General features: G+C 63.2%; 93 protein-coding genes, 6 tRNA genes, 2 rRNA genes and 1 pseudogene. 52 read left to right on the forward strand and 50 right to left on the reverse strand.

Going from position 1 to position 113,958, the window contains the following annotated elements:
- From CDPAHKCJ_RS06055 to rlmM, 3 genes are all read left to right on the forward strand, one after another.
- A 23S ribosomal RNA gene (locus tag CDPAHKCJ_RS06055) occupies nt 1-547 on the forward strand; the annotation flags it as partial.
- A 137-nt stretch (nt 548-684) separates the two neighbouring features.
- A 5S ribosomal RNA gene (gene rrf / locus CDPAHKCJ_RS06060) occupies nt 685-800 on the forward strand.
- A gap of 216 nt (nt 801-1,016) precedes the next feature.
- Entirely contained in the window at nt 1,017-2,090 is a 1,074-nt protein-coding gene (gene rlmM, locus CDPAHKCJ_RS06065) for a 23S rRNA (cytidine(2498)-2'-O)-methyltransferase RlmM (RefSeq protein ID WP_131431318.1), read from the forward strand.
- Between the two features lie 121 nt (nt 2,091-2,211).
- Here the strand turns inward: rlmM and CDPAHKCJ_RS06070 are convergent, their stop codons facing one another.
- Nucleotides 2,212-2,496, reverse strand: a complete 285-nt coding sequence (locus CDPAHKCJ_RS06070; RefSeq protein WP_166019095.1) for an antibiotic biosynthesis monooxygenase — start codon at nt 2,494-2,496, stop codon at nt 2,212-2,214.
- Nucleotides 2,497-2,558: 62 nt separating this feature from the next.
- On the opposite strand from CDPAHKCJ_RS06070, the gene tusA reads away from it, so the two are divergent.
- Entirely contained in the window at nt 2,559-2,804 is a 246-nt protein-coding gene (gene tusA, locus CDPAHKCJ_RS06075; protein WP_054555155.1) for a sulfurtransferase TusA, read from the forward strand.
- Nucleotides 2,805-2,839: 35 nt separating this feature from the next.
- On the opposite strand, the gene CDPAHKCJ_RS06080 is transcribed toward tusA, so the two are convergent.
- Nucleotides 2,840-3,574, reverse strand: a complete 735-nt coding sequence (locus CDPAHKCJ_RS06080; RefSeq protein ID WP_166019096.1) for a hypothetical protein — start codon at nt 3,572-3,574, stop codon at nt 2,840-2,842.
- Nucleotides 3,575-3,891: 317 nt separating this feature from the next.
- Nucleotides 3,892-5,367, reverse strand: coding sequence for an MATE family efflux transporter (locus tag CDPAHKCJ_RS06085; RefSeq protein WP_166019549.1), 1,476 nt, complete (start codon nt 5,365-5,367; stop codon nt 3,892-3,894).
- A 342-nt stretch (nt 5,368-5,709) separates the two neighbouring features.
- On the opposite strand from CDPAHKCJ_RS06085, the gene CDPAHKCJ_RS06090 reads away from it, so the two are divergent.
- The 5 genes and pseudogenes from CDPAHKCJ_RS06090 to CDPAHKCJ_RS06110 all read left to right on the forward strand — a co-directional run.
- Nucleotides 5,710-6,282 (forward strand): elongation factor P hydroxylase, encoded by a 573-nt coding sequence (locus CDPAHKCJ_RS06090; protein WP_166019097.1) that lies wholly within the window; start codon nt 5,710-5,712, stop codon nt 6,280-6,282.
- A gap of 235 nt (nt 6,283-6,517) precedes the next feature.
- Nucleotides 6,518-7,564 (forward strand): Fe(3+) ABC transporter substrate-binding protein, encoded by a 1,047-nt coding sequence (locus CDPAHKCJ_RS06095; protein WP_233593419.1) that lies wholly within the window; start codon nt 6,518-6,520, stop codon nt 7,562-7,564.
- A gap of 140 nt (nt 7,565-7,704) precedes the next feature.
- Nucleotides 7,705-9,513, forward strand: a complete 1,809-nt coding sequence (locus tag CDPAHKCJ_RS06100) for an iron ABC transporter permease (RefSeq protein ID WP_240916686.1) — start codon at nt 7,705-7,707, stop codon at nt 9,511-9,513.
- Nucleotides 9,514-9,626: 113 nt separating this feature from the next.
- Nucleotides 9,627-10,163: an HPP family protein gene (locus CDPAHKCJ_RS06105; RefSeq protein WP_166019098.1), complete on the forward strand. Its 537-nt coding sequence runs from the start codon at nt 9,627-9,629 to the stop codon at nt 10,161-10,163.
- Between the two features lie 217 nt (nt 10,164-10,380).
- Nucleotides 10,381-11,529 (forward strand): annotated as a pseudogene (locus CDPAHKCJ_RS06110) (DEAD/DEAH box helicase); the annotation flags it as partial.
- A 640-nt stretch (nt 11,530-12,169) separates the two neighbouring features.
- Here CDPAHKCJ_RS06110 and CDPAHKCJ_RS06115 read toward each other — a convergent pair.
- On the reverse strand, nt 12,170-12,736 hold the full coding sequence (locus tag CDPAHKCJ_RS06115; protein ID WP_240916687.1) for a hypothetical protein: 567 nt from the start codon (nt 12,734-12,736) through the stop codon (nt 12,170-12,172).
- 48 nt (nt 12,737-12,784) lie between these two features.
- Nucleotides 12,785-13,735 carry a TatD family hydrolase gene (locus CDPAHKCJ_RS06120; protein ID WP_166019100.1) on the reverse strand — a complete coding sequence of 317 codons (951 nt, stop codon included), beginning with the start codon at nt 13,733-13,735 and terminating at the stop codon, nt 12,785-12,787.
- A 241-nt stretch (nt 13,736-13,976) separates the two neighbouring features.
- On the opposite strand from CDPAHKCJ_RS06120, the gene CDPAHKCJ_RS06125 reads away from it, so the two are divergent.
- The gene (locus tag CDPAHKCJ_RS06125; protein ID WP_166019101.1) at nt 13,977-15,914 is read left to right on the forward strand and encodes an ATP-binding cassette domain-containing protein; all 1,938 of its coding nucleotides are present in this window, start codon (nt 13,977-13,979) and stop codon (nt 15,912-15,914) included.
- Between the two features lie 166 nt (nt 15,915-16,080).
- Here the strand turns inward: CDPAHKCJ_RS06125 and CDPAHKCJ_RS06130 are convergent, their stop codons facing one another.
- Nucleotides 16,081-16,533 carry a universal stress protein gene (locus CDPAHKCJ_RS06130; protein ID WP_043335309.1) on the reverse strand — a complete coding sequence of 151 codons (453 nt, stop codon included), beginning with the start codon at nt 16,531-16,533 and terminating at the stop codon, nt 16,081-16,083.
- Between the two features lie 209 nt (nt 16,534-16,742).
- On the opposite strand from CDPAHKCJ_RS06130, the gene CDPAHKCJ_RS06135 reads away from it, so the two are divergent.
- Nucleotides 16,743-17,291, forward strand: a complete 549-nt coding sequence (locus CDPAHKCJ_RS06135; protein ID WP_166019102.1) for a preprotein translocase subunit YajC — start codon at nt 16,743-16,745, stop codon at nt 17,289-17,291.
- 124 nt (nt 17,292-17,415) lie between these two features.
- Here the strand turns inward: CDPAHKCJ_RS06135 and slyA are convergent, their stop codons facing one another.
- Nucleotides 17,416-17,862 (reverse strand): transcriptional regulator SlyA, encoded by a 447-nt coding sequence (slyA, locus tag CDPAHKCJ_RS06140; protein ID WP_043335305.1) that lies wholly within the window; start codon nt 17,860-17,862, stop codon nt 17,416-17,418.
- A 217-nt stretch (nt 17,863-18,079) separates the two neighbouring features.
- Nucleotides 18,080-19,192, reverse strand: coding sequence for a DUF5924 family protein (locus tag CDPAHKCJ_RS06145; RefSeq protein ID WP_166019103.1), 1,113 nt, complete (start codon nt 19,190-19,192; stop codon nt 18,080-18,082).
- A 426-nt stretch (nt 19,193-19,618) separates the two neighbouring features.
- On the opposite strand from CDPAHKCJ_RS06145, the gene fadB reads away from it, so the two are divergent.
- The 3 genes from fadB (at nt 19,619) to CDPAHKCJ_RS06160 (ending at nt 24,177) form a co-directional block, all read left to right on the forward strand.
- Nucleotides 19,619-21,769, forward strand: coding sequence for a fatty acid oxidation complex subunit alpha FadB (gene fadB, locus CDPAHKCJ_RS06150; RefSeq protein WP_166019104.1), 2,151 nt, complete (start codon nt 19,619-19,621; stop codon nt 21,767-21,769).
- Between the two features lie 93 nt (nt 21,770-21,862).
- A complete protein-coding gene (gene fadA / locus CDPAHKCJ_RS06155; protein WP_166019105.1) occupies nt 21,863-23,041 on the forward strand; it encodes an acetyl-CoA C-acyltransferase FadA in 1,179 nt (392 codons plus the stop codon).
- A gap of 203 nt (nt 23,042-23,244) precedes the next feature.
- Nucleotides 23,245-24,177, forward strand: coding sequence for an amidohydrolase family protein (locus CDPAHKCJ_RS06160; RefSeq protein ID WP_166019106.1), 933 nt, complete (start codon nt 23,245-23,247; stop codon nt 24,175-24,177).
- Nucleotides 24,178-24,349: 172 nt separating this feature from the next.
- Here the strand turns inward: CDPAHKCJ_RS06160 and CDPAHKCJ_RS06165 are convergent, their stop codons facing one another.
- From CDPAHKCJ_RS06165 to CDPAHKCJ_RS13460, 5 genes are all read right to left on the reverse strand, one after another.
- Nucleotides 24,350-24,700, reverse strand: a complete 351-nt coding sequence (locus CDPAHKCJ_RS06165; protein WP_166019107.1) for a DUF6482 family protein — start codon at nt 24,698-24,700, stop codon at nt 24,350-24,352.
- Between the two features lie 21 nt (nt 24,701-24,721).
- Nucleotides 24,722-25,780 carry a DNA polymerase III subunit delta gene (gene holA, locus CDPAHKCJ_RS06170; protein ID WP_043335288.1) on the reverse strand — a complete coding sequence of 353 codons (1,059 nt, stop codon included), beginning with the start codon at nt 25,778-25,780 and terminating at the stop codon, nt 24,722-24,724.
- 319 nt (nt 25,781-26,099) lie between these two features.
- Nucleotides 26,100-26,645 carry an LPS assembly lipoprotein LptE gene (gene lptE / locus CDPAHKCJ_RS06175; protein WP_166019108.1) on the reverse strand — a complete coding sequence of 182 codons (546 nt, stop codon included), beginning with the start codon at nt 26,643-26,645 and terminating at the stop codon, nt 26,100-26,102.
- A 189-nt stretch (nt 26,646-26,834) separates the two neighbouring features.
- Nucleotides 26,835-29,435, reverse strand: coding sequence for a leucine--tRNA ligase (gene leuS, locus CDPAHKCJ_RS06180; protein ID WP_166019109.1), 2,601 nt, complete (start codon nt 29,433-29,435; stop codon nt 26,835-26,837).
- A gap of 176 nt (nt 29,436-29,611) precedes the next feature.
- Complete coding sequence (locus tag CDPAHKCJ_RS13460) at nt 29,612-29,743, reverse strand: hypothetical protein (RefSeq protein WP_277343441.1); 132 nt, start codon at nt 29,741-29,743, stop codon at nt 29,612-29,614.
- A gap of 11 nt (nt 29,744-29,754) precedes the next feature.
- Here CDPAHKCJ_RS13460 and CDPAHKCJ_RS06185 point away from each other — a divergent pair, with 11 nt between their 5' ends.
- Both CDPAHKCJ_RS06185 and CDPAHKCJ_RS06190 read left to right on the forward strand, forming a co-directional pair.
- Nucleotides 29,755-30,435: a hypothetical protein gene (locus CDPAHKCJ_RS06185; RefSeq protein WP_346773899.1), complete on the forward strand. Its 681-nt coding sequence runs from the start codon at nt 29,755-29,757 to the stop codon at nt 30,433-30,435.
- A complete protein-coding gene (locus CDPAHKCJ_RS06190; protein ID WP_166019110.1) occupies nt 30,435-31,649 on the forward strand; it encodes a tetratricopeptide repeat protein in 1,215 nt (404 codons plus the stop codon). The genes CDPAHKCJ_RS06185 and CDPAHKCJ_RS06190 overlap by 1 nt, the downstream gene beginning before the upstream one ends.
- A 124-nt stretch (nt 31,650-31,773) precedes the next feature.
- Here CDPAHKCJ_RS06190 and CDPAHKCJ_RS06195 read toward each other — a convergent pair whose 3' ends face one another.
- The 6 genes from CDPAHKCJ_RS06195 to miaB form a co-directional block, all read right to left on the reverse strand.
- On the reverse strand, nt 31,774-32,526 hold the full coding sequence (locus CDPAHKCJ_RS06195; protein WP_166019111.1) for a YdcF family protein: 753 nt from the start codon (nt 32,524-32,526) through the stop codon (nt 31,774-31,776).
- Nucleotides 32,527-32,629: 103 nt separating this feature from the next.
- The gene (gene lnt, locus CDPAHKCJ_RS06200; protein ID WP_166019112.1) at nt 32,630-34,147 is read right to left on the reverse strand and encodes an apolipoprotein N-acyltransferase; all 1,518 of its coding nucleotides are present in this window, start codon (nt 34,145-34,147) and stop codon (nt 32,630-32,632) included.
- Between the two features lie 86 nt (nt 34,148-34,233).
- A complete protein-coding gene (locus CDPAHKCJ_RS06205; protein ID WP_052384764.1) occupies nt 34,234-35,142 on the reverse strand; it encodes a transporter associated domain-containing protein in 909 nt (302 codons plus the stop codon).
- Between the two features lie 128 nt (nt 35,143-35,270).
- Entirely contained in the window at nt 35,271-35,927 is a 657-nt protein-coding gene (gene ybeY, locus CDPAHKCJ_RS06210; RefSeq protein WP_346773914.1) for an rRNA maturation RNase YbeY, read from the reverse strand.
- Between the two features lie 113 nt (nt 35,928-36,040).
- Nucleotides 36,041-37,150, reverse strand: a complete 1,110-nt coding sequence (locus CDPAHKCJ_RS06215; RefSeq protein WP_052384763.1) for a PhoH family protein — start codon at nt 37,148-37,150, stop codon at nt 36,041-36,043.
- Nucleotides 37,151-37,411: 261 nt separating this feature from the next.
- A complete protein-coding gene (miaB, locus tag CDPAHKCJ_RS06220) occupies nt 37,412-38,761 on the reverse strand; it encodes a tRNA (N6-isopentenyl adenosine(37)-C2)-methylthiotransferase MiaB (RefSeq protein WP_043335279.1) in 1,350 nt (449 codons plus the stop codon).
- A gap of 833 nt (nt 38,762-39,594) precedes the next feature.
- Here miaB and CDPAHKCJ_RS06225 point away from each other — a divergent pair.
- The gene (locus CDPAHKCJ_RS06225; protein ID WP_166019114.1) at nt 39,595-40,293 is read left to right on the forward strand and encodes a TIGR04211 family SH3 domain-containing protein; all 699 of its coding nucleotides are present in this window, start codon (nt 39,595-39,597) and stop codon (nt 40,291-40,293) included.
- A gap of 40 nt (nt 40,294-40,333) precedes the next feature.
- Nucleotides 40,334-41,005 carry a thiopurine S-methyltransferase gene (gene tmpT, locus CDPAHKCJ_RS06230; protein WP_240916688.1) on the forward strand — a complete coding sequence of 224 codons (672 nt, stop codon included), beginning with the start codon at nt 40,334-40,336 and terminating at the stop codon, nt 41,003-41,005.
- A 149-nt stretch (nt 41,006-41,154) separates the two neighbouring features.
- Here tmpT and CDPAHKCJ_RS06235 read toward each other — a convergent pair whose 3' ends face one another.
- The 3 genes from CDPAHKCJ_RS06235 to ggt all read right to left on the reverse strand — a co-directional run bounded on the left by CDPAHKCJ_RS06235 (nt 41,155) and on the right by ggt (nt 45,222).
- Nucleotides 41,155-41,760: a YajG family lipoprotein gene (locus CDPAHKCJ_RS06235; protein WP_052384762.1), complete on the reverse strand. Its 606-nt coding sequence runs from the start codon at nt 41,758-41,760 to the stop codon at nt 41,155-41,157.
- 237 nt (nt 41,761-41,997) lie between these two features.
- Entirely contained in the window at nt 41,998-43,281 is a 1,284-nt protein-coding gene (locus CDPAHKCJ_RS06240; protein WP_346773900.1) for an MFS transporter, read from the reverse strand.
- Nucleotides 43,282-43,461: 180 nt separating this feature from the next.
- Complete coding sequence (ggt, locus tag CDPAHKCJ_RS06245) at nt 43,462-45,222, reverse strand: gamma-glutamyltransferase (RefSeq protein WP_166019115.1); 1,761 nt, start codon at nt 45,220-45,222, stop codon at nt 43,462-43,464.
- 270 nt (nt 45,223-45,492) lie between these two features.
- On the opposite strand from ggt, the gene rpe reads away from it, so the two are divergent.
- Together rpe and CDPAHKCJ_RS06255 are read left to right on the forward strand one after the other, a co-directional pair.
- A complete protein-coding gene (gene rpe / locus CDPAHKCJ_RS06250) occupies nt 45,493-46,200 on the forward strand; it encodes a ribulose-phosphate 3-epimerase (RefSeq protein ID WP_166019116.1) in 708 nt (235 codons plus the stop codon).
- A 4-nt stretch (nt 46,201-46,204) separates the two neighbouring features.
- Nucleotides 46,205-46,495: a GIY-YIG nuclease family protein gene (locus tag CDPAHKCJ_RS06255; RefSeq protein WP_346773901.1), complete on the forward strand. Its 291-nt coding sequence runs from the start codon at nt 46,205-46,207 to the stop codon at nt 46,493-46,495.
- 106 nt (nt 46,496-46,601) lie between these two features.
- On the opposite strand, the gene CDPAHKCJ_RS06260 is transcribed toward CDPAHKCJ_RS06255, so the two are convergent.
- Nucleotides 46,602-47,903, reverse strand: coding sequence for an NAD(P)/FAD-dependent oxidoreductase (locus CDPAHKCJ_RS06260; RefSeq protein WP_166019118.1), 1,302 nt, complete (start codon nt 47,901-47,903; stop codon nt 46,602-46,604).
- 465 nt (nt 47,904-48,368) lie between these two features.
- On the opposite strand from CDPAHKCJ_RS06260, the gene CDPAHKCJ_RS06265 reads away from it, so the two are divergent.
- The 5 genes from CDPAHKCJ_RS06265 to trpC all read left to right on the forward strand — a co-directional run bounded on the left by CDPAHKCJ_RS06265 (nt 48,369) and on the right by trpC (nt 53,533).
- Complete coding sequence (locus CDPAHKCJ_RS06265; protein WP_205700826.1) at nt 48,369-49,031, forward strand: phosphoglycolate phosphatase; 663 nt, start codon at nt 48,369-48,371, stop codon at nt 49,029-49,031.
- Nucleotides 49,032-49,139: 108 nt separating this feature from the next.
- Nucleotides 49,140-50,627: an anthranilate synthase component I gene (gene trpE / locus CDPAHKCJ_RS06270; protein ID WP_166019555.1), complete on the forward strand. Its 1,488-nt coding sequence runs from the start codon at nt 49,140-49,142 to the stop codon at nt 50,625-50,627.
- A 322-nt stretch (nt 50,628-50,949) separates the two neighbouring features.
- On the forward strand, nt 50,950-51,585 hold the full coding sequence (locus tag CDPAHKCJ_RS06275; RefSeq protein ID WP_166019119.1) for an aminodeoxychorismate/anthranilate synthase component II: 636 nt from the start codon (nt 50,950-50,952) through the stop codon (nt 51,583-51,585).
- Nucleotides 51,586-51,662: 77 nt separating this feature from the next.
- Nucleotides 51,663-52,709: an anthranilate phosphoribosyltransferase gene (gene trpD / locus CDPAHKCJ_RS06280; RefSeq protein WP_166019120.1), complete on the forward strand. Its 1,047-nt coding sequence runs from the start codon at nt 51,663-51,665 to the stop codon at nt 52,707-52,709.
- A gap of 14 nt (nt 52,710-52,723) precedes the next feature.
- Nucleotides 52,724-53,533: an indole-3-glycerol phosphate synthase TrpC gene (gene trpC, locus CDPAHKCJ_RS06285; RefSeq protein WP_166019556.1), complete on the forward strand. Its 810-nt coding sequence runs from the start codon at nt 52,724-52,726 to the stop codon at nt 53,531-53,533.
- Between the two features lie 121 nt (nt 53,534-53,654).
- On the opposite strand, the gene CDPAHKCJ_RS06290 is transcribed toward trpC, so the two are convergent.
- From CDPAHKCJ_RS06290 to ugpB, 7 genes are all read right to left on the reverse strand, one after another.
- A complete protein-coding gene (locus tag CDPAHKCJ_RS06290; RefSeq protein ID WP_166019121.1) occupies nt 53,655-54,473 on the reverse strand; it encodes an HAD-IIB family hydrolase in 819 nt (272 codons plus the stop codon).
- A gap of 105 nt (nt 54,474-54,578) precedes the next feature.
- The gene (locus CDPAHKCJ_RS06295; protein ID WP_166019122.1) at nt 54,579-55,400 is read right to left on the reverse strand and encodes a DeoR/GlpR family DNA-binding transcription regulator; all 822 of its coding nucleotides are present in this window, start codon (nt 55,398-55,400) and stop codon (nt 54,579-54,581) included.
- Entirely contained in the window at nt 55,397-56,206 is an 810-nt protein-coding gene (locus tag CDPAHKCJ_RS06300; RefSeq protein ID WP_166019123.1) for a glycerophosphoryl diester phosphodiesterase, read from the reverse strand. The genes CDPAHKCJ_RS06295 and CDPAHKCJ_RS06300 overlap by 4 nt, the downstream gene beginning before the upstream one ends.
- Before the next feature lie 179 nt (nt 56,207-56,385).
- The gene (locus tag CDPAHKCJ_RS06305; protein ID WP_166019124.1) at nt 56,386-57,501 is read right to left on the reverse strand and encodes a sn-glycerol-3-phosphate import ATP-binding protein UgpC; all 1,116 of its coding nucleotides are present in this window, start codon (nt 57,499-57,501) and stop codon (nt 56,386-56,388) included.
- 105 nt (nt 57,502-57,606) lie between these two features.
- Entirely contained in the window at nt 57,607-58,452 is an 846-nt protein-coding gene (gene ugpE, locus CDPAHKCJ_RS06310; RefSeq protein WP_166019125.1) for a sn-glycerol-3-phosphate ABC transporter permease UgpE, read from the reverse strand.
- Complete coding sequence (gene ugpA, locus CDPAHKCJ_RS06315) at nt 58,452-59,327, reverse strand: sn-glycerol-3-phosphate ABC transporter permease UgpA (protein WP_166019126.1); 876 nt, start codon at nt 59,325-59,327, stop codon at nt 58,452-58,454. Before ugpA ends, ugpE begins: the two co-directional genes overlap by 1 nt.
- Nucleotides 59,328-59,525: 198 nt before the next feature.
- Complete coding sequence (ugpB, locus tag CDPAHKCJ_RS06320; protein WP_166019127.1) at nt 59,526-60,896, reverse strand: sn-glycerol-3-phosphate ABC transporter substrate-binding protein UgpB; 1,371 nt, start codon at nt 60,894-60,896, stop codon at nt 59,526-59,528.
- A 364-nt stretch (nt 60,897-61,260) separates the two neighbouring features.
- Between ugpB and CDPAHKCJ_RS06325 the strand changes: the two genes are divergently transcribed.
- Nucleotides 61,261-61,848, forward strand: coding sequence for a hypothetical protein (locus tag CDPAHKCJ_RS06325; protein ID WP_166019128.1), 588 nt, complete (start codon nt 61,261-61,263; stop codon nt 61,846-61,848).
- Nucleotides 61,849-61,981: 133 nt separating this feature from the next.
- Here CDPAHKCJ_RS06325 and CDPAHKCJ_RS06330 read toward each other — a convergent pair whose 3' ends face one another.
- From CDPAHKCJ_RS06330 to betI, 4 genes are all read right to left on the reverse strand, one after another.
- Nucleotides 61,982-64,450, reverse strand: coding sequence for an acyl-CoA dehydrogenase (locus CDPAHKCJ_RS06330; RefSeq protein WP_166019129.1), 2,469 nt, complete (start codon nt 64,448-64,450; stop codon nt 61,982-61,984).
- Between the two features lie 379 nt (nt 64,451-64,829).
- Nucleotides 64,830-66,545: a choline dehydrogenase gene (gene betA / locus CDPAHKCJ_RS06335; RefSeq protein ID WP_166019130.1), complete on the reverse strand. Its 1,716-nt coding sequence runs from the start codon at nt 66,543-66,545 to the stop codon at nt 64,830-64,832.
- 414 nt (nt 66,546-66,959) lie between these two features.
- Entirely contained in the window at nt 66,960-68,441 is a 1,482-nt protein-coding gene (gene betB / locus CDPAHKCJ_RS06340) for a betaine-aldehyde dehydrogenase (RefSeq protein WP_166019131.1), read from the reverse strand.
- Nucleotides 68,434-69,090 carry a transcriptional regulator BetI gene (betI, locus tag CDPAHKCJ_RS06345; RefSeq protein ID WP_205700809.1) on the reverse strand — a complete coding sequence of 219 codons (657 nt, stop codon included), beginning with the start codon at nt 69,088-69,090 and terminating at the stop codon, nt 68,434-68,436. The genes betB and betI overlap by 8 nt, the downstream gene beginning before the upstream one ends.
- 469 nt (nt 69,091-69,559) lie before the next feature.
- Here betI and CDPAHKCJ_RS06350 point away from each other — a divergent pair, with 469 nt between their 5' ends.
- The 5 genes from CDPAHKCJ_RS06350 (at nt 69,560) to CDPAHKCJ_RS06370 (ending at nt 71,197) form a co-directional block, all read left to right on the forward strand.
- Nucleotides 69,560-70,456, forward strand: coding sequence for a choline ABC transporter substrate-binding protein (locus CDPAHKCJ_RS06350; protein WP_240916713.1), 897 nt, complete (start codon nt 69,560-69,562; stop codon nt 70,454-70,456).
- An 86-nt stretch (nt 70,457-70,542) separates the two neighbouring features.
- Nucleotides 70,543-70,619, forward strand: a tRNA-Met gene (locus CDPAHKCJ_RS06355).
- Nucleotides 70,620-70,793: 174 nt separating this feature from the next.
- Nucleotides 70,794-70,869 (forward strand) — tRNA-Asn (locus tag CDPAHKCJ_RS06360).
- A gap of 78 nt (nt 70,870-70,947) precedes the next feature.
- Nucleotides 70,948-71,023: transfer RNA gene (locus CDPAHKCJ_RS06365), tRNA-Asn, on the forward strand.
- Nucleotides 71,024-71,121: 98 nt separating this feature from the next.
- Nucleotides 71,122-71,197 (forward strand) — tRNA-Asn (locus CDPAHKCJ_RS06370).
- A 429-nt stretch (nt 71,198-71,626) separates the two neighbouring features.
- Here the strand turns inward: CDPAHKCJ_RS06370 and CDPAHKCJ_RS06375 are convergent.
- On the reverse strand, nt 71,627-73,735 hold the full coding sequence (locus tag CDPAHKCJ_RS06375; RefSeq protein ID WP_166019133.1) for a carboxy terminal-processing peptidase: 2,109 nt from the start codon (nt 73,733-73,735) through the stop codon (nt 71,627-71,629).
- Between the two features lie 293 nt (nt 73,736-74,028).
- Between CDPAHKCJ_RS06375 and CDPAHKCJ_RS06380 the strand changes: the two genes are divergently transcribed.
- Entirely contained in the window at nt 74,029-75,357 is a 1,329-nt protein-coding gene (locus CDPAHKCJ_RS06380) for a M18 family aminopeptidase (protein ID WP_166019134.1), read from the forward strand.
- 234 nt (nt 75,358-75,591) lie between these two features.
- Here CDPAHKCJ_RS06380 and CDPAHKCJ_RS06385 read toward each other — a convergent pair.
- Nucleotides 75,592-75,668, reverse strand: a tRNA-Met gene (locus CDPAHKCJ_RS06385).
- 147 nt (nt 75,669-75,815) lie between these two features.
- Complete coding sequence (locus tag CDPAHKCJ_RS06390; RefSeq protein WP_166019135.1) at nt 75,816-77,144, reverse strand: D-amino acid dehydrogenase; 1,329 nt, start codon at nt 77,142-77,144, stop codon at nt 75,816-75,818.
- Nucleotides 77,145-77,350: 206 nt separating this feature from the next.
- On the opposite strand from CDPAHKCJ_RS06390, the gene CDPAHKCJ_RS06395 reads away from it, so the two are divergent.
- The gene (locus tag CDPAHKCJ_RS06395) at nt 77,351-78,292 is read left to right on the forward strand and encodes a LysR family transcriptional regulator (protein WP_166019136.1); all 942 of its coding nucleotides are present in this window, start codon (nt 77,351-77,353) and stop codon (nt 78,290-78,292) included.
- Between the two features lie 131 nt (nt 78,293-78,423).
- On the opposite strand, the gene ychF is transcribed toward CDPAHKCJ_RS06395, so the two are convergent.
- From ychF to CDPAHKCJ_RS06435, 8 genes are all read right to left on the reverse strand, one after another.
- The gene (ychF, locus tag CDPAHKCJ_RS06400; protein WP_166019137.1) at nt 78,424-79,515 is read right to left on the reverse strand and encodes a redox-regulated ATPase YchF; all 1,092 of its coding nucleotides are present in this window, start codon (nt 79,513-79,515) and stop codon (nt 78,424-78,426) included.
- 288 nt (nt 79,516-79,803) lie between these two features.
- On the reverse strand, nt 79,804-80,388 hold the full coding sequence (gene pth, locus CDPAHKCJ_RS06405) for an aminoacyl-tRNA hydrolase (protein ID WP_166019138.1): 585 nt from the start codon (nt 80,386-80,388) through the stop codon (nt 79,804-79,806).
- A 29-nt stretch (nt 80,389-80,417) separates the two neighbouring features.
- Nucleotides 80,418-81,053 (reverse strand): 50S ribosomal protein L25/general stress protein Ctc, encoded by a 636-nt coding sequence (locus CDPAHKCJ_RS06410; RefSeq protein WP_166019139.1) that lies wholly within the window; start codon nt 81,051-81,053, stop codon nt 80,418-80,420.
- 179 nt (nt 81,054-81,232) lie between these two features.
- Nucleotides 81,233-82,174 carry a ribose-phosphate pyrophosphokinase gene (locus CDPAHKCJ_RS06415; RefSeq protein WP_172978614.1) on the reverse strand — a complete coding sequence of 314 codons (942 nt, stop codon included), beginning with the start codon at nt 82,172-82,174 and terminating at the stop codon, nt 81,233-81,235.
- Nucleotides 82,175-82,246: 72 nt separating this feature from the next.
- A tRNA-Gln gene (locus tag CDPAHKCJ_RS06420) sits at nt 82,247-82,321 on the reverse strand.
- Between the two features lie 29 nt (nt 82,322-82,350).
- A complete protein-coding gene (gene ispE, locus CDPAHKCJ_RS06425; RefSeq protein ID WP_166019140.1) occupies nt 82,351-83,223 on the reverse strand; it encodes a 4-(cytidine 5'-diphospho)-2-C-methyl-D-erythritol kinase in 873 nt (290 codons plus the stop codon).
- Between the two features lie 56 nt (nt 83,224-83,279).
- Entirely contained in the window at nt 83,280-83,924 is a 645-nt protein-coding gene (lolB, locus tag CDPAHKCJ_RS06430; RefSeq protein WP_166019141.1) for a lipoprotein insertase outer membrane protein LolB, read from the reverse strand.
- 122 nt (nt 83,925-84,046) lie between these two features.
- The gene (locus CDPAHKCJ_RS06435; protein WP_166019142.1) at nt 84,047-85,774 is read right to left on the reverse strand and encodes a DUF6584 family protein; all 1,728 of its coding nucleotides are present in this window, start codon (nt 85,772-85,774) and stop codon (nt 84,047-84,049) included.
- A gap of 638 nt (nt 85,775-86,412) precedes the next feature.
- On the opposite strand from CDPAHKCJ_RS06435, the gene hemA reads away from it, so the two are divergent.
- From hemA to CDPAHKCJ_RS06500, 13 genes are all read left to right on the forward strand, one after another.
- Nucleotides 86,413-87,684 carry a glutamyl-tRNA reductase gene (gene hemA, locus CDPAHKCJ_RS06440; protein ID WP_166019143.1) on the forward strand — a complete coding sequence of 424 codons (1,272 nt, stop codon included), beginning with the start codon at nt 86,413-86,415 and terminating at the stop codon, nt 87,682-87,684.
- A complete protein-coding gene (prfA, locus tag CDPAHKCJ_RS06445; RefSeq protein WP_166019144.1) occupies nt 87,681-88,766 on the forward strand; it encodes a peptide chain release factor 1 in 1,086 nt (361 codons plus the stop codon). The genes hemA and prfA overlap by 4 nt, the downstream gene beginning before the upstream one ends.
- A gap of 1 nt (nt 88,767) precedes the next feature.
- Nucleotides 88,768-89,616, forward strand: a complete 849-nt coding sequence (prmC, locus tag CDPAHKCJ_RS06450; RefSeq protein ID WP_166019145.1) for a peptide chain release factor N(5)-glutamine methyltransferase — start codon at nt 88,768-88,770, stop codon at nt 89,614-89,616.
- Nucleotides 89,617-89,916: 300 nt separating this feature from the next.
- Nucleotides 89,917-90,417 (forward strand): Lrp/AsnC ligand binding domain-containing protein, encoded by a 501-nt coding sequence (locus CDPAHKCJ_RS06455; protein ID WP_043335877.1) that lies wholly within the window; start codon nt 89,917-89,919, stop codon nt 90,415-90,417.
- A gap of 72 nt (nt 90,418-90,489) precedes the next feature.
- Entirely contained in the window at nt 90,490-91,242 is a 753-nt protein-coding gene (gene moeB / locus CDPAHKCJ_RS06460) for a molybdopterin-synthase adenylyltransferase MoeB (RefSeq protein WP_166019146.1), read from the forward strand.
- 315 nt (nt 91,243-91,557) lie between these two features.
- Entirely contained in the window at nt 91,558-92,895 is a 1,338-nt protein-coding gene (locus tag CDPAHKCJ_RS06465) for an FAD-binding oxidoreductase (protein WP_166019147.1), read from the forward strand.
- Nucleotides 92,896-92,970: 75 nt separating this feature from the next.
- Nucleotides 92,971-94,239 carry an ABC transporter ATP-binding protein gene (locus CDPAHKCJ_RS06470; RefSeq protein ID WP_346773902.1) on the forward strand — a complete coding sequence of 423 codons (1,269 nt, stop codon included), beginning with the start codon at nt 92,971-92,973 and terminating at the stop codon, nt 94,237-94,239.
- A 2-nt stretch (nt 94,240-94,241) separates the two neighbouring features.
- Nucleotides 94,242-95,165, forward strand: coding sequence for an ABC transporter permease (locus CDPAHKCJ_RS06475; RefSeq protein WP_166019148.1), 924 nt, complete (start codon nt 94,242-94,244; stop codon nt 95,163-95,165).
- A complete protein-coding gene (locus CDPAHKCJ_RS06480) occupies nt 95,162-95,962 on the forward strand; it encodes an ABC transporter permease (protein WP_166019149.1) in 801 nt (266 codons plus the stop codon). Before CDPAHKCJ_RS06475 ends, CDPAHKCJ_RS06480 begins: the two co-directional genes overlap by 4 nt.
- Nucleotides 95,963-96,067: 105 nt before the next feature.
- Nucleotides 96,068-97,132, forward strand: a complete 1,065-nt coding sequence (locus CDPAHKCJ_RS06485; protein ID WP_166019150.1) for a spermidine/putrescine ABC transporter substrate-binding protein — start codon at nt 96,068-96,070, stop codon at nt 97,130-97,132.
- A 132-nt stretch (nt 97,133-97,264) separates the two neighbouring features.
- Nucleotides 97,265-98,329 (forward strand): spermidine/putrescine ABC transporter substrate-binding protein, encoded by a 1,065-nt coding sequence (locus CDPAHKCJ_RS06490; protein ID WP_166019151.1) that lies wholly within the window; start codon nt 97,265-97,267, stop codon nt 98,327-98,329.
- Between the two features lie 73 nt (nt 98,330-98,402).
- Complete coding sequence (locus tag CDPAHKCJ_RS06495; RefSeq protein WP_166019152.1) at nt 98,403-99,785, forward strand: glutamine synthetase family protein; 1,383 nt, start codon at nt 98,403-98,405, stop codon at nt 99,783-99,785.
- Between the two features lie 190 nt (nt 99,786-99,975).
- Nucleotides 99,976-101,268, forward strand: a complete 1,293-nt coding sequence (locus CDPAHKCJ_RS06500) for an FAD-binding oxidoreductase (RefSeq protein WP_166019153.1) — start codon at nt 99,976-99,978, stop codon at nt 101,266-101,268.
- A 272-nt stretch (nt 101,269-101,540) separates the two neighbouring features.
- Here CDPAHKCJ_RS06500 and CDPAHKCJ_RS06505 read toward each other — a convergent pair whose 3' ends face one another.
- Nucleotides 101,541-102,917 carry a glutamine synthetase family protein gene (locus tag CDPAHKCJ_RS06505; protein ID WP_166019154.1) on the reverse strand — a complete coding sequence of 459 codons (1,377 nt, stop codon included), beginning with the start codon at nt 102,915-102,917 and terminating at the stop codon, nt 101,541-101,543.
- 259 nt (nt 102,918-103,176) lie between these two features.
- Between CDPAHKCJ_RS06505 and CDPAHKCJ_RS06510 the strand changes: the two genes are divergently transcribed.
- The 3 genes from CDPAHKCJ_RS06510 to CDPAHKCJ_RS06520 are packed head-to-tail and all read left to right on the forward strand — an operon-like array spanning nt 103,177 to nt 106,930.
- Nucleotides 103,177-103,965, forward strand: coding sequence for a gamma-glutamyl-gamma-aminobutyrate hydrolase family protein (locus CDPAHKCJ_RS06510; protein ID WP_166019155.1), 789 nt, complete (start codon nt 103,177-103,179; stop codon nt 103,963-103,965).
- A 2-nt stretch (nt 103,966-103,967) separates the two neighbouring features.
- Entirely contained in the window at nt 103,968-105,431 is a 1,464-nt protein-coding gene (locus CDPAHKCJ_RS06515) for an aspartate aminotransferase family protein (RefSeq protein WP_166019156.1), read from the forward strand.
- A 2-nt stretch (nt 105,432-105,433) separates the two neighbouring features.
- Complete coding sequence (locus CDPAHKCJ_RS06520) at nt 105,434-106,930, forward strand: aldehyde dehydrogenase (RefSeq protein ID WP_166019157.1); 1,497 nt, start codon at nt 105,434-105,436, stop codon at nt 106,928-106,930.
- A gap of 81 nt (nt 106,931-107,011) precedes the next feature.
- Here the strand turns inward: CDPAHKCJ_RS06520 and CDPAHKCJ_RS06525 are convergent, their stop codons facing one another.
- From CDPAHKCJ_RS06525 to gatC, 4 genes are all read right to left on the reverse strand, one after another.
- The gene (locus tag CDPAHKCJ_RS06525; protein ID WP_166019158.1) at nt 107,012-107,563 is read right to left on the reverse strand and encodes a cupin domain-containing protein; all 552 of its coding nucleotides are present in this window, start codon (nt 107,561-107,563) and stop codon (nt 107,012-107,014) included.
- A gap of 127 nt (nt 107,564-107,690) precedes the next feature.
- Entirely contained in the window at nt 107,691-109,145 is a 1,455-nt protein-coding gene (gene gatB, locus CDPAHKCJ_RS06530) for an Asp-tRNA(Asn)/Glu-tRNA(Gln) amidotransferase subunit GatB (RefSeq protein ID WP_166019159.1), read from the reverse strand.
- The gene (gene gatA / locus CDPAHKCJ_RS06535; protein WP_166019160.1) at nt 109,145-110,623 is read right to left on the reverse strand and encodes an Asp-tRNA(Asn)/Glu-tRNA(Gln) amidotransferase subunit GatA; all 1,479 of its coding nucleotides are present in this window, start codon (nt 110,621-110,623) and stop codon (nt 109,145-109,147) included. Before gatA ends, gatB begins: the two co-directional genes overlap by 1 nt.
- A gap of 130 nt (nt 110,624-110,753) precedes the next feature.
- On the reverse strand, nt 110,754-111,041 hold the full coding sequence (gene gatC, locus CDPAHKCJ_RS06540) for an Asp-tRNA(Asn)/Glu-tRNA(Gln) amidotransferase subunit GatC (protein WP_166019161.1): 288 nt from the start codon (nt 111,039-111,041) through the stop codon (nt 110,754-110,756).
- A gap of 329 nt (nt 111,042-111,370) precedes the next feature.
- On the opposite strand from gatC, the gene CDPAHKCJ_RS06545 reads away from it, so the two are divergent.
- From CDPAHKCJ_RS06545 to mreD, 3 genes are all read left to right on the forward strand, one after another.
- On the forward strand, nt 111,371-112,408 hold the full coding sequence (locus CDPAHKCJ_RS06545; protein WP_043332576.1) for a rod shape-determining protein: 1,038 nt from the start codon (nt 111,371-111,373) through the stop codon (nt 112,406-112,408).
- A gap of 64 nt (nt 112,409-112,472) precedes the next feature.
- Nucleotides 112,473-113,450, forward strand: coding sequence for a rod shape-determining protein MreC (gene mreC, locus CDPAHKCJ_RS06550; RefSeq protein ID WP_267906763.1), 978 nt, complete (start codon nt 112,473-112,475; stop codon nt 113,448-113,450).
- Complete coding sequence (gene mreD / locus CDPAHKCJ_RS06555; protein ID WP_043332574.1) at nt 113,450-113,932, forward strand: rod shape-determining protein MreD; 483 nt, start codon at nt 113,450-113,452, stop codon at nt 113,930-113,932. Before mreC ends, mreD begins: the two co-directional genes overlap by 1 nt.
- Nucleotides 113,933-113,958: the final 26 nt, after the last annotated feature.

Raw genomic sequence — 113,958 nt, forward strand, 5'->3', positions numbered from 1 at the left:
ACACGTCGAGCAGGTACGAAAGTAGGTTCTAGTGATCCGGTGGTTCTGTATGGAAGGGCCATCGCTCAACGGATAAAAGGTACTCCGGGGATAACAGGCTGATACCGCCCAAGAGTTCACATCGACGGCGGTGTTTGGCACCTCGATGTCGGCTCATCACATCCTGGGGCTGAAGTCGGTCCCAAGGGTATGGCTGTTCGCCATTTAAAGTGGTACGCGAGCTGGGTTTAGAACGTCGTGAGACAGTTCGGTCCCTATCTGCCGTGGGCGTCGGAAGTTTGAGAAGAGCTGCTCCTAGTACGAGAGGACCGGAGTGGACGAACCTCTGGTGTTCGGGTTGTCATGCCAATGGCATTGCCCGGTAGCTACGTTCGGACGGGATAACCGCTGAAAGCATCTAAGCGGGAAGCCCCCTTCAAGATGAGACTTCCCTGAGGCCTTGCGCCTCCTGAAGGGCCCTTGAAGACTACAAGGTTGATAGGCTGGGTGTGGAAGCACAGCAATGTGTTGAGCTAACCAGTACTAATTGCCCGTGAGGCTTGACCATATAACACCCAAGGGGTTTGCCCAAGCAAACCGCCGGGATTGCGACAGGATCGAGACATATCGGTCAGCATGATTCATATTGCGAGTCGCGAGGCCACAAGCCTCGAGACTCAGGCACCGCAAGGTGCCACCGCTTCGCCTGACGACCATAGCGAGCGTGAACCACCCGATCCCATGCCGAACTCGGAAGTGAAACCGCTTAGCGCCGATGGTAGTGTGGAGTTTCTCCATGTGAGAGTAGGTCATCGTCAGGCACTTATACTGAACCGCCCCTGTAGCCTTGCTGCAGGGGCGGTTCTCTTTGTGGTGAGAAAAGTTGCGCACAGCAAAGCAAGAGGCGTACGCGCTTCGTGAGGCGCCTGCTGCGCCCATGACGACAGCCTGAGCGTTGTCACAGCCCCCATCACGTACATGCACGCTTGTAGAAGGCAGCGGCGAGAGGCTAGACTCCCCAGCCTTCTGTATTGGAGATGATGATGCAACCTCAAGAACTGTTGCTGTATTGCCGCCCTGGCTTCGAGGCCGACCTGGCCGCAGAAGTCAGCGAGAAAGCGGCGTATATCGGCACGCCGGGTTATCCGATTGCGGCACGCGACAGTGGCTTCGTGCGTTATGTGGTGACGGGTGATGAGCCTGCCAACGCCCTGCATCGTGACATGCCGCTACAGGCGTTGGTCTTCGCTCGTCAGACCTTGGTGGCGCTGGAGCCGCTGGTCGGCATGTCGCGGGAGAATCGCGTCTCGCCGATTCTGCAGCAGGTGGTCGATGCCGGCTGGAGCTTCGAGGAGATCCGCCACGAGATGCCGGATACCAATGATGGCAAGGCGCTGTCGGGGCTGGGCAAGGCCGTTGGTCGCCCGCTGGAATCTGCGCTCAAGAAGCGGGGTGCCCTGCGCCGCAAGGCCGGTGGTCGGGCGTTGCATGTCTTCTGGACGGATGGCGATGAAGTCCAGCTGGGCATGAGCTTCCCGGGCAACCGCAGCGAGTATGCCAATGGCATTCGTCACCTGCGTTCGCCGAGCCGTGCACCCAGCCGCTCCACACTCAAGCTGGAGGAAGCGTGGCACGAATTCGTACCGCGCGATCAGTGGGAGCGTCGCATTGCCACCGGCATGCAGGCAGCGGACCTCGGTGCCGCTCCGGGTGGCTGGACCTTCCAGCTGGTCGAGAAGGGCATGTTCGTGTTCGCGATCGACAATGGTCCGATGAACAAGGACTTGATGGCGACAGGACAGGTCGAGCATCTCAAGGAAGACGGTTTCACCTGGGAGCCACCGCTGCGCCTGGATTGGCTGGTCTGCGATATCGTCGACAAGCCGATCCGTGTGACCGAGATGGTCGAGCGCTGGCTGAAGAAGCGCTGGTGCAACGAGGCCGTCTTCAATCTCAAGCTGCCGATGAAGCAGCGCTGGAAGGAAGTCTCTCGTTGCCTCGACTATCTGGCTGCCAGTCTCGAACGCTCCAACGTCGGTGCCGAGATTCGCTGTCGCCATCTGTATCACGACCGTGAAGAGGTCACTGTGCACGTGCGCATCACGCACTGATTGGCTGTTGGCTCAATCGACACGCACAGGCGACTTGCCCATAAAAGACCCCCACGGCCTGTTCAGGCCGTGGGGGTCTTTTATGGGGCGTCTGATGCCTTCGCTCGCCGGTGAGGCGCGCTCAGGTATGCTCCAGCAGGATTATCCGCTCCGGTTGGGATAGCATGGGCGCCAGGCGCGCCATCATGCGATCTCGGGCCGGGCTGACTGACCATTCCTTCCACGCTCGCGTATCGCGCCATGAAGTGATCAGGATGCGGTGGCCTGCGCGGCCGGTTTCCATCAGATTCTCGCCCGAGATGAAGCCCGGGACATGCGTGGCCTCGCGTACGACTTCACGCGAGGCCTGTTCGTAATCCTGTTCCAGTCCCGGCATGATATGCCGTTCGATCAGAACCTTGATCATGCCTGTCTCCCCTTTTTTGTACGTGCCGCCAGCCAGGGCGGCAGGATTGTCAGGAGTCTTCGATGACCGATATCACATTGCCCGAGGCCGATGCCGAACTGGAAACCAGTGGCCTGTATTGCCCGGAACCCATCATGATGCTGCACAACAAGGTGCGTGAGCTTGCCTCGGGTGACCTGTTGCGGGTAGTGGCGACCGACCCTGCCACCACCCGTGATGTGCCCAAGTTCTGCGCCTTTCTCGGTCACACCCTGGAACTGAGCCACGAGACGCCGGAACAGTTCCTGTATTACATCCGCATCAGTTGAGTCCCATCCGCCGAGTCGCTGGCCATGGCTTGCTCTCAGGCTTCGCGGTCATGGACTTCGACGCAGACCTGGTCGCTCTCGCCGGTCATCATCAGCGCGAGAGCTTCCAGCGTCGCCGGGTCCTGCTCGCGAATCTGATTGGCGATGGCGCGCTGGAAGAAATAGACCACGTCATGCCGGCTGCGCCCCGGGTATAGGCAGTCGTCGCCTGCCAGCACCGGTGTCTGGGTGACGCGAGCCTCATCGACCAGCAAGGCCTCGATGTTGCCATCGCTGTAGAGGCGCCAGCCGAAGACCTGCTTGAGCTGCCACTGTGTCTCGCCGTTGGTCATGCACAGCGCATGGGTACCCAGCGTGTCCGGCAGTTGCTGCAACAGCGTCGTCTTGTCCGAGACTTCATAGTCGTAATAGGCCGCGGCATGTTCGAGCTCGAACACCTTGTGGTCAGGTGCCAGCATGAAGACTTCGTCGGTTTCCGGGTCGCGATAGCCGACGAAATGCCCCTGCTGGGGGTCTTCCAGCTCGTGGCAGGGCATCAGCCCCTCCATCCACGGCACCATGCCGACGACTTCACCATCCTCGCGCAGCCCCCAGGCCAGTACCGGAATGCTGTAATAGCTGTCCAGATCGCTGTCGAGCTGATAGAGCATTTCCAACCCGTCGTGTTCCGGCGCCAGCCGGAGAATACGACGTCGTGCACGCATCCTGTCACGCATGACACTCAGGTCGATGACCTTGGCGGAGCGGGGGGAAGATACTGGTACGCCCATGACGAACCCTCCTCAGCAGCTTGTCGATCGTCCTCGGCGTGTGCTGGTGCGTTCTCTCGCTTCTGCCATGTGTGTCGTCAGCGTGAGAGCACTGCCTTGAATAACCATTAGCACAGCCAGAGCCCTGACGGTAACCCCTCCTTGGACGAAATGACCGTCCATCGGCTTTTTCGTGTTTAAACGCAAAAGCCCCGCGTCACCCTGTCGGGCGTCGCGGGGCTTGCTCATCCAGGCGTTTCAGGCAGCTGTCAGTCCAGCATTCCGGCCGAGACTCATGCTGAGGTGCAGGCTGAGATGCAGGCGCTATCCGCCAGGCATCACTGGCTCGCCAATGCCTCATCACGCACGCCACGGCGCGCGATGATCCAGAGGCGCCAGCCGAGCAGCAGCGCCGCCACGGTCAGGCCGGCCACCATGCCGATCCAGTAACCATAGACACCCATCTGCTCGATGGGCCAGGGCGAGATCGGGAAGGCCTCACTGCCGACGCCCAGCAGGTGTCCGCCTCCCAGCCCGACCACCCAGTAGGCGAACATGGTGATCAGCATGATGATGCGCGTGTCCTTGAAGCCGCGCAGTGCGCCTGCCATCGCGACCTGCAGGGAGTCCGAGACCTGATAGAGCATCGCCAGGGTGATCAGCGACATGGCCAGGGCCTGGACCTTGAGGTTGCTGGTGTAGAGCGCTACAGCCGGCTCGGCCAGTACCCAGATCACGATGTCATTCACCAGCGCCACCACCAGCGAGAAGGCCACACCATTCCAGGCCACGAAACGTGCTTCGCGCATGTCACCACGGCCGATGGTGTGACCGACGCGCACGGTCAGGGCCATCGCCATCGACAGCGGCAGCATGAACAGCAGCGAGGTGAAGTTGAGCGCGACCTGGTGGGCCGCAACCTTGATCTCGCCGAAGCTGGCCACGAACAGGGCAATGACCGTGAACAGCGTGACCTCGAAGAAGATCGCGATCCCGATCGGCAGGCCGACCTTGAGCAGTTCGCCCATCTGCTTGAAATGGGGGGCGCTGGGCTGGCACCACAGCGCCACGGCGCGATACGCGCTGCTGTAACGTGTATAGGCGAACATGCTCAGGCACATGATCCACATCGCAAGGCCAGTGGCGATACCACAGCCGGCGGCGCCCATGGCCGGAATGTCGCCCAATAGCCCCGGCAGGGTGATCCCCAGCAAGTCATCCACGCCCGCAGAACCGTAGATCAGCACGTAATTGAGCGGGATGTTCGATATCAGGCCGATCAGGCTGATGATCAGTGCCGGGCGAGTGTGGTTCATGCCGTCCGAGTAGGCGCGCAGGACCTGATAGAAGGCTGCGCCCGGCATGCCCCAGGCGATGGCCATCAGGTAGAGGGTCGCCTGCTCGGCCACAGCCTCAGGCACCTCCATCAGCGTGAAGATCGGCGCGGCCAGATACCAGAGCCCAAGTCCGGACAGGCTGCCGAGCACCAGCGAGATCCATAACGATTGATGCACGTTGCCACGCACCTCATCGCTGCGTTTGCCCCCCATCAATTGCGCGACCACAGGCGTCAGACCCATCAGGGTGCCCGCCATCAGCAGCAGTAGGGGCACCCACAGGCTGGAGCCTACTGACACGGCTGCCAGGTCCGTGGCCGAGGAGCGCCCCGTCATCAACACGTCCACGGCACTCATGCCTGCCTGAGCCAACTGCGCGCCACAGATCGGCAGCGCCAGGGTCAGCAGGCGTGAGGTTTCCGCTCTGACGCGGGGAATCAGTGGCGGAGGCGGAGAACCGGGGGGCGTCTGAGGCATGGAGGGAGTGGGTGAATCGGCGGGGGGCACGGCAGGCTCCTGCTAGTAATCGAGAATCATTCTTGCTTGGCGCGCCATCCTAGCAGATAAGCAGGTTTCATGAACGCAAGCTGATGAATTATCACGGCTGTGAGTGACACTGTCAGCTGAAATGACGCGCTATACGCTTGCCACGTACAATGAGCCATCCGGCAGAGCAGGTTTTCCTGCCGCCATCGAATACCCCCACATTGCCAGCGCTTGCCGAGAATTGCCGTGTCGTCCCATGAGTCCCTTCCTGCCGTCCATTCCTCTGATCCCGCCTGCGGGAGCCCCCGTCGTGCGCATGATCTCGCCACCTTGATGGCATTGTTCGACGGCCTGTTCGGCAACACCTTCAACACCGTGCTGCGCTGTGATCCTGAAGAGCCGCTGTATCTTCCGGCCGGCATGCAAGGGGAAGGCAGGCATGTCCATGAATCAGAGCTTGGCTATCACCGTATCTATCTGGCACGTGGCTTCTTTTCCAGCGCGCTGCATGAGATCAGCCATTGGTGTATCGCGGGAGCCAGACGGCGGCTCGAGGAAGATTACGGCTACTGGTATGCACCGGATGGCCGCGACGCCCAGCAGCAGCGCGCCTTCGAGAGTGTCGAGGTCGCGCCGCAAGCTCTGGAGCTGCTTTTCCACCGGGCGGTGGGCAAGCCGTTTCATGTCAGCGTCGACAATCTTGAGTTGGAGGTGGATCGAGACGCCTTCGCGCAACGTGTGATGCAGCGCGCCGCCGATGTCGAGCAGCGCGGCCTGCCCGCACGTGCCGCTGCCTTCCGCCATGCACTCGCCGGTGTCTGGCAGCAAGGGATGTCGCTTGAGCAGGCCATCGCCCATGCCCGGTCCCTGTTGCCTGCGGTGGGAGAAGACGGCCGACTGGCGTGATGCCTTTCTGCCCATGCCAGGTGGTAGTGTCGTGGTTCGCCGGGCTTGCCTCTCGGAACTCGCCTCCCGAAGCGGGATTGCATTATCTGCAAATCAGCGTTGCACTCACGTTGCAGGTGTCAGGGCTTTGTGATTAGAATGATTCGCATTGACACAATGGTTCCGCTTTTACTGGCCTGCAGGTCTGCTCATGGCAGCTCTCGTCAGGACAGAACATCTTGAACAGGGGTATTCGATGACTGCTGTATCCATGATTTCTGCATCCTCCGCTCGCAAGCTGTTGTTGAGTGCGCTGGTCGGCGTGACGGCTGTCACGGCCATGCCGGCGCAAGCCCAGGAAGAGGTGAACGTCTATTCCTATCGTCAGGCCTATCTGATCGAGCCGTTCCTCAAGGAGTTCACCGAGGAGACCGGCGTCAAGGTCAACGTGGTATTCGCCAAGCAGGGTCTGGCCGAGCGCCTCAAGCGTGAAGGTCGCAACACGCCTGCTGACGTCCTGCTGACGGTGGATATCGGTCGCCTGCAGGAGCTGGTCGACGAAGGGCTGGTCAAGAGCGTCAATGACGACGTCATCGAAGCCAACCTGCCTGAGCAGTATCACGGCCCTGACAACCAGTGGTTCGGTATCACCACCCGTGCCCGCGTGCTCTACACCAGTGTCGAGCGTCTCGAGGCCGGCCAGGTCGCAAGCTATGACGACCTGGCGGATCCGAGCCTCAAGGGCCGTGTCTGTTCACGTGCCGGAGATCACCCCTACAACGTGGCATTGATAGCCTCGCGTATCGCCCACAACGGCGAGGAAGCGACCCGCGAATGGCTGGAAGGCTTCAAGGACAACCTGGCGCGCAAGCCGCAGGGCGGAGACCGCGATCAGATCAAGGCGATTCGTGACAACGTCTGTGACGTGGCCATCGGCAACAGCTACTACTACGGCAAGATGCTCGACAACGACGAGCAGCGTCCGTGGGCCGAGAAGGCACGTATCGAATTCCCGGACCAGAACGGTGTCGGCACGCACATGAACATCTCCGGCATGGCGATGACCAAGTACGCGCCGCACGAAGAGAATGCGCTCAAGCTGATGCGCTTCTTGACCGAGAAGACCGCTCAGCACATGTATGCCGAGGTCAATTTCGAGTATCCGGCCAACCCTGCTGCCGAAAGCTCGGAGCTGCTGACGTCCTGGGGCGAGTTCAAGCAGGATGACCTCTCACTGACCGAGGTCGCCAAATACCGCAAGCGTGCTGCTCAGATGGTCAATGAAGTCGGTTTCAACCAGTAACGGCACTCGCCGCTGGCGTAAGCCATCGGATGGGATGTCATGAACGAGAGGGGCTGTCGCGATGCGGCAGCCCCTCTTCGTATGAGTGAACAATGTAAAATAGACGCAATTGCAGTTGGCAGGTCAGTGAGGAAGAGCAGATGACGCAAGGCAAGCGGCTGTTGGCAAAACGAGGTGCGAGCCTTGAAGAGGAAGCCTGCGTGGCAACCAGCGCGACGGAGCTCGCTCTGGAGCGCGCAGCTGGCAGCACGTCAGCTGCCGAAGACGCGGCCATAAGACGCCGTCAGCGGCGCCTGGGCACGCACATGGGGTGGTTCGCGACGGCCTGGGGGGTCGCCGCACTGGTGGTAATGCCAGTGCTGGCCGTCATCTGGCTGGCGTTGTTCGGCGATGATGGCAGTGATCAGGCCGGCGACGGCATCTGGCCGCACCTCGTCTCCACCGTGCTGCCTGACTACGTCATGACGAGCCTGGCGCTGGTGGCCGGCGTGGCGGTGCTCAGCGGCAGCATGGGCGTGGTCTCGGCATGGCTGACCACCATGTATCAGTTCCCGCTGCGGCGCACCTTCGAGTGGTCGTTGCTGCTGCCGTTCGCGATTCCTGCCAACGTCATCGCCTACATCTACACCGATGTCTTCGAGTATGCCGGGCCTTTCCAGGGCGCACTGCGTGCGCTGTTCGGCTGGGACTCGCCGCAGGATTACTACTTCCCCGAGATACGCAGTCTGGGCGGCGCCATCCTGATGCTGTCGCTGGTGCTGTTTCCCTATGTCTTCATGCTGGCGCGCTCGGCGTTTCTCGATCAATCACCGTCACTGCGTGATGCCAGCCGCACTCTGGGCTGCAATGGCTGGCAGAGCTTCTGGCGCGTGGCGTTGCCGAGTGCACGTCCGGCGATCGCCGTCGGTCTGGCGCTGGCGATGATGGAGGCGCTCAATGACTTCGGTACCGTCGATTACTTCGCGGTGCGCTCGCTGACGGCCGGTATCTTCAATGTGTGGCTCAACATGGGCAGCCTGCGCGGGGCGGCGCAGATAGCGCTGTGTCTGATGATCTTCGTGGTCACGCTGATCTGGCTGGAACGACATGCCCGGCGCCGGCAGCGCCAGTTCGGCAAGGGCGATCGCTATCGTCGCTATCGTCGTCCGACCCTGCATGGCTGGCGCGCCGGACTGGCGACGCTGGCCTGCCTGCTGCCGCTGCTGTTCGGCTTCCTGTTGCCGGTGGGGCTGCTGACGCGGCATGCCATTCGCTACTTCGAGGAGTCGTGGACACCGGACTTCGCCGGTTATGCGCTCAACAGCCTGATGCTGTCGGTGAGTGCTGCCGTGCTGACACTGATCATCGGGGTGCTGCTGGCCTACGCCAAGCGGCTGGATCGCACCGCCAGCGTACAGCAGGCGCTCAAGCTCTCGAGCCTGGGTTATGCCATGCCGGGAGCCGTGCTGGGGCTGGGCGTGCTGGTGCCGCTGTCGGGTTTCGACAATGCGCTGGACAGCTTCCTGCGCGCCAACTTCGGATTTTCAAGCGGGCTTCTGCTGACAGGGACGATGGGCGCGATCATCATCGCCTATGTGGTGCGCTTCCTCGCCATCGCCGCGGGCTCCATCGAATCAAGTCTCGACAAGGTCACGCCCTCGATGGACATGGCGGCGCGCTCGCTGGGGGAGAACACATTCTCCACACTGCGCCGGGTGCACCTGCCCTTGATCCGTCCCGGCTTGCTGACCGCGGCGCTGGTGGTCTTCGTGGATGCCATGAAGGAGTTGCCGGCCACCTTGCTGCTGCGACCCTTCAACTTCGACACGCTCGCCACCCACGTCTATCAGTACGCCTCGGATGAAATGCTCGAGCAGGCGGCGCTGCCGGCTCTGGTGATCGTGGTGGTCGGCATCCTGCCGGTGATCGTGATCTCGCGCACCATCGTGGCCTCGCGCAGCGAGTCATGACGGCGACAGCATCGGTATCAGCTTATTGCCATATGGCAGTTGTTCCTCGTGTGGAGATCGCCTAGGGTGCAGCGCTCGACACTGACAGGACAATGCCGGAGATGGTTCGCACGATGCTCAAGCCTTACGTAGCCAAGATGCGTGGTGGCCCCCTGAAGCGGGGCAGGCCACATGTTGCCGATGCCCTGTGGTCATGGCTCGGGGCCTTTCTGGGCATGGCGCTGATCGGCTGGCTGTCCTCGCACTACCTGGCGGTCAGCTCGCTGTTGCTGGTGGGGTCCTTCGGCGCGACCTCGGTGCTGCTCTACGGCGCGCCGCACAGTCCGCTGGCCCAGCCGCGCAATGTGCTGGGCGGCAACATGCTGTCGGCGCTGGTCGGTGTCGCCTGCTATCACTGGTTGGGCGATGGCTGGCTGGCGGCGGCCATGGCGGTCTCGGTGGCACTGCTGGTCATGCAGTTGACGCACACTCTGCACCCGCCGGGCGGCGCCACGGCCTTGATCGCGGTGATCGGCGGTCAGCCGCTGCACGAGCTGGGCTACTGGTACGCTCTGTTGCCGGTGGGGCTTGGCTGTGCGGCGATGCTGGTGCTGGCGGTATTGATCAACAATCTGGCACGTCATCGCCGCTATCCGCTGCACTGGCATTGAGCTCATCAAATGCGCGCTTCTGCAGGCGACGGCGGAAGATGGTAGACTGGGCCATCGCCTGACGCGAGCGACTGGCAGCAGCCGGATGAGGTCCCTCTGACCGACTCTTTCTTTTTCTGCGCCTGATACGCCTCGCTCCCTCTCCCGGCACGTGCCCGGCCAGGCGCCATTCCTTAATGATCGACCAGCACGTGGCCGGTCAGCCGAAGAGATATTGATGACTGAGACTACTGCCAATTCCGTCCCGGCGTTTGCCTCCCTGGGGCTGTCCGCTCCTGTCCTGAAAGCGATCGCCGAGATGGGCTATTCCACGCCATCTCCCGTCCAGGCAGGTGCAATTCCTGCCGTGCTGGAAGGCCGTGATGTGATGGCTGCCGCGCGCACCGGTACCGGCAAGACCGCCGGTTTTGCCCTGCCGCTGGTCGAGCGCCTCTCACAGAGCGCTCCCGCAGGTGCCCGCAAGATCAAGGCCCTGATCGTCACGCCTACGCGTGAGCTGGCCGCGCAGATCGATGAGAACGTTACCGCCTATTCCCGTCACCTGAAGCTGCGCAATGCCGTGGTATTCGGTGGCGTGAAGATCAACCCGCAGATCAGCCGCCTGTCCTCTGGCGTCGAGATCCTGACCGCCACACCGGGGCGCCTGCTGGACCTGCACTCCCAGAAGGCCATCGACTTCTCCGAGCTCGAGACGCTGGTGCTGGATGAAGCGGACCGCATGCTGGACATGGGCTTCATCCACGACATCCGCCGTCTGCTCAAGCTGCTGCCGACCAAGCGTCAGACGCTGCTGTTCTCCGCGACCTTCTCTGACGAGATTCGTGGCATGGCCAACAAGCTGCTGAATGACCCGGTGGCGGTGGAAGCCAGCCCGCGCAACACCACGGCCGAGAAGGTCGAGCAGCATATCCACACCGTGGAGAAGAGCCACAAGCCTTCGCTGCTCAAGCACCTGATCATCAAGGAAAACTGGCACCAGGTGCTGGTCTTCACCCGTACCAAGCACGGTGCCAACCGTCTGGCGACCAAGCTCGAGAAGTCCGGCATCAGTGCCGCGGCGATTCACGGCAACAAGAGCCAGAATGCGCGTACCAAGGCGTTGGCCGGCTTCAAGAACGGCGAAGTGCGAGTGCTGGTCGCGACGGACATCGCGGCACGTGGCCTGGATATCGAGCAGCTGCCGCAGGTCGTGAACTACGAACTGCCCAACGTGCCGGAAGACTACGTGCACCGTATCGGGCGCACCGGCCGTGCCGGCGCCAGCGGGCGTGCCATTTCGCTGGTCTCCAGCGATGAGCGCAAGGAGCTCGGTGGCATCGAGCGTCTGCTCAAGGGCAAGCTCAAGCGTGTCGAAGTGGAAGGTTTCGTGCCGGAAGTCGATGTCGAGCCGGAACGTGAACCGCGTCAGCCGCGTGGCGGCCAGCGTTCTGGCGGCCAGCGCTCTGGCAGCAAGCCTGCTGGCGAAGGTCGTGGCAATGGCGGCCAGCGTTCGGGCGGTCAGCGCTCTGACGGCCAGCGCTCGGGTGGCCAGCGCACTGGCAGCAAGCCTGCCGGTGAAGGCCGTGGCAATGGCGGACCGCGATCGGGCGGCCCGCGATCGGGCGGTCAGCGCTCTGACGGCCAGCGCTCGGGTGGCCAGCGTACTGGCGGCAAGCCTGCCGCTGAAGGCCGTGGCAATGGCGGCCAGCGCACTGGCGGTCAGCCGCAGCAGACCGCGCGTGTCGATGATGACAACCGCGGCAATCGTGCACCGGTGCAGCGTGAAGTCGATGGCAATCGCGTCGCGCCGCAGCCGGAGGTGAACGGCAACCGTGCGCCGAATGCGCCGACCAATGATGAGCGTCCGCGTCGCCGCTCACGTGGTGGTCGCAACCGCTCCAGCGGTGGCAACGGTGGTGGCCGCTCCAACGGCTGAGCCGCGCCGTAGAGGCCAAGGCTTGAACACAAACGCCCCGACAACCTTGCGGTTGTCGGGGCGTTTGTGTGTCAGGAGCGGAAACGTCTGATCAGACGTCTTCTTCCCAGTCGATCTCGTAATCCGGGCCAGTGCCCTGGATGTCTTGCTCGCCACGCACGCCATCACCGCGCAGTCGCGTGTGGATGGCCAGCATCACCAGCACCTCATTGTCCGGGCGGAACGGCTGCAGCCCCTGTTCGAACAGCATGTTGTTGCGCTCGCGCGCCCAGTCACCCGGGGCAAGCTCAGGGTAGAGGCCTTCCGCCGGCGCGAACTCGACGAAGGGGTCCATGTTGTAGGCGTCGAATAGACGGGCCAGTGCCTGCTCGTCATCCATGACGCCGGTGGTATAGAGCGTGGTCTGGTAGTAGTCCTGCTCCAGCTCCTTGAGCACATCCAGGGGGCTGACGCCGAAGCTGCGCAGGTCATCCAGGCTGTAGTCGCCCAGCTCCAGCATCTCGCCGTCCAGCCATTCGTCATCCGGCTGGATCAGCACATGCTTCATCTGGCCATCGGGCAGCGCCCAGGCGATGGCCAGCGGCAGACTGGAGTCCTCGCCGGTCTCGACGGCGATGAAGGCGGGGAAGTCCCCTGTTTCGGGTTCATATTCGTGCATGGTGATGTCCAGAGCAGGGAAGCGTGCAGGGAAAGTCGTTGATGCCGATTACAGGCGGAAGAAGCGTGTGGCAGTGGCGGTGGTGGCCTGTGCGAGTTCTTCCATGTCGATACCACGCAGCGCCGCGACCTCCGCCATGATCCACACCAGCAGAGAGGGTTCATGACGCCGCCCCTTGAGCTTGGCGGGCAGATTGCGCGGTACCAGATAGGGGCAATCGGTTTCCAGCATCAGGCGTTCGAGGGGAATCTCGCGGCACAGGCTGCGCAGGTGTTCGCCTCGGCGCTCATCACACAACCAGCCGGTCAGGCCGATATGCAGGTCGAGATCCAGATAGCCGTAGAGCGTCTCGCGCTCACCGGTGAAACAGTGCACGACGGCGTGACTGATATCGTCGCGCCAGTGCTTGAGCATCTCGAGCATCTGGCGACCGGCGTCACGTTCATGCAGAAACAGCGGCAGGCCTGTCTCGGCGGCCAGCGTCAGCTGCGCTTCGAACGCTCGGGCCTGTTCGGCGGGTGTCGAGAAGTTGCGATTGAAGTCGAGGCCACATTCCCCCACCGCGACCACCTCTGGCTGCGTCAGTAATTCCCGGATGCCGCGTTCGACGCCGTCGTTCCACTGGCTGGCATCATGGGGATGCACGCCGGCGGTGGCAGAAAGGCCACGATAGCGTGCCGCCAGTGCCTGGGCCTCACGCGAGCCATCCAGGCTGGTGCCGGTCAGGATCTGCTGGCTGACGCCCGCCGCGCGTGCTCGCAGCAAGGTACCCTCGATGTCGCGCGCGTAGCTCTCATGCGTCAGGTTGACGCCGATGTCGACCAGCGCAGAGGGGCTTGCGAAACGCAGCTCCGGTGCCAGCAGCGTCAGCGCGGCCGCGATATCGGCCTCGCCGAGTTCAAGGTCGTCACACAAGACGGCAAGCGTCTCGTCGGACAGTCGCTCGCTATCATAGTAGGGCAGGGAGGCAGGATCGGCATGCGGAGGAAGCGCGGACATCGGACACCCTTGGGATCGCGGGGAGGGAGAAGACACGTGACGTGATTTCAAGCGGTCGGCCATTCTACCCAAGGCGCCGGCGTCTTTCAGCCCTTGCGGCGTCTTCCATCGCCTGCACGCTGCGCCTCGGGTAGAATGGCGACATTCTCCGGCGCGCGTCGCTGGCGGCGGCCTGTCCGCCTGACTCCCACTTCCTCCGTGGCCTTCCCGGCCGTGGACCCGTCACGAGTTGCTGCACCACATGGCATTGTTACGACTGGAAAATCTTCAGCTGGCCTATGGCCATCACGTCTTGCTCAACGGGGCGGACCTTGTCGTTGAACGCGGTGAGCGTCTGGCGCTCGTCGGCCGCAACGGCACCGGCAAGTCGACCCTGCTCAAGCTGATCACCGGCGAATTCCAGGCCGATGCCGGTGAGCTGTGGAAGGCGCCGGGCCTCAAGATCGGCGTGCTCTCGCAGGACCTGCCGGCCGCCGAAGGACGTACCATCTTCGATATCGTCGCTGAAGGCCTGCCAAAGGCGGGCGCGCTGCTGGCGGAATATCATCATCTGATCAGCGATCCCGAGCCGGACCTCAAACGTCTCGAGCACGTGCAGGTCGCGCTGGAAAGCGTCGATGGCTGGCAGTTCCAGCAGCGTATCGATACCGTGCTGACCCGCCTGGGCCTGCCGGAAGACACCATGATGGAAGACCTGTCCGGCGGCTGGCGTCGTCGTGTCGCACTGGCGCGTGCGCTGGTGTCCGACCCGGACCTGCTGCTGCTCGATGAGCCGACCAACCATCTGGATCTCGATACCATCGCCTGGCTGGAAGAGCAGGTCGCGGCCTTCTCCGGTGCCGTGCTGTTCATCACCCACGACAGGGCCTTCCTGAAGCGCCTCGCGACCCAGATTCTGGAGCTGGACCGTGGCCGCCTCGGGCGTTACCCGGGCGACTACGCCGCCTACCAGGCCCAGAAGCAGCATGAGATGGATGTCGAGGCCAAGGAGAACTCCGAGTTCGACAAGAAACTGGCCCAGGAAGAGACCTGGATCCGCCAGGGGGTCAAGGCGCGTCGTACCCGTAACGAAGGCCGTGTACGTGCGCTGGAGAAGATGCGTGCCGAGCGTGGTCAGCGGCGTGAAGTGCAGGGCCGTGCGCGTATCGCCGTCGACTCCGCCGAGCGCAGCGGCAAGCGGGTCGTGGAGCTGGAGAACGTCAGCTATCGCTACGACGAGGCGCAGGAGCAGTGGGTCATCCGTGACTTGAGCGTCGAGATCCAGCGCGGCGACAAGGTCGGCCTGCTGGGACGCAACGGCGCGGGCAAGACCACGCTGCTGCACATTCTGCTCGGTCAGCTGGAAGCCAGCGAAGGCAAGCGCATCGAAGGCACCAAGCTGCAGATCGCCTACTTCGATCAGCTGCGCAAGGGCCTCGACATGGAAGCCACCGTCTACGACAACGTGGCGCGCGGCAGCGACCGTGTCACGGTCGGCGGGCGTGACATGCACGTGATGAGCTACCTGCAGAACTTTCTGTTCACGCCGGACCGCGCGCGTCAGCCGGTACGCTCCCTGTCAGGGGGCGAATCCAACCGCCTGCTGCTGGCGCGTCTGTTCACCATGCCGGCCAACGTGCTGGTGCTCGATGAGCCGACCAACGACCTGGATGTCGAGACGCTGGAGCTGCTCGAGGAGCTGTTGCTCGATTTCGATGGCACCGTGCTGCTGGTTTCCCACGACCGTGCCTTCATGGACAACGTGGTCACCAACATCCTTGCCTTCGAGGGCGACGGGGTCGTCAAGCCGTATGTCGGGGGCTACAGCGACTGGATACGTCAGGGCGGGCATCTGCCGCCGGCGCCGTGGGAAGTCGAGCGTGAGCGCGAGGAAAAGCACCGTCGTGACGCCCAGGCAGAAGACGAGCGCCGCAAGCGTGAGGCCGCCCAGGCGCAGCAGGCCAACAAGAAGGTCAAGCTGCCTTACAAGTTCCAGCGCGAGCTGGACCTGATTCCGGCGACCATCGAGAAGCTGGAAGCGGAGATCGCGACGCTGGAAGCCGAGATCGCGACGCCGGAGTTCTACACCGGGGATGCCAAGGCGGTAAAGAACACGCTGGAGAAGCTCAGCCACAAGCAGCAGGTGCTGGAAGAGACGATGGAGCGCTGGATGGAGCTTGAGGCCATGCAGGAAGGCTGAAGCCGCAAGTGACGGTCATGCACACGTATGGTCATGAGTGACGATGCCTGATGGCCGTGCCGTGCAGAAAGACCGTCAGGCAAACGCACAAGAGGGCTGCCCATGGGCAGCCCTCTTGTCGTTCCTCACCTGTCATCGACGTGAGGTGTCGTCTAGCCGGCCGCCATCATTCCTCGCTGTCATCCGCGCCGACGCGCACCGCCAGCACGTCGCACTGGGCGCCGTGCAGGACACCCGTGGAGGTGGAGCCCAGCAGCAGCGCAAAGCCATGGCGACCATGCGAGCCGACCACGATCAGATCCACGTCGTGTTCGGCCGCGAAGCGATGAATCTCGCTGTCCGGCATGCCGACCACCACGTACTGGTCTTCTGCGGCGATATCATGAGGGGAGGCGATCTCGCCAAGCCGTTCACGGGCGTGGGAATCCAGCTGGTCCTGGATGCTGGTCAGGTCCATCGGGATGTCACCGCCATAGGCAAAGCCCAGCGGTTCCAGCGTATGGATGATGGAAATCTTGGCGCCGTTGCGCTTGGCGATCGGCAGTGCCCGCTCCAGCACCAGATGGGAATCCTTGGTCAGGTCGACAGCGACCAGTACATGCTTGTATTCGTTGCTCATCCTGAGGTCCTCCCGCAGAGGTTGGCCATTCGAGTGGCGTCGTGCACCTGCTTCCATGCTAGGCTTGCCGCCCCCTTGAACACAATGACTTACATCAACGTAATGGCAGTGCGTGATACGCAACACTGCAGGGCCGCATAGCCTATCTTGCGCTTTCACGCCACGTCCTGCTTGATGAAACCCTTGAATAGACAACCGTTGGATAGACGATGACGACTGCGCTGATCATCATTTTTGTCGTGCTGGCGATGCTGTCGCCGCTGACCTGGCTTCGCCCCAGCAAACGCGAGACGCGCACTTCACTGGTCCGCAAGGCGGTGATCGCCGATGGCATGCGGGTGGATCTCAAGGCGCCGGCACTTTCTGACGCGCCCAAGGGCATCGTCGGTTACCGCCGCCCCTGGCCGACCGAGCGCGATGTGGCGCCCTTCATTCTGGTGCAGGATGAATGGGCCAGTGATGCGCTGCGTGAAGCGGTGCCGGGCTATCGCTGGCGCGAAGAGAGTCGCCTGGCGGATGACCCTGATGTCGCCGCGGCGCTGCGGCGCTTCACGCGCACGCTGCCGGAGGATGCCCTGATGCTGGAGTCATCGCTCTCCGGCCTGACGCTGTGGTGGGGCGAGAGTCTGGATGTGGAAAGTTGTCACGACTGGCGGCGCGAATTCGAGGCCTTGCATGCGCTGTTGATCGACAAGGCGCCTATCTCGCACAAGCGTCGTCCGCTGGTGGGCACCGAGCCGAAGATGCCGGACGCCTGACACGCGCCGCTCTCCCGCCTGCAGAAAAAAGCCCCCATCGAGTCACTCGATGGGGGCTTTTTCATATCTCGCTTGCGCTCATGTCCTGCTGGCGCGGCTGGCCATTTCCGGTCGGCATGTCGGGTCAGGCGCTCTCCGGCACCTTCTCGGAGATTTCCAGGCCATTGCGTTCCATGACACGCAGGCATTCACAGAATTGATCGACCTGCGCTTCGCTCAGGCCCTCGAGCATCTCGATGCGAGTCTGCTCGGCGATGGCATCGATCTTCTCGATCAGTGGCAGCGCCTTGCGGGTCAGGAAGATGCGCTTGGTGCGGCGGTCTTCCTCACAGGCACGGCGCTCCACCAGGCCCTGTTCGGTCAGTTGGTCCAGAGTGCGAACCAGCGACGGGGCTTCGATACCGATGGAGCGAGCCAGATCACATTGGGGCTGACCATCGCCCATGCGCCACAGGTGTACCAGCGTCATCCAGCGAGTCTGGGTCAGCCCTAGTGGGGACAGTCGCTGGTCCAGAATGGCGCGCCACAGGCGCGGCAGGCGGGAAAGCTTGAGTCCGATATCTTCATGCATGGATAGGTCGTCCGCTGAGTGCAAATGTGAAGGGGCTTTTGTCATTGGCACGCGTTCAGCATCACTCAAACCTGAATGAGACCGATTCCTTATGCGCGCCGCCTTTCACATCAGCATGCTAGGCAGTCTGGATAATTACAAGCCTGCGAACGAATTTTACATCCAACGTCGAGTAACTTGGCGTTCCCGCTTGCGGAGTGACTCATGATGGCGACTGTCACAAACCCGGAATCAGGTTGGTGATACGCCAGCCGGGGATACCGGGAGGCTGGCTGATGGTGCTGTCCGCCAGGGTCGCCAGCTGCGGATCATCGCTGACCACGAAGCGCAGACTGCCGATGCGCTGTCCGTTCATCGTCTCGACATCGATGCGCCACTCGCCCTCGCTACCCTGCGGGAAGGCCGTCTTGTGCGTCCAGGCGCGGTAGCCTTCACTGCGTCCGCCGTTGATGTTCAGGGCGATGCGATCGACGACTTCACCGTCATGACGCCAGACATGGTAGACCTTCTCTGACAGGCCGCGCGGCGCGCGGATGGCCGTGAAGGCATAGAGGCCGCGGGCGGAGAGTTGCGCAGGCGTCAGCTGCATCTCGCCACGCGGTGCGCGCGCCGCGGTATCGAAGTCCGGCGACAGACTGCTGGCATTGATCCACAGCGTGGCGGGCGGAATCCAGGCGCGTGCCCCCCATGCGCCTACCCCGAGCATCACGCTGATGCCGATCATCGCCAGACCGCCGACCACCCCACGCGCGATGCGCAGGTTGGCGACGCTGGGTAGTGCGAACAGGCTCATGGCGGCACAGGCGGCCAGCAGGCTCTCACTCGTGGTCAGCTCCAGCAGCAGGGGCAGGGTGACCAGTACCACCACGAACACGCACAGGGCGTGGAAGCCGAAATACAGCCAGCGATGACGCTCGGCCAGCCGGTAGTAGAAAGGATCGAGAATCGACAGCAGGGTCGCGCCGCACAGCAGCAGCGTGAAGCCTGCCTGGCCGCTGGCCCAGTCAGTGGTCGCCAGGAAGAATGGCAGCGTGAAACACAGTGTCTCCTGCTGGATCAGCTGGGCCACGAAGGTCGCCAGCTTGCGGGGTAGGGCGTTCTGGCCGCGATGGCGGCGCAGACGGCTCCACAGGCCTTCGGCGATCAGGATCAACCAGGCCAGCATCATGCCCAGCGCAAGCATGCCGCCCAGCCATTGCTGACGATTGACGAGGAAGAAACTGCAGATGCCGGCGGCGAAGCCGATGGGCGGCCATAACCAGTGCCAGCGCTTGGTGCGTTCGACAAGGCCGGTCAGGCGCAGATACAGGGCGGTGAGAGTGCTGCTCATGAAAGCATGATATCGATGAGGCCTTTGAAAGCCTGCTGGCGCGCGAGGGAGTGTCGCGGCCAGCCTGCGGGTTGGGAAAGCGTTCAGGGTAACGCGGCTGACTTGCGCGGTGTAGCGTCGATCTTTGCCTACATCGGCTGTCGATGGCCTGCGCCAGTCAGCCCAGGCCAGTATACAGACGCCCCGTGACCCCCGACCTTTCGCTAATGTCCGCAGGCTTGATCTTTGTCCGTCACTGGCCCAAGCTGGCTGTATTCAAACGCTTGTATGAAGCGCTGTGATGAGAGATGACTCTTGCGCGGTGCCTCTGGAAGCGGCGAGTCCGGCGAGGCCGGTTACCAACGCCCTCATGGCCAACGCCCAAATGGCAGTGACCATCGAGCGTCGGGCAGCCCCTTCACCCCTTTCTCTTGTGGAGATCCGTGGATGATCTATTCAGGCAAAACGCTAACCGTCGAGGCCAACCAGGACGCCATTGCCCTGTTGACCCTCGATCTTGAAGGCGAATCGGTCAACAAGCTGGCCAGCTACGTGCTCAAGGAGCTGGGAGAGGCGGTCGAGGCCATCCAGGCGACGGCCGATCTCAAGGGGCTGGTCATCCGCTCCGCCAAGGAGGCGTTCGTGGTCGGTGCCGACATCACCGAGTTCCATCAGATGTTCGAGAAGGATGAAGCCTTCCTCATCGACATGAACATGACCGCCCATGGCATCTTCAATGCCATCGAGGACCTGCCGTTCCCCACCGTCACTGCCATCAATGGGCTGGCGTTGGGCGGCGGCTGCGAGATCACCCTGACCACCGATTTCCGGGTCATGGCCGACAGCGCCAAGATCGGCCTGCCGGAAACCAAGCTCGGCATCATCCCGGGCTGGGCGGGCTGTGTGCGTCTGCCGCGTCTGATCGGGGCAGACAACGCCATCGAGTGGATCTGTGGCGGTACCGAGAATCGTGCCGACAAGGCGCTGGCCGTGGGCGCCGTCGATGCCGTCCTGCCGGTGGCCGAGTTGGACGCTGCGGCACTCGACATTCTGGCGCGTGCCAACGCCGGCGAGCTGGACTATCAGGCGCGTCGCCTCGAGAAGACCTCGCCGCTCAAGCTCAATGCCATCGAGCAGATGATGGCATTCGAGACCGCCAAGGGCTTCGTGGCCGGCAAGGCCGGCCCGCATTATCCGGCACCGGTGGAGGCCATCAAGGTCATCCAGAAGGGCGCGGGGGAATCGCGTGAGCGTGCCCAGGCCATCGAGGCCAAGACCTTCGCCAGGATGGCGCTGACCGACGTGGCCTTCAATCTGGTCGGCCTGTTCATGAACGATCAGGTGGTCAAGAAGAAAGCCAAGGGCTATGAGAAGCAGGCCAGCGAGATCAAGCAGGCCGCCGTGCTGGGGGCCGGTATCATGGGTGGCGGCATCGCCTATCAGAGCGCCAGCAAGGGCACGCCGATCCTGATGAAGGACATCAACGGCGAGGCCATCGAGCTGGGCCTGAAGGAAGCGCGCAAGCTGTTCGGCAAGGGCGTCGAGCGCGGCAAGCTGACCACCGAGAAGATGGCGCAGGGCCTGTCCAACATTCGCCCGACGCTGTCCTACGGTGACTTCGGCAATGTGGACCTGGTCGTCGAGGCGGTGGTCGAGAATCCCAAGGTCAAGGCCTCGGTGCTGGCCGAACTCGAGGACAACGTCGCCGAGGACGCCATCCTGACCTCCAACACCTCGACCATCTCCATCACGCGGCTGGCCGAATCGCTCAAGCGCCCCGAGAACTTCTGCGGCATGCACTTCTTCAACCCGGTGCACCGCATGCCGCTGGTCGAGGTCATCCGTGGCGAGAAGTCCAGTGATGCGGCCATCGCCGCGACCGTCGCCTATGCCCGCCAGATGGGCAAGACGCCGATCGTCGTCAACGACTGCCCGGGCTTTTTGGTCAACCGCGTGCTGTTCCCCTATTTCGGTGGCTTCAGCCTGCTGGTCGAGAAGGGTGCCGACTATCAGCGCGTTGACAAGGTGATGGAGAAGTTCGGCTGGCCGATGGGCCCGGCCTACCTGCTGGATGTGGTCGGCATGGATACCGCGGTGCACGCCAATGCCGTGATGGCGGAAGGTTTCCCGGACCGCATGGCGCGTGAAGGCAAGACGGCCATCCAGGTGATGTACGACAACAAGCGTCTCGGCCAGAAGAATGATCTGGGCTTCTACCGCTACGAGGAAGACCGCAAGGGCAAGCCGAAGAAGCTGGCGGACGATGAGGCTCAGGCGCTGGTGGCCCAGGTCGTCAGCGAGACGCGCGAGTTCTCCGATGAAGACATCATCGCGCGCATGATGGTGCCGCTGTGCATGGAAACCATCCGCTGCCTGGAAGACGACATCGTCGGTACGGCGGCCGAGGCCGACATGGCCTTGATCTACGGCATCGGTTTCCCGCCGTTCCGTGGTGGCGCGCTTCGCTACGTCGATGCCATGGGCGTGGCCGAGTTCGTCGCGCTGGCCGACAGCCTGGCCGATGAGCTGGGGCCGCTGTATCGCCCGACCGAGGCGCTGCGCGAGCGCGCCAAGCGTGGCGACGCCTTCTACTCCTGAGCCTTTGATGGCTGAGCGCCCGAGTGGCCGCCAGCACTATCCGACCAGAATTTTCGGCCCTCGCGACAGCGAGGGCCATGAGGGAGCCAGACAATGAATCTGAATCCGAGAGATGTGGTAATCGTCGATGGCGTGCGTACCGCCATGGCCAAGGCCAAGAATGGCGCCTTCCGACACGTGCGCGCCGAGAATCTGTCCGCTGCGGTGATGCAGGCACTGTTTGATCGCAACCCCGGTCTGGTGCCGGCAGAGGTCGATGACGTCATCTGGGGCTGCGTCAACCAGACCCTGGAACAGGCCATGAACATCGCGCGCAACGCCGCCATCATGACTGGCATACCGCGCACCGTGCCGGCGCAGACGGTCAACCGCCTGTGCGGTTCCTCGATGAGTGCCCTGCATATCGCCACTGCCAACATCAAGGCCGGCATGGGTGACTTCTACATCATCGGTGGGGTCGAGCACATGGAGCACGTGCCGATGGCACACGGCGTCGACGTCAACCCGGCGGCCAGCAAGCATGCGGCCAAGGCGGCAATGATGATGGGCCTGACTGCCGAGCTGCTCGGCAAGATGCATGGCGTGAGTCGTGACAAGCAGGATGAATTCGGTGTGCGCTCCCACCAGCGAGCCCAGGCCGCCGCCGATGAAGGTCGCTTCGACAATGAGATCATCGGTGTCGAGGGGCATGATGCCGAGGGTCGGCGTGTCCTGGTGACCCGCGATGAGGTCATCCGTGGCGATGCCAGCATGGAGTCCATGGGCAATCTCAAGCCGGTCTTCGACCCCAAGGGCGGTACCGTGACCGCTGGCACCTCTTCCGCGCTGTCCGTGGGCGCCTCGGGCATGGCAGTGATGAGCGCCGAACGCGCCGAAGCGCTGGGACTCAAGCCCATCGCTCGTGTGCTGTCCACTGGCGTGGCAGGCTGTGATGCTTCCATCATGGGCTACGGGCCGGTACCGGCCTCCAAGCAGGCGCTCAAGGCGGCAGGCCTGACCATCGACGATATCCAGACCGTCGAACTCAACGAGGCCTTCGCGGCGCAGTCGATTCCGGTACTCAAGGACCTCGGCCTCCTGGAGCGCGTCGATACGGCGGTCAATCTCAACGGCGGCGCCATCGCGCTGGGGCACCCGCTGGGTTGCTCCGGTTCGCGTATCTGCACCACGTTGCTCAACGTCATGAAGCAGCAGAACACGCGCCTCGGTCTGGCGACCATGTGCATCGGCATGGGCCAGGGCGTCGCGACCGTGTTCGAGCGACTCGACTGAACGTCAGCGACTTCGGTCAGCGTTTTCGATAAGCGATCAGACCTCGCTGATACCTCAAGCGGCATGTCTTCGGACATGCCGCTTTTTCGTTGGCAGGCTTTTGTCTGGAAACGAGAAGGGCAGCGCAGTATCGTGGCAGTGGGCGATCAAGCGTGACGTCGCCCCGGGCTTGATGATTGAGGTTACGCGAGGGAGTCGCATCGATGGACTGGAATCATGTCGAGCAGGATCTGCCGTGCGCCACGCCGCCCAGACCCTTGCCACACCCCCTGACCTTCCGGTTGCCGGCGGGCAGTATTGATTGTCACCTGCACCTGTTTGGTGACCCGGTGCGCTACCCATTGGCGGCGGACAGAACCTATGATCCGGCCCCCGTGGGGCTCAATGAAGCACTCGAGATGCATCATGCGCTGGGCGCCAGCCACGGCGTGCTGATACAGCCCAGTGTCTATGGCTATGACAATCGCCTGCTATGCGACAGCCTGCAGAGCTGTCGTGAGCGCGGGCTGGATTACCGTGGCGTGGCGGTTGTCACGCCTGACATCAGTGACGCCGAGCTTGAGCGACTCTCCGAGCTGGGTGTCTGTGGCGTTCGCCTCAACCTGATCTTCGCTGGCGGGTTGCGCTGGCGTGATGTGGTGCTGCTGGCGGACCGCCTGGCACGCTTCAAGTGGCATCTGGAATGTCTGATCGATGTCTCGACCTTCCGTGACATGGAAGCGCGCCTCGGCAGCTTGCCGGTGCCGGTGGTGATCGACCATATGGGCCATCTGGCGGCCACGCGTGGCCCTGAATGTCCCGGCTTTGCCGCGCTGTGTCGATTGCTCAAGCAGGGGCGCACCTGGGTCAAGCTGTCGGCGCCTTACCGGTTGACCACGCGTGGTCGCTTGCCTTACTCCGATGTCACGGCGCTGGTGCGAGCGCTGGTGGCGGCCAATCCGGAGCGCGTCGTGTGGGGCAGTGACTGGCCACATCCCTATATCGGCGTCGAGATGCCGGAAGAAGACACCCTGGCCGAACTGATGCAGCGCTGGTTGCCGGAGCGCGAGATGCGCGAGAGGATCTTCCGCGACAATCCGCGCAAGCTTTATGGCTACAAGGCCTTCGTGAAGTCCAAGGCGGATGCGGCGCACTGAGCGAAGAGGTGCCCGCTTGCGGGGCGCAATTGAGGGACGCGGCGTCACTCGTATCAGCCGCATAAGGTACATGAGCCGAATGACAAGACGCCCCCATCAGCCTGCTGGTGGGGGCGTCTTGATGATCGGTGAGGGAAGCCGAGGAGAGAGACAGGGAGGAGGCGCGCAGCGTCTAGCGGGTCTGGAAGGCCACGCGCGTGCCATGGGCCAGCAGGCTGGCATTGTCGGTCGGCGTCGTGGGCAGGCCGATCATCTCATCCTGCACTTCCGCCCAGGTCTGCACGCCGTGGGTCAGCCCCAGCGGCAACAGCAGGCGGCTGATCCACTGGGTGCCGGTGAAACGCAGGGACTGGCCGCTGTCATCGACCAGGCGACTGATGCCAGCGGCGTGATGCAGGCGGACCACATGAAGCCCCTGGTCCAGCGTCTGCACTTCCACTGTCAGGGTATTGCCTGCGGCGAGCCACCGCCGCAGGGTCTCGACGTCGACGGCTTCGTCAAGCGTGCTGGAGGAAGTCTGCATGCGTTCTCCCGGGTGTCTGAATCACACCACCTTGTAGGCGTGGGGCAGTTCGGCCAGTGGGCCGCGTCCGCCGGCGAGCGTCAGGGCGAGATCGACCATTCCGTCCCAGATGGGCAGCGTCATCCCGCCCTTGATCGCCATGTCGAGTCGCTGCGAGAACAGCAGCAGCTTGTGCAGGCGCTTGTGGGGCAGGCGATTGAGTGCCTGTTGATAGAAGGGGCGACGCTTGTCGAAGATCATCGGCTTCTGCGCCTTGCAGGCATGCTCGAAACTCTGGCCTTGATCGAGGTGCTGGCGCAGCGAGAGCAGGGTGCGCAGCTCGCGGGTCAGCGCCCACAGGATCACCGGCGGTTCGACGCCTTCTCCCCTGAGCCCGAGCACGATGCGGCCACTGCGCTCGACTTCCCCCTTCAGACACGCATCGGCCAGCGTGAAGACATCATAGCGGGCATTGTCCTCGACGCCCTGGACGATGGCATTGCCATCCAGGCGTGCGCCCGGCGGGTGCAGCAGCGCCAGCTTCTGCAGTTCCTGATCCGCGGCCAACAGGTTGCCCTCGATGCGCTCGGCCAGCAGGCGGGCGGCGTCCTGATTCAGCTCGAGGCCGTGACGACGGGCGCGATCGCGAATCCAAAAGCCGAGGCGGGAGTGGTCCACCGGCCACACCGCGATGAAGACGCCGACCTTTTCCAATGCCTTGAACCACGCCGTCTGCTGCACCTTGCGATCGAGTCGCGCCGCGGTGATCAGCAGGATGTCGCCATCCTTCTCGATACGCTCGGCGTAAGCCTTGAGGACCTTGCTGCCCTCCTGACCGGCACTCTGGGTGCCCATGCGCAGCTCGATCAGCTTGCGCGAGGCAAACAGTGACATGCTGGCGGCAGACTCGGTCAGGCGGCCCCACTGAAAGCCGTTCTCGACATGCAGTACCTCGCGCTCCTCGACACCGGCAGCGCGTGCTGCACGGCGGATGGCGTCGCAGCTTTCCTGGTGAATCAGCGGCTCATCACCGGCCACGATATATACGGGAGACAGGCGCTTGTTGAGCTGCTCGTCGAGCTTGTCGGGATAGACCTTCATGAATGTCCTTCGATACTGCGCGGATCTGGTGGGCAAGGGCGCCCGGGGCTCGGGCGATCATTCACCCGCGTGTCGATAGCCCCGGCGTGATGGTGGCCCTGAACAGGCACGGCCCCATGATGATCGGTTGCCCGATATCGTGGAGCCGTGCCTGGCGAACGTTGCGATTTCCAATCTCTACCAACTGCTGCCAGTTGTCTTCCACTTCTCCCGGCTTGCCTGTCGTCAATCGCCTTGTCGTCAATCGTCTGGCCTTGCAACACTCATGGACCACGACTCATGACTCACGAACGGGACGCTCAGTGCGGGAGCGTGGCACTCAGGGCTTGAGCGCGCGCAGGCGCTCCAGCAACTGACGGCTCAGGTCACGATTGACTTCCCTGGCCGCACGCTCACGCAGGTCATCGGTGTTGAGCAGGTCGTCATCGTTGGTGTAGTAGAGGCTGCTGGCCTGCAGCTCCTGCTGATTGGCCAGATAGGCCCCATCGGACTTGCGCTGCAGCGAGTAGGTCAGGCGGTAAGTCAGTTCACGCTTGATGCTGCCGGCATCGCCGTAGGTGATCTGCTGCACGTTCTCACGGACCTTGCCCAGGTTGAGGGTCAGCGGGGCGCTGTCGCTCAACTGGATGTCGGCACGCTCGAGAGCGTCGCGCAGGGCGTCATGGGTCTTGGTGATCGGTGCCTGGACGTCCAGCTCGGTGATGGCCATCGGCGCATCATCCACGCCGCGCAGCTGGAAGCCGCAGCCGCTCAGTGTCAGCGCCAGACCGACGCCAAGGGCGGCCAGCACACGACGGCGGCCGAGGCCGCGGGATGCACGCTCTGATGTGTCTGCTGAAACACTGTAAGACTTCGCTTGCGTCACCGTGACCTCCTGTCATGAACGAGTGTCATGATTATCTTGCGAGAGCGCTGCGTGGTGCCTGGGGTATCAGCATCACGCAGCGCACGGAATATGGCCGTCAGAGACCGGCATCCTCTACTTGCCTGTCGGTCTCTGACGGGACCGGCGACTCGGGTCGCCGGTATCTTGCACTGCCTGGTCGGGTCGCTATCAGTTGGCGACGATATTGACCAGCTTGCCCGGCACCACGATCACCTTGCGCACCGTCTTGCCATCGGTGTGCTTGGTGACATTGGCATCTGCCAGCGCCGCGGCCTCGATGGCATCGCGATCGGCATCGGCGGCGAAGGACAGACGCGCCCGCAGCTTGCCGTTGACCTGCACGACCAGCTCGATGCTGTCCTTCTTCATCGCGTCGGCATCAGCGACCGGCCAGCTGGCGTCGATCACGGCTTCGTCGTGGCCCAGTGTCGCCCACAGCGAGTGGCTGGCATGCGGGATGATCGGCGACAGCAGCAGCACGCAGGCCTCGACGGCTTCACGGCTGACGGCCAGGCCCTGCTCGGAGGTGTCCTCGAAGCGGCTGATGGCGTTGACCAGCTCCATCACGGCCGCGATGGCGGTGTTGAAGGTGGTGCGGCGGCCGATGTCATCGCTGCACTTGGCGATGGTCTCGTGTGTCTTGCGACGCAGTGCCTTCTGATCATCGTTCAGGGCCGTCACGTCCAACGCGGCCGGGGTGCCGGCAGCGACATGTTCGTGGACCAGACGCCAGACGCGCTTGACGAAGCGGTGCGCGCCCTCGACACCGGAATCAGACCATTCCAGTGACTGCTCGGGCGGCGCGGCGAACATCATGAACAGGCGCACGGTGTCGGCACCGAAGCGGTCGATCATCGATTGCGGGTCGACGCCGTTGTTCTTGGACTTGGACATCTTCTCGGTGCCACCGATTTCCACCGGCAGACCATCGGACTTCAGCACGGCCTTGATGGCGCGGCCCTTGTCATCGGTCTCGACGTCCACGTCCAGCGGGTTGAACCAGTCACGGCCGCCTTTCTCGTTGATGCGGTAGTAGGTATCCGCGACCACCATGCCCTGGGTCAGCAGCTGCTTGAACGGCTCATCGCTGTCGACCAGGCCGAAGTCCCGCATCAGCTTGTGGAAGAAGCGCGAATAGAGCAGGTGCAGGATGGCGTGCTCGATGCCGCCGATGTAGTAATCGACCGGCAGCCAGTAGTTGGCGCGCTCGTCCAGCATGGCATCGGCGTTGTCCGCACAGCAGAAGCGTGCGTAGTACCAGGAGGACTCCATGAAGGTGTCGAAGGTGTCGGTCTCGCGCTGCCAGCCATCGCCCAGGTCACTGAAGGACGGCATCTTCTTGATCGGCGAACCGCCGGAAGCGTCGAATTCGACTTCCAGTGGCAGCTCGACCGGCAGCTCGTCGTCGGTCAGCGGGATGGATTCACCGTTCGGGCCATTCTTGACCGGAATCGGCGCACCCCAGTAGCGCTGACGCGAGACGCCCCAGTCACGCAGGCGGAAGTTGGTCTTGACCTCACCACGGCCCTGCTCGACCAGGCGCGCGGCGATGGCATCGAAGGCGCTCTCGAAGTCGAGGCCATTGAAGTCGCCGGAATTGATCAGCACGCCGTGTTCGGTGAAGGCGGCGTCGCTGACGTCGGGCGCATTGCCGTCGGCATCGGCGATCACGGCTTCGATCGGCAGGTCGTACTTGGTGGCGAATTCGTGGTCACGCTCGTCGTGGGCCGGCACGGCCATCACGGCACCGGTGCCGTATTCCATCAGCACGAAGTTGGCGACGAAGACCGGCACTTCACGGCCGGTCAGCGGGTGGATGGCCTTGAAGCCGGTATCCATGCCGCGCTTTTCCATGGTCGCCATGTCGGCTTCGCTGGTACCGCCACGCGCGCATTCGGCGTTGAACTCGGCAAGCTCCGCGTTGTGCTCCGCCGCGGCCTTGGCCAGCGGGTGAGCAGCGGCGACACCGACGTAGGTCACGCCCATCAGGGTGTCCGGACGGGTGGTGAAGACGGTCAGGGATTCCTGCACCTGGCTTGCCTTGGCATCGAGACCGAAGCTCAGCTCGACACCGCGCGACTTGCCGATCCAGTTGCGCTGCATGGTCTTGACCTGCTCCGGCCACTCGACCTTGTCGAGATCGGCCAGCAGCTCTTCGGCATAATCGGTGATGCGCAGGAACCACTGCGGGATTTCCTTGCGCTCGATCAGCGCGCCGGAACGCCAGCCACGGCCGTCGATGACCTGCTCATTGGCGAGCACGGTCTGGTCCGCCGGGTCCCAGTTGACGATGGAGCTCTTCTTGTAGACGACACCCTTCTCGACCAGCTTGGCGAAGAACCACTGCTCCCAGCGATAGTATTCCAGGTCGCAGGTGGCGAACTCACGGCTCCAGTCGTAGGCGAAGCCCAGCGCCTTGAGCTGATCGCGCATGTAGGCGATGTTCTCGTGGGTCCACTTGCCCGGTGCGACGTTGTTCTTCATCGCGGCATTTTCCGCCGGCAGGCCGAAGGCATCCCAGCCCATCGGCTGCATCACGTTCTTGCCCTGCATGCGCTGGAAGCGCGAGATCACGTCACCGATGGTGTAGTTGCGCACGTGACCCATGTGCAGCTTGCCGCTGGGGTAGGGGAACATCGACAGGCAGTAGAACTTCTCGCGGTTGGCGTCTTCCACCGCCTTGAAACACTGATTTTTCTCCCAGTACTGCTGGGCAGCCTGTTCGATCTGATCGGGAGCGTACTGTTGAGAAGTGTCCTGTGAATCCATCGGGTCCGTCACTACCTTGGCATTGGCCGCTACCCGTCACCAGGGACAGGCAGGGCGTGAAGAGGTGGGCGGTCACATCGGGATGGGCCGCCACTGTCTGCGATGGGGTCAAGTCTACCCCAGACGCCAAGACTCAGGTAGGGGAGGCGAGCGCCGTGACGCCAGGCGCATGCGCTTCATGTTGCCAGTGCCAGGCGCTTGATGCGCGTCAGGGAGTGGTAGAGTGTGGCTTGTGTCGCAACGCCAACGCCACCATGCTGAAGGTAGAGCGCCATGCCCTCCCGCAGTACGGGAGAAGGTGAAGACACAAGGAGAGTCCATGAGCCAACCACGTGAACCCCGCGATCCCCATGAGCCGATCAGCGCCACGGATCGTGATACGGCTGCCACGTCCTCGCACGACAGTGGCTTTGAAGATACGCCGATGCCCTCGCGCTCAGCCTCCAGCCAGCCGCAGGGCGAAGGTGAAGGACGTCTCGGCGATGCCTATGGGCGAATCCTGACGCGGCTGGAAGACAGCAGCGGTGAGCTGTCGTGGGATGGCCTCAAGGCCGAGCTGGATGAAGCGGTCAAGTTCGAGGCCGAGGTCGAGGAATTCACGCTCGACGAGCTTGCGCTGCTGCGTGCCTGGGTCGAGCGTGACATGCGCGAATTCCGCCGCCATCTGGCGACCGGCGGAGAAGGGATCGCCAGCTGGCTGGGGATCGATCTCTCGGTGCTGTCGCGCAGTGTCAGTTCCGCGCTGATGTCGATCGCGGACCGCACCGTGGTGGACCGCGCCCACTTCGAGGAAGACCTCGAGGCCGCGCGCGCCGACTACACCAGCGGCGAGGTCATCGCGCCGGGGCTATTGCATTGCGTGCACTGTGAGTCGACCACCACGCTCACGCGGCCCAGCGTGCTGGAACCCTGCCATGCCTGTGGACATCGTTTCTTCTCGCGTGGCGCGCCGGCCGTCACTCGTCAGCCTCCCGCGGCCGATGAGAGTGATCAGGGCTGATGGCGACACCGTCAGACTGGTTCGCCCCGGCGCATGCCACCTGGAGCGCCGGGCAGCGCCACAAGGCGTTGCAACAGCTGATCGAGCACTTCAACCAGCGCCCGCGTCCACGTGATGCGGGCCTCTTCAAGCAGATCTCCTATTACCTGTTTCTGCTCGCGGATTATCGCTCGGCCAGCCAGATTCTGGCTCAGGGGCATGTGGAGTGTCCGGCCGATGAAGAGATCGCGCTCAATCAGGTGGTGTGTCTGTCGCGCGCCAATGATGCCGCCGGCTCGCTGGCGGCCGGCGAGGCGTTGGCCGCACGGGGCTGTCTCAATCCGGTGCTGTTCGACTCGCTGGCCAGCAGTGCGGCCAGGCTCAAGCGTCATGACGAGGCACGCGAGCATGGCAGCCGCGCCCTGACCCTCAAGGATGAGCAGCATGGGGGCCTGCCGTTGGCGAAGGGCTGGCGACTGCCGGCTGAATCCCCTTCGGCAGTTGCCGCCGGCAAGGCGCGCGTGCTGTCCTTCGGCCTCTGGGGCAAGGGGCCGCGTTATTTGAACGGCATGCTGCATAACCTGCTGTTGGCGCCGGTGCTGTATCCGGGGTGGCGCGTTCGGCTCTATCACGATGACAGCGTGCCCGATGACTTCCTGGCCCTGGCGCGGCAACTGGATGCCGAGCTGATCGAGCGCCCCTCCAGTGACACCCTGAGGCAACGGCTGTGCTGGCGCTTCGCGGTCGCCGATGACCCGACGGTGGGTTACTTCGTGGTTCGCGACTGCGACAGCGTCATCAGCCTGCGCGAAGTGCGCGCGGTGCAGATGTGGCTGACGTCCGGGCGCTTCTTCCACGTCATGCGCGACTGGTGGAGTCATACCGATCTGGTGCTGGCGGGACTATGGGGCGGGGTGGCCGGCGTACTGCCTCCGGTGGGCGGCTTGCTGGCGGACTGGAGTCCTCGACAGGTGGAAACCCCGAACATTGATCAGTGGTTCATGAAGGAATGCGTGTGGCGCTACCTGCGGGAAAGTCTGATCAGCCATGACCGATGTTACTCGCTGCAGATCAAGGGTCGCGACAGCCTGAAGTTCCCGGACGACGTGCTGGGAGAAGCGCCAAGCGGCACGGCGCATGTCGGCAGTGACGAGTGGACGCGCGATCGTGCCTTCCAGCTCCGCCAGCTGGGGCCATGGATCAAGGAGGCCAGCTGGATGCGTGACAGCGAATGAGCACAATCCCCAGATAGGTTCCCGATGAGCGGGTTACGTAGACACACGAAGGGCTGCCCATGGGCAGCCCTTCGTGTGTCTTGCCAGCAGTCCTTCACTTGTCTTGCCTACAGCGCTGTCGGGCCTAGCGACCCACCAGCCAGCCGATCCATTCATGCAGTGCCCAGCGTGACTGGGTCAGCGCGGAGCTGTTGGGGATCCAGGCATCGATGCCCAGCCCGGACACCGTGGTGTAGCCCACCGGCGCCGGGATGATGGTGCGGAAGCCCTGATTCTGGAAATTGCGCATCGCGCGCGGCATGTGCCAGGCGCTGGTCACCAGCACGATCTTGTTGATGTCGTCCTGCTCGAGCATCTCGCGCGTGAAGAGCGCATTCTGCTGGGTGTTCTCGCTGCGATTCTCCAGCCAGCGGGCTGGGTAGTCGAATTCATCGATCAGCGAGCGTTGCATCAGCTCGGCGAGGGTGCCGTCATCGGAGGACGATACCTTGCCACCGGTGAGCAGAATCGGCAGCTCCGCGTTGCGGGCCACGCGGACGCCTTCGTCCAGACGGCTGAGCGTCTCGCCATTGATGCGATCGCGGCCCTGCAGCTCCGGGGCGTTGTAATAACGTCCTCCGGACAGCACCACCACGGCCTGCGCCTGGATCCACTCTGCCGGCTCACTGGGCTGAATGCGCTCCAGCCCTGACATAAGACGCGTGGAGACGACCGGCGAGGACAGCAGCCACATGCCCAGGATGGCCACGACCATCATGGCGCGCGCCAGCCCCGGCCAGCGCTTGAGAACGAGCATGGCCAGAAACAGCAGCAGGAGAGGCCCGCCGGGCGGCAATACCAGGTCCTTGATGATGCCGAGTAACTCGGTGATGCCCATTGTGGTCTCGCTTGTGCAGAGGCAGTGCCGGGCATCGGCCCGGCAACGGGTTAGGTTGAGCGTTCAAGCGTCTGAGGCCCTGGGGACTCGTACGTTCTGGCCCTCAGGCGTCCTGCGGGCGTTGACGGCGCGCCTTGAGACATTCGTTGATGCCCAGCACAAGGCCCGGCGCCAGCAGCAGCGCGATCAGTATCCACACCGGCAGCAGGCCGTAGTGCATCCAGGGCGTCATGCCCAGTTGCAGACGGATATCGCCAGTGACGGTGGCCTCCTCGAACTGGGGTGCCTGGGCGATGATCTCACCCTGCGGCGAGATGATCGCCGTGACGCCATTGCTGGTGGCTCGCAGCAGATAGCGGCCGTTTTCCAGCGCGCGCAGCTGGGCCATCTGCAGGTGCTGCAGCGGGCCGATGGAGTGACCGAACCAGGTGTCGTTGGAGACGGTCAGCAGCACGGTAGAGCTCAAGGCGCGCTGGCGGACCAGCTCCGGATAGACGATCTCGTAGCAGATCGCCACGCCGATGCGCAGACCGCTGACCATCAGCGGCGGCTGCTGGCTGTCGCCTGACTGCATGCTCGACATCGGCAGGTCCAGGAAACCGATGATGCCACGCAACCAGCTTTCCAGTGGCACATACTCGCCGAAGGGCACCAGGTGTTCCTTGCGGTACTGGGCTGACGGGTCATCGATGGGAATCACGCTGTTGTAGAAGCGATTGTCGGCGTCACGCTCGACGATCCCGGTAATCAGACCGGTCTTGGGCGGCAGAGTTGCCTGGATGCGCTCGAGGAAGGGCTCGGCCTGGTCGCGCAGCATCGGCAGTGCCGTCTCCGGCCAGACGATCAGGTCGGCATCGTCCTGCACGGCGCGCGTCATCGCGGCGTAGGTATTGGCCGCACGACGCTGACCTTCGGCGCTCCACTTGATCAACTGCGGCAGGTTGCCTTGCAGCAGGGCGACGCGCGCCGGTTGACCGCCGGACTGTGTCCAGCTGGTCGGCAGCAGCAGACCCGCGCTCCACAGCACGATCAGTGGCGCGACCGCCCACCAGCGGCGACGCAGCGCCAGATTCCACATCAGTGCCCCGGACAGCGCGATGATCAGCGAGATACCATAGACACCCAGCACCGGCACCCAGCTGGCCAGCGGTGAGCCCACGGCACTGTTGCCCAGCAGCAGCCACGGGAAGCCGGTGAAGGCCCAGGTGCGGAACAGCTCGCTGAGCACGAACACCGCGGCAAATGACAGCACATCGAGCTTGCGTGAGCACAAGCGCTGCCAAAGGCCCATCCACAGCATCGGGAACAGCGCCATGCAGGCCACGAACAGCATCGTCAGCAGCACCGCCAGCGGCATGCCGGTATAGCCATAATCATGGATCGAGACGTAGACCCAGCTGGCTCCGCTGCCGAACAGGCCGACCCCGAACCACCAGGCACGCAGGAAGCCACCGCCTTCCATGCGCAGCGCCCCGTAGAGCAGGCCTGCGCCGATCGGGCCCAGCCACCACTGCTCGAAGGGGGCAAAGCTCAGGGTGACCAGTACCCCGGCAATGATCGCCAGTACATTGGCCAGCAACGAGGCGCCCGGGAAGCTCCTCGCGCGGGGGGAATCTGACATGCCGCTCTCCTTGTAAAATGCCAGACACATCGGCGGATGTGTCTGGCATTGTCCTCTATCGGGTCAGCCTGTGATCAGGCCATGGATCATTCGCCGCTGATATGCGCACGATGCTCGGCCGAGGGCGGCGCGTCACCGGTGGCATCTTCCAGACGGCATACCTGTACCTGACGAATGCGACGATTGTCCGCATTGAGCACCGTGAAGCGCCAACCGGCGAAATCGGTGGATTCCTGACGGCGCGGCATGTGACCGAAGCGCTGGATCATCAGACCGCCGATGGTGTCGAACTCCTCATCGGAGAAGTCGGTATCGAAGTGCTCATTGAAGTCATCGATGGTGGTCAGCGCGCTGACGGCGAATTGGCCATCGCCCAGCTCGCGGATGTCCTCATCCTCATCGGTGTCGTGCTCATCCTCGATATCCCCGACGATCTGCTCGAGGATATCCTCGATGGTGACAAGGCCTGCCGTGCCGCCGTACTCGTCGATGACCACCGCCATGTGATTGCGGGTCTCGCGGAATTCCTTGAGCAGGCTGTTGAGGCGCTTGGATTCGGGGATGAACATCGCCGGACGGATCGCTTCGCGCAGGTCGAAGCGCTTTCGCTCGCTGTCATTTTGCAGGATCAGCGGCAGCAGGTCCTTGGCCAGCAGGATGCCGAGCACCTCGTCGAGGTTCTCGTCGATGACGGGATAGCGGGAGTGAGCCGATTCGAGAATCAGCGGCAGGTACTCCTCCGGGCGCTGATCGACCTGAATGGCCTGCACCTGGGAGCGGGGGATCATCACCTCGCGCACCTGCTGGTCGCTGATTTCCAGCGCGCCTTCGATGATGGCGATGGCGTCCTGATCGAGGTTGAGGCGTGGGCCTACCTCAGCCAGAAACTGGAGCAGCTCGCTACGGGAGCTGGGTTCGTCGGTGTCGCTTGAGAAGGCGCCGAACAGCTTATCGAGCCAGGTTTTCGATTGGCTTCCCGATCGGTCTTCGCTCATGCGTTAGTTTCTCTTTTCCTCGGTGGCGATACCCCATCGTCGTGGTGGTATCGGGGCAGCCGAGCGACCCGGGGACAAGCCCCGAGCCACCCGACGGCGGGTGCTGCCGATGCGCAAGGGCACCGGCATCAGTGATTCTCTTCCCGGTAGGGATCGGCGATGCCGAGCCCTGCCAGCACATGACGCTCGAGCGCTTCCATGCGTTCGGCTTCATCGTCCTCGATATGGTCATAGCCGAGCAAGTGCAAGGTGCCATGAACCAGCATGTGGGCGAAATGATGTTCCAGCGACTTGCCCTGTTCCCGCGCTTCACGGGCGACGACATGCACGCTGATGATCAGGTCGCCCAGAAAGCGCTGCTCATCATTCGGTGTCTGCTCATCGGCTGCGTCGTTGTCGCCCAAGGCGTCGGCGGTGATGCCGGAGACGCCAGTGTCTTCAGCTTCGCCCACGACGTCTGACTCCAGCATGACATCGTCACTGCCTTGGCCATCAAGTCCCTCTTCTTCACCGGCGTCCAGGCCGCTACCCGGCATGCCCGCAAGCGGCAGGCTGTCGTCGTCTTCCTCGGCGAAGCGCGCGGCCAGTTCCGGTGGCAGGGCGAAGTCGTCAAGATCCAGCGGCTCATGCGGGAAGGACAGCACGTTGGTCGGGGAGTCCTTGCCGCGATAATCGCGATTCAGCCCCTGACTCTCGGCTTCTTCCACCAGACGCACGGTCAGCTCGTACGGCGCCGCGGCGTCGCTGACAGCGCGCTCCAGCGCGCCATCTTCCGCGGCGGCCAGCAGCGCAGCCGCCACCCAGGCTTCCAGCTGGTGGCTGGCCGGCAGCGGCTGGCCATCGAATTCACTCTCGCCGATGGCCAGTTGCAGGTCCACGACGACCGCAGGGGCTTCGCTCACTGGCTACCTCCCGTCGGGGTGCTGGCAGGCGGCACGTTGCTCTGGGCATTCAGCGCCGCCATGCGGGCTTCGCGCTCGGCCTGACGCTGCTCGCGACGCTCGCCTTCCTGCTGCTCTTCCGCGGCTTCGAAGGTGTCGTAGGCCTCGACGATGCGCTGCACCAGCGGGTGACGCACGACGTCCTTGGCCAGGAAACGCGTGATGCTGATCCCCGGGGTGTCCTTGAGGACCTCCATCACGTGCGCGAGACCTGATTGGGTGCCACGCGGCAGATCGACCTGCGAGACGTCACCGGTGATGACAGCGGTGGAGCCGAAACCGATGCGCGTCAGGAACATCTTCATCTGCTCACGCGTGGTGTTCTGGGACTCATCGAGAATGATGTAGGCGTTGTTGAGCGTCCGGCCGCGCATGTAGGCCAGCGGTGCGATCTCGATGATCTGGCGCTCGATCATCTTGTTGACGTGCTCGAAGCCGAGCATCTCGTACAGGGCGTCGTAGAGCGGGCGCAGGTAGGGGTCGATCTTCTGGGCCAGGTCCCCCGGCAGGAAGCCGAGCTTCTCGCCGGCCTCGACCGCCGGACGCACCAGCAGAATGCGTCGCACTTCGTTGTTGTTGAGCGCTTCCACGGCGGCCGCGACGGCAAGATAGGTCTTGCCGGTACCGGCCGGGCCGATGCCGAAGTTGATGTCGTGATTGCGCATCTCGGTGACATAGCCCTGCTGGTTGAAGCCGCGCGGGCGCACCAGCACCTTGGGCGTGCGGATCACCACATCACCGTAGGTAGCGCCCTGGTCCTCGGCGGCTTCGACCAGCGCTTCGACGCCGGATTCCTGCAGGAACAGATGGACGGTCTCGGCATCGACTTCACCGGCGCCGGTCTCACGATACAGATGTTCCAGCACGTTGGCGGTCGCCTTCACCGCGGCCGCCGGGCCTGCGATCTGGAAGTCGTTGCCGCGATTGCGCAGGGTGACACCGAGCCGGGATTCGATCAGCTTGAGGTGCTCGTCGCGCTGACCGGTCAGGCTGGCCAGACGCTGCGGGTCTGCCGGCTCAAGCGTCATGTTGAGAATGCGATTGGCTTGCTGTGACTGGTGGCTCAAGGCGTCGAATATCCTGATAGTGATGAGTGACGATGATGGTTGGCGATGAGGGGCAGTCGCGATGGCGTGATGCATGAGGCGCTCTGCCCGCCACGGCGCATGACGACGCCATTTCAGTGTCAATGGTGACGCGTTGCCGAAGTCTCAAGAGAGCTTAATGCGCGATGGCCGTACAGGGCAATTGTCCTGTACGGCCAGCGTGGCTATCTGCTTGATAGTGGGGGCTGATGGCGACTCGTCAATACCGGCAGCGAGGAGCGATCAATAGCGGTAGGGCGAGCTGAGCTCACCGCGCAGCGAGTTGGGGTAGGCCTCGGTGATCTCGACATCCACCAGGTAGCCGATCAGCTCCGTCGGATTGGCGGCGCGGAAATTGACCACACGATTGTTCTCGGTGCGCCCTGACAGCAAGCCCGGGTCACGCGGCGAGAAGCCGGAGACCAGGATGCGCTGGGTGGTGCCGACCATCTTGCGACCGATCTGCATCGCCTGCTGGTTGATGCGTTCCTGCAGGATGAGCAGACGCTCCTTCTTCACCTCTTCCGGGGTGTCATCTTCCAGATTCGCCGCCGGGGTGCCCGGACGCGCGGAGTAGATGAAGCTGAAGGAGTGATCGAAGCCGATCTGGCCGATCAGGTCCATGGTGTCCATGAAGTCCTGATCGGTCTCGCCCGGGAAGCCGACGATGAAGTCGGAGGAGAAGCTGATGTCCGGGCGCAGCGCGCGGATGCGCTCGAGCTTGTCGATGTAGAGGTCACGCTCGTGGCCGCGCTTCATCGCTGCCAGAATGCGGTTGGAGCCCGACTGCACCGGCAGGTGCAGGTGGCTGACCAGCTCCGGGATCTCACCGAAGGCCTCGATCAGCGAGTCCTTGAACTCCAGCGGATGCGAAGTGGTGAAGCGGATGCGGTCGATGCCCTCGACCTGCGCCACGCAGCTGATCAGCTCGGCAAGGTCGATCTCCTCACCCAGCTGGTTGAGACCGGCGTAGGCGTTGACGTTCTGGCCCAGCAGGTTGATCTCGCGCACGCCCTGGTCGGCCAGGTGGATGACTTCATCCATCACCTTCTCGAAGGGACGCGAGACTTCCTCGCCGCGGGTGTAGGGCACCACACAGAAGGTGCAGTACTTGGAGCAGCCTTCCATCACCGAGACGAAGGCGCTGGCACCGTCGCTCTTGGGCGCGGGCAGGTTGTCGAACTTCTCGATCTCGGGGAAGGTCACGTCGACCACGGAAATCTGCTTGAGGCTGTCGCGGCGGGTGTCGAGCATCTTCGGCACGCGGTGCAGGGTCTGCGGGCCGAACACCATGTCCACATGCGGGGCACGCTTGCGCAGGTTGTCGCCTTCCTGACTGGCCACGCAGCCGCCGACGCCGATCACCAGCTCCGGGTTCTTTTCCTTGAGCTTCTTCCAGCGTCCCAGCTGGTGGAACACCTTCTCCTGCGCCTTTTCGCGGATGGAGCAGGTATTGAGCAGGATGACGTCTGCTTCGGATTCGTCGCTGGTGACTTCCATCTGATGCGATTCGCCGAGCAGATCCGCCATGCGCGCGGAGTCGTACTCGTTCATCTGGCAGCCGTGAGTCTTGATGAAGAGTTTCTTCGCCATTGCCTTGTGTGAACGCTCTGAGCTGCGCGCCCGGGCTTCGTGCGCCTCGCGCCCGGGCACATGATGGCGGCGGGCAGCGTCAGCGGTCAGGAGAAGCGGGCACGACTTGTAATGAATGAGCCCCGGCGCCGATGGCTGGCCGGGAATCGAGGGCGCGACGATACTGTGCCAAGCGGCACGCTGATCGGGTCGAGGCCAAAATCGGGACGGCACAGTATAGGAGTCTGCCGGCCATGCGGCCAGCCCTGTCGCATTGCTGTCAGCAATGAGGAGGATGCCTGCCAACCACCGGTTCAGCCTGATGGTGGCTGTGGTATCCTCACGAGAAAGCCCGCGCATGCCCTGACGCTACAACAGGGGCTTGGCATGTTTCATAGTTATCAGGCAGGTGTTGCGCAACGCACATCAGGCTGTCAATGGCTTGATTTGTTGAGGTTTTCATGCCGATAGCCCGGCTGCCTGAGCTGGTTAAAATTTGATCGATTTGTTGGCGGGGCAGGCATTTCGCCGTGCGCAGACCTGCCCCTTTGAGGTTGTCCCAAGACTTATCCACAGAAAGTGTGGATGTCTGAAGACACTGAAATGACAGTCTCGGATTTTTCTCGCGGCAATTTCGTTACCGTACGTCCAAGCGCGACAGCGATGCCAGGCAGGACGCCTTGCATTGCGCAACCTGGCAGACACCGCATGGGCAGACAGGGCGAGCCTTCCTTCGCCCAAAAGCGGTCGATCATGTTCGGCTTGTGGGGACGCAGGATTCAGCGCGCTTGCTCCTCGTGCCACACGCCTGACACGGTCGGCTTACGCCCTTAGACAGCCATGAAGAACACGATATGACGCGATTCTCCATTACCAGCACCCCTTCATCTTTCGGTCTCCTGTCACCCCGATCGCCGTGTTCGACGCTTGCGCGCTCACTGCGCCGTGTGGTGCTGGGGGCTGGCGTCGCCGGCAGCCTGCTGCTGGGCGCACCGCTGGCCAATGCGGCCACCGATCGCTGGGTCGCCGATGACCTCACCACCTTCGTGCGCAGTGGCCCGACGGATGGCTACCGCATCGTGGGCACGGTGGAAGCCGGCCAGCCGGTCGAGCTGCTCGAGGTCCAGAATGACTACAGCAAGATCCGCACCGCCAGCGGCGACGTGGTGTGGATCCCCTCCGCTGACCTGCAGGACACCCAGAGCGTCAATGCCCGGGTGCCCGAGCTCAGCGCCAGGGTCAAGGAATTGACTGCCAAGCTCGATGGCATCAATGAAGAGTGGGAAAGCCGTGTCGAGGACATGAAGACCGGCCTCGAGACGCGTCAGGCACGCATCGAGGAGCTTGAGCAGGCCAGCAACAGCCAGTCAGCCGAGCTTGCCCAGGCGCGCAGCAAGATGCAGGACATGGAAACCAAGCTCGATACCAAGAAGCAGGACCTGCTGATGCGCTACTTCATGTACGGCGGTGGCGTGGCGGGTGTCGGCCTGCTGGTCGGCCTGATCGTGCCGCACCTGCCGCGTCGCAAGAAGAAGCGTCACGGCTTCCTGTAAGGCATTCTGGTAACCGATAGCAGAGGGAGTGCGCCAGCTCATGTCGGGACAAGACACGACGATGGACGCGACGCCGGCCAGTGACCCCTGGCTGGCGCGATGGCAGGAAGGGCGGATCGGCTTTCATCTGCCCGCCACGCATTCGGCGCTGGAGCGCTGGTGGCCGCGGCTTGAGATCGCGGCGGGCGCCAAGGTGCTGGTGCCGTTGTGTGGCAAGAGTCTCGACATGCGCTGGCTGGCGGCGCAGGGCTATCCGGTGCTGGGCATCGAGCTTGCGCGCCAGGCCTGCGAACAGTTCGTCGCCGAAGGTGTCGGTGATGTCTCGCGTTATCGGCTGGAGCACTTCGAATGCTTCCGTCAGGGCATGGTCGAGCTGTGGTGCGGAGACTTCTTCCACTTCCATATCGACCATGTCGATCATCTGGACGCCTTCTATGATCGCGCCGCGCTGATTGCCTTGCCGCCGGCCACCCGGCAGCGCTACGCCTTCCATCTGGCGCAGCTGCTGCCACCGGGCGCGCGTGGCCTGTTGATCAGTCTCGAGCGGCAGACGGAACAGCATCAGGGCCCGCCATTCCATGTCGCCGAAGACGAGATTCGTCAGCTTCTGAGTGCCAACTTCACGCTAGAGGTGCTGGAGCGTCGCGCCCCGGATGAGCGCGGTTTGCGTGAGACGGTGTGGAGTCTGGTGCGCAAGGGACCGCGTCGCTGACGCCTCGGGGATGACCTTGTCAGTCAGGTACCGTCCTCTTGAAGGTTCAGTCCTCATGAAAAACGCCACCGCCGCCCAATGGGCGGCGGTGGCGTTTTCGTTGGTGGCGAGCAGCTGTCGAACTTACTGATCGAGCTTGCTGATCGAGCCTACTGGTCGAGCTGGCGGATCAGCGTGGTGTCCTGGAAGGCGCGAGTCAGCGCATCGCCAATCACCTCAGAGACCATCTCGGTGTTCTTCTCCTGGCTCGGCTTGAGGGCATAGCCCTGGTCACGCGTCGCGGTATAGCTGCCGGTATAGCGCTGCTTGCCGGACACGGCGACGGCCTTGATCACGCCATTGAGTGTCGCGGTATCGGTGATCAGGCCGCCGCGCTTCACGCCATAGGCCAGCTCGGTCAACGAGATGGTCAGCTCTGCTGCGCCCTGATTGGCCTGTTCGGCGGACACCGGCACGAAGCCCATGCGGCGCAGGGCGCTGACGGTCTGGGCTTCAAGCTTGGGTGTCAGGTCGCCGGTCGGCACGACCAGATAACTCGAGGCGTTGGTGGCGCCATCGCGAGAACCGATGCGCTCTGACGGACGCTCATCGAGCACATCCACCACCACCTGCTGGCCGTGGCCGACCACGCCCATCTCGCCGACCTGCGGATTGACGTAGAGGCGCTGCGGGCTGGTGCCGCAAGCGCTGAGAAGTGCCGCCGTGGCGATCAATGCCACGCTCATGCAGGTGGTGCGCAACTTGTGCATCATCATCGGGGTTCCTGGGCCTGAGGCCGGTTGTCATGGGAGTCATCTCGGCTATCCGTTGCCAATATCTCGCCTGCAGCGCGGGATGGCCGGAGCACAATGGCGCGAGTATAGGGCCAGAATGGCGCCTGAGCGTAGTGGAAATTCAGGCTCATGCCTGTCCTCTGCAAGCGACAGTTGTCGAGACTCATGGCCCGTAGCTCATGGCTCGTAGTTCATGGCTTGTAGTTCATGGTCCATCGCTCATGCGCCGTCGACGCGCCTGCTCAAGGCCAGCAGGCCCAGCAGCGGGCCGGGCAGCAAGGCCAGCAACAGCAGGCTACCGTGCCCGGCGATCAGCGGCGTGAGCAAGGCGATCGAGACCAGCGACAGGCTGAAGCCGAAGGCATTCATCATCGCCAGGGCGCTGGCCTGCAACTCCACTGGGGTACCGCCCGCGGCGAGCGCCGAGAACTGCGGCGAGTCGATCACGGCCAGAAGGCTCCACAGCGCCAGCAGTGCCAGCAGCGCGCCGTATCCGGCCTCAAGCTGCGTGGCGGCGACGAAGATCAATGTCAGCGTCACCGAGCCGGCGAGTCCGAGGCGCGCGACCCACAGACTGCCTCGGCTGCGCGAGAGCCAGCCTCCGACGACGCAGCCGGGCGCGCCGATGGCGATGACGAGGAAGCTATGCCAGGCCAGGGTGGCAGGAGAGAGCGTCACGCCTGTCGCGTTGGCCATCTGGGTCAGCAGCAGAGGTGTCAGCGCCCACAGGGTGTATAGCTCCCACATGTGGCCGAAGTAACCCAATGCACCACGCACGAAGCCGGGATATTGCCAGGCCGCCAGTCCGCGTGTGGCACGCGCGAGAAAGGTGTTGCGGCTATCTTTCGCCGCTGTTGCTTGGCGGGGCGCCGAGGTGGCTTTCGCCGCCGGTGGGGCCAGCAAGGCGACCAGACCGGCACCGACGATGGCCAGGATTGAGGCAGTACTGATGGCGGCGCCCCACGGCAGCTGCATGCCTTCGCCCTGTTGCAGTGCGGCCAGCGCATGTGGCAACCCGGTGCCAAGGACCAGCATGCCGACCAGCCAGGCGAGAGCAGCCCCGGCGCGGTCAGGCGCGGTCTGCACCATCAGCTTGAGGCCGATGGGGTAGATGCCGGCCAGGGCCAGTCCGGTCAGCACGCGCAGTCCGGAGGCGCTCAGCAATCCCGGCGCGATCAGCAGAGCCAGGTTGGTCAGCGCGCCCAGCACACAGGAGGCCATGAACAGATGGCGCGCCGCGAAGCGATCGGCCATCCCGGCCAGCCCGAGGACAAGCGTGCCGACGATGAAGCCGCCCTGCACCGAGGAGGTCAGCTGGCCAAGTGCCGCGGCGCTATCGCCGGCGAAGCCCCAGCTCGCCAGCATAGGCGTGAGTACGGCATTGGGGGTAAACCACAGGCTGGTGCCGAACAGCTGTGCCAGTGCGATCAAGGCGACCGGATAGCGGTTGGCCCATTGTCGCCAGCCAGAGATGGGCGGCGTGAGTGACTTGATTGAGGACACGAGGGCACCTTGTAGGGCAGATGGCGTGATGGCGCAGCAAGACGCGAACGGGCGACACCGAAGTGTCGCCCGTCACAGATAGCCCGCCCCATCAATGGGGTCAAGACTCATATGGCATATAATTAGTCTGTTAACAATTGCTACAGGCAATCGCGTGAGACAGCCAGAACAACGTGTCGATCAAAGCCCCATCGCCGAGGAAGTGGAACGGCGCGGGTCAGCACCGCCATAGAAGGTGCCGTCCTGAATCATCACGGACTGGATGGCGCCCATGGCATCCTTGGTCACCACCTTGTGGCCCATCGCTTCCAGCAGGCGGATGGTGTCCTTGCTGATGCCCGCCTCGATGCGAATCTCGTCCGGCAGCCACTGGTGGTGGATGCGCGGCGCGCTGACCGCCGACTGGATGTTCATGCCGTGGTCGATCACGTTCATGATCACCTGCAGGGTGGTGGTGATGATGCGCGAGCCGCCGGGGCTACCGGTGACGAGGAAGTTCTTGCCATCCTTCATCACGATGGTCGGGCTCATGGAGGACAGCATGCGCTTGTTCGGCTCGATCTTGTTGGCGACGCCACCGATCAGGCCATAGGCATTCGGCACGCCCGGCTTGGCCGAGAAATCATCCATCTCGTTGTTGAGCAGGAAGCCTGCGCCATCGACCACGATGCCGGAACCGTAGCTGAAGTTGATGGTGTAGGTATTGGAGACGGCCAGACCATTGCCATCGGCGATCGAGAAGTGGGTGGTCTGATTGGACTCGTAGGGCTGCGGCTTGCCGGGCTTGACCTCACTGGAGGGCGTTGCCTTGTTCATGTCGAACTGGGCACGCAGCTCCTTGGCGTAATCCTTGGAGATGATGCCGGACAGCGGCACGTCAACGAAGTCGGTGTCGCCCAGATACTCGGAGCGGTCGGCGTAGGCACGGCGCATCGCCTCGGCCATCACGTGGAGGGTGGCGGCGGAATTGAAGCCCATTGCCTGGATGTCGTCACCCTCGAGCATGTTGAGAATCTGGACGATGTGCGCGCCGCCGGAGGAGGGCGGGCTCATCGAGAAGATGTCATAGCCACGATAGGTGCCGTGGACCGGCTCGCGAATTTCCGGCTGATAGTTCTTGAGGTCATCCAGCGTCATGATGCCGTCGTGACGGTCCATCTCGGCGACGATCAGCTTTGCGGTCTCGCCTTCATAGAATTCCCGCGGGCCATCGGCGGCGATGCGCTTGAGTGTCGCGGCCAGCTCCGGCTGCTTGAACAGCTCACCCGCCTCGTAATTGCTGCCGTCAGGCTTGTAGAACACCTTGGCGGTGCTGTCCCACTTGGCCAGGCGGTCCTTGGCATCGCTCAGTCCCTTGGCGAAACGGGGCGGGATCACGAAGCCGTCCTCGGCCAGCTTGATGGCCGGGGCGAGCGCCTGCTCAAGCGACAGGGTGCCGTAGTCTTCCAGCGCCTTGGCCAGGCCGGCAACGGTGCCGGGCACGCCTGCCGCACGGTGGGTGAAGCGCGACCACTCGGAGACCGCCTCGCCATTCTCGTCCTGGAACATTGTCTCGCTGGCCGCAGCCGGGGCTTTCTCACGGTAATCGATGGCGACGACCTTGCCGGTCTTTTCATCGGACACCAGCATGAAGCCGCCGCCCCCGATATTGCCGGAGCGCGGCTGGGTCACGGCCAGTGCGAAGCCCGCCACCACGGCGGCGTCGACGGCGTTGCCGCCCTCGGCCAGGACGTCACGGGCGACCTGTGAGGCCAGGTAATGGCTGGTGGCGACCATGCCGTGCTTGCCTTCCACCGGGTGGAAGCGCTCGCCTTCCAGAATCGCGGAGGTATCAGCGAAGGCGGCGGGTATCGCGGTGGGCAGCAGACCTGCCAGAGGCAGCAGCGCCGCCGCGGCGAAGGTCTTCAGACGCTTGCGTGCTGCACAAGGGGTGTCGAACATGAGTGGTTGTCCCTTTATCGTTATTGGAGTCGCTGCATGGCGTCGTTGACGCGTGCCATGTGCTGTCGTGAGTCGCATCGGGAGTGGCTACCCAGACGAACCGTTTTACTATCAGATGCTAATGCACCAATTTCAACCACGATGACGACGCCGTCCGTCGCGCAGAGGGGAACGCAAGCGCCGGGGCAGCCTGGCACTTCACACAGCGCCTGTCTTTTGTGAGAGGGTGGCGTAAAATGCCCTTTCCACTTCTCGCTGGCGCCTGATGACATGTCTGAACTACTGCCGAATGACTTCAAGATTGCCCCGTCGATCCTGTCTGCTGACTTCGCCCGCCTGGGGCAGGAGGTCGAGGATGTGCTGGCCTCCGGGGCTGATATCGTCCACTTCGACGTGATGGACAATCATTACGTGCCCAACCTGACCATCGGGCCGATGGTGTGCAAGGCGCTGCGGGATTACGGCATCAGCGCCGAGATCGACGCCCACCTGATGGTCACGCCGGTCGACCGCATGATCGGTGATTTCGCCGAGGCCGGTGCCAGCTATATCACCTTCCATCCGGAAGCCTCCGACCACGTCGATCGCTCGCTGCAGCTGATTCGTGATGCGGGCTGCAAGTCTGGCCTGGTCTTCAATCCGGCCACGCCGCTGTCCTATCTCGACTACGTGATGGACAAGGTCGACATGATCCTGTTGATGAGCGTCAACCCGGGCTTCGGCGGCCAGTCGTTCATTCCGGGCACCCTCGACAAGCTGCGTGAAGCGCGTCGTCGGATCGATGCCTCCGGCTACAACATCCGCCTCGAGATCGATGGGGGCGTCAAGGTCGACAACATCGCCGAGATCGCGCGTGCCGGCGCCGATACCTTCGTGGCCGGTTCCGCCATCTTCAATGCGCGCAGTGACAGCGATGCCAACCGCTACGACAGCGTGTTGGCGAAGCTGCGTGCCGAGCTTGCCAGCGTGCGCGGCTGATCGCGTGACGGATGACAACGAGTGGTCGCTGTATGTGCTCGAGACGGCCCAGGGGCGCCTCTACACCGGTATCAGTACCGATGTGGCGCGCCGACTGAGCGAGCATGAGGGTGGCAAGCGCGGTGCGCGAGCGCTGCGCGGCAAGGGGCCGCTGACGCTGTGTTATCAACAGGTGGTCGGCGATCGTTCGCGGGCACTCAAGCTCGAGTATCGCGTCAAGCAGCTGAGTGTGGCGGCCAAGCGCCGGTTGATCGCCGGTGTGATGACACTGGACAGTCTGCTCGGCGAGACCTGACGATCTGCTTGATTGAATGCTTGAAACGAAGACGCCCCCAGCGGAGACCGCTGGGGGCGTCTTGCGTCTTGCATGCTATGTCTTGCGTTCTTTGTTCTGCGGGCGATCAGTGCAGCTTCATCTTCGGGCGCAGGTAGCGGTTCAGGCCATCGACCACCACCGTCATGCCGGTCTTGACCACGCCGTGGATCGCCATCTGGTGCATGCGATACAGCGAGGCGTAGAAGAACTTGGCCAGACGGCCTTCGATGAACAGCGAACGCGCCGAGGCACCGCGCATCAGCGAGCCGACGGCATCGAAGTGTGCCAGCGAGATCAGCGAGCCGTGATCCTTGAACACGAAGTCCTTGAGCGGCTTGTTGTCCATCGCGGCGCGCAGGTTCTTGACCATCAGGCTGGCCTGCTGGTGAGCGGCCTGGGCACGCGGCGGAACGCGCTTGTCATCCGGCTGCGGGCAGCTGGCGCAGTCACCGAGCGCGAAGATGAACTCATCATCGATGCTCTGCATGGTCTGGTGCACCTTGACCTGATTGTTGCGCTCGGTGGACAGACCCAGCTCGGACAGGAAGGCGGGGGCGCGGATACCGGCGGCCCAGACGCTCAGGTCGGCTTCGATCAGGGTGCCATCGGCAGTGGTGATGCCGCGTGAGTCGGCGCAGGTCACACGGGTATCGACGTGGATATCGACTCCCAGCCTGGTCAGCTCCTTGGCGACCGGCTTGCCGATGCGCTCCGGCAGGGCGGGCAGGATGCGCGGTGCGGCCTCGATCAGGTGAACCTTGACCTGACGGTCTTCCAGCGAGGAGAAACCGTAGCTGTGCAGCATCTTGGAGGCATCGAACAGCTCGGCGGAGAGCTCGACCCCGGTGGCGCCTGCGCCGATGATGGCGACGTTGAGCTGTTGGCGTTCACATTCCTCACCGTTGGCGCTGAAGCGCAGGAAGGTGTCGAGCATATCGCGGCGGAATTTCTCGGCCTGCTGCGGGCTGTCCAGGAAGTGGCAATGCTCGGCGACGCCTTCGGTGCCGAAATCATTGGACACGCTGCCCAGTGACAGTACCAGGTAGTCGTAGCTGAGCTGGCGGGCGGGCAGCAGCACATTGCCCTTGGCATCGTGGATGGCGGCCAGGGTCAGCTGCTTCTCTTCGCGTTCCAGGCTTTCGAGAGTCCCACGCTGGAACTTGTAGCCGTGGGTCTTGGAGTGGCCCTGGTAGGAGACCTCATCAAGACCGGAATCCAGCACGCCGGTAGCCACTTCGTGCAGCAGCGGTTTCCAGATGTGCGTCGAGTTGCGGTCGATCAGAATGATCTCGGCCTTCTTCTTGCGGCCCAGCTTGTGGCCCAGCTTGGTGACGAGTTCCAGACCGCCGGCGCCTCCGCCAACGACTACGATGCGGGGAATGGCCATTGAGTGCTCCTGAGAGTGACAAGGTCGAAAAGGACAAGCAGAAACTGGCTGTCGCCGGAGCGTCGGGTTGCGCATTTTTCGTTGTCACTGGCGCCACACCCGGAGGGACGGTCGACTGAATGGCGCTATGGTAACGTGGCCACTGGCGTGCTAATAGTGGCAAGGTGAAGGAATGTAATTTTTTTACGGATTTTTCCAACAAAACAGATGAAACCATGCGTTGCGTGGATGAATGGCGGATGATTCTCGTCCCGTGACAGCCGAATTCAACGAGTGATCCAAGGAGGCCAGGTGAGCGACAAGACGGTGATGCAGACTTCCGAAGAGGCGCCTATCCAGACCGCGCCTCATTCCGCTTCCACGCCTTGCGATACCGCGCGTGGCGGGGACGCTCTCGGGGCCCGAGCCGAGCAGGTACAGAGCCTCGATCACGGACTGGCGCATCCGGCATTGCGGGGCATCCAGATGGTGGCCTTCGATCTGGATGGTACCTTGATCGACTCGGTGCCGGACCTCGCTCACGCGATCGACAGGATGCTGGTCGATGAAGGTTTGACGGCACTCGGGGAAGACCGCGTGCGCGACTTTGTCGGCAATGGATCGCGGGTACTGGTGGAGCGCGCCTTGGCAGCACATGACCTGGCAACCGATGGCCTGGCAACCGATGACCTGTCGCGGGTCGAGCAGGCGCATCAGAGCTTTCTGGCACATTACGCCGCCGACCCCAGCTCACGGACACGGCTCTACCCCGGTGCGCGTGAGTGTCTGGAAGGCCTGCGCCAGGCCGGGATCCCGCTGGTGCTGATCACCAACAAGCCGGAAGCCTTCATCGAACCGCTGCTGTCACATTTCGCGCTGAGCGAGCATTTCGCGCTTGCGCTGGGCGGCGATAGCCTGCCGACGCGCAAGCCGGACCCTGCGCCCCTGCTGTTCGCCGCCGAGCGGCTGGGAGTGCCGCCGCGTCAGGCCTTGATGGTGGGTGACTCGCGCCATGATATCGCGGCAGGCCGCGCCGCCGGATTCCGCACCCTGGCGGTGCCTTACGGCTACAACCACGGTGAGCCGATCTCGCGCAGTCATCCGGATCACGTCGTCGACTCGCTTGCCGAGCTGGTCGTGGCTGATTGAGCCTGGCAGACAGCGCTGCCGCCAGCGACACGCAATGATAGACTGAGCCCCAGACAAGCTGGCCCCGTGTCGGCAACGCACCCTCCGTGGAAGGAACTGCTGGTCATGATGACCCCACAACACTTCGCTGAACTGGCTGAAGCCGGTTACAACCGCATTCCCGTCACCCGTGATGTGCTGGCGGATCTCGACACGCCACTGTCGACCTATCTCAAGCTGGCCGACATGCCGTGGACCTTCCTGCTGGAGTCCGTGCAGGGCGGAGAGAAATGGGGGCGTTATTCCATCATCGGCCTGCCGTGTCGTGAGCGCATCGAGGTGCGTGGCCAGGTGATCTCGCATCTGATCAATGGTGAGCAGACCGGCATGACCGAGGTCGAGGACCCCCTCGACTGGATCGAGCAGTTCCAGACCCGCTTCCGCGTACCGGTCATCGAAGGTGCGCCGCGCTTCAATGGTGGCCTGGTCGGCTACTTCGGCTATGACACCGTGCGCTACATCGAACCGCGCCTGCGCGGCGTCGAGAAGCCGGACCCGCTGGGGGTGCCGGATATTTTGCTGATGGTCGCCGACGAGCTGGTGATCTTCGACAATCTCTCTGGCCGCCTGACGTTGCTGACCCATGCCGACCCCGAGACACCCAATGCCTTCGAGGCAGCCTGTGAACGTCTCGAGCGCCTCGAGATCCAGCTGCGCAGCGCCACGCTGAATACCGTCAGCCCCGGTACCGGCGGCGAGCCGGTCAAGGAGACCGACTTCACCTCCGGCTTCACCGAGGAAGGCTTCAAGGGGGCAGTGGAGAAGATCAAGGAATACGTGCTGGCCGGTGATGTCATGCAGTGCGTGCCGTCGCAGCGCATGTCGATTCCCTACCGCGCCGCGCCGCTGGATCTCTACCGTGCACTGCGTAGCCTGAATCCTTCGCCGTACATGTTCTTCTTCAATCTGGATGACCACCATGTCATCGGCTCATCGCCGGAGATTCTCTCGCGTCTCGAGGATGGTGAAGTCGCGGTGCGCCCGATTGCCGGCACCCGCGTGCGCGGTGCCACTGAAGAGGAAGATCTGGCACTCGAGAAGGACCTGCTGTCAGACCCGAAGGAGGTCGCCGAACACCTGATGCTGATCGACCTGGGCCGCAACGACGCCGGTCGCATCAGCCAGACCGGTAGCGTCAAGGTAACGGACCAGATGGTGGTGGAGCGCTATTCCCACGTCATGCACATCGTCTCCAACGTCACCGGCAAGCTGAAGGAAGGCCTGGGGCCGATGGACGTGTTGCGGGCCACCTTCCCGGCCGGCACCCTGTCCGGCGCGCCGAAGATTCGCGCCATGGAGATCATCGACGAGGTGGAACCGGTCAAGCGCGGCATCTATTCCGGCGCGGTGGGCTATCTCTCCTGGCACGGCAACATGGATACCGCCATCGCGATCCGCACCGCGGTACTCAAGGACAAGGTGCTGCACGTCCAGGCCGGTGCCGGCATCGTGGCCGATTCCGTGCCGCAGTCCGAGTGGGACGAGACCCTCAACAAGGGGCGTGCCCTGTTCCGTGCCGTGGCGATGGCGGAACGCGGTCTGGACAATCTGGACTGATCGGCGAGCCGCACATTTCAGGAGTGACTCGCCAGTGTTCGCGGGTCACTCCCTGCAACGGCGCATGTGATTGACACTCCTGGCAGCTCAACGCACTATTGACCCATGACGCTACGTAACCCGCACGACCTCAACCAGCAGTGGTGGCGCTCCTGACAAGGGGGCGGCTTTCGCATGTCTGAAGTTCGAGGACGTACGACCAGAAAAATGCCGCCGACCAGGGCGGCATTTTTGTTGCTGGACGGCGGGAACGACACCACAGAAGAGCGGGCAGGCCGGTCAATCACGGCGCATGATCCGCTCCCGAGAATGGACACTGACCATGCAGACATTCACTTCGCAGGACGCCAGCACGCCACGCGTGCTGATGATCGACAACTTTGACAGCTTCACCTACAACATCGTCCAGTATCTGAGTGAGCTGGGCGCGGAAGTGCTGACCGTGCGCAATGACGCCATCACGCTCGAGCAGATCGAGGCGCTCGGCGCTTCACACCTGGTGCTGGGTCCGGGGCCGTGTACGCCCAACGAGGCCGGCATCACGCTGGAAACCATTCGCCACTTCGCCGGCAAGCTGCCGATTCTGGGCGTGTGTCTCGGTCACCAGGCCATCGGTCAGGTCTACGGTGGCAAGGTGGTACGTGCGCCCCAGGTGATGCATGGCAAGACCTCCGCCGTGCGTCACGACAACAGCGGTGTCTTTGCCGCGCTGGCCGAGCCGCTGGAAGTCACGCGTTATCATTCGCTGGTGGTCGATCGCGCGAGTCTGCCCGAGTGTCTGATCGTCACCAGCTGGACGGATGACGACGATGTCACGCCGCAGTTGATCATGGGGCTGCGCCATCGCGAGCTGGATGTCGAAGGTGTCCAGTTCCACCCTGAGTCGATCCTGACATTGCAGGGTCATGAGCTTCTGGCTAACTTCCTGCGTCGCGGTGAGGCTGCGAAAGCCGCCTGATCGGGCGTTGATCGCAAGAGTCACATCCTATTTTTTCATGCGTCAGCCGCCGAGGCTGGCGCCTGCGGAGACACAACATGCAGATGCGTGAGGCGATTGGCGCCGTGATGCGCCGCCAGCACCTGAGCTATGACGACACTCATGCGGTCATGACGGCCATCATGACCGGCGAGGCGACCCAGGCGCAGATCGGGGCCCTGCTGATGGCCCTGTCGATGAAGGGCGAGACCGTCGATGAGCTGGCCGCCGCTGCCCAGGTGATGCGTGAGCTGATGACGCGCGTCACGGTGCGCGCCACCGATGCGGTGGATATCGTCGGTACCGGCGGTGATGGTGCCAACCTGTTCAATGTCTCCACGGCGGCAAGTTTCGTGGTGGCGGCCGCCGGTGGCCATGTGGCCAAGCATGGCAACCGCAGTGTCTCGTCATCCTCCGGCAGTGCGGATCTTCTCGAGTCGGCCGGCATCAATCTGGCGCTGGACGCCGAGCAGGTCGCACGCTGTATCGATGATATCGGGGTCGGCTTCATGTTCGCGCCCAATCATCACGCCGCCATGAAGCACGTGATCGGCCCGCGCCGCGAGATGGGCGTGCGTACCATGTTCAACATCCTCGGTCCGCTGACCAATCCGGCCGGCGCCACCCGTCAGGTGCTGGGTGTGTATGATCCGGCGCTGGTGTCGCTGATGGCTGAAGCACTCAAGCGTCTCGGGGCCGAACATGTGCTGGTGGTACACAGCGATGATGGTCTGGACGAGATCTCGCTGGCGGCTCCGACGCTGGTCAATGAGCTCAAGGATGGCGAGATCCGCGAATATCGCATCGCGCCGGAAGACTTCGGCATCGGGCGCCAGTCGCTGGATTCGCTGGCCGTCGAGACGTCTGCCGACAGTCTCAAGCTGGTGCAGCAGGCGCTGCGCGGTGATGAAGGCCCGGCCAGCGACATCGTGGCGCTCAATGCCGGTGCGGCCCTCTATGTGGCGGGCATCGCGGACAGCCTCAAGGAGGGGGTCAGCATTGCCGAGGACGTGCAGGCCAGCAAGCTGCCGTTCGAGAAGATGAAGGAATTGGCGGATTTCACCCGTGTCTACGCCCAGGTCAATGATGAAGGAGCGAACCGCTGATGAGCACCGAGCAGATGACTGACAAGGCATTGCCGACCATCCTGGCCACGATTCTGGCGCGCAAGGAAGAAGAGATCGCCGAGCGCAGTGCCGCGGTGAGCGAGGCGGATCTGCAGGCCCTGATCGAGAAGCAGAGCGCGCCGCGCGGCTTCATCGCGGCGTTGACGTCGCGCATTGATCGCGGTGAGCCGGCCATCATCGCCGAGGTCAAGAAGGCGTCACCCTCCAAGGGCGTGATTCGTGAAGACTTCGAACCCGCCGAGATTGCCGTGGCCTACGAGAAGGCCGGCGCCGCCTGTCTGTCGGTGCTCACCGATGCCGACTTCTTCCAGGGGCACGAGGACTTCATGATCGAGGCGCGCGACGCCGTCTCGATTCCGGTGATTCGCAAGGACTTCATCATCCATCCGTATCAGGTGCTGGAAGCGCGTGCCATCGGCGCCGACTGCATCCTGTTGATCGTTGCGGCGCTGGACGATGCACGTCTGAGCGCGCTGTATCGTCAGGCGCGTGAGCTGGGCATGGATGTGCTGGTCGAGGTGCATGACGGTGAAGAGCTCAAGCGTGCACTGGCGCTGGGCATCGAGCTGGTCGGCATCAACAACCGTGACCTGCGCACCTTCGAGACGTCGCTGGAGACGACGCTGGACCTGCTGACCGACATGCCACAAGGCGTGCGCGTGGTCACCGAATCCGGCATTCATACCCGTGACGATGTGGCGAAGATGCGCGACAGCGGCGTTCACGGCTTCCTGGTGGGAGAAGCCTTCATGCGCTTTGATGACCCGGGTGAGGGGTTGCGGGGATTGTTCTTCGAGGATTGATGGCCGGACGTTTCTGTAATTGGTTGTCTTCTGGATAACAAAAGCCCGCATGGCGATGCCATGCGGGCTTTTTCATATCTGTCTTCTGTCGAAAGGCCCGTGGCCGCCATCCGTTGCAGGGTCAGGCGTCTGTCTTGACGTTCTCGACTCCCTTGCGTGCCGTGAGCAGAGCCTCGGCGATTTCCTCGACCCCGGTGCCATGACTGTGGCGTGTCACCCAGCAGGGTTCCCAGCCGAGTGCCGCGCGGTGCTGAATGATGTTGGCCACGCCCACGGTATGGCGGAAGGTGGCAAACATCGGCGCATCATTGGGGGCATCACCGACGTACATCACCTCCTGCTCCAGCTGCATGCGGTCCAGCCCGAAGGTCTCGGTGAGGACTCGCACCGCCATGCGCGCCTTGTCGAACTCGCCTTGCCACGCATTGATGTGGATGGAGCTGGCGCGCGCCTGAATACCGGCAGCCGTGAAGCCTGCGATGATGGCACGAATCTCGCTCTGCGCCAGCGGGCCGACCGCTTGACAGTGGTCGACCGCGACATCGGCGAAGCGGAAGGGCTGGTCCTGGGCCAGTGCTGCGCGCGGATGGTTGAGCAGCAACTGACGGGCGACGGTCATGACGTGGCGCTGGCGAGCGCGCAGGCGCTGCTCGTCTTCCCACCAGGTGGTGAGGATTCGCTGCCCCTGGCGGCGGAAGGCAAAGGCGCCGTTCTCACCGATCACGCTGGCGACCGGCCAGGCGCGTGCGATGTGATCGCACCAGCCTGCACAGCCGCCCGTGACGGGGATGACCTTGATGCCGGCGGCATCCAGACGCTCCAGCGCCGCCAGCGTCGATGCCGCGAGACGCCCTTCATGGGTGAGGGTGTCATCGATATCGGTCAACAGATACCGGATACCCGACAGGGTGCTGGCAGGGCAGTGGGCGAAGGCTTGCATGGTGATTCCAGAAATCCTCAGAAGGTAAATGGGGGCGCGGCTGTCATCAGCCGTGTATCCCTTCAGTATCGTCGATGCGTGTCGGCTTGCATGACGCGCCTATGTTCAGGCAGTGAAGCGCACCGACAGACTCTGCTGGCTTGCAGCCTCCAGCGCACTGCGATAATCGGGCTGGTGGGGCAGCTCATCGGTGACCAGCAGATCGATCTCCTCGAGCGGGGCGATACGGCACATGGCGGCGCGTCCCCACTTGCTGGCGTCGGCGACCAGAATTCGGCGCTGGGCGTGGCCGACCAGTGCACGACTGACCGCGGCTTCTTCCGGGTCGAAGTCCAGCAGCCCACCGGCATCGAGGCCGCCACAGCCGAGGACCGCGATATCGACCTGATGACGCGCGAAGAAGGCCACGGTGGCACTGCCGACCACGTCGAGATCCTGTGGGCGCAGTTGTCCTTCCGCCAACTGGACGGCGACATCCGGATGGGTCGAGAGCGCCTGCGCCACCTGCAGATTGTTGGTGATCACCCTCAGGCCGCGCCGGGCAAGCAAGGCTTCGGCGACCGCCACCACGCTGGTGCCGATGCCCAGTGCCAGGGTGGCGCCATCGGGAATCTCGGCGACCACGCTGGCGGCCATGGCCTGCTTGGCGGTTCGCGCCAGCATGATGCGCTGGGAATGTCCCAGGTTGTAGCCGCCCGGTGGGCGCTCGATGCCGCCGTGGCGACGACGCGCCAGCCCGCGCTCACACAGCACGCCCAGGTCACGCCGGATGGTCTGGGGCGTGACGTCGAAGGCGTGGGCCAGCGGATCGACCGCCAGCTGGCCCTCGCGGGCCAGCCGCTCGAGAATCTGTTGCTGGCGCGGCGTCAGTGCATCATCGATTGCGTGCTCGATGCTGCGACTGTCTCGCTCGATGCCCGGGGTCATGTCTGGGGTAGCCCTTGCGTGGTGGTGTCTTTCGGCAGAGTGGGCTGGCGGTCTTCCTCGCTGAAGATGGCCGGGTCATCGCTGATGACGGCATCCACACCCCAGGCCCAGCGCGGCGCGAAGGCGGCCGCATCATTGGGTGTGTAGCAGAGCAGCTTGTGGCCACGGCTGGTGACGGCACTGGCCGCGACCCGCGTCAGGGCGCGCCAGTCGGCATGCACGGAGCTTGCGTTCAGCTCATCGGCCAGGCTCTGCCAGTCGTCGGGGATGTCATCGTAGAGCAGGCCGATATGCACCTGCGGGTCGCGTTGTCGTGTCAGGCGCAGCGCCTGGGGGTCAAACGACGAGATGATCAGGCGTGAGGCGGGCAGGTGGGCGGTGGCCATCGGGATGGCGGCATCGACCAGCGCCTGGGCATCGTGGCCAGGACTGAGCTTGAGCTCCAGATTCAGGCGCATGTCCAGGCGTGCGATCAGCTCCAGCGCCTGCTTGAGTGAGGCCATGCGCTCACCGGCAAAGCACGCATTGAACCAGCTGCCGACATCGAAGGTCTGCACGCTGTCCCAATCAAGATTCTTGAGCTTGCCACGCCCATCCGAGCAGCGATTCACGCCGGCATCGTGCCAGATGACCGGCGTGCCGTCGCCCAGCAACTGCACGTCCAGCTCCACCCATTGAAAGCCTGCCTCATGCGCCACCTGAATGGCGGCCAGGGTATTTTCCGGCGCATAGGCCGACAGACCGCGATGTGCGATCGCCAGGGGCAGAGACAGGGCGCTGTCAGTTGAATGTGACGATGAAATCATGGTGAATCCTCACAGAAGAATGGCATGGCTGCTCGCCACGAAGCCGCGGCGCTGATCAGCAGAAGCGAATCACTGATGCTCAGACACGAGACTGATCAGGGCAGGTCTCAAGCATTACCATCCAATGATGACGTTATCAGGGCAAGAGGTTCCGTCGTCCCGCGATGGAATGAAAGCGGTCATTCGATGACCGTTGTCGCCTGCTCACGGGTTGCCAGACGCTTGCCGTCGGTACCGAACAGATGCGCGCGGGCCGGGAGCACGGCCAGGCGCAGTGTCTGTTCTTCCTCGACCGCGTGTTCGCCATCCAGCCTGACCACCAGCGGCTCGCTCTGGCCTTGCAGTCGGCAGTACGCCAGGGTGTCCGCGCCCAGCGGCTCGACCAGCTCGATGCGCGCCTCCAGCTCCGCGGCTCCTGTCGGCAGATCCTCATCCTTGCCCATCACCTGCAGGTGCTCGGGGCGAATGCCAAGCGTTGCATCGTCGCCGGTCGCCAGGCCTTCGCCATTCAATGCAAGCCTTGCGCCACAGGGTAGCGACAGGCCGGCCTGTGCCTGGGTGACGCTCAGGAAGTTCATCGCCGGTGAGCCGATGAAACCGGCGACGAATTGGCTGGCGGGCTGATCATAGAGCGCCATCGGCGTGCCGAACTGCTCGACATGGCCGCCATTCATCACCACCAGACGGTCGGCCAGAGTCATGGCCTCGGTCTGATCATGGGTCACGTAGACGGAGGTGACCTTGAGGCGCTTCTGCAGGCGGCGGATCTCCAGGCGCATCTGGACACGCAGCTTGGCGTCCAGATTGGAGAGCGGCTCATCGAACAGGAAGACCTGCGGCTTGCGCACGATGGCACGGCCCATGGCGACACGCTGACGCTGGCCACCGGAGAGCTGCCTGGGGCGGCGATCGAGCAGTGCGGTCAGTCCCAGCAGTTCGGCGGCCTCGCTGACGCGGCGCTGGATCTCATCCTTGGGCGTGCGCCGGTTCCTGAGGCCGTAGGCCATGTTGTCGAACACGCTCATGTGCGGGTAGAGCGCGTAGTTCTGGAACACCATCGCGATGTCGCGCTCGGCGGGCTCCAGGTCATTGACGCGCTTGCCGTTGATCTCCAGATCGCCCTCTGAGATGTCTTCAAGCCCCGCCAGGGTGCGCAGCAGGGTCGACTTGCCACAGCCGGAAGGGCCGACGATGACGATCAGCTCGCCTTCGCCGAAAGCCAGATCGATGCCATGCAGGGCCTTGTAGCCATTGGGGTACTGCTTCTTGAGCTGCTTGAGCGCCAGTGTTGCCATGAGATGTGTATCCAGAGCGGTGCCGTGAGGGAAAAGTCAGTCCATCACGGCGTAACGGAATTCAGGGGGCTGCGTTTGAGATGTCGGAAGCTGACGTGCGAGACATCACTTCTCGCTGTCGACCAGTCCCTTGATGAAGTAGCGCTGCATGAACAGGATGACGAGGACCGGCGGGCCCATGGCCAGCAGCGTGGTGGCGGTGACATCCTGCCACGGCACCAGGCCATCACCGGTGGTCAGCATGCGTTTGAGGCTGACGACGATGGTCAGGTAGTCGGCATCGGTGGTGATCAGCAGCGGCCACAGGTACTGATTCCAGCCGTAGATGAACATGATCACGAACAGCGCCGCGATGTTGGTCTTCGACAGCGGCAGCAGGATGTCCTTGAGAAAGCGCCACGGCCCGGCGCCATCGATGCGCGCGGCCTCGACCAGTTCCGCCGGGATGGTCAGGTAGAACTGGCGCAGCAGGAAGGTCGCGGTGGCGCTGGCGATCAGCGGCAGGATCAGGCCAGCGTAGCTGTCCAGCATGTTGAGATCTGCCACCACCTTGAAGGTCGGCAGGATGCGTACCTCCACCGGCAGCATCAGGGTGATGAAGATCAGCCAGAAGCACAGCTTGCGGAAGCGGAACTCGAAGAACACGATCGCGTAGGCCGCCATCACCGAGATGATGATCTTGCCGATGGCGATACCCAGTGCCATCAGCAACGAGTTGAACAGCAGGGTCATCACGTCGGCGCCGAGACTGCTGACCGGGTCCTCCAGCAGGTGGCGATAGTTGTCCAGGCCTGCCTCGCCGATCCAGACCGGGGCGACGTTGGAGTAGAGGTCTCCCATCTCGTGGGTACTGGCGCTGAAGGCGATCCAGACCGGCAGGAAGAACAGCGCGCAGCCGACGATCAGCAGAGCATGGCTTGCGATATCAAGCCCGGGGCGGTTGTAGCGCATCAGTACTGCACCTTCTTCTCGACATACTTGAACTGGATCAGCGTTAGCACGCCGACGATGACCATCAACAGCACCGACTGGGCAGCACTCGAGCCCAGATCCTGCCCGACGAAGCCATCTTCATAGACCTTGTAGACCAGGGTGCGAGTCGAGCCGGCCGGGCCGCCCTGGGTGGTGGCATCGATGGTGCCGAAGGTCTCGAAGAAGGCGTAGACCACGTTCATCACCAGCAGGAAGAAGCTGGTCGGCGAGAGCAGCGGGAAGGTGATGGTCCAGAAACGCCGCCAGGGGCCGGCGCGATCCATCGCGGCCGCTTCCAGCAGGCTCTTGGGAATCGCCTGGAGACCTGCGAGGAAGAACACGAAGTTGTAGCTCATCTGCTTCCAGATCGAGGCCAGCACCACCAGCAGCATGGCCTGGTCGCCATTGAGCTTGTGGTTCCAGTCGATGCCGATGGCGGACAGCAGCGCCGGCAGAATGCCCAGCGTCGGGTCGAACAGGAACAGCAACAGCACCCCGGCGACGGCAGGGGCGACGGCGTAGGGCCAGATGAGGAAGGTCTTGTAGGTATTGGCCCCGCGCAGCACGCGGTCCGCCAGTACGGCCAATCCCAGCGCCAGTGCCATGGCACCGAAGGCCACGGCAAAGGAGAAATAGGTGGTCGTCCACAGTGTCTCGAGATACTCCGGCTCGCTCAGCACGTTGACGAAGTTGCTCAGGCCAGTGAATTCCCGCGAGAGCCCGAAGGCATCCTCGACATAGAAGGCCTGCTCGATGGCCTGGTAGGCCGGCCAGAAGAAGAACACGCCAACGATGATCAGCTGGGGAGCCAGCAGGATCCATGGCGTGAAGGGGTGTCGATTGAAATGAGCCATGCAGCAGAGGTCTCGCAAGGGATGAAGGACGGATCACGTCGGCCGTGTTCGTGAGTGGCGCCTGGCGTGATCGAAATGATGGTCTCGGGCCGTGAGAGAAGGGAAAGGGCACTCGTGAGGGTGCGCTTTCCGCTCTCTGGCGATGGAGAATGGTGGGAGGGCGAGCCCTGTAAGGGCCCGCCCCCGGTATGGCGATGATCAGCCGTTGGCGCGTTCGAACTTCTCGAGCAATGAGTCGCCACGCTTGACGGCGTTGTCGAGGCCGTCCTGCACGCTTTCCTTGCCGGAGAAGATCTTCTCCAGCTCTTCATTGATCACGTCGCGGATCTGCACCATGTTGCCCAGGCGCAGCCCCTTGGAATTCTCGGTCGGCGTCGCAGAGGTCATCTGGGTGATGGCGACGTCGGTACCCGGATTCTCGGCGTAGAAGCCTTGCTCGCGCGTCAGTTCGGCAGCGGCAGTGGTGATCGGCAGATAGCCGGTGAACTGGTGCCAGTCGGCCTGCACTTCGGGCTTTGAGAGGTACTGGAAGAACTTGGCGACGCCCTGGTATTCCTCATCGCTGTGACCGGACAGCACCCATAGCGACGCGCCGCCGATGATGGAGTTCTGCGGCGTCTCGATCACGTCGCTGTCATAGGGCAGTGGTGCCACGCCGAACTCGAAGCCCTTGGCGCTTTCCTTGACACCGGCATAGCTGGCGGAAGAACCCATCATCATCGCGCACTCACCGGAGTAGAACTTGGGCGCCGCGTCATCGAAGCGACCGCCGAACACGAAGCGCTTGTCGGCCTGCCAGTCATCGAGACGCTGGATGTGGTCGACCACGGCAGTCTTGTTGAATTCAAGACGGGTATCGGTACCGGCGAAGCCGTTGGCCTGGCTGGCGAAGGGCACGTCATTGCGTGCCGAGAAGTTCTCCAGCATCACCCAGGACGGCCAGGTGGTGGTCAGACCACAGCTTGCGGCACCGGAATCGACCACCTTCTTGAGCGCAGCGCCCATTTCCTGCCAGGTCTGCGGGAGGGACTCGACGCCTGCCTTGGCCAACACGTCCTTGTTGTAATAGGTCACCGGCGTGGAGGAGTTGAACGGCATCGACAGCATCTTGCCGTCGGTATCGGTGTAGTAGCCGGTGACGGCAGACAGGTAGGCGTTCGGGTCGAAGGCGGTGCCTTCCTGCGGCGCGAAGTCTGCCATCAGTTGATGCACCGGGACGATCGCGCCCTTGGCGCTCATCATGGTGGCGGTGCCGACCTCGAAGATCTGCACGATGTCAGGGCCCTTGCCAGCGCGGAAGGCGGCGATGGCGGAGGTCATGGTCTCGGAGTAGTTGCCCTTGAAGACCGGCTTGACGATGTAGTCGTCCTGACTTGCGTTGAAGTCGGCCGCGATCTCGTCGACCTTCTTGCCGAGCCCGCCTCCCATGGCGTGCCACCACTCGACTTCGGTGGCGGCGAGGGCGCTGGCGGAGGCGGAGGCGAAACCGATGGCCAGCGCGAGGCTGGCGAGGCGACGAGTCGCGGTGGCAGTCGTGCGGGTACTTGCATGATGAGTCGGGCGGCGCATGGTCAAACTCCTGAGAGGTTCCCCTGGCCAGCTTCCGCAACAAAGAAGAAGGACGCTGGCCGCTGACGATCGATGGCGACGATCAAGTGAACATTTTCTTGTTCTTTTGATGATCGTCCGAAAAGCGTAGACGACTCTATAGCGCCCGCCTTACAACTTTGTGACAGTCAGATGTTCATTCGAGCCAGGCTGACGTCAGGACTGAACCTGGGTCGACCTTATGACTGAGATGCGGGTGTGGGCTGCTCTCAGGTCATCTCAGGCTGGCAGGTGAGGCGCCGGGGGCAACCCAAGGCCGGAATAAGCGGCCGGCGAGCGAGTGTGCTAGTCTTGCGCGCTGAAAATGCCTGTGGCGGAGAACGCGATGAAAGTGGTTGAAGTGAGTGCCGGTGCCCGACGTGATGCCTGTCTGGCGATGCTGTGCGCCGAAGTCCATGGCCGCGAAGGGGGTCTGGATGCGCTGGTAAGTTACGCCGGCGTGCGTGGGGTGTGGTTCGAGAATGAGATGGCGCGTCTGTTCGCGCTGGTCGACGATGCCGAGCGCATCCACTCCGCTGCGCTGCTGGTACTCGACGAGAACGCGCGTGGCCTGAATCTGGCGCTGTGGGCGACGCCGACGGTGCATCGCGGTCACGACCACGGCATCGCGCTGGTTTCCCAGCTGTCAGATCATGGCCGCCTGCAGGTGCGCATCACCGACAGCTCACTGGTCAGCGTGCTGCGTCGCGCCGGCATCAACGACTGGCTTGAGGCCGAGGCCGAAGGCGATCAGCCGCGCGAGCTGGTCGGCATGAATCCGGCGGCGCGTGTCGGCAACCTGGCGGCCCTCGACGCGCCGCTGCGTCTGGACCGCGAGCGCATCAAGCGCTCCTTCAAGGCGCGCCCGAAGGACTTCGAGACCTACAAGAGCGCCTTCGTGCGTGACCTGGAGCACTTCGCGCGTCATATCTGAGGATGAGATGACGCAAGCGAATGACATGCTCCACCAAGACAAAGGCCCCGCTCAATGAGCGGGGCCTTTGTGGTTCTGCGATCGGCGGTCAGCGATCAGTTCGTGCGTCGATCACGTGGGCGTCGGCCAGTGATCAGGCGGCGTCCTGCTGCGGGTTGGAGGCGGTGCCGTCACTCGCCATCGGCTTGCGCACGAAGGCGTCGAAATCGAAGTGGTCGACAGTCAGCATGTCGAGTACCTCGGCTTCGAAGACACGCATGAAGTCGCCATCCTCGGCTGACAGAATGCCTGCCTCGACCGCCGCTTCGATACGCGCTTCCGGAGACAGTGCGTCGGCCGGAATCTCGCCCTTGTGGTAGGCCTTGGCCAGCGCCTTGTAGATCGGCTCGGCGCGCGGGTAGTCCTTGAGCAGCGCGTTGTAGCGGGCGAGGGCATTGTCCTGCTGGCCTTCGTCCTGCGCGTCCCAGGTGTTGTCGGTCAGCTTGGCACGCAGTGCAGTGTCGGTGGAGACGGCACGAGCGATCTCGCGCGTCAGGCTATCCCTGGGCATGGCGAACTGACGACCACGCGGCAGGGCGATCACGCGCAGGGTAGTGCCGAGTGCACGGTTGGGCAGGTTGGCGAACAGCTCATCCAGTGCCTTTTCCGCGCGGTGCAGCAGCCACTGCATGCTGTAGTGGAACAGCGCCTCCTCGTGTTCGCAGGCCTCGGATTCGTGCCACTGCTTGAGCGTCAGTGACGCCAGGTAGAGGTTGGAGAGCACGTCGCCCAGGCGTGCCGACAGCATCTCGCGCGCCTTGAGGCTGGAGCCGAGACTTGCCATGGCCGCATCGGCGGACAGCGAGAAGGCGGCGCTGAAGCGGTTGATGTGGCTGGCGTAGGGCGTGGCGACGGCATCGAAGCCAGTGGCCTTGCCGCCGATGCCGAAGCTCTGGGTGAAGGCGCGAGCCGCGTTGCCGAAGATGAGGCCTGCATGGCGGAAGAAGGCCTTGTCGAAGGCGTTCAGGTCATCGGCGTCCTTGGCGGCCAGCTCTTCCAGCACGTAAGGATGGCAGCGGATCGCGCCCTGACCGAAGATCATCAGGTTGCGGGTCATGATGTTGGCGCCTTCCACCGTGATCGAGACCGGGGTGCCGGCATAGGCCACGCCAATGTAGTTGCGCGGGCCAAGCGTCACGCCGCGGCCGCCGTGGATGTCCATGCCATCGGCCAGCAGCGAGCGGGCCATTTCGGTCAGCTGGCTCTTGAGGATGGCGGAGGGCACCGCCGGCTTGTGGCCATTGTCGATCATGTTGGCGGTGTGCAGCACCGACGCCTGGCTGATGTAGTTCATCGCGGCCATGCGTGCCAGCGGCTCCTGCACGCCTTCCATCTCGGCCACCGGCAGATTGAACTGACGACGGATGCGCGCAAAGCCGGCGCTCCAGCCCAGTGCGTAGCGCGAGATACCCGCGGAGCCGGACGGCAGCGTGATGCAGCGCCCCACCGACAGACATTCGACCAGCATCTTCCAGCCCTGGCCGGCCATCTGCTCGCCACCGATCAGGTAGCTGAGCGGAATGAAGACGTCCTTGCCGAAGATCGGGCCATTCATGAACGGCGCGCCGATCGGGTGGTGACGACGGCCGATGTCCATGCCGTCGGTATCACGCGGAATCAGGGCGCAGGTGATGCCGATGTCTTCCACGTCGCCCAGCAGGTGTTCGGGGTCGAACATGCGGAAGGCCAGGCCGACCACGGTGGCGACCGGCGCCAGGGTGATCCAGCGCTTCTCGAAGTTCAGGCGGATACCGACGACTTCCTCGCCCTCATGCATGCCGCGACACACGATGCCGGTGTCGGGAATGGAGGTCGCGTCACTGCCGGCACGCGGGCCGGTCAGGCCGAAACACGGAATCTCGCGGCCATCAGCCAGACGCGGCAGGTAATAGTTCTTCTGTTCTTCGCTGCCGTACTTGAGCAGCAGCTCGCCCGGGCCGAGGGAGTTGGGCACGCCGACGGTGACCATCAGTGTCTCGTTGACCGAGAGTTTCTGCAGCACCAGTGACTGGGCCTTGGCCGAGAAGCCGAGACCGCCATATTCCCTGGGAATGATCATGCCGAAGAACTTCTCGCGCTTGAGAAATTCCCACAGTTCCTCGGGCAGATCGGCACGCTCGCGGGCGATCTCCCAGCTGTTGGTCATGCCGCAGGCCGTTGAGCACTGCTGGTCGATGAAGGCCTGCTCTTCACTGGTGATACCGTCATTGCGCTGAGCGGTCAGAGTGTCCCACTGCGGCTTGCCGGAAAAGAGCTCGGCATCCCAGAACACGGTGCCGGCTTCCAGCGCCACCTTCTCGGTGTCCGAGACCTTGGGGGAGACCTTCTTGAACATCGCGAACAGGCGCGGGCTGAGCCACTTGCTGCGCAGGGCCGGCAGGCCGCACACCGCGACCAGTGCCGCGCCGATCAGCAGCAGGCAGCCCAGCACCGGCGCGTCGACCGCCAGGCCGACGATACCGATGATGGCGAGTACACCGATGGCCGCGAGGGCCCCGGCTTCGCGTGCCATGACGGCCAACAGACCGGCAACGGCGACAAGGATGAGGATGAGCTGCGTCATGGCAGTATCTCCGGGTGGCGAGGGATGGTGTCTTTGCATGGCGTTTCTACAGCGTAGCAGCCATGCGTTTAGAACGGTTGTTTGAATTCTCTTCAGCGTATCCCATGTTGCTCGACCCTGCTGTACGTCCAAGGTCTAAGGTGTGCGGATTCATTCTCGAAAAGGGCAGTCGCCCGGGGGAGGCAGTCGGCGAGCGCCAGACTGGAGTGAGTGAAAGCTGTCTGACAGGCATGAAAAAGGCCCCGCAATGCGGGGCCTTGGACGATCGATAGCGCTTGCGTGCGTGAGGTCAGACTACCTGTCTCAGGCGTTGACTCGCACGGGCTCTGGCGTTGATCAGTGCTCAGTCATTGATCAGTGCTCAGTCATTGACCAGTACTCAGCCATTGATCGGCGCGGAATCGATCTTGCGCTTGGCGGGCTGCTTGGCCGGTGTGCCCGGCTCGACCACGAAGTAGTCGGCGTCGGACGGCGGCAACGGCGCGCGGCCGCGAATCTTGTCAGCCATCTTCTCCGCCAGCATGATCGTCGGCGCGTTCAGGTTGCCGGTGGGGATGACCGGGAACAGCGAGGCATCGACGACGCGCAGGTTGTCGAGACCATGCACGCGACCGGCACCATCGACCACCGAAGTCTCGTCACTGCCCATGCGACAGCTGCCGCACGGGTGGTAGGCCGTCTCGGCATGATTGCGCACGTACTCGTCGAGCTGCTCGTCCGTCTGGACGTCAGCGCCCGGCGCCAGTTCGCGGCCGCGGTAGGGGTCCAGCGCGGGCTGGGCGATGATCTCGCGGGTCAGGCGGATGGCGGCGCGGAACTCTTCCCAGTCACGCTCCTCGGCCATGTAGTTGAAGAAGATCGAGGGCGCGGCCTTGGGATCGAGTGAGGTCAGGCGAACGCGGCCCTTGCTCTGGGAGCGCATCGACCCGACGTGCGCCTGGAAGCCGTGGCCCTGCACTGCGCTCTTGCCGTTGTAGCTGATCGCGATCGGCAGGAAGTGATACTGCAGGTTCGGCCAGGCCTCGCTGGCATCGCTGCGAATGAAACCGGCAGCCTCGAACTGGTTGCTGGCGCCCACACCAGTCCCCTTGAGCATCCACTCCAGGCCGATGGGCGGTTGGTTGTACCACTTGAGGGACGGGTAGAGCGAGATCGGCTTGGTGCACTCGTACTGGATGTAGAGCTCGAGGTGATCCTGCAGGTTCTCGCCGACACCCGGCAGGTGGTGCACCATCTTCACGCCCAACGGCTCGAGGTGCTCACGATTGCCGACGCCGGAGCGCTGCAGGATCTGCGGCGAGGCGATGGCGCCGGCGCACAGCAGCACTTCCTTGCGTGCACGCACGCGGTGGTCCTGGCCCTTGCGATCGTACTTCACGCCGACCGCCGTCTTGCCTTCGAACAGGATGACGTCGGTGGTGGCACGCGTCTCGATGGTCACGTTGGAGCGCTTCTTGGCGGTATCCAGATAGCCGCGCGCGGTGGAGGCACGACGGCCTTCCCTGGTCACGAAGCGGTCCATCGGGCCGAAGCCTTCCTGCTGGTAGCCGTTGACGTCTTCGGTGGCCGGATAGCCCGCCTCGATGCCTGCCGCGATGAAGGCGTGATAGAGCTCGTTGTTGCCCTGCTTGGGCGTGGTGACCGACACCGGGCCGTCGCCGCCATGGTAGTCATTCGGGCCGATATCGCGCGTCTCGCACTTGCGGAAGTAGGGCAGGCACTCACGATAGTTCCAGTCGGCCAGGATGGGGTCCTTGGCCCAGTTGTCGTAATCCAGCGCGTTGCCGCGGATGTAGCACATGCCATTGATCAACGAGGAGCCGCCCAGACCCTTGCCGCGACCACATTCCATGCGACGGTTGTTCATGTGCGGCTCGGGATCGGTCTTGAAGTCCCAGTTGTAGCGCTGACCCTGCAGCGGGTACGCCAGGGCGGCGGGCATCTGGGTGCGGAAGTCGAAGCGGTGGTCGCGGCCACCGGCTTCCAGCAACAGCACGCTGACGTCGGCGTCTTCGCTCAGGCGGGTGGCCAGCACGTTGCCGGCGCTGCCGGCGCCGATGATGACGTAGTCGTATTCACGCTCGAATTGGCTCATGAAATCTCCTCTCGTATCGGGTGCCACATGCGGGCACATGACGCCCCGTTCACGACGGGGAGTGGCCACTGCCGGGCTGCTGGATACGTTTGCTTGTCTGTGGTGAGCCGTCGGGGCACCGCATGACAGCAAGCTGCCATCAAAGGCTCAACGACTCATCGGAATTCGGGCACTGCGCGCGGCTCTGGCGAGCGACGCGGCGTGCAGCCGGCATGGCGAGTGTTCGACATGCCGGCAGGTGGGGCATCTGGCGCGTTGTCGTACTTGAGGTCCGGTGCTTGGGGCTTGCTCTTGAAACTCGGTCTTGAAACCCGGCCTTGAAACCCGATCTTGAAGCCCGGTCTTGAGATCCGGTACTTCAGCCTCTGGCGCCAGAGGGTACTGCTGTCATCAGGCCTTGTGACCAGTGATGGCTCAGAAGGCGGACTCGAACGGGCCCATCTCGATCAGCACGGACTTGGTCTGGGTGTAGTGAGACAGCGTCTCGACACCGTTCTCGCGACCGATACCGGACTGCTTGTAGCCGCCGACCGGCATTTCGGACGGTGACTCGCCCCAGGTGTTGACCCAGCAGATACCGGCTTCGAGCTGGTGAATCACGCGATGCGCGCGGTTCAGGCTCTCGGTGAACAGGCCAGCCGCCAGGCCATAGGTGGTGTCGTTGGCGCGACGGATGACTTCCTCTTCGCTGTCGAAGGACAGGATGGACATCACCGGACCGAAGATCTCTTCCTGCACGATGCGCATGTCATCGTTGCAGTCGGTGTAGACGGTCGGCGCGACCCAAGCGCCCTTGGCGAAGTCGCCTTCGTTCATGCGCTCGCCGCCGACCAGCAGACGTGCGCCGTCCTGCTTGGCGATCTCCAGATAGGAGACGACCTTGTCCAGGTGCTCGAAGCTGACCAGCGGACCGAAGGTGGTGGCGCGGTCCTGCGGGTCGCCGGCCTTGATGCGCGCGACGCGCTCGACGATCTTCGCCTCGAATTCAGCCTTGACGCTGGCTTCGACGAACACGCGGGTACCGTTGGTGCACACCTGACCGGAGCTGTAGAAGTTGGCCATCATGGCGCCGTCGGCGGCACGGTCGAGGTCGGAATCCGCGAACACCAGCAGCGGGGACTTGCCACCCAGCTCCATGGTGACTTCCTTGAGGCTGGAAGAGGCGGACGCGGACATGACCTTCTTGCCGGTACCGGCTTCCCCGGTGAAGGAGATCTTGGCGATATCCGGGTGCTCGGTGAGCATCACGCCGACGCGGGCATCGCCCTGCACGACGTTGAACACGCCGTCCGGCAGGCCGGCTTCGGTGAAGATCTCGGCCAGCTTCAGTGCGCTCAGCGGCGTGACTTCGCTGGGCTTGAAGACCATGGCGTTGCCGGCGGCGAGGGCCGGGGCAGACTTCCAGCAGGCGATCTGGATCGGGTAGTTCCAGGCACCGATGGCTCCGATGACGCCCAGCGGCTCCTTGCGGGTATAGACGAAGGCTTCCTGACGCAGCGGCATCTGGCTGCCTTCGATGGCCGGCGCGAGGCCCGCGTAGTACTCGAGTGCATCGGCACCGGTGACGATGTCGACCGCTTCGGTCTCGGACAGCGGCTTGCCGGTGTCGAGAGTCTCGAGCAGCGCCAGTTCGTCGTTGCGCTCGCGCAGCAGGTCCACGGCGCGACGCAGGATGCGTGAACGCTCCATGCCGGTCATCGCGGCCCACACCTTCTGCCCCTGCAGGGCGCTTTCGACGGCGGTATCGACGTCGGCACCGCTGGCCTGCTGGATCTCGGCGATGACTTCGCCGGTGGCGGGGTTGACGGTCTCGAAGGTCTCGCCGGAGGTAGCCTCGACCCGACGGCCACCGATGTAGAGGGTCTGGGTCGGGAAGCTTGCGTTGCCGTTAGCCATGCGTGCGCTCCTTACTGGGTTCATGGGAAGTGGGGGAGTCTGTCGCGTTCAGGGATACTGCCATATGACGTGTCAGCTGGTAGTCAGCGTATTCATAGGCGAGGCGGCGTGCGCGCTCGACATCGAGGCCGGTCGGGTCCAGCGTACCGCGCAACCACAGGCCGTCGATCAAGGCGGCCAGTCCTGCCGCGGCATCACGTGCCTCGCTCAGCGGCATGCAGCGGCGGAAGAGGGCACACAGATTGGAGATCAGGCGCCTGTCGTTGACCCGCTGCAGGCGTTCCAGCGGAATGCGGTGCATGCTGGAGGCCCAGAAGGCCAGCCAGGTCTTGGAGACGCTCTGACTGACCTGGCTGCGGTCAAAGTTGCCGTCGATCACCGCGCGCAGATGGCTGCGGACGTCGTCGTCGGCCAGTGCGGCGCGACGCTCACTGACGGCGCTGCGCAGGTCAGTGAGAATCTGGCGCATGGTGGCTTCCATCAAGCCATCCTTGCCGCCGAAATAGTGGCTGATGATGCCGGTGGACACACCTGCGTGACGGGCGATGCGGGCCACGGTCGCGTCGGCGAGTCCTGCCTCATCGATGGCTTGCATGGTGGCCTGGATCAACTGGCGGCGGCGGATAGGTTCCATTCCCACTTTGGGCATCAACGGAGTCCTTTTCGTATATCGGGTCGGTGTGACACTTGGTGTGGCCATGGTACTGGATCATCACCGGTTTGCCGCGAGCGTTGCACCATGCTGTCGTGTGCAAAGTTTTTATTGAACGTTCAATTAACAAAAAGTGTAGAGGCTGGTTCCCGATGCGTCAAGTTGAGGCAAGGCGGGGCAGTCAGGAGGCAGTCCGGAGTCAATCAAAGGGGAGGCGCACGAGGAATCGAGAGCAGGTGGCGGCCAACGACAGGCGGGCGTTCAAGATTGTGGGTTGGCGAGGCCGGTTGGTAAAAGCGCTACAGTGCGGTAGAACATGGAGGGGCAGCATGTCGATCTCAACGTAGGTTGAACGTTGCGCCGATGGTCGAGAGTTGAATGACAACGAACAATAAAACAAGGGGTTAGCATGAAACGATCACCTGGTAAGGTGCTGTTGGCACTGGGCGTCATCGCCGTGCCGGTCATGGCGAATCAGGCCCAGGCCGCCGTGTCGGAGGAATGTCGCACGGTGCGTTTCGCCGAAGTCGGCTGGACGGACATCACGGCCACCACCGCCCTGACGCGTGCCGTGCTGGAGGGGCTGGGCTATGAGACGACCTCTGACACCATCTCGGTGCCGATCGCCTATGCCGGCATGAAGAATGATGACTTCGATGTCTTCCTGGGCAACTGGATGCCGTCGATGGCCTCCATCAGTGACCCTTACATCGACAAGGGGCAGGTCGATCGCCCGCGCGCCAATCTGCAAGGCGCGAAATACACCCTGGCGGTGCCGCAGTATGTACTGGATGCCGGCGTGACCTCGGTGGCGGACCTTGCCGACAACCTCGAGAAGTTCGATGGTCGCATCTACGGGATAGAGGCGGGCAACGATGGCAACATGATCATTGCCGACATGATCGATGACGATGCCTTCGGCATGGGCGAGTTCGAGATGATCGACTCCTCGGAAGCCGGCATGCTGGCGGAAGTGAAGTCGAAGATTGCCGCCGAGGAGTGGGTCGTGTTCCTCGGCTGGGAACCGCACCCGATGAATACCCGCTTCGAGATGGGCTATCTGGAAGGGGCCGATGATTACTTCGGGCCGAATCTGGGTGGTGCGACGGTATATACCAATACCCGCGCGGGCTACAGCGAAGCATGCACCAATGTCGGGGCCCTGCTTTCCAATCTCGAGTTCACCCTGGAGATGGAAAACCAGCTGATGGGCGACATCATGGATGGCGGCGAAGACCCGGATGACGCGGCAGCCAGTTGGCTCAAGCAGAACCCGCAGGTGCTGGAGGCCTGGCTCAAGGGGGTCGAGACCGTGGAGGGCGAGCCTGGCCTTGCCGCCGTGAAGACCTCGCTGGGGATCTGATCGGCCCGTCGGGCTCGCCTGTTGGGCTTTTGATAAAAAGTGCTTGCAATTCAGCAGCCTGACCTGCAATATACGCCTCGTCGTGTGGCTACATAGCTCAGCTGGTTAGAGCACATCACTCATAATGATGGGGTCCCCTGTTCAAATCAGGGTGTAGCCACCAGTGATTCCAAGGCCTGCATCCGTGCGGGCCTTGTCACATCTGGATGTCGCTTCGTGCGCTTTCGGAGGTGGATCCGGCAGGAGGAATCGAGCGAGTTCTGCGGTGGTCTGAATGGCCGAAGGTGGTTGACGCCATTGAGTATTTCCGTATAATTCGTCGCGTGTTCAAGGTTGTTCCTCGATAGCTCAGTTGGTAGAGCAAATGACTGTTAATCATTGGGTCACAGGTTCGAGTCCTGTTCGAGGAGCCAATAGCACATGCAGCATGCTTGAAATGTCAGCCTGATAGCATCCATGATGATGTCACTGACAGATGGATTTCCGGTCGTTCCTCGATAGCTCAGTTGGTAGAGCAAATGACTGTTAATCATTGGGTCACAGGTTCGAGTCCTGTTCGAGGAGCCAATCCAAGGCTTCCTGCCAATGCCGGAAATGACGCTGATAGATGAGTTCCTCGTCGTCAGCTTCGATATCGCCCTGATATCGATCGATATTTTTGTTGTTCCTCGATAGCTCAGTTGGTAGAGCAAATGACTGTTAATCATTGGGTCACAGGTTCGAGTCCTGTTCGAGGAGCCAATATCACTTCCCTGCTTCCCCTCGTGTTCTCTGTTGGTCGTACCATCGCTGTCTGAGCCTTGCCTGTTGGCTCCGTTCGCCAGCCCTGTTCGCCAGCCCTGTTCGCCAGTCCGCTCCTGCTCCACATCCTGCTTCGGCATTTCGTGCTTTCTGCCTCGAGAGCGTGTTCCCGTGTCGCCAGCATTCTGCTGTCATCCTCTGTGCGGCAGCTGCCTGGCGTTGCGATGCATGCCATTCCGTTTCTGCTGTTACGTTTTCTGTCTTGTCGTTGCTGCCTGTGCGTTGTTGCCTCGCGCGGCCGTGATGCTGCGTGCTACAGGCTTTCTTGGTGGCATGAAAAAGCCCCTGCGCTCGGTGTTGCGTGAGGGCAGGGGCCTTGGCGGTCGACCGTATCCGTCAGGCGGCGGTCGTGGTGTGAGTCACGAGAGTCTAGCGATCCCCGGTGAGGTGGGCGTAGTCGAGCAGGATCTCGGCGCTTTCCTGAAGCTGGGCCTGATCGATCGGATCCTTGGCTTCCTTGTCGCTGCTGCCTTCTTCGAGATCGGCTTCCTGCTCCAGGTCGCTCTCTGGAGAAGAGATATGGTCGCTGGCTGCATCGAGTTCGGCAAAGCTTGCCAGTGGCTCGAGGTTGAGTGCACGACGGCGCTTGTTCTCCAGTGCCAGCTGCTCGGCTTCCTGGGCATCCATCTCGCGTTTGCGCTGCTCACGATTGAGGCTGATGCTGGTCTGCTGCGCGCGCAGTGCCTTTGACAGTGCGACTTCGCTCTTCAGGTAGCTGAAGTTGGGCTCTTGCTCGACGCGGCTCTGATGGCGGGCACGCAATGCGGCCAGATAGCGTGCCGGATCACCGTAGCGGCGATACTTCACCGGGCGTACCTGATCCCAGGGCAGTGCGTAGTCGAGGCTGGATTCGCCGATCTCCTGCGGGTCGATGACGCTTGGGAAGGCGATGTCCGGCTTGACGCCCTTGTTCTGGGTCGAGTCGCCGGAGATGCGATAGAACTTGGCGCGGGTCAGCTTGATCTCGCCTTCGCTCAGCGAGGAGATGGTCTGCACCGTCCCCTTGCCGAAGGTCTGGCTGCCGAGAATCGGGCCGCGGCCGTAGTCCTGGATCGCGCCGGCGAAGATTTCGGACGCCGAGGCCGAGAGTCGGTTGACCAGTACGGTGAGCGGGCCGTCATAGTGGGTGCCGGCATCGGTATCGCCGTAGAGGCTGATACGGCCGCGTGCGTCACGCACCTGCACGGTGGGGCCGCGATCGATGAACAGGCCGATCATCGAGTTGGCTTCCTGCAGGGCACCGCCACCGTTGTTGCGCAGATCGAGAATGATGCCTTCCACCTGTTTGGCTTTCAGTTCGTCGATCAGGCGCGCCACGTCGCGGGTGGTGCTGCGATAGTCGTCTTCACCGGCCTGCCAGGCATCGAAGTCGACATAGAAGGCGGGCACGTGAATGACGCCGATCCTGTGGACGCCGTCATCGCGCTTGACGTCGATGACCTTGGCATTGGCGGCCTGGTCCTCAAGCTTGACGGTATCACGGGTGATGTCCAGTTCACGTGTCTTGGTGACATCCAGCGACTGGGCCGGAATCACTTCCAGGCGCACGACGGAACCCTTCGGGCCGCGGATCAAATCCACGACGTCATCCAGGCGCATGCCGACCACGTTGGTCCACTCGCTGTCGCCCTGACCCTGGCCGACGGCCACGATGCGATCGGCCGGCTTGAGCTCGCCATCCTTCTCGGCAGGGCCGCCGGGCACGAGGCTCGAGACCTTGACGTATTCGCCTTCGGATTGCAGCAGGGCGCCGATGCCGTCCAGTGACAGCTTCATCTGGATATCGAAGGATTCGCCCTGGCGCGGCGAGAAGTATTCGCTGTGCGGGTCGATGCTGCCGGTCACGGCATGCATCACCAGCGTCAGGATATCTTCATCGTTGGTCTGCTTGATGCGCTTGAGCTGGTTGGAATAGCGCTCGCTGAGCGTCTTGGCGATCTCGTCATCGCTCTTGTCGGACAGCGACATCGACAGCCAGGCGTTCTTGAGGCGCTTGCGCCACAGCTCGTCGAGCTCCTGCTCACTGTCGGCCCACGGGCTGTCCTTGCGGTCCAGCGCCAGGCGATCATCCTTGTCGAAATCGAAGCTCGGCTTGGCGTTCAGCGTCTTCACCAGCCAGGTGAGGCGTGCGGTGAGGCGCTGCTGATAGCGCTCGTAGAGGCCATAGATGCGCTCGAGATCACCATCGACCATGGCGTCGTCGAAATCGTGACGCAGGTCGCTGAACTCGCTGATGTCCGCATCCAGCAGATAGGCTTTCTGGGGGTCGAGAGTCTTGAGGTATTGCGTAAAGGCGCGGTTGGCCCAGTGGTCATCCAGGGTCACATCTTCGTAATGCCCATAGCGCAAAGACTCGGCAACTTCGCGAGCAGCCTGTGCATCGGCGTCAGTAGGGGTGACCGCGGCACTGGCAGGGCCGGCCATGGCAAGACACAGGGCAACGAATGCCGTGCGCCGGACGTTTGCGAACAGGCTCATCAATGAAGCACTCCCGATTCATGTACACTCTGCTCCCTGAACGACCTCCCCGCAGGGGGTCGAGCGGGCATTGTAGCAGTCTCACGCACCATACACAGTTGTCTGGCGTTGATGCGTTGGGGTTGTGAAAACTCTGTCAGCGCAGGGCTTTGGCTGGCATGTCGCGCTTTTGGACGCCCCGCTGAGCGGTGACTGGATGGCAATCGTGCCGTCGGAGGGGCGTCACAGGTTTTCCCCATCATGTTTCTTCTTATACAGTGCCTTGCATATATCTTCGAGGACCAGACGCCATCATGACTCATGCGATTGCGGATTCCCGCGTTCCTGCACTGCTCGACTTCCTGTCTTCTTCTCCCACGCCGTGGCATGCGACGGCTTCCATGGCGCAGCGTCTTGAACAGGCGGGCTATCGCCGCCTCAGCGAGACGTCTTCCTGGCAGCTGGCGCCCGGTGAGCGCGCCTATGTCACGCGCAATGATTCCTCATTGATCGCCTTTCAGCTCCCGAAAGGTGATACGTCGCTGAGCTCGCTTCGGATGATCGGGGCGCACACCGATTCGCCCTGTCTGCGCCTGAAGCCCAATCCGGCACAGGCCAGTCAGGGCTGGTTGACGCTGGGCGTCGAGACCTATGGCGGCGTGCTGCTGAGCACCTGGTTCGATCGCGATCTGGGGCTTGCGGGCCGTGTCCAGGTGCGGCATGTGGACGGTCGCCGCGAGGCGCTGCTGCTGACGGTCATGCGCCCATTTGCCTGTGTGCCGAGCCTGGCGATCCATCTGGATCGTGACGTCAACAACGGGCGTGCCATCAATGCCCAGACCCAGATGTCTGCCGTGGTCATGCAGCTGGGGGACGAGGCCGGTACGCCCGCAAAGGTCTTCAATGCGCTGTTGATCGATCTGATCGAGGAGCAGCACGGCGTGCGGGTCGCGGATATCGTCGACTTCGAGCTGGGGCTGCATGATCTGCAGCCGGCGGCGCAGTCGGGGCTGAAAGGTGAGTTGATCACCAGTGCGCGCCTCGACAATCTGCTGTCCTGCTTCGTCGGTCTCGAGGCGCTGCTGGAGGCCGATGGCAGCCAGGGCTCGCTGTTTGTTGCCACTGATCACGAGGAAGTCGGCAGTGCCAGTGCCTGCGGTGCCCAGGGCCCCTTCCTGGCCGATGTGCTCAAGCGCATCAATCACTACGTCGGCTTGGACAGCGAAGAAGGCTATCAGTGCCTCGTACAGCGCTCCTTGATGATTTCTTGCGATAATGCCCACGCCGTGCACCCCAATTTTGCGGACAAGCATGATGCGGGGCATGGGCCGAAGTTGAATGCCGGCCCGGTCATCAAGGTCAATGCCAATCAGCGTTACGCCACCAACAGCACCACGGCCGGACTGTTCCGTGAGCTGTGTCGTGAGCAGGATGTGCCGGTGCAGACCTTCGTCAGTCGTGCCGACATGGGCTGTGGCAGCACCATCGGGCCGATCACCGCCAGCGAGGTGGGGGTGCCGACTCTGGATGTGGGGCTGCCGCAATGGGGCATGCACTCGATTCGTGAGACGTCCGGCAGTGCCGATGTTGCCATGCTGATCAAGGTGCTGGTGGCATTCTGCGATCGTGAGAAGCTGGACTGAGTCGAGCCGGGTTGTGCTGAGGTGGCGGGCACGTATCGTAATATCGTAAAAAGACGAGCATCAAAAAGGGCGGCCTGTGGGCCGCCCTTTTTGATGCTCGGGTTCTGGTACGAGGGCTGCGGAACAGGGTGTCGGATACGCGAGGTGTGAGTGGAGTCCGATCAAGGTCTCGGCGCAGAACGCGCGCAACGAAAAAGGCCTGACTGCAAGCAGTCAGGCCTTTCGAATCTCGGTTGGTGGCTACACCCTGATTTGAACAGGGGACCCCATCATTATGAGTGATGTGCTCTAACCAGCTGAGCTATGTAGCCGTCCAACGGAGGCGAATATTACGGATTGTCCGTGATGTTGTCAATGTGTCAGTGCGAAAAAGTGGCAGAGAATTCATCAGGCTAGCGCTCATGCCACGCAGCGAGGGCATAAGAGAGGTTTTTGCAGAGACCATCGCGGAGAGCGTCTCAGAGAGTATCGCCGAGGGTCTCGGTGAGTTCGCCAGTGAGAGTGCCAGGCATAGCCTCTCGCGAGATGGCGCGTGCGATGAGGTCGCCACTGGCGCAGGCCAGCGTGAAACCAAGACTGCCATGGCCGACGTTGAGCCACAGATTGTCCGGGCTGCCCGCTTGCCGAGGGCGGCCAAGGATAGGCGGCCCCTTGGGCGTGCTGGGGCGCAGCCCGGCCCAGGGGGTGGCCTGCGCGAAATCGCCGGCTTCGGGGAAGGTGTCGCTGGCCAGCTTGCGCAGGGCGGCAATGCGTTGCGCATCCAGTTCGGGGTGGAAGCTGTCGCGTTCCCGCTGACCGATATCCACCATCGCCGCGACGCGCAGCTGGCGCGATGCCGACGACTCCAGATCGGCATAGACCACCTTGCGTGCCGAGTCGGTGACGCTGATCCGAGGGGAGGCTGCTTGTGGAATGTCCGCTGCCAGCGCCAAGGTGAGGCTATAGCCCTTGAGGGGTTGCAGGGGGAGGCGGATGCCCAATGGCTTCACCAGCTCACTTGAGTGATTGCCGGCCGCGATGACGACCTCTTCGACGGCAAGGCATTCTCGGCGGCCATCAAGGTGTCTGAGCTCGAGCTGCGCGATGCGTCCATTGTGTGCGCTCAGCGGGGCAACGCGCGTGTTGGCGAGGCGCGTGTAGCGCCCGGAGGCCTGCAGCTTGCGCTCCAGCGCCTGGCAGAAGGCATGGCAATCCGCCGTCTCATCTGAGGCGCTGAAGATGCCACCGGACAGATGGGCTTGCTGGTGGGCCAGTGAGGGCTCCAGCGCGATGCATTGACGTGCATCAAGCACCTGTTGGTCCTGTGGGGCGACACGCGCCGCGGCTGCCTTGTCGAGCGTCGCCTGTTCACGATGGATCACCAGCTTGCCGCGCTGCTGCCAGGCGAAGTCATCGAGGACATCCCGTGTGCGCCACTCTGCCATCACCTGCTGGCTGTGCAGCGCCAGTGAGAGCATCTGCGCTGCGCTGGCCTGGTGGGTGCGGTGATTGCAGGCGGCCAGAAAGCGGGCCATCCAGCGCCATTGTGCGGGGGAAAGCCGCGGGCGCAGTTTCAGTGGTGCTTCATTGCCTGCCAGCAACCACTTGATGGCCTGGCGGGGCACGCCGCCATCGGCCAGTGGTGCCACGTAGCGATAGCTCAGCTGGCCGCCATTGGCGTGGCTGGTCTCGCTGGCGACCTCGGCATGGGCATCGATCAGGGTCACGCAGTGGCCGGCGCGCACCAGGGCATGGGCACTGGCGAGGCCGATCACACCGCCTCCGATGACGGTCACGTGGTGTTGCATGCTGGGCTCCCGAGTCGCGAAGGTCGTGTTTCGTTGTGCTCGAGCTTGCCGGTCGCTGGCGTGAGTGGCGAATGAAAAGGATGTGCCGCCCCATAACCCGAGGGTATGGGGTAACCTGATGCGCGGGCGCTGAAGTACGCCCTCAAGTGAACCCTCAAGCAAGCTCTCAAGTTAGCCCACTAGACAATCGGACAGGGAGATAGCGCATGCGGCTCAGGGACCTGGAGATCTTTCACGCCGTCCTGCAGGCCGGCAGCGTGACTGGTGCGGCGCGGTTGCTGCATATCTCCCAGCCGGCGGCGAGCAAGGCGTTGCAGCAGGTCGAGCGGCAGTGGGGCATCACGCTGTTCACGCGCAGTGCAGGGCAGCTTCATCCCACCGAGGAGGCGCGCAAGCTGGAGGCGGCCAGCCAGGGAATGCTGGGGCAGCTGGACGATGTGAGGCGGCTGGTCGATGGCTTGCGTGAGGGCGAGGCACGCACGCTCAAGGTGGTGGCAACGCCTGCCATCGCCCAGCAATTGCTGCCGCAGGCGCTGGGGCAGTGGCGCCGGCGTCAGCCGCGAGTCAGCTGTGAGCTGGCGACCCAGCATACCCGCGAGATCATCGATGCTCTGCTGCTGCATGAGGTCGATATCGCCTTCACGCAGAGTGCGCCGACGCATCCTGCGCTGATGACGCGCCCGTTGGTGCGCATGCCGCTACTGGTGCTCGCGCCTGAGGGGTATTGGGCACAGGACTGTCAGCAGGCGCCGATGACGGTGGCGGAGCTTGCCGGTCAGCGCCTGATCGCGTTGGGGGCGCACGACCCGCTGGCGAGGCGACTCGATGATCTGCTGGCGCGCGTGGCGCAGGAAGCTTCAAGCGCTTTGCCATCTTCACCGCGCATCGTGACACGAGTGCAGACCTATCCACTGGCGGCGGCGCTGGTTCAGGCGGGGGAGGGGCTGGCGGTGGTCGATGCGCTCACGGCGCATGCCGCCATCAGGGAGCGTGGCTTGAGCGCGCGTCAGTTGCCCCAGGCGGGTGAGCTGGAGTTGAGCGCCGTGTGGCGACGCGAGGCGGGTCGCTCGCGGCTGGCGCAGTCGCTGGCAGACCAGCTCGCCAGACAGGCCGCGCAATGGCTGGAAGTGCCAGTGTTCGAAGCATGAACAAGGCTGGTGAATGGTGTTCGCATGATGAGAACGCAGAACGCCCCTGACCTCGTGGGAGATCAGGGGCGTTTTATGCAGCATCAGACGCTTTCAGGCTGGCTCACCAGGCACTGACTACGCCCGAGGCCTCAGACATTGAAGCGATAGTGCACCACGTCGCCATCCTTGAGGATGTAGTCCTTGCCTTCCAGGCGCCACTTCCCTGCATCCTTGGCACCTTGCTCGCCCTTGTAGGCGATGAAGTCGTCATAGGAGATGACTTCGGCGCGAATGAAGCCTTTCTGGAAGTCGGTGTGGATGACGCCGGCGCCTTCCGGTGCGGTAGCGCCGATCTTGACGGTCCAGGCACGCACTTCCTTCACGCCAGCGGTGAAGTAGGTCTGCAGGCCCAGCAGCTCGTAACCGGCGCGGATGACGCGATCCAGGCCCGGTTCTTCCATGCCCAGTTCGTCGAGGAACATCTCGCGCTCTTCCTCGTCCAGCTCGGCGATCTCGGCTTCGATCTTGTTGCACACCGGCACGACGCTGGCACCTTCATTGGCAGCGATGCCACGCACGATATCGAGGTAGGGATTGTTCTCGAAGCCCTCCTCGCTGACGTTGGCGATGTACATGGTCGGCTTGAGGGTCAGGAAGCCGAAGCCACGCACGATCTTGAGGTCGTCATCGCTGAGGCCGAAGCTGCGCAGCGGCTGGCCTTCGGCCAGGTGCGGCTGGATACGCTCCAGTACGGCCTTGGTGGCGATGGCGTCCTTGTCGCCACCCTTGGCGACACGTGCCAGGCGCTGGATGCTGCGCTCGACGCTGTCGAGATCGGCCAGGGCCAGCTCGATGTTGATGGTCTCGATGTCGGCCGCCGGATCGACGTGGTTGGCGACGTGGATGACATTGTCATCCTCGAAGCAGCGCACCACGTGTGCGATGGCATCGGTCTCGCGGATGTTGGCCAGGAACTTGTTGCCCAGACCTTCGCCCTTGGAAGCGCCCGCGACCAGACCCGCGATGTCGACGAATTCCATGGTGGTCGGGATCACCTTCTCCGGCTTGACGATCTCGGCCAGCGCGTTCAGGCGAGGGTCAGGCATCGGCACGATGCCGGTGTTCGGCTCGATGGTGCAGAAGGGGAAGTTCTCGGCGTCAATGCCAGACTTGGTCAGTGCATTGAAGAGAGTGGACTTGCCGACGTTCGGCAGGCCGACGATGCCGCAATTGAAACCCATGGCGCTAGATCCTGGTGTGACGTATCGAATGGGGCGTGGCACTGGCAGTCGTCTCGACCGGCAGGCTCTGAGTGCACGGGCACTGGGCATGCGGGGAAACGAGTGGGCAGGCACGGAATGAAGACAGGCGGGAAGTGTAAGGCCTCATGCCGCCGAGGTCATCCATTGGGCGCATGTCGCGCGACAAATGATGCCTTTTGCTGCTGATCGCGTGGCGAGACGCGCGCACGCAAGCGAGGTGATGCGCTGAGCGAATCACCGAAATTCGGAGAGGGGTGATGCAGAGGTTCAGCTCTTGAAGGAATGCAGGCGATTCATGGCCCGTGCCCATTCGCCACTGATGGCGTCGGGGAGGGTCATCACCACTTCGTCGATGGCGTCGTCGATGGCCTGGCGTTCAGCCTTGCCGGGACGTCCGAGCACGAAGTTGGTCACCAGCTTGGCATTGCCGGGGTGGCCGATGCCGATGCGGGCACGATGGAACGACTTGTCGTTGCCCAGTGCACTGATGATGTCGCGCAATCCGTTGTGACCACCATGGCCGCCACCCTGCTTGTAGCGGGCGGTGCCGGGGTCGATGTCCAGCTCATCGTGGGCGACGAGCAGTTCATCCGGGGCGAGCTTGTAGAAGTTGCACAATGCGGCCACGGCCTGACCGCTGCGATTCATGAACGTCGATGGGAACAGCAAATGCAGATCCAGACCGGCGAAGTGGACCTTCGCGTATTGGCCATGGAACTTGCGTTCCGGACGCAACGTGGTGTGACCGTGGCGCGCAAGAGCGTCAAGGAGCCAGACGCCGGCATTGTGACGGGTGTCTTCGTATTCGCTCCCCGGGTTACCGAGGCCGATGATCGCTTTCACTCGTGACATGCGCTGTCTGGCTCCTTGATCAGGCTGCGTTATTCTGCAGCAGGTGCTTCTTCGCCTTCAGCAGCATCTTCTGCGTCAGCAGAGATGTTCGGACGAGTGACGTTGACCACAGCGGTGTCGTGGTCGGCACCGTGGGACAGGGCAACGGACTCGGCGCCTTCCGGCAGAGCGATGTCGGACAGGTGCAGGGTGTGGCCAACTTCCAGCTTGGACACGTCCAGCTCCAGGTATTCCGGCAGGGCGGCCGGCAGGCAGCTGATTTCGACGTCAGTCGCCAGGACGTGCAGGACGCCGTCCTGGTCCTTGACACCGACACAGGCTTCCTGACCAGTGATGTGCAGCGGCACGTTCATGGTCAGTTTGTGGGTCGGATCGATGCGCAGGAAGTCGACGTGAGTCAGCAGCGGCTTGAACGGGTGACGCTGCAGGTCACGGATGACGACTTTCTCGGTCTTGCCCGCAACATTCAGGGTGATGATGGAGGAGTAGAACGCCTCATCGTCAACCGCCTTGTACAGGCTCGGCTTGTCGATCATGACCGGAGTCGGGGCCTGGTCGGCACCGTAGATGATGGCCGGCACGAAGTCGTTCGTACGACGCAGGCGGCGGCTCGCACCTTTCCCCAGGTCTTCACGAACTTCAGCATTCAGTTTGAACAGTTTCATTTTGCAGATACCTCAAGGGTCTAATGAGAATCCGGTAGCCCCCGCGACCAGAGCGCTACCGGATCCATGAGGCCGGCCCGGAGATTTCCGGGCCGGCCGCTTGTCGGCAGATGACGGATCATCTGCCGTTGTCAGTGCCTGTTCCACGAGCAGCGGCGAGCAGGGCCCGCCGACAGGACTCAGTGGAACATGGCGCTGACGGATTCTTCATTGCTGACGCGACGGATCGCCTCGGCGATCAGGCCAGCGACTGTCAGCTGGCGGATCTTGCCGGAACGACGCGCGGCGTCGGACAGCGGGATGGTGTCGGCAACCACCACTTCGTCGAGGACGGAGTTGGTGATGTTGTCGACCGCCGGGCCGGACAGGATCGCGTGGGACGCATAGGCCACGACGCGATTGGCGCCATGATCCTTGAGTGCCTCGCCCGCCTTGCACAGAGTGCCGGCGGTATCGATCATGTCATCGACCAGCACACAGGTGCGGTCCTTGATATCACCGATGATGTTCATCACCTGGGCCTGGTTGGCCTGGGGACGACGCTTGTCGATGATGGCCAGCTCGCAGTTGAGCTGCTTGGCGATGGCACGGGCACGTACCACGCCGCCCACATCCGGGGAGACGACGATCAGGTTGTCATAGTTCTGACGTTCGATGTCGTCGAGCAGGATCGGTGAGCCGTAGACGTTGTCCACCGGCACATCGAAGAAGCCCTGGATCTGATCGGCATGCAGGTCCATGGTCATGACGCGATTGACGCCAGCCTTGACCATCATGTCCGCGACCACCTTCGCCGAGATCGGCACGCGAGCAGAGCGCACGCGGCGGTCCTGACGGGCGTAACCGAAGTAGGGAACGACCGCAGTGATACGCGCCGCAGACGCACGACGCAACGCGTCCACCATCAGGATCAGCTCCATCAGGTTGTCGTTGGTCGGTGCGCAGGTGGACTGCATGATGAAGACGTCCTTGCCGCGGACGTTTTCGTTGATTTCTACCGCAATCTCGCCATCGCTGAACTGACCGACGGTTGCATGGCCCAGGCGGGTATCGAGGGCTTCAGCTACCTTGCGGGCGAGAGCGGGATTGGCATTCCCCGCGAATACCATCAGTTTTGACACGCGCAGCCACCTTTGGAGTCTTGTGGGATCTCGGGAGTGGAGAATTCCGGGTTGACCGGGAACGGCCAGGATTGGCTGGGGTACCAGGATTCGAACCTGGGAATGTCGGTACCAGAAACCGGTGCCTTACCACTTGGCGATACCCCAGCAACGTTCACTTCAACCAGTTGCTGTGCTCAGGCCGAAGCTAGAGCGGCATGTAGAGGGGAGATATTGCAACCGCGTGCCGAGAAGGCGTGCCACATCGGGCGCTCGAGTTCGAGTCGACCCAGCACCTCGCTGGCCTGTCGTGCGTCGTCAAACGCACAGAACACACAGGCGCCGGTGCCCGTCAGTCTGGCGGTGCCGAACTGGTCCAGCCAGTCCAGGGCGTCGGCGACTGCCGGGTACAAAGTGCGCACCACGACTTCACAGTCGTTGCGGCCCCCCTGCAGTGCGCGCGCCATACTAATCGCGAGGCTGGAACGTGTCAATTGCGGGTGGCCGAACACGGCGGGTGTCGCGACCTCGATTCCGGGGTGGATCACCACGAACCATGGGGTGTCCAGCGGGGCCGGCACCAGGCGTTCACCGATGCCTTCGGCCCAGGCGGCGAAGCCGCGCACGAAGACCGGCACATCCGCGCCAAGCGACAGGCCGAGCTCGGCAAGGGCATCTTCGCCAAGCTCGAGCCCCCAGAGTCTGTCCAGTGCCAGCAGGGTCGTGGCGGCGTCGCTGCTGCCGCCCCCCAGGCCGCCGCCCATCGGTAGCACCTTCTCGAGTCGGATATCGACCCCCGGCAGGGCGCCTGTACTCGCCACCTTGCCACGGGCGACTGCCGCTTCTCTCAGCAGGCGCGCGGCGCGCACGATCAGGTTGGCCTCTTCGGGTACGCCGTCAATGGCCGGCGAGAGGCGGATGGCCTCATCGTCGCGCAGCGTGAAGCTGAGGCTGTCGCCGTGCTCGAGAAACTGGAACAGCGTCTGCAGCTCGTGATAGCCATCGGCGCGCTGGCCCGTGATATGCAGCATGCGGTTTAGCTTGGCCGGTGCCGGCAGGGTGAGAGTCATGGTCGATGTGGATGCGGATGCAGCTGTCGTCATGGAAGAAGGAGAAGGTATCACGATCACAGCGCCTGCCACTGGTTGACGATCAGAGTGGCGGTGAGGTCGCCGTAGTAGAGCTTCATCTTGCGCGGCAGCCACAGGCCTTCGGCGCGGGTCCAGTCCTGATAGTCCACTTCCCAGCCATTCTGGTAGAGGGTGGTCGGGAAGCCCAGTTCATCTGTCTCGAGGTCATGCTCGCCAGCGGCCGGTACACCGCGCACCCAGTTGTCGAGGGCGCCGAGTGGCAATGACCAGCCCAGTTGCGCCAGCATCAGGCTCTCGGCATCCGGGGCCTCGAAGTCCCCCTCGGAGGAGGAGAGGCGCACGCCATCGGCGTCGCGGATCAGGGTCGTGCGCCCCGCGCCCAGCGGGCCGGTGATCAGCATGTGGTAGTCATCGCCGTCCTGCTGCCAGTCGAGGTTGGCGCTGTGGCCTTCCTCGGGAGTGCGAATGCCGACCTTGCCCGCCAGCTGCCAGTGGGTCAGGGCGGCAAGTTGTGCGTCCTGTTGCTGCCAGTCGCCATCGCTGCGCGTCAGGTCCCCGGCATTGTCGCTGGCCATCTGGCTGGCGCAGCCGCTGAGTACCAGGGTCATGGCCAGCAGGGCTGGCCCGAGCAGGCGGCGTGTCTGGCTCAGCAGGGAGAGTGGCAGGGGAGAAGTGATCATGACGCGAAAGCCTTCCGGATGGCGAGAAGATGAGTGGCGGTGAGTGAGACTCCACTCACTGACGGGTCAGGATAATGGACTCGCCAGTGGGCAGAAAGTGCCGGATGTCGTGGCAGTGCCCTTCAGGGGGCGTCGACGACCGGGCGCAGTTCGGGGATGTGCTGGAACAGGGCTTCGAGCTCGCTGGCTTCTTCGAAGCGCTCACTGAGTTCTATCGCCAGACCGCGGGCTTCATCCTCGCGGCCCAGCGCCCACAGCACCTCGATGAGATGAGCGCCGATCTCGGCATCCTGCTGCTGGGCCCAGGCGGCTTCCAGCGGTGCCAGCGCATTGTCGAGGTCGTCGGTCAGATAGCGCCCCCAGCCGAGGCTGTCCAGAATGGCCGCGTCGTCGGGCGACAGCGCGTGGGCGCGCTCGATCAAGGCCAGCGCTTCCTCGAGGCGGTCCGTCTCCACCAGCAGGGTGTAGCCGAGCGCGTTGTAGGCGCTGGCGTTGTCGGGTTCCAGTGCGATGACTTCCCGCAGGTCCTCTTCCATGCCGCCCAGCTGATCATCTTCCAGTCGGCGGATGCCGCGCAGGAACAGCAGGCTGCCCAGTTCGCTCTCCAGGGTGTTGCGCGTGTCGGCCTGCTGGGCGGCGCTGGCCTGCGCAAGCGCCTTGCGACGCGTGGTGATGCTGCTGCTCAGCAGTGCATCGGCCTCGGCATGCGCCTCCTGGGAGTCGAGCAGGTCGATCTCGAAGCTGAGCAGCGTCATGGCATGACGCGGATGACGCAGGCGTTCCACGGCCAGGAACTGGCGGGCCTCGTCCGTGCGCTCATGTTCGACCAGCAGCTGGGCGGCGCGGGCGCGGCTGGAGATGTAGCGTTCGCCGTCCGGCACCTGACGGTAGTAAAGGATGGCGTTGTCGACATCGCCGCTGGACTCGGCGGCCAGCCCCAGCAGGGCGTAGGCGGCGTCCGGTACCGGGTCTTCATCGAGCAGCGGCAGCAGCAGGCGATGGGCGTCCTCGGGCGAATCGGCATCAAGATAGAGACTGGCCAGCGCCAGGCGCAGACGTGGCGCATTGGGATGGCGGGAGATGAGACTGTCGATGCGCTCGCGTGCCGCGTCCAGATCGCCGCTGGCCAGTTCGGTCTGCGCGGCGCTCAGGATCAGACGGCTGTCATCGGGAGCGATCTCCAGGCCCTGGGCCACCGCGCGCCGCGCCGCCTCGAGACGCCCCGCGCTGCGTTCGATCTCGCTGCGCGCCAGCCAGAGCTCCGCCAACGTGGCGTGAGCACTTTCCAGACGCACCAGGCGTGCACGCGCCTGGGTCTCATTGCCCAGCGCTGCCTCGAACAGTGCCGCGGCAATCTCGGGCATCGGCTGCTCGGGATGCTGGGCGATATGCGTCTCCAGCATCGCCAGCAGGGGTTCGAGTTCGGCGCCGGCATCGATCGCCTGCTCGGCCAGGGTCGCCAGATTGCCATTGCCGCCACTGGTGGTGAGCATCAGGCGCTGCTCGAGCGCGGCCTGCCAGTCGCCTCGCTCGACCGCCAGGCGGGCGCGGATGATGCCGGGCTCGCTGGCAGACTCATCGAGTTGCTGCCAGCGTTCGGCGGCGCGCTCCAGCAGGGCCGGGTTATCGGCGAAACGGGCCGCGAGCACGGCGCGTCGCGCCAGTTCCGGGTCATCGAAGTGACGGCTGGCGGCCAGATAGCCATTGGCAGCGCGGGGATAGTCACCGCGCTGTCCGGCGAGTTCGGCGCCCAGCAGCTGGTTGAGGCTGTCGGCATCCAGGCCCTGCTGGATGGGCGGCGCCGTGGCCAGAGGGTCAGGCTGTGCCGACAGGGGCGCGGAGTCGCTCATCGACTGACAGCCGGTCATGCCCAGCAGTAGCCCGCCTACGACGCAGGACTTCCACCCGCCGCGCGGGCGACGGGGGGCATCAAGAGAGGCGAGAGCGTGCGGGGGGCTATGTTCTGCGGCAGTCGAAGCGTGCATGCAACCTCGCGTTTGTCAGTGGGAGCAGGATGAGAGAACGGGGGCGGTCGAGCCGTAGACCAGGTCATGCGCGCAGCATGGCGCTGACGATGGCGTCGTGTCTCGCAGCATAACGGCTGGCGGCGAGCGGGGATAGCGTTGGCGACGTGAGGAAGTGGCATGCCCCACCAGATGCCTCGTATGCCGAAAGATCCGTCGCGCGGGCTGATAGCGACAGCCTGCCAGCATCATGGAAAATCCTCATCGGCTGCGACGTGCTGCGGGGTCGCGCGGTACAGACGCTGTGGTAGAATGAGCGCGCTAATATTACGATCTCAGCCGCTTCGGCAGCCTCGTGTGCCTTTATGACAGCCGCCTTTGTCCCCATTGAGTCGACATGTGCAAAGGTGCCGAGCCTGCGCGGATTGCCTGCTGTCCTGGCCCTTGCCGCGCGGCAGGCCAGCACCGAGAGCCGCCTGACATTGACGCCGATTCCTGCCGGCCAGACCCTGACGACTGACTCCATGACCCTTCTTGCCCTTGGCATCAATCACCGCACCGCCGCCGTTGACGTGCGCGAGCGCGTTGCTTTCACGCCTGCGCAGCTCGATGCCGCGCTGGGCGAATTGAAGCGCCTGCCGGCGGTCTCCGAAGCGGCGGTGCTGTCGACCTGCAATCGTACCGAGCTCTACTGCGTGACCAGCGATGGCGCCAAGTCGGTGCTCGAGTGGCTGGGGCGCTTTCACCGCCTGCCGGTGGAGGAGCTGACACGTTGCAGCTATCAGCACCTGGGAGAAGAGGCGGTACGCCACCTGATCCGCGTCGCGGTGGGGCTGGACTCGATGGTGCTGGGCGAGCCGCAGATTCTGGGCCAGCTCAAGGACGCCTATCAGTTCGCGCGCAACTCGGTGGGCCTGGGCGGTGAGCTCGAGCAGCTCTTCCAGCATATCTTCCAGGTCGCCAAGCAGGTACGCACCGAGACCGGTATCGGCGAGAACCCCGTCTCGGTAGCCTACGCCGCCGTCAGCATGGCCAGCCACATCTTCGATGACTTCTCGCGGGCCAATGCCTTGTTGATCGGTGCCGGCGAGACCATCGAACTCGTCGCGCGTCATCTCAAGGAAGCGGGCATCGCCAACCTGTGCATCGCCAACCGCACCGTGTCGCGCGCCGAGCGTCTGGCTGATGAGCTGGGCGGGAGCGCCATCGGCCTGGAAGGCATCCCGCATGCCCTCGAGAATGCCGATATCGTGATAGCCTCCACCGCTTCCCAGCTGCCGATTCTCGGCAAGGGCATGGTGGAGCGCGCGCTCAAGAAGCGCCGCTACAAGCCGGTGTTCATGGTCGACATCGCCGTGCCGCGCGATATCGAGCCGCAGGTCGGTGACCTCGACGACGTCTTCCTCTATACCGTCGATGACCTGCAGGAAGTGATCGACGAGAATCGTCGCCACCGCGAGCTGGCTGCTGCCCAGGCAGAAGAGCTGATTCGCCAGGGTGTCAACGCCTGGCAGCACCTCAAGCGGGTGCGCAGTGGTGGCGAAGTCATCAAGCGCTACCGCAGCCATGGCGAGCAACTGCGCGCCGAATGCGAGGCGCAGGCGCTGGCGGAGCTCGATCAGGGACGCGACCCCCAGGAAGTGGTCGCGCAGCTGGCTCGCCAGCTGGCCAATCGCTTCATGCATCACCCGACGCTGGCACTGCGCCAGGCCTCGGGAGACGATCGCCAGGATATTCTTCAGACGGCCCAGACGCTTCTGCTCGCGCCGGCTGATTCATCACAGGACCCTTCATGAAAGACAGCCTCATCACCAAGCTCGACACCTTCCATGACCGCTTCGAGGAGATCTCCGCACTGTTGTCGGAGCCCGAAGTGATCGGGAACCAGGCCAGGTTCCGCGACCTGTCGCGGGAGTATGCCGAGCTTGAGCCATTGATCGAGGCATGGCGCCGCCATCGCGGCCTGAACGAAGACCGTGACGCCGCGCTGGCGATGGCGGAGGACAGTGACCCCGAGATGCGCGACATGGCGCGTGAGGAAGTCCGCGATACCGATGCCGCGCTTGAGGTGCTGGAAGCCGAGATCACCCAGCTGCTGATTCCGCGTGACCCGGATGATGGCGCCAACGTCTTCCTCGAGGTGCGCGCCGGCACGGGCGGTGACGAGGCGGCGCTGTTCGCCGGTGACCTGTTCAAGATGTACTCGCGCTACGCCGAGCTCAAGGGCTGGAAGGTCGAGACCGTCAGCGCCAGTCACGGCGAGCACGGCGGCTTCAAGGAAGTCATCGCCCGCGTCAAGGGCGAAGGCGTCTACTCGCGCCTCAAGTTCGAGTCCGGCGCGCACCGTGTGCAGCGCGTGCCTGCTACCGAATCCCAGGGGCGTATCCATACCTCGGCCTGCACCGTGGCGGTGATGCCCGAGGCCGATGAAGTCGGTGACGTCGACATCAATCCGGCCGACCTGCGCGTGGATACCTATCGCAGCTCCGGCGCCGGTGGTCAGCACGTCAACACCACGGATTCCGCGATTCGCATCACCCACCTGCCCACCGGCGTGGTGGTGGAGTGTCAGGACGAGCGCAGTCAGCACAAGAACCGCGCGCGCGCCATGTCACTGCTGGCGGCGCGTCTCAAGCAGGCCGCGGTGGACAGCCAGGCACAGGCCACCTCCGATGCGCGTCGCAAGCTGGTCGGCTCGGGCGATCGCTCCGAGCGCATCCGGACCTACAACTTCCCGCAGGGGCGTCTGACCGATCACCGCATCAACCTGACGCTCTACAAGCTCAATGAAGTGATCGCCGGCCAGCTGGACGAGGTGATCGAGCCGCTGGTGGTGGAATACCAGGCCGATCAGCTGACCGCATTGCAGGAGCAATAAGGTGAGAATCGATGTCACCCTGGCAGCCGCGACTGCCCGCCTGAGCGAGGCGGGCAGTGATTCCCCGCGTCTGGATGCCGAGTTGCTGCTGGGCGAGGTAATGGGGCGTGAGCGCACCTGGTTCTACACCTGGGGCGATCGTGATCTCGAGAGCGAGGCCGGCGCCGAGGGCGTGGCACGTTTCGAGGCGCTGCTGGCGCGTCGGGCCGAGGGCCATCCCGTGGCGCACCTGCTCGGGCGGCGTGAGTTCTATGGCCTGACGCTGGCCTGTTCACCGGCCACGTTGATTCCGCGCCCGGATACCGAGGTCATGGTGGAGTGCGCGCTGGAACTGGCCGAGGCCACCAGCGGCAAGTTGCTGGATCTCGGCACCGGCACCGGTGCCATCGCGCTGGCCTTTGCACGTCATCGCCCGCAGTGGCAGGTGCTGGGGGTCGATCTCATCGAGGAAGCCGTGCAGCTTGCGCGTGGCAATGCCGAGCGCCTGGCGATCGCCAATGCCGAATTCCGCCAAAGTGACTGGTTCAGTGCCGTCACCGAGACCGACTTCGCGCTGATCACTTCCAATCCTCCCTATCTGGCCGATGATGACCCGCATCTCGCGCTTGGCGATGTGCGCTTCGAACCACGCTCGGCGCTGGTCGCGGACAAGTCTGGACTGGCAGATTTCCTGCACCTGATCGCGACGGCACCGCAGCATCTGGCCGCAGGCGGTCATCTGATGCTTGAACATGGTCTTACCCAGGGCAGTGAAGTCCGCGAGGCACTGCGTGCCGGCGGCTTCGTCGACGTCGAGACCCTGGAAGACCTGGGCGGGCGCGAACGCATCACGCTGGGCAAGCTGGCCTGATGCTCGCCGGGCACCGTGTAGCGCTGCTCATCTAGCGGTGCCCGTGCATGATCCACGCTGATAACCTGCGCTTGGCACTCCCGTAGTGCATTCCACCGTTTTTAGTGAAGTCTGCGTGGAATCCTCGTCACAGTACCGCCAGTGAAGGCGTATCCCCTGTTGGCCGGGTATGATAGTAATGAACCTGCATGATTGGCATGGTCATCTGATAACCCCCTTGTTATCCGACGGCCTGACTGCACGGAAGCCAGGAGCACGGATGATCCTGCTGCAAGTCACCCTGCTGGGAAAACTATTACAATGAAAGCAAAATCACGCTCTCTGGACCGCATCGACCTCAAGATTCTGCGTTGCCTGCAAGAGAATGCCCGCATCTCCTATGTCGACCTCGCCTCGGAAGTCGGCCTTTCCACCACGCCGTGCCTGGAGCGCGTCAAACGCCTCGAGCGTGCCGGCGTCATCCGCGGTTACAAGGCGGTGCTCGACCCCAAGGCGCTCAAGGCCAATCTGCTGGTCTTCGTCGAGATCAGTCTCGAGACGCAGTCGCCGTCGGTGTTCGATGAATTCCGCCGCGCCGTCTCCAAGCTGCCGCAGATCCAGGAATGTCATCTGGTCTCCGGTCAGTTCGACTACATCCTCAAGTGCCGGATTCCGGAAATGTCCGCCTATCGTCAGCTGCTCGGCGATGTGGTGCTGACGCTGCCCGGTGTCAAGGAATCCAAGAGCTATGTGGTGATGGAAGAGGTCAAGGAGCAGTTCTCGCTGCATGTGCCCGATATCGAGGAGCTGGATGCCAAGTAGTGGCAAGCCCTGTTGTTGTTAGACAGGGCTCGTGACTCCTCACTTCATTCATCGATAGGCGGCTTCTTTCCCATGCAAGATTCTCAATTGCTGCGCTACTCGCGCCAGATCCTGCTCCCTCAGGTCGACATCGCCGGGCAGCAGCGCCTGTTGGCGGCGCGGGTTCTGGTGATCGGGGCGGGTGGTCTGGGCTGCCCGGCAGCGCTCTATCTGGCAGCCGCGGGCATCGGCACCCTGGTGGTGGCCGATGATGACCACGTCGAGCTGTCCAATCTGCAGCGCCAGATCGCCCATGGTGACGCCGACATCGATCAGCCCAAGGCGAAATCACTCGCTTCCTCGCTGTTGGCGATCAACCCCGATACCGAGGTGATCGCGTTGTCGGAGCGTCTCGAGGGTGAGGTACTGGCCGAGCAGGTCGCGGCGGCAGATGTGGTGCTTGATTGCACGGATCGCTTCAGTTCGCGTTTCCCGATCAATGCCGCCTGCGTGGCAGCGGGCACCCCGCTGGTGTCCGGTGCTGCCATTCGTTTTTCCGGCCAGCTGGCGGTGTTTGATCGCCGCGAGCCACAGGCGCCGTGTTATGGCTGCCTGTATCCGCCGGATGAGCTGGGCGATGAAGAGCTGACCTGCGCCGAGAGCGGTGTCATCGCGCCGCTGGTCGGCATCATCGGTGCCTTCCAAGCGCTGGAAGCGCTCAAGCTGATCAGCGGTGCCGGCAGCGTGCATCGCGGCCTGGCGACCTTCGATGGTCTGACCGGTGAGTGGCGACGCATGGGCCTCAAGCGCGACCCCGGCTGTCAGGTGTGTAGTCAGACGCCATGAGGTAGCCGGGCAAATCGTCGGTATCTCTCCAAGTCAGTCTGTCCCCGAGTCTGTATGTCTCCAGGACAGCATGTCATCAAAAAGCCCCGCAGCCTTTCTGGCTGGCGGGGCTTTTTTGTCGCATGTCGTGGTGGGACGGTCGGCGCTGCGCATGCCGCGCGTGCGCACCACCTGGGTGCGCCATTACCATGAGGTGTTGAAGATTTCTCCCATTCAGCGCAATCAATATGCAGCATTCCGGCGAAACGTGTGGTAAATATCGCAAATATTCCAGTGGATGGTGAATAAACTCAACAATAGCGGATGAGGGGGTGCATGGGCGGCTTCAGATCAGGCACGCAGAGCGAGAGTACTGGCTCGTATTCCTACTACCAGGCCAGCCAGCGTGTGACGCTTGCCCCATGCCCGCCTCTTGCAGGTGAGCAGCGTGCCGATGTCTGCGTGATCGGCGGCGGTGTCACGGGCTGCTCCGCTGCGCTGCATCTGGCCGAGCGTGGCTACTCGGTCATTCTGCTGGAAGCGCAGTCCATCGGTTTCGGAGCCTCCGGGCGCAGTGGCGGGCAGATCCTGCCGGGGCTCGGCACCGATATCGCGACCGTCGAGAAGGCGCTGGGACGCGAGCAGGCACGCGCCATCTGGGAGATGAGCCGCGAGTCCGTGCGTCTGACCGCCGAGCTGGTCGCCAGGCATCGGATTCCCTGCGATTTCACCCAGGGCTACCTGCATGCCGCAGTCAAGCCGCGTCATGTACGCGAACTGCAGGAATTCCAGGCGCGCATGGCACGCGATTACGACTATCACGCGCTGCAGTGGCTGCAGGGCGATGCGCTGCGCGAGCGGGTCGTCACCGATGCCTACCCGGGCGCGTTGCATGATGGCGAGGGCGGTCACCTACATCCGCTCAACTACACCCTCGGACTGGCACGAGCTGCCCAGCAGGCCGGCGCCACGCTCTGCGAGCAGAGTCGGGTGCGTCAGCTCGACCACGGCCAGAGCGGCGATACAGTCGGTGGTACGTCACGGCGTGCCCGTATCCATACCGAGCATGGCTGCGTGAGCGCCGAATTCGTGGTCGTGGCCACCAATGCCTACCTCAATGGCCTCGTCGCCTCGCTGGAAGAGCGCATCATGCGCGTCGCCAATTACATCGTCGCCACCGAACCGCTCAGCGAGGCTCAGGTTGCGCAGGTCCTGCCCCGGGATGACGCGCTTTCCGATGCCAACTTCGTGCTCGACTACTACAGTCTCTCTGCCGACAGACGCCTGTTGTATGGCGGTGAGGTGAGCTATACCGGTCAGGAGCCGCATGGCCTCAAGGCGCGCATGGACAGCAAGATTCGTCGCCTGTTTCCGGTGCTCGATGGCGTGGCGATCGATTACCGCTGGGGCGGTGACGTGGCCATCACCATGAATCGCGCACCCGACTTCGGGCGTCTCGCGCCGAATGTCTATTACGCCCAGGGCTACTCGGGACATGGCATGTCGCTTGCAGGACTGGCGGGCAAGCTGGTCGCCGAGACGATCGCCGGCCAGGCGGAACGTTTCGATATCTTTGCCGCCATGCCGCATCGCCCCTTCGTGGGTGGGCGCTGGCTGCGAACCCCTCTGCTGGTCCTGGCGACCAGCTTCTACACGTTGCGTGATCGGCTCTAGGCCGAGGCCATGATGAAGGTGCTGCACATTTGACACTGTTGAACCCCCCGACAGCCCAAGTGCTGGAAACGACTGGTGAGTAATCGCAAGGGAGGCGCGATGAGCGCGGTGGATGGCAAGGACGCTGGTACACCTGAGCAGCTTGCGACGGCAAAGCCTGTCGCTGTGCGGGCGCCTGGCGGTACGCACGCCAGCGAGAACGTCAGTGAGCATGGCGGTGAGAGCCACGGCGCGAATGCGGATCATCCCGCGCTGACGCGACGCGCGGCGTCCTCCATTCAGCTCAAGGGGCTGCACAAACGCTTCGGCAATGAGGTGGCGGCTCTGGACGGCGTGGATCTGAGCATCCAACCCGGCGAGTTCTTTACGCTGCTGGGCCCTTCGGGCTGTGGCAAGACGACACTGTTGCGGATTCTGGCCGGTCTCGAGGCGCTGGATGAAGGTCAGGTGGTGATCGGCGGACGGGACGTCACCGAAGTACCGCCGCATCAGCGGAGCGTCAACACTGTCTTCCAGTCCTATGCGCTGTTCCCGCATCTCTCGGTGCGCGACAACCTGGCGTTCGGCCTGAAGATGCGTGGCGTCGCTGCCGGGGAGCGCGAGGCCAGGGTTGCCGAGATGGCGGAGTTCATCAAGCTGGGTAACCTGATCGATCGTCGTGTCGACCAGCTCTCCGGTGGTCAGCGTCAGCGTATCGCGCTGGCGCGGGCGCTGGTCTGCGAGCCGGATGTGCTGCTGCTGGATGAGCCGCTGTCGGCACTGGATGCCGGCCTGCGCAGCCAGATCCAGATCGAGCTGCTGCGTCTGCAGAAGCGCCTCGGCATGACCTTCGTCTTCGTCACCCATGATCAGCAGGAAGCGATGGTGATGTCGGATCGCATTGCGGTGCTCGACAGCGGCAGCCTCCAGCAGGTGGGCTCGCCGCGTGAGATCTACGAGCGTCCAGCCAATGCCTTCGTAGCGCGTTTCATGGGGCATGCCAATCTGTTCGACGTCACGGCTCGCGATGACAGCCGCAGTGATGCCATCCGACTGACCACGCCGCTGGGCGTACTGACCGCACAGGCACCGGGCGCTGGCAGCCTGCTGCTGCTGCGCCCCGAGACGCTGGACCTGCGCCGGCGTCCCGCCAGCGAGTTCGAGCGTCACGACGTACTGGAGAATCACTTGCCGGGCCGAGTGCAGGAGCGACTCTACCGCGGCAGCCACGCCGAATATCGCGTCGAGGTGGCGGGTGTCAGCGTGCAGGTGGTGGTCAACAACCGGGGGGGGCAGCTGCCGGACGTCGGTGACCAGGTCGATGTGGTGGTCGCCGCGCAAGATCTGATCACGCTGGGGGAATGACAATGGCCTATCACGCAACCCTGGCCACTGCGCGCAGCCGCGCGGTGGTCGCCGAGTCACGCCACCTGTTGCTGACGGTCGCGCCCGGTGCACTGTGGATCATCGTCTTTCTGGTGCTGCCCAGTCTCTATCTGATGAGCGTGGCCTTCATGACCAACGGCCCCTATGGGCTGCCGGAAATGCCGTTGTCATTGACCTCGTTCACGCAGCTGGCCGGACAGGGCTTTCTCGGCTGGAGTCCGGGCAACCTGATGACGTTGGGGCGCTCGCTGTGGCAGACCGTGCTTTCCACCGTGCTGGTGGTGCTGGTGGCCTACCCGATCGCCTATTACATCTCGCAGTCAGACCAGCGCTGGCGGCCGATCATGCTGCTCGCGGTAGTCGTACCGTCCTGGACCAATCAGGTCATTCGCACCTTTGGCTGGATGAATCTGCTGGCACCGGGCACGCCACTGGCGGAGCTGGCGGAAGCCATGGGCATGATCGCGCCCAACATGGGGCTCTATCCGTCCAATTTCGCGGTCACCCTGGGGCTGGTCTACAACTTCCTGCCGTTCATGGTACTGCCGCTGTACGCCGCCTTCGAGAAGTTGAACCTCTCGCTGGTGGAGGCGGCGCAGGACCTCTACGCCTCGCCGCTCAAGGCCTTCTGGTACGCGGTCTTTCCCCAGACGCTGCCGGGGCTGTTGGCGGGTGTCGTGCTGGTGGCGATTCCAGCCTTCGGCATGTACGTGATTCCAGAGCTGCTGGGCGGCGGCAAGGGCATGATGCTGGGCAATCTGGTCGCCAATCAGTTCGCTGGCAGCGCCAATTGGCCACTGGGAGCGGCGGGCGCGATCCTGATGCTGATCGCGACCTTCATCGGTCTCTACGCCATGCGCCGTATCGGCAAGCGGCTGGGCGGCGGTGAAGAGGTGGTGATATGAAGCGCGGGCGCTTTCACAAGGGATTGCGGGGCTTCTGGTGGCTGACGCTCGGTTTTCTGTATCTGCCGCTGATCGTGGTGATGCTGTTCTCCTTCAATGCCTCCAACAGTGCTGCCAGCTTCACGGGTGTGTCGCTGCGCTGGTATCGGCGTCTGCTGGGCAATGACGCGATTCTGTCGGCGCTGGGCAATTCGCTGCTGCTGGCAGTGGTGTCGTCATTGCTGGCGCTGATGATCGGCACGCTGATCGGGTATGGCATGTATCGCCACCGTCATCGCAAGCTGGGCTGGCTGATCGTGCTGATCTATCTGCCCATCGTGCTGCCGGACATCGTGTTCGGGATCTCGGAAATGACTTTCTTCGTCAAGATCAATGAGTTGACCGGTCTGCTGTCGCCGGGGCTGGCCACCATGACCATCGCACATGTCACCTTCCAGGTGCCGTTCGTGGCGTTGATCGTCTACTCGCGCTTCGTCGGGCTGGACCCGACGCTGTTCGAGGCGGCCAAGGACCTCTACGCGACACCGCGCCAGCGCGTGCAGTTCTTCATGTTGCCGACACTCAAGCCAGCATTGATCTCGGGCTTCCTGCTGTCCTTCACGCTGTCGCTGGACGATTTCGTGATCAGTTTCTTTACCGCCGGACCGGAGAGCGCCACCTTGCCCATCTACATCTGGAGCGCGATACGCAAGGGCGTGACACCGGAAATCAATGCCATCGCCACACTGATGATGGCGGCGGTCGCCCTGGCGGCGCTCATGAGTCTGGTACTGACGCGACGGCGCGCGGCGTCGTGAGCATACGCAATATCCACAGGCGGTCTGACACTGCTGTCCTTGCCGGCGTCGGGTCGGCGCACCCATCACCCATCACTTCTCAAGCACGTTGAGCGGAGCATCAAAATGACAAACAACACGCTGCGTTTCGCTGTTGCCATCGGCAGTCTACTGTTGGCAGGTGCCGTCCAGGCCGAAGACAAGAAGCTGTATCTCTTCAACTGGACCCAGTACATGGACCCGGACATCATCACCGCCTTCGAGGAGAAGTACGGGGTGGAGGTGGTCGAGAACTACTACAACTCGCTGCCGGAAATGCTGGCCAAGCTCAACGCGGGCGGCGTCTCCCAGTACGACATCATCGTGCCGTCCAATTACTACGTGCCACGTCTCATCGAGACTGGCCTGGTGCAGAAGATCGACAAGGCCAAGGTGCCGAATCTGGCCAATGTTGCCGAACAGTTCAGTGACCCGAGCTTCGATCCCGGAGCCGAATATACCGCACCTTATCAGTGGGGCGTGACAGGGCTGGTCTACAACGCCAGTACCTTCAAGGATGCGCCCAAGAGCTGGTCGGTACTGTTCGATCCTGAGGTCAATGGTGCCTGGCCGTTCAGCTTGATGGGAGATGGTCAGGTCAGCATGGGCACCGCCTGTGCCTATCTGGGGCACGGCTATGACTGTACGGATCTCGACGACTGGCGCGAGGCGGCCAAGCTGCTGATCGAGACCAAGCATCGCGACAACTTCAGCGGCTTCTCCGATGGCACGCCGGCACTTCAGCAGCTGGCGCGCAAGGTCACGCACGGCGCGCTGTCCTACAACGGCGATTACCTCTTCTATCTGGATGAGAACCCGGAATCCTTCGCTGACATCAAGTTCGTCATCCCCGAGGAAGGGGCCGAGAAGTGGGTCGATTCAATGATGATCCCGGCCAAGGCACCGCATCCTGAGCTGGCGAATGCCTTCATCAACTTCATTCTCGATGCCAAGGTCGGTGCACAGCTTTCCAACTACAACTATTACGCCAGCCCCAACGCCGCGGCGTCCCCGTATCTGGATGAGGTGCTGACCCAGCCGCCGATCCAGCCCTCCGAAGAGGACATGAAGCGACTGCGCTTCTCGCCGAGCCTCTCCGGTCAGCAGTTGCAGGTCTTCCAGCAGCTGTGGTCGGAAGTGCAGTCCCGCTGAGGCGACGCGTCACGCCTGTCAGTGGCATGACAGGCGTGATCTCGAGATCCGTGCGAAGCGCTGCAGAGGGCTTGCCGGACCGGGTACCTGACGTGATTTCGCCAGATGTGCATCCACGCATGGAGCATCGTGATGACAGACAACAAGCTGCGCTTCGCCATGGCCATCAGTGGTCTGCTGATGGCTGGCGTCGTCCAGGCCGAAGACAGGAAGCTGTATCTCTTCAACTGGACCCAGTACATGGACCCGGACATCATCACCGCCTTCGAGGAGAAGTTCGGCGTGGAGGTGGTCGAGAACTACTACAACTCGCAGCCGGAAATGGTCGCCAAGCTGAATGCCGGGGGCGTCTCCCAGTACGACATCATCGTGCCCTCCAGTTACTACGTACCGCGGCTGATCGAGATGGGCCTGGTGCAGAAGATCGACAAGGACAAGGTACCGAATCTGGCCAATCTCGCCGAGCAGTTCCGTGATCCGGTGCTGGGCGAAGGACTGGATTATGCCGCGCCCTATCAATGGGGTGTCACGGGGCTGGTCTACAACGCCAGTACCTTCAAGGAGGCCCCGAAGAGCTGGTCCATATTGTTTGATCCTGCCGTCAATGATGCTTACCCCTTCGGCATGATGACCGGCGGACAAGTCAGCATGGGCATCGCCTGTGCCTATCTCGGCCACGGCTATGACTGTACCGATCTCGATGACTGGCGCGAGGCGGCCAGGCTGCTGATCGAGACCAAGCATCGTGGCAACTTCAGTGGCTTCTCCGATGGCACGCCCGCACTGCAGCAGCTGGCGCGCAAGGTCACGCATGCCGGGCTCTCCTTCAATGGCGATTATCTGTTCTATCGTGAGGAAAACCCGGAGTCCTTCGCTGACATCAAGTTCGTCATCCCCGAGGAGGGCACCGAGAAGTGGGTGGATTCGATGATGATTCCGGCCAGGGCGCCACACCCCGAGCTGGCGAATGCCTTCATCAATTTCATTCTCGATGCCAGGGTCGGTGCACAGCTCTCCAACTACAACTACTACGCCAGTCCCAATGCCGCCGCGGTACCGTATCTGGATGAGGTACTGACTCGGCCGCCGATTCAGCCCTCCGAAGAGGACATGGCGCGACTGCGTTTCTCTCCGAGTCTCTCCGGCGAGCAGCTGCAGATCTTCCAGCAGTTGTGGTCCGAGGTGCAGGCACGCTGAGCGCTGGCATTAGGGTCTATCGAAGCAGGCTGTCGAGTGCATGGCCTGCCCTGTAGCGTTCAAGGAAGGTGTCATGAAGTACGAATCCACTGGTCGCGAAGGCGACGAAGCCGTGCTGCAGGAATGGTTTACGGCACATGGCATCACCGAGGTGGAATGTCTGGTCACCGACCTGACCGGCATTCTCAAGGGCAAGATCATGCCGGCGCGCAAGTACCTCAATGGCGGTCGGCCGCGTCTGCCGGACTCCATCTTCATCCAGACCGTCACCGGTGGGTATCCGGATGATGAAGACAGTCGCTTCTGGAATCCGGCCGAGCAGGACATGCAGCTGATCCCGGATACCAGCGCCGTCTATCTGGTGCCCTGGGCGGAAGACCCCACCGCGCAGATCATCCATGACTGCTATTACCTCAATGGCGATCCGGTGGAGCTGTCGCCGCGCTATGTGCTCAAGCGAGTGCTGGCCCTGTATGCCGCACGTGGCTGGAAGCCGGTGGTGGCTCCTGAAGCCGAGTTCTATCTGGTCAAGACCAACAAGGATTCCGACTACCCGCTGGAGCCGCCCATCGGGCGCAGCGGTCGTCAGGAGAGCAGTCGTCAGTCCTATTCCATCGATGCGGTCAATGAATTCGATCCGCTCTTCGAGGAAATGTATGACTACTGCGAGGCCATGGGGCTGGATCTCGATACCCTGATCCATGAAGAGGGGGCCGGGCAGATGGAGGTCAATTTCGAGCATGGCGACCCGCTGGCGCTGGCCGACCAGGTCGTGATGTTCAAGCGCACGCTGCGCGAGACGGCATTGCGCCATGGCATGTACGGCACCTTCATGGCCAAGCCGATGGCCTATCAGCCGGGCAGCTCGATGCATATCCATCAGAGCCTGGTGGATGTCGCGACCGGCAGGAACCTGTTCGCGGATGATGAGGGGCGTGCCAGCACCCTGTTTCGCAACTTCATCGGCGGCTTGCAGACCTACATGCCGTCCGCGATGCCGTTCTTCGCGCCCAACGTCAATTCCTATCGCCGCCTGATGCGCAGCGAGACCAGTGGCTCCGCGCCGATCAACGTCGAGTGGGGGTTTGACAACCGCACCGTCGGCTTGCGAGTGCCGGTGTCAGATGCCGAGGGGACGCGAGTCGAGAACCGCCTGGCCGGTGCCGATGCCAATCCCTACCTGGTGATGGCTGCCTCGCTGGCCTGCGGCTATCTGGGCATGATGGCGCAGATCGAACCGCGTCCGCCGGCCGTGGGGTCTGCCTGGGAGGGCGGCAACAGCCTGCCGGACGATATCGGGCCTGCCCTGAATGCGCTGCACTCCTGCAAGCCATTGGCGGATATTCTCGGCGAGCGCTTCGTGAAGAGCTACCTGGCCGTCAAGCGTGCCGAGCATCGCGAGTACTTCCAGGTCATCAGCTCCTGGGAGCGCGAACACCTGCTGTTGCGTGTCTGACGCGATGTCACTGGTAGCGGCAATCTGACCCTTCAGAGGGACGAGGCGTTCCGAGGGTTGCAGTGAGCTGCAGTCTGTCCTGGAGTGGTTGTTTTTTGGCGATTATTGCATGTCAATATTAGTGTTTTTCAAGCTTTTGTCCGTGATATCGTGCAGTGGTGTTGATTAAAATAACCACAAGGAAAGGGTCATGAGTGCCACTTCGCCTCTGGAGCATGCTGCCTCCTGGTATGCAGCCTCCGCCAATGCCGTGCCCGAACGTCCTCCGCTTGCGGGGGATGTCAGCTGTGATGTCTGCGTCGTCGGTGCCGGCTTCACCGGCATCTCGGCAGCGCTGCATCTGGCCGAACAAGGCCTGAAGGTGATGGTGCTGGAGGCCGCCCGCGTGGGTTACGGCGCCTCCGGTCGCAATGGCGGGCAGATCGTCAACAGCTACAGCCGCGACATGGATGTGATCGAGGCGCGTTTCGGTATCCAGACGGCACGCGCGCTGGGCGACATGGCCTTCGAGGGCAATCGCATCATTCGAGAGCGTATCGCCGGTCATGGCATCGATTGTGATCTGCGGGACGGCAATCTGTTCGCGGCCTGCAATGCCCGTCAGCTCAAGGGGCTCAAGGAGCACAAGGCGCTGTGGGAGCGCTATGGCAACACCAGCCTAGAGTTGCTCGAGGGGGATGCCTACAAGCGCGAAGTGAGTGCCGAAGGCTATACTGGCGCGCTGGTCGATCACTCCGGTGGCCATATCCATCCGCTCAATCTGGTGTTGGGCGAAGCCGCAGCCTTCGAATCACTGGGCGGTGTGATCTTCGAGCACAGCCCGCTGGTGAGTCTCGAGCATGGCGGCCCCGTCGTGCTCAAGACGGCTGGCGGCACCCTGCGCGCCGACCGTGTGGTGATGGCGGGCAACGCCTACCTCAATGGCGTGCTGCCGGAGCTCGAGAGCAAGTCGATGCCCTGCGGCACCCAGATCATCACTACCGAGCCGCTGGCGGATGACGTGGCGCGAGGTCTGCTGCCCAACGACATGGCGGTGGAAGACTGCAATTACCTGCTCGATTACTACCGCCTGACGCGTGACAACCGACTCATCTTCGGGGGTGGCGTCAATTATGGCGGAGAAGACCCCCGCAACATCGAAGCCCTGATTCGTCCCAAGATGCTCAAGGTCTTCCCGCAACTGGCCAGCGTCAGGATCGACTACGCCTGGAGCGGCACCTTCCTGATGACGCTCAACCGTCTGCCGCAGTTCGGCGTGCTCAATGACAACGTCTATTACGCCCAGGGCTATTCCGGCCACGGCGTGACCTGCAGCCATCTGGCAGGGCGCTTGATCAGTGAGGTGATGACCGGCCGTGATGGCCGCTTCGATGCCTTCGCCGGCCTGCCGCACCTGCCATTCCCCGGGGGGCGCATGCTGCGGGTGCCGCTGTCTGCCGTGGGCGCCTGGTACTACCAGACCCGCGACAAGCTCGGTATCTGATCAGTCTGTTCTCCAGAACGGCCCGAAGCCGCCTTCCTTGTGGGACGGCGGCTTTTACATGAGGCAGAGCCCGTGATGCTGGCCCGGTACGCAACGCACTGCGCCCCGACCAGAAGGCGGGGCGCAGGCGGGTGTCGCTGGGCAGGGGCGATCTGATTTCTGTCCGTACCTCACCGAGGTGGCCGTGCAAGCGCTGATCAAGGATGGCGCGGACAGCGACGGTTTTCATGATTGTCATGTCCTGAGGCCCGGTCTCGTGGCAATCGAGATGACTAGATGTTGCGCAGATACCAGTCGTATTCCAGACGGCTGATGATCTGCATGGCCGCTTCACGCTCCGCGCGACGGCCGGCGATGAACACGTTCAGGAAGCGTTCGCTGAAGGCTTCCGTCAGGGGCGCGCTTTCCTCGAGCAGGGTCAGGGCTTCGGGCCAGCTGTTGGTCAGGCTGGGCTCGAACTGGTCATAGGCATTGCCGATGACGGGCTCGCCCGGCGAGATCTGGTGTTGGATGCCGTGAATGACGGACGCCAGCAGGGTAGCGACCAGCAGGTAGGGATTGACGTCAGCGCCGGCGACACGATGCTCGAACCGGCGGGCATCATTGGGGCCGGAGGGGATGCGGATGGCCACCGAGCGGTTGTCGAAGCCCCAGGTCGGCGCCATCGGCACGTACAGACCCTGCTGGAAGCGACGATAGGAATTCAGGTTGGGTGCGAACAGCGCCATGGAAGCGGGCATCAGTTCCAGCAGTCCACCGATGGCGTGACGCAGCGTCTCGGTGCCCAGCGGGTCCTCGTCCGGGGCCGCGAAAACATTGTGGCCATGCGGGTCCACCAGGCTCATGTGGACATGCATGCCATTGCCGGCCTCGTCGCCATACGGCTTGGCCATGAAGGTGGCATCGAAGCCGTGGCGCAGGGCGACCCCCTTGATGAGGCGCTTGAGCAGCACGGCACTGTCACAGGCCTTCATGGCGTCATCGAGATGGATCAGGTTGATCTCGAACTGACCCGGAGCACACTCCTTGAGCGCGGTATCCAGTGGCAACTGCTGCACGCGCGCCGCGTCCTGGATCTCCTCGAGGAAATCGGCGTATTCGTCCAGCTCGCCGATGGAATAGAGCTGGCTCTCCGTGGCGCGTTCACCGGTCGTCGGAGAGCACGGCGGCTGGACCATGCCCAGATCATCGCGTTCACGATCCACGAGATAGAATTCAAGTTCCAGTGCCACGACCGCCTTGAGTCCCATGTCGGCCAGCAGATCGACCTGTTTCTGCAGCTGGTTGCGCGGGTCGGCGAAGAAGGGACCGTCCTTGTCATCGCGCATGTTCATCAACAGCTGGCCCTGCTTGCCGTTGCGCAGCCAGGGAGCCGGCATCAAGGTGCCGGGGATGGGGCGGCAGACCTGATCCCCATCGCCCGACTCCAGCCCCAGCCCCGTCTCTTCAATGGTATTGCCGGCGATATCGATGGCGAACACGGAGCCCGGCAGGTTGATGCCATGCTCGTAGGCCTTTTCCAGATTCTCGCGCGGGATGCGCTTGCCGCGCTGGATGCCACTGATATCGCTGATCAGCAGGTCGATGTTCTCGATTTCCGGATGGCGATCCAGAAACTCTCTGGCCTCATCGACGGGGTGGGTGTACATGGAGGTCACCTGTGAAACTGGGTTGTTGTCCTTCATATATCGTCACGGCTACACGTGTTGTCAAATAATTTACAATATTGTCCAGATGGCGTGAGCAGACTTTTCGTGGGTTGTGTTTTTAATGCCATGAAAAACAGTAGGTTGATTGAATGGTGGGTATTGTCGCTTTTTGTCCAGTTGGCAAGAAATGACGTTCAGTCTATGTTGAGAAAACCTTGCCACTTCACTTGCTCATGCCATCTGTCGGAAAGGAGATTCCATGACACCCCGCCCTCTGGTTGGCGTCATCGCCTGTCGTCGCACGATTGAAGGTCATCCGGCGCACATGGTGACGGACAAGTACGTCAGTGCTCTGCGTGAATTCGGTCTCGAACCGGTGATCATCCCGGTGTGGGAGGATATCGAGGAGGCGTCGGCCCGAGCCTTGCTGGCACGGATGGATGGACTGCTGCTGACCGGCAGCTACTCCAACATGCATCCCTCTCGCTACGGTGAGGCCGTCGCGCCGGAGAATACCTACGAGGATCTGGCGCGTGATGCGGCGGTGATGTCCTGGGTGCCATTGGCTCTCGAGTTGCAGCTGCCGTTGCTGGGGATCTGTCGCGGTTTCCAGGAGTTGAACGTGGTCTTCGGCGGCAGTCTGCATCAGGCCGTCCAGACGGTGCCGGGCCTGATGGACCATCGCGAGCCCAGTGGCGACCAGGACACACAGTATGCTCCTTGCCATCCGATCAGCATTGCGCCGGATGGCGTGCTGGCAGCGCTGTATCCCGGCTCCGGGGCGCAGGTCAATTCGCTGCATCAGCAGGGTATCGCACGTCTCGGCGATGGCCTGCGGGTCGAAGCCGTTGCACCGGATGGCCTGGTCGAGGCGATCTCGATCAGCGAAGCCCGGGCCTTCACGCTGGCCGTGCAGTGGCACCCCGAGTGGAAGCCCCGTGAGCATCCGCTCTATGAGGCGCTGCTGGAGGGCTTTGCCTCGGCCTGTCGCGAGAAGGCTGAAAGCAGCGTGTCGAGGGTTCGCCCCACCTGTCGCGAGGAGGCGTGAAGATGTCGGCCAATGAGAATGGCGCACGCCTTCAAGCGCTGGATACGCGACACCATCTGCATCCCTTCACCGACTTCAAGCAGCTGGGTGAACAGGGCAGTCGCATCATCACCGGTGGCAGCGGTGTCTATATCGAGGACGCCGATGGTCAGCGGATTCTGGATGGCATGGCAGGACTGTGGTGCGTGAACCTCGGTTATGATCAACCAGAGCTGGTCGCAGCGGCCAGCCAGCAGATGACGCAACTGCCGTACTACAACACCTTCTTCAAGACCGCTCATCCGCCGGCGATCGAATTGGCGGCCGAGCTGTGTCGTCTCGCGCCGGAGCACATCAACCACGTCTTCTTCACCGGTTCCGGCTCTGAGGCCAATGACAGCATGCTGCGCATGGTCAGGCGGTTCTGGGCGCTCAAGGGTCAGCCGGAAAAGCAGTGGATCATCGCGCGCGAGAATGGCTATCACGGCTCGACCGTCGCGGGCATGAGCCTGGGTGGCATGGCGCCGATGCATGCCCAGGGTGGCCCCTGCGTGCCCGGCATCACGCATATCCGCCAGCCTTACTGGTTCGCGGAAGGCCGTGAAACTCCGGAACTTGAAACACGCAGCCGAGACGATTTCGGGCGACTGTGTGCCGAAGCGCTGGATACACGTATTCAGGAACTGGGCCCAGACAACGTGGCCGCCTTCCTGGCGGAGCCCGTGCAGGGCGCCGGTGGTGCCATCATGCCGCCGGACAGCTACTGGCCAGCGATCAAGGCGGTGCTGGCGAAATATGACATCCTGCTGGTGGTGGATGAGGTCATCTGTGGCTTCGGTCGTCTCGGGGAATGGTTCGGCAGTCAGCATTACGACCTGAAGCCTGATCTGATGCCCATCGCCAAGGGCCTGTCGTCCGGCTACCTGCCGATCGGTGGCGTACTGGTGGGGGACCGCGTCGCCGAGACCTTGATCGAGGAGGGCGGCGAATTCTTCCACGGCTTCACCTACTCCGGTCATCCCGTGTGTGCCGCCGTGGCGCTCAAGACCCTCGAGATCATGCAGCGCGAGGATATCGTCACCCGCGTGCGTGATGACCTGGGGCCGTATCTGGCCAGCCGCTGGGCAACGCTGGCGGATCACCCGCTGGTCGGCGAGGCGCGTTCGCTTGGCCTGATGGGGGCGCTGGAGCTGGTGGCCGACAAGGCCAGTGGCGAGCGTTTCGAGGCATCCCTGGCGGTCGGCAATCTGTGTCGCGATATCTGCTTCGAGACCGGCCTGGTGATGCGTTCGGTAGGCGACACCATGATCATCTCGCCGCCGCTGGTGATCACGCATGAACAGATTGATGCACTGATCAGTCTGGCACTCGCGGCACTGGATGAAACGGCGCGTCAGCTGGCGACTGGCGGTCATGGTGCTGCTCCTTCAGCAACCTCCTCCTCTCTTCTGTCGCAGCACTCTTCTTCCCTGACTTCGGAATCCTGATCATGAGCCGTCCCCAGACATTGTCCGATTGGCAGGCACTGGCCGCCCGTGTGACCCCGCAGCTGGAAGGCAATGCCTTCATCAATGACGAATTCGTGCCGGCGGTCAGTGGTGAGACCTTCGATAGTCTCAATCCTGCCACCGGAGAGCGGCTGGCGATGGTCGCCAGCTGTGACAGCGCCGATGCCGAGATCGCCATTCGCCATGCGCGTGCCGCCTTCAAGCGTGGAGTCTGGTCGCGCATGGCACCTGTCGAGCGCAAGGGCGTGATGCTCAGGCTGGCCGCGCTGATGGAAGCCCATCAGGATGAGCTGGCATTGCTGGATAGCCTCGACATGGGCAAGCCGGTCACCAGCGCGCTGAATGACATGGCCGGGGCGATCGGCTCGATCCGCCATCAGGCCGAATCCATCGACAAGCTGTACGGTGAGGTGGCCCCGACAGGCGAGCAGGCGCTGGGCATGGTGCTGCGCGAACCGCTGGGCGTGGTGGCCTCCATCGTGCCCTGGAACTTTCCGCTGATGATGACGGCGTGGAAGATCGCCCCGGCGCTGGCAGCGGGCAACAGCGTCATCCTCAAGCCGTCGGAGAAATCACCGCTGTCGGCGCTGCGTCTGGCGGCGCTGGCTCGCGAGGCCGGTATCCCGAGCGGCGTCTTCCAGGTGCTGCCGGGCTTCGGGCACACCGTCGGGCGTGCGCTGGCGCTGTCGATGGATGTCGAATGCCTGGCCTTCACCGGCTCCACCGCCGTCGGCAAGCAGCTGATGCAGTATGCCGGGCAGTCGAATCTGAAGCGTGTCTTCCTGGAGTGTGGCGGCAAGAGTCCCAACATCGTCTTCGCCGATTGCGCCAATCTGGATCGCGTCGCCGAGAGCGCTGCGGCCGCCATCTTCTACAACCAGGGCGAGGTCTGCATCGCGGGTTCCCGTCTGTTGGTGGAGGATTCGATCCGCGATGCCTTCGTGGCCAGGGTGGTGGCGGCTGCCGAACGCATGCAGCCCGGCGACCCGCTGGACCCGGCAAGCTTCATGGGCGCGATGGTCGACAGAACCCAGTATGAGCGCGTGATGGGCTATATCCGTCAGGGCGTCGAGGAGGGCGCGGCATTGCGCGTCGGCGGTGAGGAAGTCGACGGCCCCGGGCTCTTCATCCGTCCGGTGGTCTTCGATGGCGTCACGCCCGAGATGGCGATCGGCTGTGAGGAAATCTTCGGGCCGGTGCTGTCCGTGTTCGGCTTCGAGACCGAAGACGAGGCGCTTGAGTTGGCCAATGACAGTGATTTCGGACTGGCGGCAGGGGTGTGGAGTCAGGACATCGACCGCATCATGCGCGTGACGCGTCGACTCGAATCCGGTCAGGTCTTCGTCAACAACTGGGCGGGGGGCGACCAGACCATGCCCTTCGGCGGAGTGAAGCAGTCCGGCAACGGCCGCGACAAGTCGCATCACTCGCTGGCGGAATATACCCAGCTCAAGAGTGTCTGGATCGAGCTGAGCTGATTCATCACTCGTGATGAAGCTCCTGAAAGACAAAGAGGCCACGCGATCGCGTGGCCTCTTTGTTTCTGTCTGCCGCATGAACTAGAACATGCGGGCTGGCGTCGCGCAGCTGACCAGACGACACTCGACATCACCGATGTTGCGGAAGCGATGCGGCACGTTGGTATCGAAGTAGTAGGCTTCGCCTGCCTTCAATACTCGCGTGTCGCCGCCGATGGTGATCTCGATCTCGCCCTCGATGATCACTCCGGCCTCTTCACCCTGGTGAGTGATCATCTCGCGGCCGGTATCACTGATCGGCGGGTAGGTCTCGATCATGAAGGACAGGGCGCGGTCACGACGCTTGGCGCCCACCAGCTTGAAGATCACCTCGCCGCTACCGACATTGGTGAGCTCGTCCGCGTCGTAGAAGACCTTGCCGGTGTTCTCGAGCTCCATGGTGAAGAAGTCGCCGACGCTCATGGGAATGGCGGCGAGAATCTTCGACAGTGAGCTCACCGACGGGCTGACCTTGCCCTGTTCGATCAGAGACAGGCTGGAGTGGGTCACGCCGCAGCGCTTGGCCAGCTCGCGTTGCGAGATACCACGTAGAGTTCGCAGCGCCCGCAGGCGTGCACCGACATCATCTGCCATCAGAACTTCCTTTGCGAAGCGACGATTGACTGGAGTTGGCTGCCGTCGTGGACCGACAACGGCCAGCCTCGGAGTATCCGCGACTGGCCGTTGCATGCAGCGACAGGGTGGCTCGGGAGCGACTGGCTCAGCTGAGGTTGTCGAGCTTGTCCTTGAGCACCTTGTTGACCTGTTGCGGGTTGGCGGTACCGCGCGAGGCCTTCATCACCTGACCGACGAAGAAGCCGATCATCTTGCCGCGCTTGTCCGGTTCGGCTTCCTGGTACTGGGTCACCTGAGCCGGGTTGTCGGCGATCACCTGATCGACCACGGCTTCGATGGCGCCGCTGTCAGTGACCTGCTTGAGGCCGCGTGATTCGATGATCTCGTCGGCGCTCTCGCCTTCGCCATCCCACAGTGCGGCGAACACCTGCTTGGCGGCCTTGCCGTTGATGGTCTCATCGACGATGCGCTTGATCAGTCCACCCAGCTGGGCCGCGGAAACCGGGCTGACGGTGATGTCGAGGTTTTCCTTGTTGAGACGGCCGGTCAGCTCGCCCTGCACCCAGTTGGCAGCCTGCTTGGCATCGCCGCAGACATCCTTCACTTCCTCGAAGAAGTCGGCCATCTCGCGGCTGGCGGACAGCACGCTGGCGTCATAGGCGGACAGGCCCAGTTCGCTCTCGAAACGGGCGCGCTTCTCGGCCGGCAGTTCCGGCAGGGTCTGGCGCAGGTGTTCGATGTAGGCCTCGTCGACTTCCACCGGCAGCAGGTCCGGGCACGGGAAGTAGCGGTAGTCGTTGGCTTCTTCCTTGGTGCGCATGCTGCGCGTCTCGTCGGCGTCCGGGTCGTACAGGCGGGTTTCCTGTACCACCTTGCCGCCGTCCTCGATCAGCTCGATCTGACGCTCCACCTCGAAGTGGATGGCGCGCTCGATGAAGCGGAAGGAGTTGACGTTCTTGATCTCGGCGCGGGTGCCGAAGGCTTCCTGGCCCTTGGGGCGTACCGAGACGTTGACGTCGCAACGCAGCGAGCCTTCGGCCATGTTGCCGTCGGAGATGCCGAGATACGTCACGATGGCGTGGATCGCCTTGACGTAGGCCACGGCTTCCTTGGCGGAGCGCATGTCCGGCTCGGACACGATTTCCAGCAGCGGCGTGCCGGCGCGGTTGAGGTCGATGCCGGTCATGCCCTGGAAGTCTTCGTGCAGCGACTTGCCGGCGTCTTCCTCGAGGTGGGCATGGTGGATGCGGATCGACTTGCGCGTGCCATCCTCGAGCAGGATCTCGAGTTCCCCCGGGCCGACGATGGGCTGGTCCATCTGGCTGGTCTGGTAGCCCTTGGGCAGGTCCGGATAGAAGTAGTTCTTGCGCTCGAACACCGAACGGCCGGCCACGGCGGCATTGACGGCGAGACCGAAGCGCACGGCCATGGCCACGGCCTGCTCGTTGAGCACCGGCAGGGTGCCCGGCAGGCCGAGATCGACCGCGCTGGCCTGGGTGTTGGGCTCGGCACCGTAGGTGGTGGACGAGCCGGAGAAGATCTTTGACTGGGTGGCGAGCTGAGCGTGAACCTCAAGCCCGATTACGACTTCCCATTGCATCAGGCTTGCTCCTGTCCGAATTCCGGGCGCTGGCGATGCCAGTCGGTGAGTTGCTGGAACTGGTGCGCGACGCCCAGCAGGGTCTGCTCACCGAAGTGCGGGCCGAGGATCTGCAGACCCACCGGGCGCTTGCCTGCCAGGCCGGCCGGCACGCTGATGCCCGGAATGCCCGCCAGGTTGATGGCGATGGTGTAGAGATCCTGCAGGTACATGGACAGCGGGTCCTTGTGCGCGCCGAGATCGAACGCCGGGGTCGGCGCCGCCGGGCCCATCAACACATCGACCTGGTCGAAGGCATCGAGGAAGTCCTGGCGGATCAGGCGACGCACCTTCTGGGCCTTGATGTAGTAGGCATCGAAGAAGCCTTCGGACAGGGTGTGCGTGCCGATGATGATGCGACGCTTCACCTCATCGCCGAAGCCTTCTTCCCGCGTGCGCTTGTAGAGGTCTTCCAGGTCCTGCGGGTCCTTGCAGCGATGGCCGAAGCGCACGCCGTCGTAACGTGACAGGTTGGAGGAGGCCTCGGCCGGCGCGATCACGTAGTAGGTCGGGATGGCCAGGTGGGTATGCGGCAGCGAGATTTCCTGCACGCTGGCACCGGCATCCTCGAAGACCTTGATCGCGGCACGTACGGAAGCTTCGACTTCCTCGGACAGGCCTTCGCCGAAGTATTCCTTTGGCAGGCCGATCTTCAGGCCCTTGAGGTTGTAGTCCAGCCCTTCGACGTAATCCGGCACGCCGCGCACCACGCTGGTGGAGTCGCGCGGATCGGCGCCGGCGATCACGTTCATCAGGCGCGCGCAGTCTTCGGCGGAGCGAGCCATCGGGCCGCCCTGATCGAGACTGGAGGCATAGGCGATCATGCCGTAGCGCGAGACGCGACCATAGGTCGGCTTGAGGCCGGTGATACCACAGAAGGCGGCCGGCTGGCGGATGGAACCGCCGGTGTCGGTGCCGAGTGCGGCCGGCGCAAGGCCTGCCGCGACGGCGGCGGCACTGCCGCCGGAGCTGCCGCCCGGGACGGCGGACAGGTCCCACGGGTTCTTGACGGCACCGTAGTGGCTGTTCTCGTTCGAGGAGCCCATCGCGAACTCATCGAGGTTGGTCTTGCCGAGTATCACCACGCCTTCGGCCTTGAGCTTCTCGATCACGGTGGCGTCGTAGGGCGAGACGAAGTTGTCGAGCATCTTCGAGCCGCAGCTGGTGCGCACACCTTCGGTGCAGAAGATGTCCTTGATGGCCATCGGCACGCCGGTCAGCGCGGCGGCATTGCCAGCGGCACGGCGTGCATCGGCGGCATCCGCATCACGCAGCGCGTCTTCGCGGCACAGGGTGATGTAGCTGTTGAGCTCGCCGTCGAGGCGTTCGATACGGGCCAGGAAGGCTTCCGTCAGCTCGCGGCTGGTGTATTCGCCGGCCTCCAGGCCTTGCGCCAGCTCACTGAGCGTCTTGTCATGTAGTGCAATGGACGATGACATGTTCGATTCCATCAGTGCAGACGATGCGCCGGGCATCGTCCGCAGAAATTCCGGGGCGGACGGGGCGTGCCGCGTGACGTGGTATCCGATGGCAGCCGATCACGATGCGTGAGCGGCCCGCCAGGCGAGATCACTCGACGACGCGCGGAACCAGATACAGACCCTGCTCTGTGGCCGGGGCCACCTGCTGAAAACGCTCGCGCTGATTCGATTCGGTGACTTCGTCCGCGCGCAGGCGTTGCGTGGCTTCCAGCGGGTGCGCCAGCGGTGCGACGCCGTCGGTATCGACCTGTTGCAGCTGGTCGACCATGGCGAGAATCCGGTTGAGATCCTCGACGTAGGCTTCGGCATCCTGCGAGGCAAGACCCAGGCGTGCGAGGTGAGCGGCACGCAGCACATCTGAATGTTCAAGGGCCATTGAAGTTTCCCTGTCTTGGCTTCGAGAGGCTTGAGGTGACGGCAGGAGTCGGAGACGGCCACGCGGAACTGGGCTGGCGCGACGTGCGCGAAAAGCCGAATTCGAAAATTGTGGTGTCCCGGCAAACCCGATGCCCGTTACCCTGTAAAACAGCGCGCTTTGCAGCGATGGAGCAATCTGTCGCCGAATGCGCCGTTACAGTGTGATTCGGCGTGAAATGTACCACATCTGCGTCGCTCTGGCAGGCGTGTCAGCTTGCCGCCATGGGGTGGCAATGGTACCGTTCGCGTCTGCACAGGGTTCCGGTCTGGACTAGGTGATCAACTTCCATGTTTAAACGTTTACGTGGGCTGTTCTCGAGCGATCTGTCGATCGATCTGGGTACTGCCAACACGCTTATTTATGTGCGCGGTCGCGGTATCGTGCTCGACGAGCCCTCAGTCGTGGCCATTCGCCAGTCCGGGAATGCCCGCAGTGTGGCGGCCGTCGGTGCCGATGCCAAGCGCATGCTGGGGCGTACCCCCGGCAATATCACGGCCATCCGTCCGATGAAGGACGGCGTCATCGCCGACTTCACCGTTACCGAACAGATGCTCCAGCATTTCATCCGCAAGGTGCATCAGAGCACCTTCCTGACACCCAGCCCCCGTGTGCTGGTGTGTGTGCCGTGCATGTCGACCCAGGTCGAGCGTCGCGCCATCAAGGAATCGGCCGAAGGGGCCGGCGCGCGTGAGGTCTACCTGATCGAGGAGCCGATGGCTGCCGCGATCGGTGCGGGCTTGCCGGTGGAAGAAGCGATGGGCTCCATGGTGGTCGATATCGGTGGTGGTACCACTGAAATCGCCATCATCTCGCTCAATGGCGTGGTCTATTCCGAATCCGTGCGTATCGGCGGTGACCGCTTCGACGAAGCCATCACCTCCTATGTGCGTCGCCACTACGGCAGCCTGATCGGTGAGGCGACGGCCGAGCGCATCAAGGAAGAGATCGGTTGTGCCTATCCGGGCGGTGAGCTGCGCGAGATCGACGTGCGCGGCCGCAACCTGGCAGAAGGCATTCCGCGTTCCTTCACGCTCAACTCCCACGAGATCCTCGATGCGCTGCAGGAGCCGCTGGCGGCCATCGTCTCGGTGGTCAAGAGCGCGCTCGAGCAGTCTCCGCCGGAGCTGGCTTCCGACATCGCCGAGCGCGGCCTGGTGCTGACCGGTGGTGGTGCGCTGCTGCGTGACATCGACAAGTTGATCGCGGAAGAGACGGGCCTGCCGGTGATCATCGCCGAAGACCCGTTGACCTGCGTGGCGCGTGGCGGTGGCAAGGCGCTGGAAATGATCGATCAGCACACCTTCGAGCTGCTGTCGAGCGATTGACCTCGTCCGGGGCCGGGCATGCTGTGTGCTGTACGGCTGGTCCCGGCCTGTCGGAGGAAGTGCTATCAAACCCCTGTTCACGCGTGGCCCCGTGCCCGGTTACCGCATGCTGTTGTGCGCGGTGCTGTCACTCGCGCTGATGTTTGCCGAAGATCGCTTCAGCTGGATGGTCGATGTGCGCGCCAGCATGGCGACGCTGGTATCGCCCGTGCAGTGGGTCGTCAGCTTGCCGACGGAAGGCATCAGCTGGGGGGCACTGGTGTTTGCCGACCAGCAGGAGCTGGCCGACGAGAATCGCGCGCTGCGCGAACAGCTGCTCAATCTGTCCAGCCGTGTGCAACGCATGGCGAGCCTGACCTCCGAGAATACGCGCCTGCGCGAATTGCTCAATGCCGGGCAGCGTAGCGACATCCCCTATATCACCTCCCAGTTGCTGACCCTCGATGCTGACCCGTTCTCCCACCGCATGGTGGTGGACCGCGGCGAGCAGGATGGCGTGCGCATCGGCTTGCCGGTGCTCGATGCCTATGGCCTCGTCGGGCAGGTCATCTCCACCTCGGCCTACAACAGTCGCGTGCTGATGATCAGTGATGCCAGCCACGCCGTGCCGGTGGAGATCAATCGCAATGGCCTGCGTTTCATCGCCCAGGGCAGTGGCAAGATCGATCAGGTCGATGTGCTGCATGTGCCGGATACTGCCGACATTCGCGTGGGTGATCTGCTGGTGACTTCCGGACTGGCACTGCGCTTTCCGCGCGGCCTGCCGGTGGCACGTGTCACCGAGGTCTATCATGATCCCGGCAAGCCGTTTGCCCGTGTCAGTGCCGAGCCCATCGCGCAGCTGGAGCGCTCGCGCAACTTCCTGATCCAGATGCCGCCGCCGGTGGACACCGACAACCTGTATGTCGATGACAGCCTCGATGAGTTGCCGCGTGACAACCTGGCGGCGCCCAGGCCCGAGGGTGACGACGCCGCACAAGGCTCCGCCGAGGGTGCGTCTGATGCCCAGGCACCCACCGATGCTGCCGGGGAGAACAACTGATGGCCTTTCGTCCCCAGACCACCTTGCTGTGCTGGTTCTCGCTGCTGCTGGCGCTGTGCCTGCAGGTCATGCCATTGCCGGATGTGTGGCTGATCTGGCGGCCCCAGTGGCTGGGCCTGATGCTGGTCTACTGGTGCATCGTCTCGCCACAGAGTGTCGGTGTCTTCCACGGCTTCCTGTTCGGGCTGGCGCTGGATGTCCTGCAGGGCGCACCGCTGGGGCATAACGCCCTGGTGCTGTCGTTGACGGCCTTCATGGGCGTGCTGCTCTATCAGCGCATTCGCGCCTATTCACTGCTGCAGCAGGCATTGCTGGTGATCGTGGTGCTGGGCATCGCACAGTTGCTGGATCAATGGCTGCGCAGCCTGTTCGGTGCCGGTCCTGTCAGCCTGTCGTTCCTGCTCTCGGCAGTCATCGGCGGCGCGCTGTGGCCGTGGCTCTATACTCTGCTGCAGATGCTGCGTCGGCGGGTCGCGGCCTGAGTGCCACTCGCACATCGCTAGCACTT

The organism is Cobetia sp. MB87, from assembly GCF_011319755.1.
GTDB lineage: Bacteria > Pseudomonadota > Gammaproteobacteria > Pseudomonadales > Halomonadaceae > Cobetia.

What these genes read in the sequence shown, in the direction of transcription:
- rlmM (WP_131431318.1), top strand. Translation starts at nt 1,017, where the DNA reads ATGATGATGCAACCTCAAGAACTGTTGCTGTATTGCCGCCCTGGCTTC.
- CDPAHKCJ_RS06070 (WP_166019095.1), bottom strand. Translation starts at nt 2,496, where the DNA reads ATGATCAAGGTTCTGATCGAACGGCATATCATGCCGGGACTGGAACAG.
- tusA (WP_054555155.1), top strand. Translation starts at nt 2,559, where the DNA reads ATGACCGATATCACATTGCCCGAGGCCGATGCCGAACTGGAAACCAGT.
- CDPAHKCJ_RS06080 (WP_166019096.1), bottom strand. Translation starts at nt 3,574, where the DNA reads ATGGGCGTACCAGTATCTTCCCCCCGCTCCGCCAAGGTCATCGACCTG.
- CDPAHKCJ_RS06085 (WP_166019549.1), bottom strand. Translation starts at nt 5,367, where the DNA reads ATGCCTCAGACGCCCCCCGGTTCTCCGCCTCCGCCACTGATTCCCCGC.
- CDPAHKCJ_RS06090 (WP_166019097.1), top strand. Translation starts at nt 5,710, where the DNA reads ATGGCATTGTTCGACGGCCTGTTCGGCAACACCTTCAACACCGTGCTG.
- CDPAHKCJ_RS06095 (WP_233593419.1), top strand. Translation starts at nt 6,518, where the DNA reads ATGACTGCTGTATCCATGATTTCTGCATCCTCCGCTCGCAAGCTGTTG.
- CDPAHKCJ_RS06100 (WP_240916686.1), top strand. Translation starts at nt 7,705, where the DNA reads ATGACGCAAGGCAAGCGGCTGTTGGCAAAACGAGGTGCGAGCCTTGAA.
- CDPAHKCJ_RS06105 (WP_166019098.1), top strand. Translation starts at nt 9,627, where the DNA reads ATGCTCAAGCCTTACGTAGCCAAGATGCGTGGTGGCCCCCTGAAGCGG.
- CDPAHKCJ_RS06115 (WP_240916687.1), bottom strand. Translation starts at nt 12,736, where the DNA reads ATGCACGAATATGAACCCGAAACAGGGGACTTCCCCGCCTTCATCGCC.
- CDPAHKCJ_RS06120 (WP_166019100.1), bottom strand. Translation starts at nt 13,735, where the DNA reads ATGTCCGCGCTTCCTCCGCATGCCGATCCTGCCTCCCTGCCCTACTAT.
- CDPAHKCJ_RS06125 (WP_166019101.1), top strand. Translation starts at nt 13,977, where the DNA reads ATGGCATTGTTACGACTGGAAAATCTTCAGCTGGCCTATGGCCATCAC.
- CDPAHKCJ_RS06130 (WP_043335309.1), bottom strand. Translation starts at nt 16,533, where the DNA reads ATGAGCAACGAATACAAGCATGTACTGGTCGCTGTCGACCTGACCAAG.
- CDPAHKCJ_RS06135 (WP_166019102.1), top strand. Translation starts at nt 16,743, where the DNA reads ATGACGACTGCGCTGATCATCATTTTTGTCGTGCTGGCGATGCTGTCG.
- slyA (WP_043335305.1), bottom strand. Translation starts at nt 17,862, where the DNA reads ATGCATGAAGATATCGGACTCAAGCTTTCCCGCCTGCCGCGCCTGTGG.
- CDPAHKCJ_RS06145 (WP_166019103.1), bottom strand. Translation starts at nt 19,192, where the DNA reads ATGAGCAGCACTCTCACCGCCCTGTATCTGCGCCTGACCGGCCTTGTC.
- fadB (WP_166019104.1), top strand. Translation starts at nt 19,619, where the DNA reads ATGATCTATTCAGGCAAAACGCTAACCGTCGAGGCCAACCAGGACGCC.
- fadA (WP_166019105.1), top strand. Translation starts at nt 21,863, where the DNA reads ATGAATCTGAATCCGAGAGATGTGGTAATCGTCGATGGCGTGCGTACC.
- CDPAHKCJ_RS06160 (WP_166019106.1), top strand. Translation starts at nt 23,245, where the DNA reads ATGGACTGGAATCATGTCGAGCAGGATCTGCCGTGCGCCACGCCGCCC.
- CDPAHKCJ_RS06165 (WP_166019107.1), bottom strand. Translation starts at nt 24,700, where the DNA reads ATGCAGACTTCCTCCAGCACGCTTGACGAAGCCGTCGACGTCGAGACC.
- holA (WP_043335288.1), bottom strand. Translation starts at nt 25,780, where the DNA reads ATGAAGGTCTATCCCGACAAGCTCGACGAGCAGCTCAACAAGCGCCTG.
- leuS (WP_166019109.1), bottom strand. Translation starts at nt 29,435, where the DNA reads ATGGATTCACAGGACACTTCTCAACAGTACGCTCCCGATCAGATCGAA.
- CDPAHKCJ_RS06185 (WP_346773899.1), top strand. Translation starts at nt 29,755, where the DNA reads ATGAGCCAACCACGTGAACCCCGCGATCCCCATGAGCCGATCAGCGCC.
- CDPAHKCJ_RS06190 (WP_166019110.1), top strand. Translation starts at nt 30,435, where the DNA reads ATGGCGACACCGTCAGACTGGTTCGCCCCGGCGCATGCCACCTGGAGC.
- CDPAHKCJ_RS06195 (WP_166019111.1), bottom strand. Translation starts at nt 32,526, where the DNA reads ATGGGCATCACCGAGTTACTCGGCATCATCAAGGACCTGGTATTGCCG.
- lnt (WP_166019112.1), bottom strand. Translation starts at nt 34,147, where the DNA reads ATGTCAGATTCCCCCCGCGCGAGGAGCTTCCCGGGCGCCTCGTTGCTG.
- CDPAHKCJ_RS06205 (WP_052384764.1), bottom strand. Translation starts at nt 35,142, where the DNA reads ATGAGCGAAGACCGATCGGGAAGCCAATCGAAAACCTGGCTCGATAAG.
- miaB (WP_043335279.1), bottom strand. Translation starts at nt 38,761, where the DNA reads ATGGCGAAGAAACTCTTCATCAAGACTCACGGCTGCCAGATGAACGAG.
- CDPAHKCJ_RS06225 (WP_166019114.1), top strand. Translation starts at nt 39,595, where the DNA reads ATGACGCGATTCTCCATTACCAGCACCCCTTCATCTTTCGGTCTCCTG.
- tmpT (WP_240916688.1), top strand. Translation starts at nt 40,334, where the DNA reads ATGTCGGGACAAGACACGACGATGGACGCGACGCCGGCCAGTGACCCC.
- CDPAHKCJ_RS06235 (WP_052384762.1), bottom strand. Translation starts at nt 41,760, where the DNA reads ATGATGATGCACAAGTTGCGCACCACCTGCATGAGCGTGGCATTGATC.
- ggt (WP_166019115.1), bottom strand. Translation starts at nt 45,222, where the DNA reads ATGTTCGACACCCCTTGTGCAGCACGCAAGCGTCTGAAGACCTTCGCC.
- rpe (WP_166019116.1), top strand. Translation starts at nt 45,493, where the DNA reads ATGTCTGAACTACTGCCGAATGACTTCAAGATTGCCCCGTCGATCCTG.
- CDPAHKCJ_RS06260 (WP_166019118.1), bottom strand. Translation starts at nt 47,903, where the DNA reads ATGGCCATTCCCCGCATCGTAGTCGTTGGCGGAGGCGCCGGCGGTCTG.
- CDPAHKCJ_RS06265 (WP_205700826.1), top strand. Translation starts at nt 48,369, where the DNA reads ATGGTGGCCTTCGATCTGGATGGTACCTTGATCGACTCGGTGCCGGAC.
- trpE (WP_166019555.1), top strand. Translation starts at nt 49,140, where the DNA reads ATGACCCCACAACACTTCGCTGAACTGGCTGAAGCCGGTTACAACCGC.
- CDPAHKCJ_RS06275 (WP_166019119.1), top strand. Translation starts at nt 50,950, where the DNA reads ATGCAGACATTCACTTCGCAGGACGCCAGCACGCCACGCGTGCTGATG.
- trpD (WP_166019120.1), top strand. Translation starts at nt 51,663, where the DNA reads ATGCAGATGCGTGAGGCGATTGGCGCCGTGATGCGCCGCCAGCACCTG.
- trpC (WP_166019556.1), top strand. Translation starts at nt 52,724, where the DNA reads ATGACTGACAAGGCATTGCCGACCATCCTGGCCACGATTCTGGCGCGC.
- CDPAHKCJ_RS06290 (WP_166019121.1), bottom strand. Translation starts at nt 54,473, where the DNA reads ATGCAAGCCTTCGCCCACTGCCCTGCCAGCACCCTGTCGGGTATCCGG.
- CDPAHKCJ_RS06295 (WP_166019122.1), bottom strand. Translation starts at nt 55,400, where the DNA reads ATGACCCCGGGCATCGAGCGAGACAGTCGCAGCATCGAGCACGCAATC.
- CDPAHKCJ_RS06300 (WP_166019123.1), bottom strand. Translation starts at nt 56,206, where the DNA reads ATGATTTCATCGTCACATTCAACTGACAGCGCCCTGTCTCTGCCCCTG.
- CDPAHKCJ_RS06305 (WP_166019124.1), bottom strand. Translation starts at nt 57,501, where the DNA reads ATGGCAACACTGGCGCTCAAGCAGCTCAAGAAGCAGTACCCCAATGGC.
- ugpE (WP_166019125.1), bottom strand. Translation starts at nt 58,452, where the DNA reads ATGCGCTACAACCGCCCCGGGCTTGATATCGCAAGCCATGCTCTGCTG.
- ugpA (WP_166019126.1), bottom strand. Translation starts at nt 59,327, where the DNA reads ATGGCTCATTTCAATCGACACCCCTTCACGCCATGGATCCTGCTGGCT.
- ugpB (WP_166019127.1), bottom strand. Translation starts at nt 60,896, where the DNA reads ATGCGCCGCCCGACTCATCATGCAAGTACCCGCACGACTGCCACCGCG.
- CDPAHKCJ_RS06325 (WP_166019128.1), top strand. Translation starts at nt 61,261, where the DNA reads ATGAAAGTGGTTGAAGTGAGTGCCGGTGCCCGACGTGATGCCTGTCTG.
- CDPAHKCJ_RS06330 (WP_166019129.1), bottom strand. Translation starts at nt 64,450, where the DNA reads ATGACGCAGCTCATCCTCATCCTTGTCGCCGTTGCCGGTCTGTTGGCC.
- betA (WP_166019130.1), bottom strand. Translation starts at nt 66,545, where the DNA reads ATGAGCCAATTCGAGCGTGAATACGACTACGTCATCATCGGCGCCGGC.
- betB (WP_166019131.1), bottom strand. Translation starts at nt 68,441, where the DNA reads ATGGCTAACGGCAACGCAAGCTTCCCGACCCAGACCCTCTACATCGGT.
- betI (WP_205700809.1), bottom strand. Translation starts at nt 69,090, where the DNA reads ATGCCCAAAGTGGGAATGGAACCTATCCGCCGCCGCCAGTTGATCCAG.
- CDPAHKCJ_RS06350 (WP_240916713.1), top strand. Translation starts at nt 69,560, where the DNA reads ATGGCGAATCAGGCCCAGGCCGCCGTGTCGGAGGAATGTCGCACGGTG.
- CDPAHKCJ_RS06375 (WP_166019133.1), bottom strand. Translation starts at nt 73,735, where the DNA reads ATGAGCCTGTTCGCAAACGTCCGGCGCACGGCATTCGTTGCCCTGTGT.
- CDPAHKCJ_RS06380 (WP_166019134.1), top strand. Translation starts at nt 74,029, where the DNA reads ATGACTCATGCGATTGCGGATTCCCGCGTTCCTGCACTGCTCGACTTC.
- CDPAHKCJ_RS06390 (WP_166019135.1), bottom strand. Translation starts at nt 77,144, where the DNA reads ATGCAACACCACGTGACCGTCATCGGAGGCGGTGTGATCGGCCTCGCC.
- CDPAHKCJ_RS06395 (WP_166019136.1), top strand. Translation starts at nt 77,351, where the DNA reads ATGCGGCTCAGGGACCTGGAGATCTTTCACGCCGTCCTGCAGGCCGGC.
- ychF (WP_166019137.1), bottom strand. Translation starts at nt 79,515, where the DNA reads ATGGGTTTCAATTGCGGCATCGTCGGCCTGCCGAACGTCGGCAAGTCC.
- pth (WP_166019138.1), bottom strand. Translation starts at nt 80,388, where the DNA reads ATGTCACGAGTGAAAGCGATCATCGGCCTCGGTAACCCGGGGAGCGAA.
- CDPAHKCJ_RS06410 (WP_166019139.1), bottom strand. Translation starts at nt 81,053, where the DNA reads ATGAAACTGTTCAAACTGAATGCTGAAGTTCGTGAAGACCTGGGGAAA.
- ispE (WP_166019140.1), bottom strand. Translation starts at nt 83,223, where the DNA reads ATGACTCTCACCCTGCCGGCACCGGCCAAGCTAAACCGCATGCTGCAT.
- lolB (WP_166019141.1), bottom strand. Translation starts at nt 83,924, where the DNA reads ATGATCACTTCTCCCCTGCCACTCTCCCTGCTGAGCCAGACACGCCGC.
- CDPAHKCJ_RS06435 (WP_166019142.1), bottom strand. Translation starts at nt 85,774, where the DNA reads ATGAGCGACTCCGCGCCCCTGTCGGCACAGCCTGACCCTCTGGCCACG.
- hemA (WP_166019143.1), top strand. Translation starts at nt 86,413, where the DNA reads ATGACCCTTCTTGCCCTTGGCATCAATCACCGCACCGCCGCCGTTGAC.
- prfA (WP_166019144.1), top strand. Translation starts at nt 87,681, where the DNA reads ATGAAAGACAGCCTCATCACCAAGCTCGACACCTTCCATGACCGCTTC.
- CDPAHKCJ_RS06455 (WP_043335877.1), top strand. Translation starts at nt 89,917, where the DNA reads ATGAAAGCAAAATCACGCTCTCTGGACCGCATCGACCTCAAGATTCTG.
- moeB (WP_166019146.1), top strand. Translation starts at nt 90,490, where the DNA reads ATGCAAGATTCTCAATTGCTGCGCTACTCGCGCCAGATCCTGCTCCCT.
- CDPAHKCJ_RS06465 (WP_166019147.1), top strand. Translation starts at nt 91,558, where the DNA reads ATGGGCGGCTTCAGATCAGGCACGCAGAGCGAGAGTACTGGCTCGTAT.
- CDPAHKCJ_RS06475 (WP_166019148.1), top strand. Translation starts at nt 94,242, where the DNA reads ATGGCCTATCACGCAACCCTGGCCACTGCGCGCAGCCGCGCGGTGGTC.
- CDPAHKCJ_RS06480 (WP_166019149.1), top strand. Translation starts at nt 95,162, where the DNA reads ATGAAGCGCGGGCGCTTTCACAAGGGATTGCGGGGCTTCTGGTGGCTG.
- CDPAHKCJ_RS06485 (WP_166019150.1), top strand. Translation starts at nt 96,068, where the DNA reads ATGACAAACAACACGCTGCGTTTCGCTGTTGCCATCGGCAGTCTACTG.
- CDPAHKCJ_RS06490 (WP_166019151.1), top strand. Translation starts at nt 97,265, where the DNA reads ATGACAGACAACAAGCTGCGCTTCGCCATGGCCATCAGTGGTCTGCTG.
- CDPAHKCJ_RS06495 (WP_166019152.1), top strand. Translation starts at nt 98,403, where the DNA reads ATGAAGTACGAATCCACTGGTCGCGAAGGCGACGAAGCCGTGCTGCAG.
- CDPAHKCJ_RS06500 (WP_166019153.1), top strand. Translation starts at nt 99,976, where the DNA reads ATGAGTGCCACTTCGCCTCTGGAGCATGCTGCCTCCTGGTATGCAGCC.
- CDPAHKCJ_RS06505 (WP_166019154.1), bottom strand. Translation starts at nt 102,917, where the DNA reads ATGTACACCCACCCCGTCGATGAGGCCAGAGAGTTTCTGGATCGCCAT.
- CDPAHKCJ_RS06510 (WP_166019155.1), top strand. Translation starts at nt 103,177, where the DNA reads ATGACACCCCGCCCTCTGGTTGGCGTCATCGCCTGTCGTCGCACGATT.
- CDPAHKCJ_RS06515 (WP_166019156.1), top strand. Translation starts at nt 103,968, where the DNA reads ATGTCGGCCAATGAGAATGGCGCACGCCTTCAAGCGCTGGATACGCGA.
- CDPAHKCJ_RS06520 (WP_166019157.1), top strand. Translation starts at nt 105,434, where the DNA reads ATGAGCCGTCCCCAGACATTGTCCGATTGGCAGGCACTGGCCGCCCGT.
- CDPAHKCJ_RS06525 (WP_166019158.1), bottom strand. Translation starts at nt 107,563, where the DNA reads ATGGCAGATGATGTCGGTGCACGCCTGCGGGCGCTGCGAACTCTACGT.
- gatB (WP_166019159.1), bottom strand. Translation starts at nt 109,145, where the DNA reads ATGCAATGGGAAGTCGTAATCGGGCTTGAGGTTCACGCTCAGCTCGCC.
- gatA (WP_166019160.1), bottom strand. Translation starts at nt 110,623, where the DNA reads ATGTCATCGTCCATTGCACTACATGACAAGACGCTCAGTGAGCTGGCG.
- gatC (WP_166019161.1), bottom strand. Translation starts at nt 111,041, where the DNA reads ATGGCCCTTGAACATTCAGATGTGCTGCGTGCCGCTCACCTCGCACGC.
- CDPAHKCJ_RS06545 (WP_043332576.1), top strand. Translation starts at nt 111,371, where the DNA reads ATGTTTAAACGTTTACGTGGGCTGTTCTCGAGCGATCTGTCGATCGAT.
- mreD (WP_043332574.1), top strand. Translation starts at nt 113,450, where the DNA reads ATGGCCTTTCGTCCCCAGACCACCTTGCTGTGCTGGTTCTCGCTGCTG.